Source organism: Mycobacterium shunyiense (genome assembly GCF_058270035.1).
The window spans coordinates 1,025-115,683 of sequence record NZ_JBZDPT010000044.1 but is presented as its reverse complement, the minus strand read 5'-3'; the positions used below and the strand labels follow the sequence as shown (position 1 = coordinate 115,683).

General features: G+C 67.1%; 104 protein-coding genes and 1 pseudogene (1 of these 105 cut by a window edge). 49 read left to right on the top strand and 56 right to left on the bottom strand.

The genetic code is table 11. From position 1 onward, the window contains the following. Positions 1-1,237: the 3' portion of a translational GTPase TypA gene (gene typA / locus AC4ELS_RS25390; protein ID WP_499049756.1), read on the top strand. 665 nt of this gene lie to the left of the window's left edge; the window shows 1,237 of its 1,902 coding nt (coding positions 666-1,902); its start codon lies beyond the left edge, outside the window; its stop codon occupies positions 1,235-1,237. A 161-nt stretch (positions 1,238-1,398) separates the two neighbouring features. Here the strand turns inward: typA and AC4ELS_RS25385 are convergent, their stop codons facing one another. Further along, positions 1,399-2,679 (bottom strand): hypothetical protein, encoded by a 1,281-nt coding sequence (locus tag AC4ELS_RS25385; protein WP_499049754.1) that lies wholly within the window; start codon positions 2,677-2,679, stop codon positions 1,399-1,401. A gap of 622 nt (positions 2,680-3,301) precedes the next feature. On the opposite strand from AC4ELS_RS25385, the gene AC4ELS_RS25380 reads away from it, so the two are divergent. Beyond that, positions 3,302-5,182: an ABC transporter family substrate-binding protein gene (locus AC4ELS_RS25380; RefSeq protein ID WP_448449011.1), complete on the top strand. Its 1,881-nt coding sequence runs from the start codon at positions 3,302-3,304 to the stop codon at positions 5,180-5,182. A 51-nt stretch (positions 5,183-5,233) separates the two neighbouring features. On the opposite strand, the gene AC4ELS_RS25375 is transcribed toward AC4ELS_RS25380, so the two are convergent. The 3 genes from AC4ELS_RS25375 to AC4ELS_RS25365 all read right to left on the bottom strand — a co-directional run bounded on the left by AC4ELS_RS25375 (position 5,234) and on the right by AC4ELS_RS25365 (position 10,173). After that, positions 5,234-6,478 (bottom strand): hypothetical protein, encoded by a 1,245-nt coding sequence (locus tag AC4ELS_RS25375; protein ID WP_448448989.1) that lies wholly within the window; start codon positions 6,476-6,478, stop codon positions 5,234-5,236. Positions 6,479-7,052: 574 nt separating this feature from the next. Beyond that, entirely contained in the window at positions 7,053-8,420 is a 1,368-nt protein-coding gene (locus tag AC4ELS_RS25370) for a hypothetical protein (protein ID WP_064960439.1), read from the bottom strand. Between the two features lie 517 nt (positions 8,421-8,937). Beyond that, positions 8,938-10,173 carry a chloride channel protein gene (locus AC4ELS_RS25365; protein WP_499049938.1) on the bottom strand — a complete coding sequence of 412 codons (1,236 nt, stop codon included), beginning with the start codon at positions 10,171-10,173 and terminating at the stop codon, positions 8,938-8,940. Between the two features lie 79 nt (positions 10,174-10,252). On the opposite strand from AC4ELS_RS25365, the gene mshB reads away from it, so the two are divergent. Together mshB and AC4ELS_RS25355 are read left to right on the top strand one after the other, a co-directional pair. Next, positions 10,253-11,119 carry an N-acetyl-1-D-myo-inositol-2-amino-2-deoxy-alpha-D-glucopyranoside deacetylase gene (mshB, locus tag AC4ELS_RS25360; RefSeq protein ID WP_499049751.1) on the top strand — a complete coding sequence of 289 codons (867 nt, stop codon included), beginning with the start codon at positions 10,253-10,255 and terminating at the stop codon, positions 11,117-11,119. 110 nt (positions 11,120-11,229) lie between these two features. After that, positions 11,230-11,652 (top strand): hypothetical protein, encoded by a 423-nt coding sequence (locus AC4ELS_RS25355; protein WP_064960436.1) that lies wholly within the window; start codon positions 11,230-11,232, stop codon positions 11,650-11,652. Position 11,653: 1 nt separating this feature from the next. On the opposite strand, the gene AC4ELS_RS25350 is transcribed toward AC4ELS_RS25355, so the two are convergent. Beyond that, complete coding sequence (locus AC4ELS_RS25350; protein WP_499049748.1) at positions 11,654-13,021, bottom strand: hypothetical protein; 1,368 nt, start codon at positions 13,019-13,021, stop codon at positions 11,654-11,656. Positions 13,022-13,223: 202 nt separating this feature from the next. Here AC4ELS_RS25350 and AC4ELS_RS25345 point away from each other — a divergent pair, with 202 nt between their 5' ends. Continuing rightward, the gene (locus tag AC4ELS_RS25345; RefSeq protein ID WP_499049745.1) at positions 13,224-15,815 is read left to right on the top strand and encodes a bifunctional FO biosynthesis protein CofGH; all 2,592 of its coding nucleotides are present in this window, start codon (positions 13,224-13,226) and stop codon (positions 15,813-15,815) included. A gap of 15 nt (positions 15,816-15,830) precedes the next feature. On the opposite strand, the gene AC4ELS_RS25340 is transcribed toward AC4ELS_RS25345, so the two are convergent. Further along, complete coding sequence (locus AC4ELS_RS25340) at positions 15,831-16,409, bottom strand: excalibur calcium-binding domain-containing protein (protein WP_418010101.1); 579 nt, start codon at positions 16,407-16,409, stop codon at positions 15,831-15,833. 178 nt (positions 16,410-16,587) lie between these two features. On the opposite strand from AC4ELS_RS25340, the gene AC4ELS_RS25335 reads away from it, so the two are divergent. Then, complete coding sequence (locus AC4ELS_RS25335; protein WP_055120547.1) at positions 16,588-17,136, top strand: YceI family protein; 549 nt, start codon at positions 16,588-16,590, stop codon at positions 17,134-17,136. 114 nt (positions 17,137-17,250) lie between these two features. Here AC4ELS_RS25335 and ctaD read toward each other — a convergent pair whose 3' ends face one another. After that, positions 17,251-18,948, bottom strand: a complete 1,698-nt coding sequence (gene ctaD / locus AC4ELS_RS25330; RefSeq protein WP_054603022.1) for an aa3-type cytochrome oxidase subunit I — start codon at positions 18,946-18,948, stop codon at positions 17,251-17,253. 47 nt (positions 18,949-18,995) lie between these two features. Between ctaD and fdxA (AC4ELS_RS25325) the strand changes: the two genes are divergently transcribed. Together fdxA (AC4ELS_RS25325) and AC4ELS_RS25320 are read left to right on the top strand one after the other, a co-directional pair. Then, entirely contained in the window at positions 18,996-19,340 is a 345-nt protein-coding gene (gene fdxA, locus AC4ELS_RS25325) for a ferredoxin (protein WP_499049742.1), read from the top strand. Further along, a complete protein-coding gene (locus tag AC4ELS_RS25320; RefSeq protein ID WP_499049740.1) occupies positions 19,337-19,957 on the top strand; it encodes a helix-turn-helix transcriptional regulator in 621 nt (206 codons plus the stop codon). The genes fdxA (AC4ELS_RS25325) and AC4ELS_RS25320 overlap by 4 nt, the downstream gene beginning before the upstream one ends. A gap of 15 nt (positions 19,958-19,972) precedes the next feature. Here AC4ELS_RS25320 and AC4ELS_RS25315 read toward each other — a convergent pair whose 3' ends face one another. Then, on the bottom strand, positions 19,973-21,988 hold the full coding sequence (locus tag AC4ELS_RS25315; protein WP_499049736.1) for an FAD-dependent oxidoreductase: 2,016 nt from the start codon (positions 21,986-21,988) through the stop codon (positions 19,973-19,975). Between the two features lie 262 nt (positions 21,989-22,250). Here AC4ELS_RS25315 and fdxA (AC4ELS_RS25310) point away from each other — a divergent pair, with 262 nt between their 5' ends. Together fdxA (AC4ELS_RS25310) and dapC are read left to right on the top strand one after the other, a co-directional pair. Next, on the top strand, positions 22,251-22,574 hold the full coding sequence (fdxA, locus tag AC4ELS_RS25310) for a ferredoxin (protein WP_003882174.1): 324 nt from the start codon (positions 22,251-22,253) through the stop codon (positions 22,572-22,574). A 29-nt stretch (positions 22,575-22,603) separates the two neighbouring features. After that, positions 22,604-23,704 (top strand): succinyldiaminopimelate transaminase, encoded by a 1,101-nt coding sequence (gene dapC / locus AC4ELS_RS25305; protein WP_463793952.1) that lies wholly within the window; start codon positions 22,604-22,606, stop codon positions 23,702-23,704. Between the two features lie 72 nt (positions 23,705-23,776). Here the strand turns inward: dapC and AC4ELS_RS25300 are convergent, their stop codons facing one another. The 4 genes from AC4ELS_RS25300 to AC4ELS_RS25285 form a co-directional block, all read right to left on the bottom strand. Next, positions 23,777-24,406 carry a response regulator gene (locus tag AC4ELS_RS25300; RefSeq protein WP_498887703.1) on the bottom strand — a complete coding sequence of 210 codons (630 nt, stop codon included), beginning with the start codon at positions 24,404-24,406 and terminating at the stop codon, positions 23,777-23,779. After that, positions 24,403-25,611: a sensor histidine kinase gene (locus AC4ELS_RS25295; RefSeq protein WP_498887701.1), complete on the bottom strand. Its 1,209-nt coding sequence runs from the start codon at positions 25,609-25,611 to the stop codon at positions 24,403-24,405. The genes AC4ELS_RS25300 and AC4ELS_RS25295 overlap by 4 nt, the downstream gene beginning before the upstream one ends. Positions 25,612-25,620: 9 nt before the next feature. Continuing rightward, the gene (locus tag AC4ELS_RS25290; protein ID WP_499049733.1) at positions 25,621-27,117 is read right to left on the bottom strand and encodes a carotenoid oxygenase family protein; all 1,497 of its coding nucleotides are present in this window, start codon (positions 27,115-27,117) and stop codon (positions 25,621-25,623) included. A 165-nt stretch (positions 27,118-27,282) separates the two neighbouring features. Further along, complete coding sequence (locus tag AC4ELS_RS25285) at positions 27,283-28,863, bottom strand: PucR family transcriptional regulator (RefSeq protein WP_499049731.1); 1,581 nt, start codon at positions 28,861-28,863, stop codon at positions 27,283-27,285. 83 nt (positions 28,864-28,946) lie between these two features. Here AC4ELS_RS25285 and pruA point away from each other — a divergent pair, with 83 nt between their 5' ends. After that, positions 28,947-30,575, top strand: coding sequence for an L-glutamate gamma-semialdehyde dehydrogenase (pruA, locus tag AC4ELS_RS25280; RefSeq protein ID WP_499049728.1), 1,629 nt, complete (start codon positions 28,947-28,949; stop codon positions 30,573-30,575). Between the two features lies 1 nt (position 30,576). Beyond that, positions 30,577-31,536, top strand: a complete 960-nt coding sequence (locus tag AC4ELS_RS25275) for a proline dehydrogenase family protein (protein ID WP_499049726.1) — start codon at positions 30,577-30,579, stop codon at positions 31,534-31,536. A 9-nt stretch (positions 31,537-31,545) separates the two neighbouring features. Here AC4ELS_RS25275 and AC4ELS_RS25270 read toward each other — a convergent pair whose 3' ends face one another. From AC4ELS_RS25270 to AC4ELS_RS25260, 3 genes and pseudogenes are all read right to left on the bottom strand, one after another. Beyond that, positions 31,546-32,577: an isopenicillin N synthase family dioxygenase gene (locus AC4ELS_RS25270; RefSeq protein WP_499049724.1), complete on the bottom strand. Its 1,032-nt coding sequence runs from the start codon at positions 32,575-32,577 to the stop codon at positions 31,546-31,548. A 34-nt stretch (positions 32,578-32,611) separates the two neighbouring features. After that, positions 32,612-33,157, bottom strand: a complete 546-nt coding sequence (locus AC4ELS_RS25265; protein ID WP_499049935.1) for an NUDIX domain-containing protein — start codon at positions 33,155-33,157, stop codon at positions 32,612-32,614. A gap of 3 nt (positions 33,158-33,160) precedes the next feature. Further along, positions 33,161-33,640: pseudogene (locus AC4ELS_RS25260) on the bottom strand (DUF309 domain-containing protein); the annotation flags it as partial. 25 nt (positions 33,641-33,665) lie between these two features. Between AC4ELS_RS25260 and AC4ELS_RS25255 the strand changes: the two are divergent. Both AC4ELS_RS25255 and AC4ELS_RS25250 read left to right on the top strand, forming a co-directional pair. After that, positions 33,666-35,081: an acyl-CoA synthetase gene (locus AC4ELS_RS25255; RefSeq protein ID WP_448448504.1), complete on the top strand. Its 1,416-nt coding sequence runs from the start codon at positions 33,666-33,668 to the stop codon at positions 35,079-35,081. Next, complete coding sequence (locus tag AC4ELS_RS25250) at positions 35,072-35,419, top strand: VOC family protein (RefSeq protein ID WP_499049722.1); 348 nt, start codon at positions 35,072-35,074, stop codon at positions 35,417-35,419. The genes AC4ELS_RS25255 and AC4ELS_RS25250 overlap by 10 nt, the downstream gene beginning before the upstream one ends. Positions 35,420-35,837: 418 nt before the next feature. Here AC4ELS_RS25250 and dapD read toward each other — a convergent pair whose 3' ends face one another. Continuing rightward, a complete protein-coding gene (gene dapD / locus AC4ELS_RS25245) occupies positions 35,838-36,791 on the bottom strand; it encodes a 2,3,4,5-tetrahydropyridine-2,6-dicarboxylate N-succinyltransferase (RefSeq protein ID WP_498887686.1) in 954 nt (317 codons plus the stop codon). A 25-nt stretch (positions 36,792-36,816) separates the two neighbouring features. On the opposite strand from dapD, the gene dapE reads away from it, so the two are divergent. From dapE to AC4ELS_RS25230, 3 genes are all read left to right on the top strand, one after another. Next, positions 36,817-37,881, top strand: coding sequence for a succinyl-diaminopimelate desuccinylase (gene dapE, locus AC4ELS_RS25240; RefSeq protein WP_448448501.1), 1,065 nt, complete (start codon positions 36,817-36,819; stop codon positions 37,879-37,881). Continuing rightward, the gene (gene hslR / locus AC4ELS_RS25235; protein WP_064886281.1) at positions 37,878-38,243 is read left to right on the top strand and encodes an Hsp15 family ribosome-associated heat shock protein; all 366 of its coding nucleotides are present in this window, start codon (positions 37,878-37,880) and stop codon (positions 38,241-38,243) included. Before dapE ends, hslR begins: the two co-directional genes overlap by 4 nt. Before the next feature lie 171 nt (positions 38,244-38,414). Continuing rightward, on the top strand, positions 38,415-40,037 hold the full coding sequence (locus tag AC4ELS_RS25230) for an ABC-F family ATP-binding cassette domain-containing protein (RefSeq protein ID WP_448448500.1): 1,623 nt from the start codon (positions 38,415-38,417) through the stop codon (positions 40,035-40,037). Here the strand turns inward: AC4ELS_RS25230 and AC4ELS_RS25225 are convergent. From AC4ELS_RS25225 to AC4ELS_RS25200, 6 genes are all read right to left on the bottom strand, one after another. After that, a complete protein-coding gene (locus tag AC4ELS_RS25225) occupies positions 40,018-40,905 on the bottom strand; it encodes a type VII secretion target (protein ID WP_448448499.1) in 888 nt (295 codons plus the stop codon). The two genes, AC4ELS_RS25230 and AC4ELS_RS25225, sit on opposite strands and share 20 nt — an antisense overlap. A 119-nt stretch (positions 40,906-41,024) precedes the next feature. Continuing rightward, complete coding sequence (locus AC4ELS_RS25220) at positions 41,025-41,642, bottom strand: LppA family lipoprotein (RefSeq protein WP_448448498.1); 618 nt, start codon at positions 41,640-41,642, stop codon at positions 41,025-41,027. Next, complete coding sequence (locus tag AC4ELS_RS25215) at positions 41,624-43,222, bottom strand: alpha/beta hydrolase (RefSeq protein ID WP_448448497.1); 1,599 nt, start codon at positions 43,220-43,222, stop codon at positions 41,624-41,626. The genes AC4ELS_RS25220 and AC4ELS_RS25215 overlap by 19 nt, the downstream gene beginning before the upstream one ends. Positions 43,223-43,293: 71 nt before the next feature. Beyond that, positions 43,294-45,366 carry an AAA family ATPase gene (locus AC4ELS_RS25210; protein WP_499049719.1) on the bottom strand — a complete coding sequence of 691 codons (2,073 nt, stop codon included), beginning with the start codon at positions 45,364-45,366 and terminating at the stop codon, positions 43,294-43,296. A gap of 10 nt (positions 45,367-45,376) precedes the next feature. Beyond that, the gene (locus tag AC4ELS_RS25205) at positions 45,377-45,766 is read right to left on the bottom strand and encodes an anti-sigma factor antagonist (protein WP_448448495.1); all 390 of its coding nucleotides are present in this window, start codon (positions 45,764-45,766) and stop codon (positions 45,377-45,379) included. Between the two features lie 33 nt (positions 45,767-45,799). Then, on the bottom strand, positions 45,800-46,489 hold the full coding sequence (locus AC4ELS_RS25200; protein ID WP_448448494.1) for a TetR/AcrR family transcriptional regulator: 690 nt from the start codon (positions 46,487-46,489) through the stop codon (positions 45,800-45,802). Positions 46,490-46,636: 147 nt separating this feature from the next. On the opposite strand from AC4ELS_RS25200, the gene log reads away from it, so the two are divergent. The 4 genes from log (at position 46,637) to AC4ELS_RS25180 (ending at position 51,025) form a co-directional block, all read left to right on the top strand. Continuing rightward, a complete protein-coding gene (gene log / locus AC4ELS_RS25195) occupies positions 46,637-47,197 on the top strand; it encodes a cytokinin riboside 5'-monophosphate phosphoribohydrolase (RefSeq protein WP_055116475.1) in 561 nt (186 codons plus the stop codon). A gap of 92 nt (positions 47,198-47,289) precedes the next feature. Then, positions 47,290-49,068 carry a long-chain-acyl-CoA synthetase FadD6 gene (gene fadD6 / locus AC4ELS_RS25190; RefSeq protein ID WP_064886275.1) on the top strand — a complete coding sequence of 593 codons (1,779 nt, stop codon included), beginning with the start codon at positions 47,290-47,292 and terminating at the stop codon, positions 49,066-49,068. Positions 49,069-49,253: 185 nt separating this feature from the next. Continuing rightward, positions 49,254-50,078 carry a dihydropteroate synthase gene (folP, locus tag AC4ELS_RS25185; RefSeq protein WP_082941828.1) on the top strand — a complete coding sequence of 275 codons (825 nt, stop codon included), beginning with the start codon at positions 49,254-49,256 and terminating at the stop codon, positions 50,076-50,078. Further along, positions 50,075-51,025 carry a glucosyl-3-phosphoglycerate synthase gene (locus tag AC4ELS_RS25180; protein WP_064886273.1) on the top strand — a complete coding sequence of 317 codons (951 nt, stop codon included), beginning with the start codon at positions 50,075-50,077 and terminating at the stop codon, positions 51,023-51,025. The genes folP and AC4ELS_RS25180 overlap by 4 nt, the downstream gene beginning before the upstream one ends. 10 nt (positions 51,026-51,035) lie before the next feature. Here the strand turns inward: AC4ELS_RS25180 and AC4ELS_RS25175 are convergent, their stop codons facing one another. Next, complete coding sequence (locus AC4ELS_RS25175) at positions 51,036-51,635, bottom strand: PepSY domain-containing protein (protein WP_499049715.1); 600 nt, start codon at positions 51,633-51,635, stop codon at positions 51,036-51,038. A gap of 143 nt (positions 51,636-51,778) precedes the next feature. On the opposite strand from AC4ELS_RS25175, the gene AC4ELS_RS25170 reads away from it, so the two are divergent. The 3 genes from AC4ELS_RS25170 (at position 51,779) to AC4ELS_RS25160 (ending at position 53,079) form a co-directional block, all read left to right on the top strand. Then, entirely contained in the window at positions 51,779-52,156 is a 378-nt protein-coding gene (locus AC4ELS_RS25170) for a DivIVA domain-containing protein (RefSeq protein WP_064886293.1), read from the top strand. Next, complete coding sequence (locus AC4ELS_RS25165; RefSeq protein WP_064960413.1) at positions 52,153-52,728, top strand: DNA-3-methyladenine glycosylase I; 576 nt, start codon at positions 52,153-52,155, stop codon at positions 52,726-52,728. The genes AC4ELS_RS25170 and AC4ELS_RS25165 overlap by 4 nt, the downstream gene beginning before the upstream one ends. A gap of 183 nt (positions 52,729-52,911) precedes the next feature. Further along, entirely contained in the window at positions 52,912-53,079 is a 168-nt protein-coding gene (locus AC4ELS_RS25160) for a DUF3117 domain-containing protein (protein WP_003885506.1), read from the top strand. Positions 53,080-53,099: 20 nt separating this feature from the next. Here AC4ELS_RS25160 and glgA read toward each other — a convergent pair whose 3' ends face one another. After that, positions 53,100-54,263 (bottom strand): glycogen synthase, encoded by a 1,164-nt coding sequence (gene glgA / locus AC4ELS_RS25155; RefSeq protein WP_064886270.1) that lies wholly within the window; start codon positions 54,261-54,263, stop codon positions 53,100-53,102. A gap of 100 nt (positions 54,264-54,363) precedes the next feature. On the opposite strand from glgA, the gene glgC reads away from it, so the two are divergent. Continuing rightward, positions 54,364-55,578: a glucose-1-phosphate adenylyltransferase gene (glgC, locus tag AC4ELS_RS25150; protein WP_064960412.1), complete on the top strand. Its 1,215-nt coding sequence runs from the start codon at positions 54,364-54,366 to the stop codon at positions 55,576-55,578. Between the two features lie 27 nt (positions 55,579-55,605). Here the strand turns inward: glgC and AC4ELS_RS25145 are convergent, their stop codons facing one another. The 7 genes from AC4ELS_RS25145 to AC4ELS_RS25115 all read right to left on the bottom strand — a co-directional run bounded on the left by AC4ELS_RS25145 (position 55,606) and on the right by AC4ELS_RS25115 (position 61,765). Beyond that, a complete protein-coding gene (locus AC4ELS_RS25145) occupies positions 55,606-56,250 on the bottom strand; it encodes a DUF4126 domain-containing protein (RefSeq protein ID WP_448448491.1) in 645 nt (214 codons plus the stop codon). A gap of 90 nt (positions 56,251-56,340) precedes the next feature. After that, positions 56,341-57,015, bottom strand: a complete 675-nt coding sequence (locus AC4ELS_RS25140; protein ID WP_448448490.1) for a methyltransferase family protein — start codon at positions 57,013-57,015, stop codon at positions 56,341-56,343. A 10-nt stretch (positions 57,016-57,025) separates the two neighbouring features. After that, the gene (locus AC4ELS_RS25135) at positions 57,026-57,700 is read right to left on the bottom strand and encodes a methyltransferase family protein (RefSeq protein ID WP_499049713.1); all 675 of its coding nucleotides are present in this window, start codon (positions 57,698-57,700) and stop codon (positions 57,026-57,028) included. 20 nt (positions 57,701-57,720) lie between these two features. After that, positions 57,721-59,340, bottom strand: coding sequence for an ABC transporter permease (locus AC4ELS_RS25130; RefSeq protein WP_448448489.1), 1,620 nt, complete (start codon positions 59,338-59,340; stop codon positions 57,721-57,723). Next, complete coding sequence (locus AC4ELS_RS25125; protein ID WP_064960409.1) at positions 59,337-60,230, bottom strand: ABC transporter ATP-binding protein; 894 nt, start codon at positions 60,228-60,230, stop codon at positions 59,337-59,339. Before AC4ELS_RS25125 ends, AC4ELS_RS25130 begins: the two co-directional genes overlap by 4 nt. Then, positions 60,227-60,922 (bottom strand): TetR/AcrR family transcriptional regulator, encoded by a 696-nt coding sequence (locus AC4ELS_RS25120; RefSeq protein WP_064886264.1) that lies wholly within the window; start codon positions 60,920-60,922, stop codon positions 60,227-60,229. Before AC4ELS_RS25120 ends, AC4ELS_RS25125 begins: the two co-directional genes overlap by 4 nt. 198 nt (positions 60,923-61,120) lie before the next feature. Beyond that, the gene (locus AC4ELS_RS25115; RefSeq protein ID WP_064960407.1) at positions 61,121-61,765 is read right to left on the bottom strand and encodes an O-methyltransferase; all 645 of its coding nucleotides are present in this window, start codon (positions 61,763-61,765) and stop codon (positions 61,121-61,123) included. Positions 61,766-61,939: 174 nt separating this feature from the next. Between AC4ELS_RS25115 and sigE the strand changes: the two genes are divergently transcribed. From sigE to tatB, 4 genes are all read left to right on the top strand, one after another. Continuing rightward, on the top strand, positions 61,940-62,719 hold the full coding sequence (gene sigE / locus AC4ELS_RS25110) for an RNA polymerase sigma factor SigE (protein WP_055116450.1): 780 nt from the start codon (positions 61,940-61,942) through the stop codon (positions 62,717-62,719). 77 nt (positions 62,720-62,796) lie between these two features. Further along, positions 62,797-63,195, top strand: coding sequence for an anti-sigma E factor RseA (gene rseA / locus AC4ELS_RS25105; RefSeq protein ID WP_054602999.1), 399 nt, complete (start codon positions 62,797-62,799; stop codon positions 63,193-63,195). Between the two features lie 78 nt (positions 63,196-63,273). Then, positions 63,274-64,770, top strand: a complete 1,497-nt coding sequence (gene htrA, locus AC4ELS_RS25100; RefSeq protein WP_499049711.1) for a serine protease HtrA — start codon at positions 63,274-63,276, stop codon at positions 64,768-64,770. Positions 64,771-64,772: 2 nt separating this feature from the next. Beyond that, on the top strand, positions 64,773-65,177 hold the full coding sequence (gene tatB / locus AC4ELS_RS25095) for a Sec-independent protein translocase protein TatB (protein ID WP_064886708.1): 405 nt from the start codon (positions 64,773-64,775) through the stop codon (positions 65,175-65,177). Here tatB and AC4ELS_RS25090 read toward each other — a convergent pair. From AC4ELS_RS25090 to AC4ELS_RS25075, 4 genes are all read right to left on the bottom strand, one after another. Beyond that, the gene (locus AC4ELS_RS25090) at positions 65,174-66,316 is read right to left on the bottom strand and encodes an Mrp/NBP35 family ATP-binding protein (RefSeq protein ID WP_064886715.1); all 1,143 of its coding nucleotides are present in this window, start codon (positions 66,314-66,316) and stop codon (positions 65,174-65,176) included. The two genes, tatB and AC4ELS_RS25090, sit on opposite strands and share 4 nt — an antisense overlap. A 49-nt stretch (positions 66,317-66,365) precedes the next feature. Further along, complete coding sequence (locus tag AC4ELS_RS25085) at positions 66,366-67,649, bottom strand: lytic transglycosylase domain-containing protein (protein ID WP_064886714.1); 1,284 nt, start codon at positions 67,647-67,649, stop codon at positions 66,366-66,368. Between the two features lie 158 nt (positions 67,650-67,807). Continuing rightward, positions 67,808-68,353, bottom strand: coding sequence for a DUF1003 domain-containing protein (locus AC4ELS_RS25080; RefSeq protein WP_064886707.1), 546 nt, complete (start codon positions 68,351-68,353; stop codon positions 67,808-67,810). Beyond that, a complete protein-coding gene (locus AC4ELS_RS25075) occupies positions 68,350-69,636 on the bottom strand; it encodes a magnesium transporter MgtE N-terminal domain-containing protein (RefSeq protein WP_055116441.1) in 1,287 nt (428 codons plus the stop codon). Before AC4ELS_RS25075 ends, AC4ELS_RS25080 begins: the two co-directional genes overlap by 4 nt. Before the next feature lie 25 nt (positions 69,637-69,661). Here AC4ELS_RS25075 and AC4ELS_RS25070 point away from each other — a divergent pair, with 25 nt between their 5' ends. Next, positions 69,662-70,627: an HpcH/HpaI aldolase/citrate lyase family protein gene (locus AC4ELS_RS25070; protein WP_499049708.1), complete on the top strand. Its 966-nt coding sequence runs from the start codon at positions 69,662-69,664 to the stop codon at positions 70,625-70,627. A 46-nt stretch (positions 70,628-70,673) separates the two neighbouring features. Here AC4ELS_RS25070 and AC4ELS_RS25065 read toward each other — a convergent pair whose 3' ends face one another. After that, positions 70,674-71,429, bottom strand: coding sequence for a DUF4190 domain-containing protein (locus AC4ELS_RS25065; RefSeq protein ID WP_499049706.1), 756 nt, complete (start codon positions 71,427-71,429; stop codon positions 70,674-70,676). Positions 71,430-71,556: 127 nt separating this feature from the next. Between AC4ELS_RS25065 and AC4ELS_RS25060 the strand changes: the two genes are divergently transcribed. From AC4ELS_RS25060 to AC4ELS_RS25035, 6 genes are all read left to right on the top strand, one after another. Then, complete coding sequence (locus tag AC4ELS_RS25060; protein ID WP_064886704.1) at positions 71,557-72,063, top strand: YflT domain-containing protein; 507 nt, start codon at positions 71,557-71,559, stop codon at positions 72,061-72,063. 181 nt (positions 72,064-72,244) lie between these two features. Further along, positions 72,245-73,642 (top strand): ABC transporter substrate-binding protein, encoded by a 1,398-nt coding sequence (locus AC4ELS_RS25055; RefSeq protein WP_448448484.1) that lies wholly within the window; start codon positions 72,245-72,247, stop codon positions 73,640-73,642. Beyond that, the gene (locus tag AC4ELS_RS25050; protein WP_064960404.1) at positions 73,639-74,541 is read left to right on the top strand and encodes a carbohydrate ABC transporter permease; all 903 of its coding nucleotides are present in this window, start codon (positions 73,639-73,641) and stop codon (positions 74,539-74,541) included. The genes AC4ELS_RS25055 and AC4ELS_RS25050 overlap by 4 nt, the downstream gene beginning before the upstream one ends. 11 nt (positions 74,542-74,552) lie before the next feature. After that, complete coding sequence (locus tag AC4ELS_RS25045) at positions 74,553-75,377, top strand: ABC transporter permease subunit (RefSeq protein ID WP_448448516.1); 825 nt, start codon at positions 74,553-74,555, stop codon at positions 75,375-75,377. A 4-nt stretch (positions 75,378-75,381) separates the two neighbouring features. Continuing rightward, complete coding sequence (locus tag AC4ELS_RS25040; RefSeq protein WP_499049704.1) at positions 75,382-76,686, top strand: ABC transporter ATP-binding protein; 1,305 nt, start codon at positions 75,382-75,384, stop codon at positions 76,684-76,686. Beyond that, entirely contained in the window at positions 76,683-77,294 is a 612-nt protein-coding gene (locus tag AC4ELS_RS25035; RefSeq protein ID WP_064886699.1) for a suppressor of fused domain protein, read from the top strand. Before AC4ELS_RS25040 ends, AC4ELS_RS25035 begins: the two co-directional genes overlap by 4 nt. On the opposite strand, the gene corA is transcribed toward AC4ELS_RS25035, so the two are convergent. Further along, on the bottom strand, positions 77,291-78,394 hold the full coding sequence (gene corA / locus AC4ELS_RS25030) for a magnesium/cobalt transporter CorA (protein WP_064886698.1): 1,104 nt from the start codon (positions 78,392-78,394) through the stop codon (positions 77,291-77,293). The two genes, AC4ELS_RS25035 and corA, sit on opposite strands and share 4 nt — an antisense overlap. Before the next feature lie 133 nt (positions 78,395-78,527). Between corA and AC4ELS_RS25025 the strand changes: the two genes are divergently transcribed. Together AC4ELS_RS25025 and AC4ELS_RS25020 are read left to right on the top strand one after the other, a co-directional pair. Then, positions 78,528-79,739 (top strand): NAD(P)-dependent malic enzyme, encoded by a 1,212-nt coding sequence (locus AC4ELS_RS25025; RefSeq protein WP_491842289.1) that lies wholly within the window; start codon positions 78,528-78,530, stop codon positions 79,737-79,739. Positions 79,740-79,747: 8 nt separating this feature from the next. Next, complete coding sequence (locus AC4ELS_RS25020) at positions 79,748-80,599, top strand: glycine betaine ABC transporter substrate-binding protein (RefSeq protein ID WP_463805364.1); 852 nt, start codon at positions 79,748-79,750, stop codon at positions 80,597-80,599. Between the two features lie 19 nt (positions 80,600-80,618). On the opposite strand, the gene AC4ELS_RS25015 is transcribed toward AC4ELS_RS25020, so the two are convergent. Genes AC4ELS_RS25015 through AC4ELS_RS25005 form a run of 3 tightly spaced genes read right to left on the bottom strand, consistent with a single transcriptional unit; the run spans position 80,619 to position 82,549 of the window. Beyond that, positions 80,619-81,443, bottom strand: coding sequence for an SDR family NAD(P)-dependent oxidoreductase (locus AC4ELS_RS25015; RefSeq protein WP_064960400.1), 825 nt, complete (start codon positions 81,441-81,443; stop codon positions 80,619-80,621). 36 nt (positions 81,444-81,479) lie between these two features. Further along, complete coding sequence (locus tag AC4ELS_RS25010; protein ID WP_499049701.1) at positions 81,480-82,250, bottom strand: class I SAM-dependent methyltransferase; 771 nt, start codon at positions 82,248-82,250, stop codon at positions 81,480-81,482. Positions 82,251-82,288: 38 nt separating this feature from the next. Continuing rightward, entirely contained in the window at positions 82,289-82,549 is a 261-nt protein-coding gene (locus tag AC4ELS_RS25005) for a helix-turn-helix domain-containing protein (protein WP_499049699.1), read from the bottom strand. Between the two features lie 69 nt (positions 82,550-82,618). Here AC4ELS_RS25005 and map point away from each other — a divergent pair, with 69 nt between their 5' ends. Then, a complete protein-coding gene (gene map / locus AC4ELS_RS25000) occupies positions 82,619-83,380 on the top strand; it encodes a type I methionyl aminopeptidase (protein WP_064960453.1) in 762 nt (253 codons plus the stop codon). Positions 83,381-83,398: 18 nt separating this feature from the next. On the opposite strand, the gene AC4ELS_RS24995 is transcribed toward map, so the two are convergent. The 3 genes from AC4ELS_RS24995 to AC4ELS_RS24985 all read right to left on the bottom strand — a co-directional run bounded on the left by AC4ELS_RS24995 (position 83,399) and on the right by AC4ELS_RS24985 (position 89,462). Next, a complete protein-coding gene (locus AC4ELS_RS24995; RefSeq protein WP_499049697.1) occupies positions 83,399-84,709 on the bottom strand; it encodes an MFS transporter in 1,311 nt (436 codons plus the stop codon). Between the two features lie 137 nt (positions 84,710-84,846). Next, on the bottom strand, positions 84,847-88,551 hold the full coding sequence (locus AC4ELS_RS24990; RefSeq protein ID WP_448448477.1) for a multifunctional oxoglutarate decarboxylase/oxoglutarate dehydrogenase thiamine pyrophosphate-binding subunit/dihydrolipoyllysine-residue succinyltransferase subunit: 3,705 nt from the start codon (positions 88,549-88,551) through the stop codon (positions 84,847-84,849). A gap of 143 nt (positions 88,552-88,694) precedes the next feature. Next, positions 88,695-89,462: a hypothetical protein gene (locus AC4ELS_RS24985; RefSeq protein WP_064886690.1), complete on the bottom strand. Its 768-nt coding sequence runs from the start codon at positions 89,460-89,462 to the stop codon at positions 88,695-88,697. Between the two features lie 122 nt (positions 89,463-89,584). On the opposite strand from AC4ELS_RS24985, the gene AC4ELS_RS24980 reads away from it, so the two are divergent. Both AC4ELS_RS24980 and AC4ELS_RS24975 read left to right on the top strand, forming a co-directional pair. Beyond that, positions 89,585-90,880 (top strand): multidrug effflux MFS transporter, encoded by a 1,296-nt coding sequence (locus AC4ELS_RS24980; protein ID WP_064960396.1) that lies wholly within the window; start codon positions 89,585-89,587, stop codon positions 90,878-90,880. Positions 90,881-90,958: 78 nt separating this feature from the next. Continuing rightward, the gene (locus AC4ELS_RS24975) at positions 90,959-92,647 is read left to right on the top strand and encodes a DHA2 family efflux MFS transporter permease subunit (protein WP_463793895.1); all 1,689 of its coding nucleotides are present in this window, start codon (positions 90,959-90,961) and stop codon (positions 92,645-92,647) included. On the opposite strand, the gene AC4ELS_RS24970 is transcribed toward AC4ELS_RS24975, so the two are convergent. Genes AC4ELS_RS24970 through AC4ELS_RS24960 form a run of 3 tightly spaced genes read right to left on the bottom strand, consistent with a single transcriptional unit; the run spans position 92,625 to position 98,358 of the window. Then, complete coding sequence (locus AC4ELS_RS24970) at positions 92,625-93,992, bottom strand: FAD-binding oxidoreductase (protein WP_448448474.1); 1,368 nt, start codon at positions 93,990-93,992, stop codon at positions 92,625-92,627. The genes AC4ELS_RS24975 and AC4ELS_RS24970 overlap by 23 nt on opposite strands. A gap of 28 nt (positions 93,993-94,020) precedes the next feature. Further along, positions 94,021-97,431 carry a TM0106 family RecB-like putative nuclease gene (locus AC4ELS_RS24965; protein ID WP_448448473.1) on the bottom strand — a complete coding sequence of 1,137 codons (3,411 nt, stop codon included), beginning with the start codon at positions 97,429-97,431 and terminating at the stop codon, positions 94,021-94,023. A 30-nt stretch (positions 97,432-97,461) separates the two neighbouring features. Beyond that, positions 97,462-98,358 (bottom strand): LysR family transcriptional regulator, encoded by an 897-nt coding sequence (locus AC4ELS_RS24960; protein WP_448448472.1) that lies wholly within the window; start codon positions 98,356-98,358, stop codon positions 97,462-97,464. A 118-nt stretch (positions 98,359-98,476) separates the two neighbouring features. On the opposite strand from AC4ELS_RS24960, the gene AC4ELS_RS24955 reads away from it, so the two are divergent. Beyond that, positions 98,477-99,217 carry an SDR family oxidoreductase gene (locus AC4ELS_RS24955; protein ID WP_448448471.1) on the top strand — a complete coding sequence of 247 codons (741 nt, stop codon included), beginning with the start codon at positions 98,477-98,479 and terminating at the stop codon, positions 99,215-99,217. A gap of 13 nt (positions 99,218-99,230) precedes the next feature. Here AC4ELS_RS24955 and AC4ELS_RS24950 read toward each other — a convergent pair whose 3' ends face one another. Then, positions 99,231-99,770, bottom strand: coding sequence for an LppP/LprE family lipoprotein (locus tag AC4ELS_RS24950; RefSeq protein ID WP_448448515.1), 540 nt, complete (start codon positions 99,768-99,770; stop codon positions 99,231-99,233). Between the two features lie 111 nt (positions 99,771-99,881). Here AC4ELS_RS24950 and AC4ELS_RS24945 point away from each other — a divergent pair, with 111 nt between their 5' ends. From AC4ELS_RS24945 to AC4ELS_RS24935, 3 genes are read left to right on the top strand one after another with little or no spacing between them, the layout of a single operon-like run. Then, entirely contained in the window at positions 99,882-101,633 is a 1,752-nt protein-coding gene (locus tag AC4ELS_RS24945; protein WP_064886683.1) for a DEAD/DEAH box helicase, read from the top strand. Then, complete coding sequence (locus AC4ELS_RS24940; protein ID WP_448448470.1) at positions 101,630-102,811, top strand: acyltransferase family protein; 1,182 nt, start codon at positions 101,630-101,632, stop codon at positions 102,809-102,811. The genes AC4ELS_RS24945 and AC4ELS_RS24940 overlap by 4 nt, the downstream gene beginning before the upstream one ends. A 51-nt stretch (positions 102,812-102,862) precedes the next feature. After that, a complete protein-coding gene (locus AC4ELS_RS24935) occupies positions 102,863-103,573 on the top strand; it encodes a siderophore-interacting protein (protein ID WP_064886681.1) in 711 nt (236 codons plus the stop codon). 20 nt (positions 103,574-103,593) lie between these two features. Here AC4ELS_RS24935 and AC4ELS_RS24930 read toward each other — a convergent pair whose 3' ends face one another. Genes AC4ELS_RS24930 through AC4ELS_RS24920 form a run of 3 tightly spaced genes read right to left on the bottom strand, consistent with a single transcriptional unit; the run spans position 103,594 to position 106,304 of the window. Then, entirely contained in the window at positions 103,594-104,430 is an 837-nt protein-coding gene (locus AC4ELS_RS24930) for a DUF5995 family protein (protein WP_064886680.1), read from the bottom strand. Between the two features lie 45 nt (positions 104,431-104,475). Continuing rightward, positions 104,476-105,066, bottom strand: a complete 591-nt coding sequence (locus AC4ELS_RS24925; protein ID WP_448448468.1) for a TetR/AcrR family transcriptional regulator — start codon at positions 105,064-105,066, stop codon at positions 104,476-104,478. After that, positions 105,066-106,304, bottom strand: a complete 1,239-nt coding sequence (locus tag AC4ELS_RS24920) for a cytochrome P450 (RefSeq protein ID WP_055116338.1) — start codon at positions 106,302-106,304, stop codon at positions 105,066-105,068. The genes AC4ELS_RS24925 and AC4ELS_RS24920 overlap by 1 nt, the downstream gene beginning before the upstream one ends. 65 nt (positions 106,305-106,369) lie before the next feature. On the opposite strand from AC4ELS_RS24920, the gene AC4ELS_RS24915 reads away from it, so the two are divergent. Then, positions 106,370-107,245, top strand: coding sequence for a rhomboid family intramembrane serine protease (locus tag AC4ELS_RS24915; RefSeq protein ID WP_082963593.1), 876 nt, complete (start codon positions 106,370-106,372; stop codon positions 107,243-107,245). A 7-nt stretch (positions 107,246-107,252) separates the two neighbouring features. Here AC4ELS_RS24915 and AC4ELS_RS24910 read toward each other — a convergent pair whose 3' ends face one another. Both AC4ELS_RS24910 and tap read right to left on the bottom strand, forming a co-directional pair. Further along, positions 107,253-108,617: an FAD-binding oxidoreductase gene (locus AC4ELS_RS24910; protein ID WP_499049692.1), complete on the bottom strand. Its 1,365-nt coding sequence runs from the start codon at positions 108,615-108,617 to the stop codon at positions 107,253-107,255. A gap of 77 nt (positions 108,618-108,694) precedes the next feature. Further along, positions 108,695-109,948 carry a multidrug efflux MFS transporter Tap gene (gene tap, locus AC4ELS_RS24905; RefSeq protein ID WP_499049690.1) on the bottom strand — a complete coding sequence of 418 codons (1,254 nt, stop codon included), beginning with the start codon at positions 109,946-109,948 and terminating at the stop codon, positions 108,695-108,697. 68 nt (positions 109,949-110,016) lie between these two features. Here tap and AC4ELS_RS24900 point away from each other — a divergent pair, with 68 nt between their 5' ends. Both AC4ELS_RS24900 and AC4ELS_RS24895 read left to right on the top strand, forming a co-directional pair. Next, the gene (locus AC4ELS_RS24900) at positions 110,017-110,865 is read left to right on the top strand and encodes a uracil-DNA glycosylase (protein WP_499049688.1); all 849 of its coding nucleotides are present in this window, start codon (positions 110,017-110,019) and stop codon (positions 110,863-110,865) included. A 13-nt stretch (positions 110,866-110,878) separates the two neighbouring features. Continuing rightward, positions 110,879-111,928 carry an LLM class flavin-dependent oxidoreductase gene (locus AC4ELS_RS24895; protein ID WP_064960380.1) on the top strand — a complete coding sequence of 350 codons (1,050 nt, stop codon included), beginning with the start codon at positions 110,879-110,881 and terminating at the stop codon, positions 111,926-111,928. Here AC4ELS_RS24895 and AC4ELS_RS24890 read toward each other — a convergent pair. Genes AC4ELS_RS24890 through AC4ELS_RS24880 form a run of 3 tightly spaced genes read right to left on the bottom strand, consistent with a single transcriptional unit; the run spans position 111,925 to position 113,296 of the window. Further along, entirely contained in the window at positions 111,925-112,368 is a 444-nt protein-coding gene (locus tag AC4ELS_RS24890; RefSeq protein ID WP_064886710.1) for a nitroreductase family deazaflavin-dependent oxidoreductase, read from the bottom strand. The genes AC4ELS_RS24895 and AC4ELS_RS24890 overlap by 4 nt on opposite strands. A gap of 10 nt (positions 112,369-112,378) precedes the next feature. Further along, positions 112,379-112,816 carry an HIT family protein gene (locus AC4ELS_RS24885; protein ID WP_064960379.1) on the bottom strand — a complete coding sequence of 146 codons (438 nt, stop codon included), beginning with the start codon at positions 112,814-112,816 and terminating at the stop codon, positions 112,379-112,381. 9 nt (positions 112,817-112,825) lie between these two features. Continuing rightward, positions 112,826-113,296, bottom strand: coding sequence for a VOC family protein (locus AC4ELS_RS24880; protein WP_064886672.1), 471 nt, complete (start codon positions 113,294-113,296; stop codon positions 112,826-112,828). Positions 113,297-113,323: 27 nt separating this feature from the next. Between AC4ELS_RS24880 and AC4ELS_RS24875 the strand changes: the two genes are divergently transcribed. Continuing rightward, positions 113,324-114,139, top strand: coding sequence for an AraC family transcriptional regulator (locus AC4ELS_RS24875; protein WP_499049686.1), 816 nt, complete (start codon positions 113,324-113,326; stop codon positions 114,137-114,139). Between the two features lie 9 nt (positions 114,140-114,148). Here the strand turns inward: AC4ELS_RS24875 and AC4ELS_RS24870 are convergent. After that, a partial coding sequence (locus tag AC4ELS_RS24870) for an HNH endonuclease signature motif containing protein (RefSeq protein WP_499049684.1) occupies positions 114,149-114,659 on the bottom strand: 511 nt, incomplete at its 5' end.

The following is a 114,659-nucleotide window of genomic DNA, read 5'->3' as shown; positions in this document are numbered from 1 at the left end:
CCCGGAGGCGCCGCTGCAGGCTCTGGTCACCAACCTCGACGCCTCGGCCTTCCTCGGCCGCCTCGCCCTCATCCGCATCTACAACGGCCGGCTCAAGAAGGGCCAGCAGGTCGCGTGGATGCGCGAGGTCGACGGCTCGCCGGTGATCACCAACGCCAAGATCACCGAGTTGCTGGCCACTGAGGGCGTCGATCGCAATCCGACGGAGGAAGCGGCGGCTGGGGATATCGTGGCGGTCGCCGGGATTCCCGAGATCATGATCGGCGACACCCTCGCCGATCCCGACAACTCGCACGCGCTGCCGCGCATCACCGTCGACGAGCCCGCCATCTCGGTCACCATCGGCACCAACACCTCGCCGCTCGCCGGCCGGGTGTCGGGTCACAAGCTGACCGCCCGCATGGTGAAGAACCGTCTCGACGCCGAACTCGTCGGCAACGTGTCGATCCGCATCGTCGACATCGGCCGCCCTGACGCCTGGGAGGTGCAGGGCCGTGGTGAGCTGGCGCTGGCCATCCTCGTCGAGCAGATGCGCCGCGAGGGCTTCGAGCTGACCGTCGGCAAGCCTCAGGTGGTCACCAAGAACATCGACGGCAAGCTGCACGAGCCGTTCGAAGAGCTGACCATCGACTGTCCCGAGGAGTTTGTCGGCTCCATCACCCAGCTGATGGCCAACCGCAAGGGGCGGATGGAACAGATGACCAACCATGCCGCCGGCTGGGTGCGCATGGACTTCGTGGTGCCCAGCCGGGGACTGATCGGCTTCCGCACCGACTTCCTGACCGAGACGCGTGGCACCGGCATCGCCAACGCGGTGTTCGAGGGCTACCGGCCGTGGGCCGGGGAGATCCGGGCCCGCCACACCGGCTCGCTGGTGAGCGACCGGTCCGGGTCGATCACCCCGTTCGCGATGATCCAGCTGGCCGACCGCGGACAGTTCTTCGTCGAGCCGGGCGAGGACACCTACGAAGGCCAGGTCGTCGGGATCAACCCGCGCGCCGAGGATCTCGACATCAACATCACCCGCGAGAAGAAGCTGACGAACATGCGGTCCTCGACCGCCGACGTCATGGAAACCCTGGCCCGGCCCCTGGACCTCGGACTCGAGCAGGCCATGGAGTTCTGCGCCGAGGACGAGTGTGTCGAGGTGACCCCCGAGGTCGTCCGGGTCCGCAAGGTCGAGTTGACCGCCTCGCTGCGGGCGCGGGCCAAGGCACGAGCCAAGGCGCGCGGCTAGCTATCGCTTTCGGTCGTCGAACGGCCAGTTATTGCACCGCTTTTCGGGCATAACGTGCGATAACTGGCCACTCGTGGGTGGGGGGCTGCGGCGGTGCGCCTCAGAGCTGAGATGCGCCGGTAGCGATATCCCCCGCGATATCGCCACCGGCGCACCAGTTCTCAGGCCGCGTCGCTCTTGGAAGCGGACTTCTTGCCGGCGCCGTCATCAGTGGTGGTGTTGCCGGTGGTGGTTTTGGTGGTGGCTTTGCCCGGGGTCGGGCTGTCGCCGCCACCCTTGAAGCCGAACTTCTCCTTGAGCTGATTGACGCTGGTTCGGAGATCGGTGGTGTCGGGCTTGGTCGGTGCCGACGGGGCCGAGCCCTCGGACACCTTGGTTCCGGTCTGGCGCGTGCTGAAGTTGAGGCTCTCGCGAAGCTGGCTCCGTGCCTTCACGAGGGGCGTCGTCTTCTCGACCGCGGGCTTCTTGACCTCCACCGTCTCCGCCGGGACCTTCTCCGGCGCCGGCGGTGCCGGTTCGACGTCCAGGCTGACCAACGTCTTCGGAGCGGGAAGCTTGCTCACATTGCTGGTGACCAACGTGTTCTGCGGGTTGTTCGGATTCTCACTCGGATCCACGCCGAGCGCCTCGCGGACGACTTCACGGACGGAGTTCGTCGCCTTCCACAACACGTCGTTGCGGAAGTCCTGAATACCGTCGGCCCGGTTGGGCAACAGCGCCTTCAGTCCGATGGGGATTGCCTGCTGGGTCGGACCGGTGCCCATGAAGGAGTCGGCCACCCAAAGTGGTGCGCTGATGTAACTGTCGAGCATGTGGTAGACGGCGACGTTGGGTTCCATGCCGCCGGCGATGTCGATGATCGCCTTGAGCGGTCCGAACGGGGCCAGAGCGAGGCCCTCCACCAGTCGATATCCGGAGTCGAGGGCGCCCGCAGCGAAACCGGCGAGCGGGGTGAGCACGTCGAGGGGAGTGCTGGTGTCCTCGACCCCGAGGAGGTCGGCGATCGATGATCGGAAGCTATCGGTCGCTGCCCACAGCACGTTGTTGCGGAAGGCCTGGATATCGTCGGCGTGGTCGGGGAACAGCGCCGCCAGGCCCTTGCCGGTGAGCGATGTCTGGTTGATTCCGAGGGCGGGGTCGATGACCCACAGCGGGGCATCGATGACCTGGCGGATCGAGTTGTAGAACGCCTGGGGGTCGCCGTCGGCGATGGCGAGGGCAGCGGCGATGGCGGCCACCGGCAGTTCAGCGATGCCTTGGACGAGACGCAACCCGGATTCGGTGAAACCCTCGAGTGCCGCAATCGGATCCGGTGTCGCCATGAGGTTGATATCCGCGACATGTGCGGCTCGGAGAGCCTCCGGCGCCTGTGCGCCGACCGGTCCGATGGCCGGGCCGATGGCAATCGCGCCTGCCGCGAGTAGCGCTGTGGCTCCTGTCATCGATTGCTTCACACCGACGTGCATGGGTGCCTCCCCCTGATTTTGGTTGCTCTGGTCGAAACTGACGTCATCGACGATATCGTCAACCTGAGAATTTCTCAGGTGAATTTCAAATCTTGCACACACAAATACGGTCCGAGCGTCGGAGTTTTCTGGCAAGTTGTGTCATGCAAGCGAATGTCGCGGGCCAATCTGTGAATGGTTTAGCTGAAGAGGGGGAGTAGGCCGGAACCATCTTTCAGGGGTGGCGGGCCGATCATTGTGACGTCCGCGGTGCCCCGCCAAATAAGCTGGAAGATCTGCATTTCGACGACGCCGAGCGGGTTGCGACGGTAACGTCGACGCGGAGAGCGGCGCGCTCGTCCTTCGCGCCCTGTTTGCAGCGTCGCGTCAAATGCCGGCTCGTGCCGGCCTGCAATGTGCGGCAGCAATCAGATTTGATCTTGTTTCACGTGTCCCGATCGGCCGGGTTTTAGCGCCAAATTTGAATCCATTGCGCTTTTTCGCGCATATTTTCGCCGCGGGTTCACCCTCGCGATGCATGCCCGTCACCATTTGCGGGCCGAGGGGGTGCGTCGCGCGGTCGGTGTGGGGCCAAGTGAGCTTCCGGACGGTCGATACGCTGAGTGGCGTGCCGACACCCCTCCGCCGCGCCCAGTTGACGATCGGGGCGCTCATATCGGTGCCGGCGCTCCTGTTCAGCGGTTGCACTGTGAGCCCGCCGCCGGCTCCGCAGAGCACCGAGACGACCGAGACGACTCCGCCGCCCCCGATGAAGGCGACGCAGATCATCATGGCCATCGATTCGATAGGCCCGGGGTTCAACCCGCACCTGTTGTCGGACCAGTCTCCGGTGAACGCCGCGGTCGCCTCGATGGTGCTGCCGAGTTCCTTCCGGCCGGTACCCGACCCGAAGTCTCCGACGGGCTCGCACTGGGAGCTCGATCCGACTCTGCTCGAATCGGCCGAGGTGACCAACCAGAACCCGTTCACGGTCACCTACAAGATCCGTCCGGAAGCGCAATGGACCGACAACGCGCCCATCGCCGCCGACGACTACTGGTACCTCTGGCGCCAGATGGTCAGCCAACCGGGAGTCGTCGACCCGGCCGGCTATGACCTGATCACCGGTGTGCAGTCGGTGGAGGGCGGCAAGCAGGCGGTGGTCACCTTCTCCCAGCCCTATCCCGCGTGGCGGGAGCTGTTCAACGACATCCTTCCGGCCCACATCGTCAAGGACATTCCCGGTGGCTTCGGCGCCGGTCTGGCCCGTGCGATGCCGGTCACCGGCGGGCAGTTCCGGGTGGAAAGCATCGACCCGCAACGCGATGAGATCCTGCTCGCCCGCAACGACAGATATTGGAGCGCGCCGGCCAAGCCTGACCTGGTGTTGTTCCGGCGTGGTGGAGCACCGGCTGCCCTCGCCGACTCCATCCGCAACGGCGACACCCAGGTGGCCCAGGTTCACGGTGGCGCAGCCACTTTCGCGCAGCTGAGCGCGATCCCCGATGTTCGCACCGCCAGGATCGTGACACCGCGGGTGATGCAGTTGACGCTTCGCGGAGGGCAGCCCACCCTGGCCGAAGCCCAGGTGCGCAAGGCGATCCTGGGTCTGATCGATGTCGACCTGTTGGCCTCGGTTGGCGCGGGCGACGACAACACGGTGACGTTGGCGCAGGCGCAGGTACGCTCACCATCGGATCCCGGCTACGTACCGACAGCTCCTCCGGCGATGTCGCGGGAGGCTGCGCTTGATCTGTTGCGCGGCGCGGGTTACCAGATCGAGCCCGCGGCTGAGCCGCCCGCTCCGGGCGCGCCGCCGGCGCCGGACAACGGCAGGCAGCGCATCACCAAGGACGGCGCCGCGCTGACGCTGGTGCTCGGTGTGGCGTCCAACGATCCGACGTCGGTCGCCGTCGCCAACACCGCGGCCGATCAGCTGCGCAACGTCGGAATCGACGCCTCGGTGCTGGCCCTGGACCCGGTTGCACTCTATGGAGATGCGCTGACCAACAACCGGATCGACGCCGTAGTCGGCTGGCATCAGGCCGGAGGGGACCTGGCCACCAGCCTCGCATCGCGCTACGGCTGCCGGGCGTTGGAGGCGACCGCCGTCTCGACCGCGGTCCCCGGGGTCACTCCCTCGCCGTCACCGAAGCCCACCACCACGGTCGCACCCCCGGCGCCGAGCACCACACCGACACCCGCTCAGCCCATTCCGGCTCCGGAGTCAGGTGATCTGGTGCAGGCGCCCAGCAACATCACCGGGATCTGCGATCACAGCATTCAGCCGAAAATTGATGCGGCACTGGATGGTTCGCAGAATATCGCCGAGGTGATCCAGGCTGTCGAGCCGCGCCTGTGGAACATGTCGACAGTTCTTCCGATCCTGCAGGACACGACGATCGTTGCCGCAGGACCGAGTGTGCAGAACGTCAGTCTGACGGGTGCCGTGCCCGTCGGCATCGTCGGCGACGCGGGCAGCTGGACCAAGGGGCGATAGCAGGCATGCAGTGGGCCCCCTCATGCGAGGAGGCCCACTGACCGGTGTGAATCAGGATGCGTCGCCCGATCCTGACGATGACGAGCCAGCGCCGGAGTTCGCCGCGCGGTGCTTGCCGGCCTTGGCGCTCTTGCCGCTCAGCCCCTCGGTGGCCTTCTTCAGCCCGTCCGTCACGCTCTTGACGGACCCCTGAAGGCCCTCACGGACCTGTTTGGCCGAGCCGGACCGGTTGGTCGACAGCGCCTTGCCGGGTTCGGCCTTGAGACTGTCCTTCACCACCGGAGTGGAGACGCTGGACGGTGATTTCGTCGCAGCGGAATCACCTGCAGCAGTTTCGGTTTCAGCAGGTGCGGCCACAACCGGAGCCGCCTCGACCGGCGCGGCGGCAGGTGCCGGTGACACAACGGCGGCCTTCGGGCTGACATCCAGTGTCACGACCTTCGCCGCGGACGTCAGGGTTGCGTCCGCTGCCGTGCGCGCGGCGTCAGCGGCTGGTGGTGTGATCGCGGCAGCGATGAGCTCGCGGGCCTGTCGCAGGGTGCTCAGCAGGCCGAGGCTGGGACCGAACACGCCGCCGCCGAGCGCGTCGCCGTTGAGGAACGCATCCGCGACGACGGCAGGACCGCCGAGCATCGCGTTGACGACACCCAGCGCATCGCCCGCCGTGGCAGAGTCAACGATGTCCTGGCCGACGTTTCCCGCCACCGTGACTGTCCGGTAGGCGACGTTGAGCAGGCCGAGGGCGGGCAGTGCCACAATCGCCGGGTTGCTCAGCACGTTGGCCAGGTTCTGCACCGGCTGCCTGATGGCATTGATGGCAGGTTCGAGCAACGGAAGCACCGCCCCGGCCACCGGGGTGAGGAATGCGCTCCAGAGGTTGGACACCGCGCCGTTGATGTTGCCCGCGAGAAGATCGGTGAGAGAAGCCTGCAGCAGCGACGGGATGCTCCACGGGTTCGACGGGTCCAGCGCATTGCCCAGTGCGGTGGCAGAGCCCTGCAAGGCTGTGAAGAGCGAACCCGCGGTGGTGAGCTGATTCGTGATCACCTGCAGCAGGACAGGCGCGGGATCGGTCACCTCCGTGCCGATCAGGGCCGACACATTGGCGATCGTGTTCGCGAACAGGTCCGCATAGGCCTGGATTGGATCGGTTGCTGCGGACAGGCTCACCGCGGCCGACGAAACTGCCGGAACCGCGATGTCGGGCATCGGCGGAGCGACCGGACTCATCGCGATGGCACTGGCTCCGAACAACGCGACGCCAGCGGCGAGATAGGGACGAGCTGCGACTTGCATTGCTTCTCCTCTAGATGGATCCAATCCCCGACGAGGCTGAAGCTACCTGAGAGTAACTTTACAAATTTGCAGTTTTGAAAAGTTGCCGCCGTCGAGCCCGGGGCGGCTAATGGAGTCGTGAGCAAGGTGAACTAGCTGCTAGATGGCGTTGGTTAGGTGTTCTTAAAATGCCGCGAGGCCTGGCATGCCGAGGGTGCCGGTAGCTGTCGCCAATAGCCGTTGAATATAACGAGTTCGCTGGTTCCGTCGTTCACTGGAGAAAGTCATGTGAAACACCGCGCGAGCGGGGCGATCTTGATGTTTGCGAAATCAACGGTTCCAGGCGCCGCGCGGCGGCCGTCTCCCGGGCTCTCGAGCGGGATTGGGGGCGGGTTGCCCGCTGAGCTGCAGACCGCACCGGCGAGTTCGCCATGCCGTTGCTGGGGCAATGAAAAGTCGGAGGCGCACATTTTGCGTCGAGCGGGTCCGCAGCGCCCCGGCGGGGCGCACAGCTGAGTGGAGGCTGAGAACTTCCGAAGAAGCGAAAGGCCCTCTCCATCGGGTCGATGGAGAGGGCCTGGCGCTGGTGCTGGGGTTACTTGTCGGAGCCCTTGTCAGAGCCGCTGGACGACTCGGACTTCTTCTGAGCGCCCTTCTGGGCGCCGGCCTTGTCCTTCTTCAGCCCGTCGGTCAGCTTCTTGACGGCGGACTTTACCTGGGTGCGGACGGCCTTGGCGGAGTTCGCCTTTTCCTGTCCCTTGGCGGCCTTCGGCGATGCCTTCGTCGACAGCTTGGTGACGGCCTTGGTGGTGTCGTCACTGTCGCTCGCGTCCGTACCGGTGCCGGCGGAGTCTGCGGCGTCGGCGTTCGGCGCAGCCGCACCATCGGCGGCGTCCGAGACGGTGTCAGGGGCGGCACCATCGACAGCGTCAGAGGCATTGCCCGCGTTGGTAACTGGGGCCGATGCGGGCGTCTCTTCCTTCAGGGTCGAGACCTCGATCGTCACGGGTGCCTGGGCAGTCAGGGCCTTGGCGGTCGGGAGCTCGATCGGTGGGTCGAACGGCTTGGGCTTGAGCTGCTTGAAGGCGTTGGCGAAGGTGTCCTCGATGTAGTTGCCCATGGAGATCGTCGCATCGGTCTGGAAGACCACACTCTCGGCGAAATCGGCGATGCCGTGTTGGAGCGCGTTGATCACCTTGACCGGATCGCCGGTGGTGACGGCGTTCACCACGTCCTGAGCTCCGACGAGAGCCTGCTTCAGAATGGCGCGCGGCTGACCGTCCAGGTCGTACCCGACACCGACGGTGGCGGCGGCCAGTCCGATCACGACACCGAGTGCGGCCTCCGATGCAGCGTCGATGAGCGGTTGCGGAATGTTGAGTACATGCCCGACCGCGTTGATCTCGGGGGACACCGCGAAGATCAAGATGTTGATGATGGGCTGCATCCCGTCCAACACCAAGCCGTCGAGCGCACCGCCGGGGTCACCGGCGGCGATCTTCGCCATCGCGGCCTCGAGTCCGGCGGGCAGGCCGGCGCCCAAGTCGCTCAAGGCTTCACTGAGAGCGGTCCCGGCCGCAGACGTGGTTTCGCCGAGTGCTGCGAGGTTGGGGCCGAAATTCTGGGCCGCGATGACAGCGTCGGCCAGTACCTTCGCGATCTGCCACGCCGGCGGAGTGGACAGCGCCACCTGGTAACCGGCGACCGCGTTCTCGACGAGCTGCTTTGCGATCGGTGCCGGGTTGGTGGTCTGGCGCTCGATGATGTTGCTGATCATCGTCTGCGTGGCGGCGAACGCGGGCTCGAAAACCGTCAGCGGGTTGTCCACGCCGGCGGTCAGGGCGACCGGCATGTGTACCGGTGAGAGGGTCGGCACGGACGGGGCCATCGGGCTGACTGCGATTGCGCTGGCACCCACGAGTGCCACGCCGGCGGCCAGGTATGACCGGGAAGCGAGCTGCATTGAATCTCCTTACGGGAGCGTAACTAACGTCGGCGCAGAAGTTACCCCAAAGTAAGTTGGGTTGTCTGCAAATTTTCTTAACTAATTTTCAGCTCGCAAGAACCCTCGTGGGGCTCCGCAAATGAACCTCGGGTATCTGAGATATTGCTGGTAGTCGGGATTTCCCGTGGTCGCACCAGTCCATTGCGAAACTGGTCGTAGCGTTATGGGGCATGACATCGGCCTGTTGTAGCAAACAGTTGGCTGGTCATGTCACTAGGTTGCCAGCGAAGGTGTGATCGACGAGTCCGGCCAGGTTACCCAGCGGTAATGTCGCCGGGGTGGCGGCTGGAAAGTTAGCGCGCACACAGTGGACATTGCGGTGTGATCTGTAAAACACGGCCACCATCGATGCGGCGCCGCCCACTAATGGGACCAGCGGTCTCGGTATTCGCACCGTGCTTGCGTCGGCAACTATGTGGCAGGCTCGGTCAGTTTCAAAATCTACGGATTTCGTTGCCGAGTTTGCCTGGTCTAATCAGTTGACCATTACCTCGTGGTGCTTCTCGGCAAGCGATTGCAGCCCGTGGGCCGCGAGCGCGGCGGCGAGGAACGGCAGCAGTACCCAGTACGGCGGACGGGCCAACTCCCAGACAAAAAGTGCCGCCCAGATGGGAGCCCGCTGCGTCACCGCAAGCACGCCGGCGGCACAAGTCAGCGAGACCGCGGCGATGCTCACGGTGTGTTCGGTCCAGGTGTTGATCGACAGAGCGATCACGGACCCGAGGGCCGCACCGGTCGCGAGCGACGGCGTCAGCATGCCGCCCACCGCGCCCGCACGTAGAAAGATCGCCGTCAGGAGCGGCTTCAGCAGCAGGATCGCCGCGGCCGAGCCCACCGTCAGGGCGCTGTTCAGGCTGACCGTGAGAATGCTCTTGCCGTTGCCCGGCAGCTCCGGCAACCACACCGAACCCAGGCCCACCAACAGCCCGGCGAGGGCAATGCCGGGGATTATCAGCCACGACGTGACCGGCGCGGCGGGTCGCGCGATCGCCATGATCCGGTTGAAGGCGGCCCCCACCGCGAATGCCAGCGGCGCCATCACCAAGGCGAAAGCGGTGAGTAGATAAGACAATTCAGGCTTCGGCCAATCGAGCGGAGCCCGCACATGGGTCACCGGCGATGCAACTGCCACAGCGAGCGCCGAGGTGATCAACGCGGCGCCGACGGCTCGCGGGTGCCACGTGTGCATCATGATCCGGATCGCGAACAGGGCGCCACCGACCGGGACGCTGTACACCGCGCCGAGTCCGGCCCCTGCGGCGCAGGCGAGCAGAATCTCGCGGTCGTGGGGCGTCAGTGCCCACCGGGACGTTCCGACGTCACCGAGCACCGCAGCCATCTGACGCGGCGCGCCCTCACGGCCCAGGGACGCGCCCGCGCCGACGACCAGAACCTGCAGCCCGGCATCGACCGTCATCGCTACCCGGGGGATGGGTCGGTGATCGGCGATGGTCGAGGCGAGTCCGGGTACCACGTAGTGCCGGCGCAGAATCCACCAGCCGAAACCGGCCAGTGCGCCACCGATCATCGGTCCGACCGTGCGTCGCACCGGGCTGCTGCCGGTGACACCGTCGAGCAGCGAGCCGAACGTGAAGTCATAGGTGAGGTGTTCGACGAAGTGCAGAAGGACCGTCGTCGCCATCCCCGCGAAGCCCGCCAACAGCCCGATCACGACGATGCTGCAGCCGAACTCAAGCTCGCGCCGGGTCACTCGAGTGAATGTAGGCGCGGAGGTGGGGCAGCGCTCGACTTTCTGCGCCGCCCACAGCCCGTCGCTATCGTCAGTCACGATGCCCAGCGAAACGCCCCGACTGTTGTTCGTTCACGCCCACCCGGACGACGAGACCCTCACGACCGGCGCCACGATCGCGCACTACGCAGCGCGCGGTGCCGACGTCCGGGTGGTCACGTGCACCCTCGGAGAGGAGGGGGAGGTCATCGGCGACCGCTACGCCCGGTTGGCCGTCGACCAAGCCGATCAACTCGGCGGATACCGGATCAGCGAGCTGACCAAGGCCCTGAGCGCACTCGGCATCGGGGCACCGCACTTCCTGGGCGGCCCCGGCCGATGGCGGGACTCGGGCATGGAGGGCTCACCGGCGCGCAAGCAGCAGCGCTTCATCGACGCCGATTTCGACGAAGCCGTGAGCGAACTCGTGCGCATCATCGAGGAGATGCGACCGCACGTCGTCGTCACCTACGACCCGGACGGCGGGTATGGGCACCCCGACCACAAGCAAGCCCACCGCGTCACCACCGCGGCCGTCGGGGCCGTCGCGGCCGCCGGATGGGCCGTGCCCAAGTTCTATTGGACGGTCATGGCCAGCTCCGCGATGCGGGCCGGCCTCCAGAGCCTGCGGGACGTGCCGACCGACTGGATCCGGATCGATGTCGGAGATGTTCCCTTCGGATACGCCGACGACCGGATCGACGCCGTCGTCGACGCCGCCGCCCAGTTGCCCGCCAAGATCGCCGCGATGCGCGCGCACGCCACCCAGGTCACCGTCGCCGCCGACGGCAGCGCCTTCGCCCTGTCCAACAACCTCGCCCTGCCACTGCTCGGTGAGGAGCACTATGTGCTGGTTTCGGGCGAGGCGGGCGAGCGCGACGCACGCGGGTGGGAAACCGACCTGCTGACCGGACTGAATGTGCAATAGCCAAAACCGGACGAGGTAAGCTCGCCACTCAGAAGCGTCGAAGGGACATTCATGGACCCCGATCTGGATCCGAATCTGCAGCACTGGCAGGACCGTTTTGACAACTACCAGTGGGTGGTGGGTTCGATGGTCGGACTGCTCGACAGCATTCCCACCTGACCCCGCCCTCGGACCTTGTGCTGGGTCGTATCGTCCTGGCACTGCTCGCGGTTGACGGCATCATCTCTGCCGTCGTAGGCGCACTTCTGCTGCCTACGTTTCTTGGACCGATCCCGTTCCCGGTGAGCGCGCTGGCGGCCGGAGCGGTCAACACCGCGCTCGTATGGGCAGCCATGTACTGGACCGACTCCATGCGGATGGCGGCGCTGCCACTGTGGACCTGGCTGGCCGCCGTCGTCGCGATGACCTTCGGTGGGCCCGGCGGCGACATCATCTTCGCCGGCCCAGGACTGATGGCCTACAGCTCGCTGATATTCATCGCCGCCGGTGCGCTACCACCGGTGGCGATGCTGCGACGGCGTCTCCGCCCCTGACCTACTTGTTGCGGTCCTTCTTCGCCTTGCCGGTGTCGCCGGAGTTCTTGGACTGCTTGGCATCCTTGGGCTTTGCGTCCTTGGGTGAAGCCGTCTTATCCGTCTTGTCCACCTTGGTCTTCGGCTTCGGCGCCAGGTTCTTCACGGCCGTCTTCACCGCGTCACGTGCGTCGTCGCCGGCCTTCTTCGCGTCCGTTGTGGCCTTGTCGACCGCTGCGGTGACGCCTTGTCGCACCGAACGGGCCGTCGGCTTGCCGGCCGAGACCTGGTCGGTGTCGGTCTTGACGGCTTCTTCTGTGTCAGCGTCGGTGACAGCCGTGTCGGCAACGGTGTTCCGCAGCGACTGACGGACCGAGCGCGGGACCACGCCGATCTCGTCGGTGACCTGCTTGAACTGCTGACCGACGTTGCCCGCAACATCCTTGACGGTCTCGTTCAGGCCGGTCGCGAGGTTCTCTGAAGCGTTCTCGATGTTATCGATGGTGCCTTCGACGGCCTTCTCGACCGAGCTTCCGGCAACTTCTGTGACCGGCGTCTTTTCGGTCGCCGCCGCTTGCTCTTTGAGCCGGTCGGCGAGCGTCGCGAGACCGGTCCCCTCGGTCAGTGACTTGACTGCCGTGGCGAAGTCGTCGCGGGCCTTGGTGATCGCATCGGTGAGGTGGGTGAGCGGGTTCTGGACGGCGCCTTCGAGGGCTGCTGTCGGTGCGGCGAGCGTGCTGGCCAGGAACGGTCCCTGCAGCGGCGGACGCGGCGGCAGGGGGATTGGCGGCAGCGGGATGAATGTGCCGACGACGTCGATGCCCAACCATGCGACAGCCAAGACTGCGTCTGCGCCGAAGTCGGCGAGGTTCTGGATGATGCCGCCGTCACCGCGCAACCAGTCGGTGAAGTTGAAGACCCCGCTGGCGACGAGGGACTCGCCGAATGTGTAGGCGTCCATGAGCAGCCCGCCGGCCCATCCGCCGACCCAGGGGATCCATCCGAGTGCGTATGCTCCGACTTCGAATCCCCACTGCACCCAGGGCTCGACCGTCACATAGGCCTGGTCGATCGTGTTGGCCAAGTTGGGGGCGATCGCGATCGCGGTCGGTGCCGCGGTGACATTGCCGGTCGCTGCGGCGGCTGGCGCCGCTCCGAAAGCCGGAGCCGAGCCTGTCTGACCCGAGAGATTCGGCGCCACCGCGGCGGTCATCCGGCTCGCCGCGGCCAGCAGATCGACCATCGCCTGCGTCAGCTGCGGCTGAGTCGATGTCGGGTGTGCAGGGACTGCAATGTCGGCCGGGGCGGCCTGTACCGGGGTGAGCGCGATGGCGGTGGCGGTGGCTGCGGCGGCTCCCGCTACGAGATACGTACGAACACTTGTGGACATCACGACTCCCTCGGTATCCCCTTCCCGACGGAAACAACTTACGCGGTCGGCAACCCATTCGTCGCACCTTTAAGTTGTGTGTCCAGTAAGGGCCCCGCATTGCAGTGACTTGCACGGTCTACTGTGGCCGGTATGCCGGGCGCATTGGTTTCAGAATGTGAGACGCGTGGATGATCGTGCACAACGACGGGGTTACACGGAAGTGGCTCTGAACCCCCAGCACGGCGCCGATCTGCCCACCCCGGCCGTCCCACCGAAGCCTGCTGCGCCCAGCGCGCCGCCCACTTCGGCAGCCCTGCGCCGGGTGTTGCGCCGGGCCCGTGACGGCGTGACCCTCAATGTGGACGAGGCTGCGATCGCCATGACCGCCCGTGGCGAGGATCTGGCCGATCTGTGTGCCAGTGCCGCCCGGGTGCGCGATGCGGGCCTGGGATCGGCGGGCCGGCGTGGAGCCAGCGGTCGGCTTCCGGTCAGTTATTCGCGCAAGGTCTTCATCCCCGTCACGCATCTGTGCCGCGACACCTGCCACTACTGCACCTTCGTGACCGTTCCCGGCAAGCTGCGCGCCCAGGGCATGGGCATGTACATGGAGCCCGACGAGATTCTCGATGTCGCCCGCCGGGGCGCCGAGCTGGGCTGCAAGGAGGCGTTGTTCACCTTGGGCGACCGTCCCGAGGAACGCTGGGACGAGGCCCGGCAGTGGCTCGACGAGCGCGGCTACGACTCCACGCTGGACTACGTGCGGGCCATGGCCATCCGCGTGCTCGAGGAGACCGGCCTGCTGCCGCATCTCAACCCGGGCGTGATGAGCTGGTCCGAGCTGTCTCGGCTCAAGCCCGTCGCACCGTCGATGGGCATGATGCTGGAGACCACCTCCCGGCGCCTGTTCGAGGTCAAGGGCGAGGCGCATTACGGCAGTCCCGACAAGGACCCAGCGGTGCGGCTGCGCACCCTGGACGACGCCGGCCGGTTGTCCATCCCGTTCACCACCGGCCTGCTGGTCGGAATCGGCGAGACCCTGACCGAACGTGCCGAGACGATGCACGCAATCCGCAAGTCCCACAAGGAGTTCGGGCACGTTCAGGAAGTGATCGTGCAGAACTTCCGGGCCAAGGACCACACCGCCATGGCGTCGACGCCCGATGCCGGGATCGACGACTTCATCGCGACGATCGCAGTGACCCGCCTGGTGCTGGGGCCGAAGATGCGTATCCAGGCGCCGCCGAATCTGGTGTCGCGCGACGAATGCCTGGCGCTCATCGGCGCAGGCGTCGACGACTGGGGCGGTGTGTCACCGCTGACCCCCGATCACGTCAACCCCGAACGGCCCTGGCCGGCACTGGACGATCTCGCCGACGTCACCGGCGAGGCCGGCTACGACCTGGTGCAGCGACTCACCGCCCAACCGCAGTACGTGCAGGCCGGTGCGGCCTGGATCGATCCGCGGGTGCGCGGGCACGTCGACGCGCTCGCCGACCCCGACACCGGGTTCGCCCTCGACGTCAACCCGGTCGGGCGGCCGTGGCAGGAACCCGACGAAGCATCAGAATCGTTGGGCCGCACCGATCTGCACTCCGCGATCGACTCCGAAGGCAGGCTCACCGAGACCCGGAGCGACCTCGACAGCGCGTTCGGCGACTGGGAGTCGATCCGCGCCAAGGTGCACGAACTGGCCGCCCGCGCGCCCGAACGCGTCGACACCGACGTACTGGCCGCATTGCGTTCCGCCGAACGTGATCCGGGCGGCTGCAGCGACGACGAGTACCTCGCGTTGGCCACCGCGGATGGTCCGGCGCTGGACGCGGTTGCCGCCCTGGCGGATTCGCTGCGCCGCGATGTCGTCGGCGACGACGTCACCTACGTCGTCAACCGCAACATCAACTTCACCAACATCTGCTACACCGGCTGCCGGTTCTGCGCCTTCGCGCAACGCAAGGGCGACGCCGACGCCTACTCCCTGTCCACCGCCGAGGTGGCCGACCGGGCCTGGGAAGCGCACGTCGCCGGTGCCACCGAAGTCTGCATGCAGGGCGGCATCGACCCCGAGCTTCCCGTCACCGGTTACGCCGACCTGGTGCGGGCCGTCAAGGCCCGCGTGCCCTCGATGCACGTGCACGCGTTCTCGCCCATGGAGATCGCCAACGGCGTCACTCGCAGCGGGTTGTCCGTACGCGAATGGCTGACGTCGCTGCGCGAGGCCGGGCTGGGATCGATCCCCGGCACGGCCGCCGAGATCCTCGACGACGAGGTGCGTTGGGTGCTCACCAAGGGCAAGCTGCCGGCCTCGGAGTGGATCAACGTGGTGACGACCGCGCACGAGGTTGGGCTGCGCTCGTCGTCGACGATGATGTACGGCCACGTCGATACGCCCAAGCACTGGGTGGGCCACCTCAACGTGCTCCGCGGCATCCAGGACCAGACCGGCGGCTTCACCGAGTTCGTGCCGCTGCCGTTCGTGCATCAGTCTTCGCCGCTGTACCTGGCCGGCGGCTCCCGCCCCGGGCCGACACACCGCGACAACCGCGCGGTCCACGCACTGGCCCGGATCATGTTGCACGGCCGGATCCCGTCGATTCAGACGAGTTGGGTCAAGCTCGGTGTCGAACGCACCCAGGTGATGCTGCGCGGCGGTGCCAACGATCTCGGCGGCACGTTGATGGAGGAGACCATCTCCCGGATGGCCGGTTCCGAGAACGGCTCGGCCAAAACTGTGGCCGAGCTCGTCGCGATCGCCGAGGGCATCGGCCGCCCTGCCCGTCAACGCACCACGGATTACTCGCCGCTGGCGGCCTGACGCTCGCCACCGAAACTACGAAAGCGCGCTTGCCCGCGTCAGGCAGTTGACATCGTGCCCGTCGCCCGAGGTTCCGGAGTCCATCAGCCGCCCATCGAGGATCTCGCAGGTGAGGCTGGATGCGTCGCCGATTACCGGATCGGCACCGACCATCTGGTCACCGACGCCACTGCTGACCAACTGGGCTCGGCCGCCACAATGGGAGGCGGTCTGTAGGGTGCCCGCCGCACCGGATGGCGCCGTGATGTCGATGCAATTCGCGCCCGTCCAGGTGACGACGGTGGTGTAGCCGGAGCCCGTAATAACCGGAGCCATCGGGGCTTGGTTGGCCGGGCCCGTCGTGACCGGCGCGCCGCCGTAGAGCGGGAGTCCGCCGCCGCCAGATACTGATGCGCCGCCACCTCCACCGGTCTCGCAGGCCACACCATCGCCATCGCGGTCCAGCTTCGAGCTGTAACCGGGCTGCCCCGCGTAGAGGGGTGCGGCACCGGCGGCGCGAGCCGCAGCGCAGTTTGGATAGGCGCCGGCGACTGGCGCTGTGACGAGGCCGGTCGTTGCTGCGGCACATGCCGTGGCGGCGATAAGAATGCGCATACCTGGGGATCCGATCTTGAAATTGACTCTGACGCAAATTGCGGATCAGAGCATGATGCGCCCTGCGTCCGAGGATCGGCAGAAGAATCCCGAAAATCGGGAATGGAATCGGACCACGGTCCGGTTATGTCTCGTGAAGGTGCCGGAACGACCGGGCCGCACAACCCAAGGAGACACCATGACCGTCGCAGTAGCCACCGACCTGACCGCAGGCACCTGGGCCATCGACCCCGTGCACTCGTCGATCAACTTTTCCGTCCGCCACCTCATGGTGAGCAAGGTCCGCGGCAGCTTTGAGACGTTCAGTGGTGCGATCACCGTCGCCGAGGACGGCACGCCGTCGGTAAGCGCCACCATCGACGTAAACTCCATCGACACCCGCAACGAGCAGCGCGACGCACACGTGCGGTCCGCAGACTTCTTCGACGCCGACAATCACCCGACTGCCACCTTCGTCTCCACCGGCGTGCGCCCCGACGGTGACGACTACATCGTCGACGGCGACTTCACCCTCAAGGGAGTGACCAAGCCGGTTTCCCTCAAGCTCGAGTACAACGGTGTCAACCCCGGCATGGGCCAGGGTCCGGTCGCCGGTTTCGAGGCTTCGGTCGTGTTGAACCGCAAGGACTTCGGCATCGACATCGACATGCCGCTGGAGACCGGCGGCACCGTCGTCGGCGACAAGGTCACCATCACCCTCGAAATCGAGGCTCTCAAGCAGGCGTGATTCGCCGCTCGACCGACCGTTTTGTCACGCTGGAGTGGCTCTCGGAAACGAGGGCCACTCCAGCGTGACATTGGTGCGTCGGGAGTGGCGCGCCGGGGAGTGGGCGCCGTCGTTTCAGTGCCGGCCGACGTGGGACTCGGCCCTCATCCGTTCGACCATATGCGGGTAGTGCAGTTCGAAAGCCGGCCGCTCGGAACGGATCCGGGGCAACTCGGTGAAGTTGTGCCGCGGGGGCGGGCAACTGGTGGCCCACTCCAGTGAGTTGCCGTAGCCCCACGGGTCGTCGACGACGACAGGTTCGCCGTAGCGCCAGCTCTTGAAGACGTTCCATACGAACGGCAACATCGACACGCCCAAAGTGAAGGCGCCGATGCTCGAAACCACATTGAGCGTGGTGAAACCGTCTGACGGCAGGTAGTCGGCATAGCGGCGGGGCATGCCCTCGTTGCCCAGCCAGTGCTGCACCAGGAATGTGGTGTGAAAACCGATGAACGTCAACCAGAAATGGATCTTGCCCAGGCGCTCGTCGAGCAACCGGCCGGTCATCTTCGGGAACCAGAAGTACACCCCTCCGAACGAGGCGAACACGATGGTGCCGAACAGCACGTAGTGGAAGTGTGCGATCAGGAAGTAGGTGTCGGTGACGTGGAAGTCGATCGGCGGGCTGGCCAGCATGACTCCGGACAGTCCACCGAGCAGGAAGGTGACCATGAAGCCCACGGAGAACAGCATGGGTGTTTCAAAGGTCAACTGTCCCTTCCACATTGTGCCGATCCAGTTGAAGAACTTGATACCTGTCGGCACGGCGATGAAGTACGACATCAGCGAAAAGAACGGCAGTAGAACGGCTCCCGTTGCGAACATGTGGTGAGCCCAGACCGCCATCGACAAGGCGCCGATGCTGATCGTCGCATAGACCAGCGTGGTGTAGCCGAACAGCGGCTTGCGGGAGAACACCGGGATGATCTCGGTGACGATGCCGAAGAACGGCAACGCCACCACGTAGACCTCGGGATGGCCGAAGAACCAGAACAGGTGCTGCCACAGGATGGCTCCGCCGTTGGCGGGGTCGTAGATGTGGGCACCGAGGTGCCGGTCAGCGGCCAGGCCGAACAATGCCGCGGTCAGCAGCGGGAACACCATCAGCACCAGAATGCTGGTGACGAGGATGTTCCAGGTGAAGATCGGCATCCGGAACATCACCATGCCGGGCGCGCGCATACACACCACGGTGGTGATCATGTTGACCGCACCGAGGATGGTGCCGAGCCCGGCCACGGCCAGGCCCAGGATCCACAGGTCGCCGCCGGCGCCGGGGGAGTGGATGGCGTTACTGAGTGGTGCGTAGCCGGTCCAGCCGAAGTCTGCGGCGCCTCCAGGGGTGATGAATCCCGCGAGCGCAATGAGTGCGCCGAACACGAACAGCCAGAACGAAAGCGCGTTGAGCCGCGGGAACGCGACGTCGGGCGCACCGATCTGTAGAGGCAGCACGAGGTTGGCGAACCCGAACACGATCGGGGTGGCGTAGAACAGCAGCATCACGGTGCCGTGCATGGTGAACAACTGGTTGTACTGCTCGGTGGACAGGAACTGCAGCCCAGGTTCGGCGAGTTCGGTGCGGATGAACAACGCCATCAAGCCACCGGTGAAGAAGAAGACGTAGCAGGCGACCATGTACATGATTCCGATCAGCTTGTGATCGGTGGTCGTGATGAGCTTGTAGACCAGGTTTCCGCGAGGCCCCAGGCGCGGCGGGAAAGGCCGCGTACTGACGAGGTCGGTGCCGATGGATGAGGTTGTGTGTGCCGTCATCGCGTTGCTCCAGTTTTTACAAACAAACCTTGTATAAACTATGGGCCATGACATACGTGATCGGCAAGCCATGTGTCGATGTGATGGACCGCGCGTGCGTCGAGGAATGCCCGGTCGACTGCATCTACGAGGGCGCCCGTGCGCTCTACATCCATCCCGACGAGTGTGTGGACTGCGGCGCCTGCGAACCCGTCTGCCCGGTCGAGGCCATCTATTACGAGGACGACCTGCCCGACGAGTTCGAGGCCTACAAGGAGGACAACGACGCGTTCTTCTCCGAGACGCTGCCGGGACGGGACGAGCCGTTGGGTTCGCCCGGCGGGGCGGCCAAACTGGGGTCGGTGGCCGCCGACGCGCCGCTGGTGGCGAGCCTGCCGCCGCAACAGCCATGAACGCGCCGCGGGGAAGACGCCGCGACGTCCTGACGCTGCTGCGCGCCACCGATGCGCCGATGAGCATCGCGGCCATCGCGGAAAAACTCGATGTGCATGTCAACACCGTGCGATTCCACCTCGATGCGCTGCTCGAGCAGGAACAGATCCGCCGGGTCACCGGGACACGCGACAAGCCTGGGCGACCGCCACAGCTGTTCGCCGCGGTCCGCGGCATGGACCCTGGCGGTCCGCGCCACTACCGGTTGCTCGCCGAGGCATTGGCCGAGTCGGCGGCGTCACAAGCACCGGGCGCGGGCACCGGTGAGGCCGGGCGCAAGATGGGTGCCCAGTTGGCGGCCTCCCGTTCCGATGCGGCCGATGGAACAGCCGTCGAGAAGTTGGTCGACCTGCTCGACGACCTCGGCTTCGCCCCCGAGGCCGACGCCGCAGGCTCCGAAATCTCCTTGCGGCACTGCCCATTTCTGGAAATCGCACGGGAACGCCCCGAGGTGATCTGCCCGATTCACCTGGGCCTGATGCAGGGGGCGATGAAGGCCTGGGACGCGCCGGTCACGGTCGACGGCCTGCTCCCGTTCGTGGAGTCCGACCGGTGCGTTGCACAACTGAGCGGCTGATTCGCGCAGCGCAGCCTAGAGTGCCGCGGCCAGTTCGGTGCCCTGTTTGATTGCTCGTTTCGCATCGAGTTCGGCTGCCACAGCAGCGCCTCCGATGATGTGGGGTTCGATGCCGTTGCGCCGAAGGTCCGCTTCGAGATCACGTACCGATTCCTGTCCGGCGCAGATCACCACGTTGTCGACCGGGAGCACGCGTCGGTCCCGGTGTTCGGAACCGAAGCTGATGTGCAGACCCTCATCGTCGATGAGTTCGTAGTTCACTCCGGAAAGCTGATGCACCCCTTTGGCTTTCAGCGACGCTCGGTGCACCCAGCCGCTGGTCTTGCCGAGGTTGCGGCCCTGTGGTCCCTTGGTGCGCTGCAGCAGATACACCTCGCGCACGGCGGGCGCGGGCAGGGGAGTGGTGAGCGCGCCGCGGGCTTCCTGAGGATCGGCCACACCCCACTCGGCCTTCCACTCCTTGAGGTTCAGGGTGGGAGAAGCATCGGTGGTCAGGAATTCGCTCACGTCAAAGCCGATTCCGCCGGCGCCGATCACCGCTACCGACTTGCCCACGGGCGCACCGGTGATGGCCTGGGCGTAGGTGAGCACCTTCGGATGGTCGATCCCTGGAATGGCGGGAAGGCGCGGTGTGACCCCGCTCGCGAGCACCACATCGTCGAAGCCGGCCAGGTCGTCGGCTCCGGCGCGAACCCCCAATCGCACGTCGACTTCGAGCTTGTCGAGCATCGTCGTGTAGTACCGGATGGTCTCGTTGAACTCTTCCTTGCCGGGAATCCTTCTGGCCAGGTCGAATTGGCCGCCGATGGCCGACCCCGCCTCGAACAGCGTGACCCGGTGACCGCGCTCGGCGGCGTTGACCGCGGCCGACAACCCGGCCGGGCCGGCGCCCACGACGGCCACCGAACGGGCCCGACGCGTCGGGCTGAGCACCAGTGTCGTCTCCCGCCCGGCCCTCGGGTTGAGCAGGCACGAAACCTTCTTGTGCACAAAGGCATGGTCGAGGCAGGCCTGATTGCACGCGATGCAGGTGTTGATCTCGTCGGCCCGCTCCTCGGCGGCCTTGAGCACCCAGTCCGGATCGCTGAGCAGAGGACGCGCCATCGAGATCAACTGGACGTGCGTGTCGGCCAGGATCTGCTCGGCGCTCTGCGGCATGTTGATCCGGTTGGACGCCACCACCGGGATGGAGACGTGCTCGGCCACCGCACTGCTGATGTCGGCGAAGGCGCTGTTGGGCACCGAGGTGACGATCGTGGGTACCCGCGCCTCGTGCCAGCCGAAGCCCGAGTTCAGGATCGTCGCGCCGGCCGCCTCGACTTCGGTTGCCAGCGCGACGATTTCCTCCCAGGTCTGACCGTCCTCGACATAGTCGGCCATCGAGAGGCGGTAGCAGGTGATGAAGTCGGAGCCGACCGCCTCGCGCACCCGTCGCACGATCTCGACCGGGAAGCGACGGCGCTTCTCCGGGGTGCCGCCCCACGCGTCGGTGCGCTTGTTGGTGCGCGGTGCCAGGAACTGGTTGAGCAGATAGCCCTCGCTGCCCATGATCTCGACGCCGTCATAACCCGCTTCGCGGGCGAGCAGCGCGCAGCGGACGAAATCGTCGATGGTGCCCTTGACGTCCCGCAAAGCGCGCGGCCGGAACGGGTTGATGGGGGCCTTGATCGACGATGCGCTCACCGAAAGTGGGTGATACGCATAGCGTCCGGCGTGCAGGATCTGCAGCAGGATCTTGCCGTCGGCATCGTGGACGGCACCGGTGATCCGGCGGTGGCGTCGCGCTTCGGCGGAGGACACCAGTTGTGAGGCGAACGGCAGCAGCCAGCCGGTCTTGTTGGGGGCGTAGCCGCCGGTGATGATCAGCCCGACGCCACCGCGGGCCCGCTCGGCGAAGTATTCGGCGAGCTTCGCGGTGTCGCCGGCGCGGTCCTCGAGGCCGGTGTGCATCGAGCCCATCACGACCCGGTTGCGCAGCGTGGTGAAGCCGAGGTCCAACGGCGACAAGAGATGCGGATAGGTCAACCCCATGTCCGCAGGGTAGGTGGGACCGACGGTCCTATGCAACTAATTGACTGATCTGGGTTGGGCAAAAGGAATCGGTCGGGCGGCTAGGCGAGCTGTATCTGCGACGGCTAGTATCAGTTACCACGCGCCACCCATAACTGGGTGACGCGTGAAGTTAGGACACACTGAGACGCGCGTCCAAGTATCGGCAACGCATACTGTGACGTCGAACTCAACAGAGTCCCGACCACCGAGCCCAGCAGCCCACTGGACAGGAGAGACATCAGTGACGTACGTCATTGCCGAACCCTGCGTCGACGTCAAAGACAAGGCATGTATCGAAGAGTGCCCGGTCGATTGCATCTACGAGGGTGCCCGCATGCTGTACATCCACCCCGACGAGTGTGTGGATTGCGGCGCGTGCGAACCGGTCTGCCCGGTCGAGGCCATCTACTACGAAGACGATGTGCCGGACCAGTGGAGCAGCTACGCGCAGGCCAACGCTGACTTCTTCTCCGAGCTGGGTTCGCCCGGCGGCGCGTCCAAGGTCGGCCAGACCGACAACGATCCGCAGGTGATCAAGGACCTGCCGGCCAAGGCCGAGGACTGAGCACGGTCGAATCCGGCTTCGAGACTGACGTGGTGCGACAGCGTCGTTCGGCGGCATTGCCAGAGTTTCCGTGGGACACCCTGGCGGACGTCACTGCTCTGGCCCGCTCGCACCCCGACGGAATCGTCGACCTTTCGGTAGGCACTCCGGTAGATCCGGTGGCACCGGTCATCCGGGAGGCGCTGGCCGCCGCCAGTTCGGCTCCCGGCTATCCGACGACGGCCGGGACACCGGCGCTGCGAGCCTCGGCCGCGGCGGCACTGCGACGCCGGTACGGCATCACCGACCTGGCGCCGGATGCGGTGCTGCCGGTGATCGGCACCAAGGAGCTGATCGCCTGGCTGCCGACGCTGCTGGCGATCGGCCCCGGCGATGCCGTCGTCGTCCCGGAGCTGGCCTACCCGACTTACGAGGTCGGTGCCCTGCTGGCCGGGGCGCAGGTGCTGCGTGCCGATTCGCTCACCCAGCTGGGTCCGCAACGTCCCGCGCTGATCTACCTGAACTCGCCGAGCAACCCCACCGGGAAGGTGCTCCCGGCCGACCACCTCCGCAAGGTGGTGACCTGGGCCCGCGACCGTGGGGTGCTCATCGCTTCCGACGAGTGCTACCTGGGCCTGAGCTGGGAAGCCGAGCCGCTCAGTGTCCTGCATCCATCGGTCTGCGACGGTGACCACACCGGGCTGCTCGCGGTGCACTCGCTGTCCAAGACCTCCTCGCTCGCCGGCTACCGTGCCGGGTTCGTCGCCGGTGACCCGGCTGTCGTCGCCGAACTGCTCGCGGTCCGCAAGCACGCCGGGATGATGGTGCCGACGGCGGTGCAGGCCGCGATGGTCGCCGCCCTCGACGACGACGAGCACGAAGCCGTGCAACGCGAGCGATACGCGCAACGCCGGGCGCTGCTGCTACCCGCACTGCAGGCGGCCGGATTCACCATCGAGCATTCCGAGGCGGGCCTGTACCTGTGGGCCACTCGCGGCGAGCCCTGCCGCGACACCGTCAAGTGGCTGGCCGAGCGCGGCATCCTCGTGGCGCCGGGCGAGTTCTACGGTCCGGCCGGAGCTCAGTACGTGCGGGTCGCACTGACCGCGACCGACGAGCGCATCGCCGCTGCGGTCGCACGCCTCTCCTAACCGCCGAGCAGACGCAAACTCATCAGTTTTCCGCTGAAAATGTGCGAGTTTGCGTCTGCTCGCGGGAGAAAGTCAGCCCAGCAGGCCCAGCGACATCGCTTTGGTGACGGCCGCCGTGCGGTCGGACACCCCGAGTTTGTGGAACGCCCGTAGCAGATGCGTCTTCACGGTGGCCTCGCTGATGTGTAATGCGCGGCCGATATCGGCGTTGGTGGCACCTGTGGCCACCAAGGCCAGCGCCTCGGCCTCCCGCACCGACAGTGTCACCGCGGGCGTCCGGACCGCGTTCACCAATCGGTCTGCGACGCCGGGGGCCAGCACCGTCTTGCCGCGCGCGGCGTCGCGCACCGCACGGGCCAACTCGGCGCGGGACGCATCCTTGAGCAGATAGCCCGTCGCGCCGGCCTCGACAGCGCGAAGGATGTCGGTGTCACTTTCGTAGGTGGTGACCACGACGATGTGGATCGAAGGATCGGCAGCCAGAATCTGGGCAGTGGCGGTGACGCCGTCGATTCCGGGCATCCGCAGATCCATCAAGATGACATCGGGGCGCAGCGCACCGGCCAACCCGATCGCCTCGGCGCCGGAACCGGCCTCACCGATCACCGTCAGGTCGTCCTCGGCGTCGATCATGCCGCGCAGCCCCTCGCGGACCACCGGGTGATCGTCGACCAGCAGGACCTTGGTCGCAGTCCCGGTCATGCCGGCACCGCCACGATCACCCGCACGCCGCCACCGTCGGGGACCGACAGCGTCAGGGTGCCGCCGACCTGATCCAGCCGGGCCTGCATACCGCGCAGTCCGAAACCGTCGACGTGGTCGGGCTGCAGGCCGATACCGTTGTCGGACAGGGAAAGTCGTACCCCGTGCGGTACGGGCTCAAGGTGGACCCGGAGTTCACTGGCCTGCGAATGCCGGCGCACGTTCGTCATCGCCTCCTGCGCGCTGCGCAACAACACCACATCGGCGGCCATGCCAAGCGAGGGTAGGTCGTCGTCGATGTGTATGTCGACGGCGATGCCGGTCTCGGCGGCCAATCGCTCGCACTGGCGGCGCAGGGCAGCAGGCAGGGAGCCCTCCTCCAACGCGGCCGGGGTCAGTCTGGTGACCATCGTGCGGGCCTCGGCCAAGTTGTCGCGCGCGGTGTTGCGGATCAACTCCACATGCCGGGCGGCGGCGGCCGGGTCTGCGTCGCTCTCCGCCTGCACCGCCTGGGCGAGCGCCACGATGCTGGTGAATCCCTGGGCCAGGGTGTCGTGGATCTCCCGGGCCAGCCGCTCCCGTTCGGCGGCCACGCCGGCCTCCCGTGACAGGCGGGCGGCTTCGGCCCGGCTGGCCGCCAACTCGGCGACCGTCTCCGCCAACTTCTGTCGCTGGCGCATGGTGGTCATGATGGTGGTACCGATGATCGGGGCGGCAACCGCACCGACGAGGGTCACCGCGGCCACCGGCGGCAGGCTCGGCCACCCCAGCCCGTGGATGGCCACGGCGAGGCCCAACGGTGCCAGGGTGACCAGGAAAGTCAGCGTCAACGCCGCCGTCAGCGGCAACGTGGCGAAGATCAGCGGGAAGAGCGCCGGAATTGCCGCGACGGCCGGCGCCGCGGCCAGCAGCGCGAGCAGCCAGAGGCCGATCATCACTGCCAGGAACGCCGCCGTCCGTGCGCTCACCGGGCCGGTGATCGGATCCGCATCGTGAATCACGCTGCGTCCGAACACCAGAACGACGACGACCATCGCGGCGAGTGCGCCGCACGCCACTCCTACGTTGCCGCCGAGGGTGTGTCGCAGCAGCACCACCGCGACGACCGCCGCGACGCACAACCCGCAGACGTAGGTCTCCCACATCCAATGCCAGTCCGACGGTTCCCGCAGGACTGCTGTAGTGGACGGACCGGTTTCGGTCATCTGCCGATGTTAACGGCCGCCGCCGCCTTCGGTGGCCACCCAGTTTCCGTGGAATCCGTGTGGGACCCTGACCGGAATGTGCACGGTGGCAACGGGTGCCAGACTCTGCCCGTCGAGCAACACCAGATCGCTACGGTTCTCGGCTCGGTCGTAGACGAATCCCATCACCACGCCGTCGTTCTCGTCGGCATCCGGTCCGGACGGGACGAAGACGAATTCGCCGGGTTCGCGCCCGGGCCCGAAGTCGACCCGGTCGGTGGTTCCCTCACGCAGGTCGTGGCGCAGGATGGCGCCGGCCGGCGCGTCCGGTTCCGGGGACAGGCTGACGGTGTAGCCGTACCGGTGCTGCCGCCCGACTGTGCGGTCGTCGATGCGGGGGAATTCCTGGGTCTCGTCGTGGAGTCGCTGCTCGCGCACCTTGCCGGTGCGAAGGTCAACGGTCCAGCGGTCCAATGTGATCGAGTCGGTGAACAGCCGGTCGCCGGTTGTGAACACCGCAGGATGTCGGACGACGTCGAGCACGATCTGTTCGCCGTCGGGTCCGGTCTGGTCGTACCCGTTGAGGGTGTGGAACACATAGCACGGCGGTATGTCGAACCACCGGATGTCGGCGGCTGATCCCTCGCGGGGCATCACCCCGATACGAGCACCGTGCTCCGGTGCCCACCGGTACGGCATTGCCGTCGTCGGCAGCGCGGCGCGTTCGGATCCGCGCATGGCGGCGCGCAGGACGAAGTCCGGTGCCGCGTGCCGGGCAGCGAATCCGGTCAGCAACCGTGCGGCGGCACGCGCCGGGGCACTCTTGACCATCGTCGTCAGATCGAGCAGCACCGGCAGGTCGTAGAGCACCACATACTTCTCGGTCAGGGTGAAGTCGTGCATCATCGTCTGTGCGCGTAAGGCGATGTCGACGGTGCGCCGGACCCTTCCGTCCACCCCGGTGACGGTGTAGCTCACCACGTTGCCGCGCAACGGGTTGTACGACACGGCATGCAGTTCACCGGTTTTCGGATCATGCTTCGGGTGTGCGGTGAATCCGCCGAACAATGTGCCGCAGAAGTCGGACGGACCTACCGTGTCGAGCTCGTCGGTGAGTTCGTAGGGTCGCACGCCGGCCTCGGTGACCACCAACGTCCGGCCGGCATGGCCGATGATGTTGGTGTTCGAGGGGAAGTCGAACCCACCGGCGTGCGCGCCGCCGGCCCATTTTTCGCCGAGCTGGCGCGCGACCGAACTCGACCTGATCCAGCGATTCCGGTACCAGGTCGCGCTGCCGTCGCGCAGCCGGATCCCGTGCGCCATGCCGTCGCCCAGAAACCAGTGGTGGCGTTCCGGATCGGGAGCGCGCAGCGGGTTGGGCCCGGTGCGCAGGTAGCGTCCGTCGAGGTAGTCCGGAATGTTCCCCGTGACCGTCAGGTCGGTGACCGTGACCTCGTCATGTACCGGGGCGTAGTTCCCGCTCAGATACGGATGTTCGTATGTGTGCTGAACCGTTTCGGTCGTCATACCCCTACGGTGCCGCTTCGCCCGTGTCCGCGCGACGCCTTCGCGGCTGATTCGTATGTCAACCGAACGATGGACAGGGGCCCACATTTCTGGCGAGCAGACGCGGCGGTACCCGACACGCCGAGCATCTGGGTACCTGAGCGTCTGCTCGGCGGGGGAGGCGACTCACGCTGTGGCACGCAGACTCAACGCGAGCAGCAGCCGGACATCGGCATCGTTGAGGGAGGTCGCCAACAGCTCTTCCACGCGGCGGATCCGGTAACGGACAGTGTTGGGGTGTACGTGCAGATGCTGCGCGGCCGCGGCCACGTCGCCGAAGCAGTCCAGGTACATGCCCAGGGTTTCCGCGAGCACCGGTTCGTCGGCCCGCAACATCCGCACCCGCGGATCGATCAGCCGCTCGTCGGCGGCGATGGCGGTGACGATCTCGTCGAGCAACACCGTCGTGCGCGCCTCGGCCAGCGAGGTGACGGCGGCCAGCGTTCCGGGATGGCGTCCGGCGGTGTCGAGCACCCGGTCGACATCGGTGCGGGCCGCCGCCGCGCCGGCCAACCCGGCCACCGGGCTGGCAATCACCGCGTGCAGCTCCAGTCCCAACTCGGTGCGCAACGACGCCACGGTGCCCCGCACCCACGACGTCACCGCCTTACCAGTGGTGGGGAACAGCACATAGACCCGCGATCCCACCGAGGCCATCTGTGCGTCATGGCGAAAGGCGCTGGCGCTCAAAGCCAGAACATCAGCCAGTCGGCTCGCCTGATTGGCTCCGGCGCGGCTGTCGAAGCCGATCACCGCGGCCCGGCCGTCAACGGCCACACCTAGTTCCCGGGCGATCAACTCCACTTCGACGGGGGCCTCCGCCTCACCCAACCCCAGCAGTTCCTGTACCCGCACGGCATGGGTGGACGGCGCGGCGGTCAGGCGCGCCATGATCCGCGCGGCCAGAACAGCGGCGCCGCGCATCACCTCCTCGGCGTCCTCGGCCAGCGGGCGACTGCCCTGCTGCACCCAGATGGTGCCGACGAACGCGGCGGCCCGGCGCTCGTCGACGGCGGGCGCGAAGATGCCGATCGCCAGCCTGGGCCGCAGCCCGAGTTCGGGGCGCTCGGCCACCCGCACCGCCTCCGGTCGGGAACGCAACGCATCGAAGATGCCCCACTGGGCGATCCACGCCAGATGCTCCGGTGGACCCGCTCGGCCGAGAATCGACAGGCGACGCAACTCATCGGCTTCGTCGCTGGACGCGGAATAGGCCAACACGTGTGACTGGGCGTCCTCGATGCTGACCATGCCGTGCGTGCGTTCGGCCACTGACTGGGCCAGGCCGAACAGGTCGGTACCCGAATCGTGCAACGCGCCGTCACCATGGTGTTCGAAGACATGGTTGACCAATCGGTACAGCCGCTCCCAGCGGGCCCGCGGATCGACGGCAACCACCGCGGTGCCCGCCGCCACTGCTCGTTCGATGACCGCATCGGATGGCTTCTTGATGAAGATCGCCGCAGGCGCCCGGCGTGCGGTCTGCTGCTCGACCCAGCTCAGCGCGTCTTCTTCGGACAATCCGAGCAGGAAGAACACGTCCGCGGCGCCTGCGGACGGGGCCAGGCCCAGGCGCACGTCGTCGGAATCGATGAGTGCGGCCGAGGCCACCGCCAGATCTAGGCCGCGGGGTGCCTCAACCAGCCTGACCAGGGTGGCATCCAGCGCCAACAACAGTTGGCCCAGGCTGACACCAGTGGTCCGCATATTGTCCGATTCTACTGATCAGACGAGCAAGGCTTGGCGGAACAGACAAGTGTTGCGTGGGTCACGTCGGGGATTCTTGACTCATGGATGCCATCACCGCCGTGCCCGCGCCGGCCAACGAGCCGGTTCACGACTACGCACCGGGCTCGGGCGAACGCGCCCGGCTCGCCACTGCGCTCGGCGAACTCACCGGCGCCCCGATCGACCTGCCGCACGTCATCGGCGGCAAACACACCATGGGCGGCGGTGCACGCATCGATGTCGTGCAACCGCATCGCCACAGCGCGACGCTCGGCACCCTGACCAACGCCGAACACGCCGACGCCAGTGCCGCCATCGAGGCCGCGCTGGCCGCCAAGGCCGGGTGGGCCCGGATGCCGTTCGACGAGCGCGCCGCGGTGTTCCTGCGCGCGGCCGATCTGCTGTCCGGACCTTGGCGCGAGAAGGTCGCCGCCGCCACCATGCTCGGCCAGTCCAAGACGGCCTACCAGGCCGAGATCGACGCCCCCTGCGAGCTGATCGACTTCTGGCGGTTCAACGTCGAGTTCGCCCGTGAGATCCTGGCGCAACAGCCCGTCAGCAGCCCCGGCGTCTGGAACCGCACCGATCACCGGCCACTCGAGGGCTTCGTCTACGCCATCACCCCCTTCAACTTCACCGCGATCGCCGGCAACCTGCCCACCGCACCCGCCCTGATGGGCAACACGGTGGTGTGGAAACCCTCGCCCACCCAGACCTTCGCGGCCTACCTGACGATGCAACTGCTCGAGGCCGCCGGACTGCCGCCCGGGGTGATCAATCTGGTGACCGGCGACGGGATCGCGGTTTCCGATGTGGCCCTGGCGGATCCGCGACTGGCCGGCATCCACTTCACCGGATCGACCGCCACGTTCCAGCACCTGTGGCGCGAGGTCGGCGCGAACATCGGCAGCTACCACACCTATCCACGACTGGTCGGCGAGACCGGCGGCAAGGACTTCGTCGTCGCGCATTCCTCGGCCCGCCCGGATGTCCTGCGCACTGCCCTGATCCGCGGTGCCTTCGACTACCAGGGACAGAAGTGCTCGGCAGCCTCCCGGGCCTTCATCCCGCGCTCGGTGTGGCACCGGATGGGCGACGACTTCCTGTCGGCCACATCGGACCTCAAGTACGGCGACGTCACCGACCTGACCAACTACGGCGGTGCCGTGATCGACGAACGCGCCTACGCCAAGAACGTCGCGGCGATCGAGCGGGCCAAGGGCGCGGCGGGCGTCACCATCGCCGCCGGCGGTGAATACGACGACAGTGAAGGCTATTTCGTCAGGCCCACCGTTCTGCTGTCCGACGATCCGACCGACGAGGCCTTCTCCACCGAGTACTTCGGCCCCATCCTCGCGGTCCACGTCTATCCCGACGCGGAGTACGAGCGCATCCTCGACGTCGTCGACACCGGTGCCCGCTACGCGCTGACCGGTGCGGTGATCGCCGACGACCGCGCCGCGGTGTTGACCGCCGCCGACCGGCTGCGGAACGCCGCGGGCAACTTCTACGTCAACGACAAGCCGACCGGCGCGGTCGTCGGCCAGCAGCCCTTCGGCGGATCGCGCGCCTCGGGCACCAACGACAAGGCCGGCTCCGCGCTGAACCTGTTGCGCTGGACCTCGGCCCGCTCCATCAAAGAGACGTTCGTGCCGCCCACCCACCACACCTACCCCCACATGGAGGTCTGACATGGGCGTCTTCCAGCGCGTCGCCCGCCCGGCGATCCTGGCCGCGTCGCACTCGCCGCGACTGCGCCACACAGCCGAACGCCTCCCGATCACCCGCAAGGTGGTGGACCGCTTTGTGGCAGGGGAGACGGTACCCGAGGCGCTCGCCACCGTTGGTGCACTGCGAGATTCGGGCCGATTCGTCACCGTCGACTACCTCGGCGAGGACACGACGAGCAACGACGACGCCGAACGTACTGTGCAGGCCTACCTGACCCTGCTCGACGGGCTGGCGCGACGCGGCGACATCGACGCCGCCGTGCGACCGCTCGAGGTGTCACTCAAACTCTCGGCGCTCGGTCAGGCACTGCCGCGCGACGGTGAGAAGATCGCCTACGAGAACGCGCACACCGTCTGTACCAAGGCCCGCGAGGTGGGAGCCTGGGTCACCGTGGATGCCGAGGACCACACCACGACCGACTCGACCCTGTCCATCGTGCGTGATCTGCGCACCGAATTCGACTGGCTGGGAACCGTTCTGCAGGCCTATCTGCACCGGACCGAGGCGGACTGCCGTGAGTTCGCCGCATCCGGAGCCCGGATCAGGCTGTGCAAGGGCGCCTACGACGAGCCCGCCACGGTTGCCTACCGCGATGCAGACGAGGTCACCGACTCCTACCTGCGCTGCCTGCGGGTGCTGATGGCCGGATCGGGCTACCCGATGGTGGCCTCACACGACCCGCAGATCATCGACGCGGTACCCGGCCTTGTCGACGAATTCAGCCGGGGCGTGGACGGTTTCGAGTACCAGATGCTCTACAACATCCGTGACGCCGAACAACGCCGGCTTGCCGACGCGGGCAACCACGTCCGGGTGTACGTGCCGTTCGGCAACGAGTGGTACGGCTACTTCGTACGGCGACTGGCGGAGCGCCCGGCCAACCTGACGTTCTTCCTGCGGGCCCTGGCCGAGCGCCACTGACCCAGGGCCTCAGCTGGGACTCAGGTCGTAGGCGACCTTGAACTTGTCGAGCAGATACGGTCCCGACACCACCGGTTCATACCGCGCCGGGTTGTCCACGGTCGCACACGTGGGGATGCACTCGATCACGGCGTCGAAGTTGGGCTGGTGGAAGAACGGAAGGCTGAACCGCTCTGCGGTGGGTGCTCCGGTGCCCACTACCCGGTGCACCGTGCTGACCCACCGGTCGTTGGTCCACCGGGCCAACAGGTCGCCGATGTTGATGACGAACGAGCCGGGTACCACCGGCACGTCGAGCCACTCACCGCGATCGTCCCGAACCTGTAGCCCGTTCTGGGTTTCGTCCTGCAGCAGGATCGTGAGGTTGCCCCAGTCGCTGTGCTGACTGAGCCGGATGTGGCCGGCCGGCTGATCATCGGCCGGGTAGTGGTTGGCCATCAGGTTGGAGTTGTGCCGGTCGATCAGCGTGTCGAACCAGTCTTCGCGCAGGCCCAGCGCCAAGGCGAACAGCCGGGACAACTCGGTCGCAAGCGAAGCCATCTCGTCGTAATAGCGTGCGTAGGCCGCGCGGAATCCCGGTACCTCTGGCCATCGTTCGGCGACCGAGACCCGTCCATCGGCCCATCCGGGCCCGTCGAACCCCTCCGGATTTCCCTGCGGGAAGTACACGAATTTCTCGACCTGGTCCGGTGATTCGTGTTCGGCCACCGGGTCGGCCCCGTCGTTGGTGGCCGCGAGGTTGCCCGCACTGCTGAAACCAAGGGCCAGCGGATCGGCAGGATCGGCCCCGACCTGTTCCTTGAGGGCCCGTGGCAGCGAGAAGAATTCGCGCAGCGCGCGGTTGACATCCTCGATCACGCCATCGGGTACCCCATGGCCGACGAGCAGCAGAAAACCGCTGCTTTCGCAGCATCGCCCGATAGCGTCGGCGACTGCTTGGCGTTGACGTGGGTCGCCGTTTCGGGCGCTGCTGATGTCGATCAACGGGACGAAGCCGTCGCGCAGGACAACTTGGTCGACTATCACCTCTGGTTCGCTCACGCGCTCGACGGTAGAACCTCAACCTAAGTTGATGTCAACGCTGAATTTCCCTCTCGCGCAACAGCAGAAAAGTCAAGGCCGCCAAGCTCTGGGCATCGGTGATCGCGCCGTCCCGGATCATGCCGTTCAGCTCTGCTCGGCAGAACCACGCGCTGTGCATGTCCTGCTCCTCATGCTCGCGTTCGTGTTCGCCCTCGGTCAGGCCGGTCGCCAGAAACACCCAGCCGCGCTGACTGCTCATCCCCGCCGCCACATCGAGTTGGCCGAGTCTTTCCATGGTCTCGGCGCGCAGACCGGTCTCTTCACGAAGCTCGCGGTGGGCGAGGGCGGTGGCCTCCAGATGTTGATTCTCTGGCGCTGTGCCCTGAGGGAACTCCCAGCGCCGCAACCCCAACGGATAGCGGAACTGCTCGACGAGGTGAAACCGATCGCCATCGGGGTCGTACGGAATCACCAGGGCGTAGGTCTGCTTGTCCACGACGGCGTAGACGCCGGTGCTGCCGTCAGACCGGACGATGTGGTCTTCGCGCAGCGTCAGCCAGTTGTTCCGGTACACCTCGCGCGTCGCAGTCCGGCGGATGGCGGCCGTGAGGCCGGTGCGCAGCCGCTCCGGCGCGATGTCGTCGGTGCTCTCGATGTCGTCGGCGAGAGTGGCGGCGACATCGACGAGGCGGGTCACATCGATGTCGTAGGGCGCAGGTGTTTCGACGAGTGCCAACCGCGCTGCGGCGCGTCGCAACAGGGCGGCAGCGCCGGTCCGGTTGCCGCGCTGCACATGCGTGATGCCCACAGCCAGCTGCGCCAGACCCTGCCAGAGCGCACGTTCGTGGCCCGGCCCGTTCTTCCACGCCGCTTCGAGTACTTCGTGAGCGCTGAACGCCTGACCACGGTCGAGCAGATCCTGGGCGTAGGCGAGAGTTTCGGCCGGCGTGAGCTCCAGCTCATCGGGAATGCGTGCGACGCCTTCACTGCCGTACGGCAACGGCCGGCCGAGTGCGTCACGCGGGCGGGTGTTGCGTGGCCGGCCGGAGTCGTCGCGGTCGCGTCCAGATGCTGTGCCCATACCACCCGACGGTAGCCTCACAAGGGTGTTGCTGGCCTCCTTGAACCCCGCAGCTGTCGCCGCGGGGGCCGAACTTGACGATGCCGTTTCGATCGACGGGACCGTGCTGAGCCGCAGCGACCTCGTCGGCGCCGCCACTTCGGTGGCCGAGCGCGTCGCTGTCGCCGGCCGCGTCGCGGTCTTGGCGACGCCGACCCCGACGACGGTCCTCGCCATCATCGGATGCTTGATCGCCGGCGTGCCGGTGGTGCCGGTCCCGGCCGACGTCGGCGTGGCAGAGCGCAGGCACATCCTCGCGGACTCGGGCGCCCAGGCCTGGCTGGGGGAGATGCCTGAGGACGGCGATGATCCTGCGGGGCTTCCATTGATCCCGGTCCGGCTGCACGCGCGGTCCTGGCACCGCTACCAAGAACCGCCAGCTGATTCGACCGCGATCATCATGTACACCTCCGGCACCACCGGAGCGCCCAAGGGGGTGCCGATCAGTCGTCAGGCCATCGCCGACGACATCGACGCGCTGGCCGAGGCGTGGCAGTGGACGTCCGCCGACACCCTGGTGCACGGGCTGCCGTTGTTCCACGTACACGGCCTGGTGCTTGGCCTGCTCGGCTCGCTTCGGATCGGGAACCGCTTCGTACACACCGGGAAACCGACACCGGCCGCGTACGCGCAGGCCCAGGGCACGCTGTATTTCGGAGTGCCGACGGTGTGGTCACGGGTGGTCAAGGACCTCGACTCGGCGCTGGCCCTGTCCACGGCGCGGCTGCTGGTCTCCGGTAGTGCGCCGCTGCCGGTACCGGTGTTCGACGAGTTGGTCCGGCTGACCGGGCACGCTCCGGTGGAGCGCTACGGCAGCACCGAATCTCTGATCACGCTGAGCACCCGGGTGGACGGTGAGCGTAGGCCCGGCTGGGTCGGGCTGCCGCTGGCCGGGGTGCAGACCAGGTTGGTCGACGACGAGGGTGCCGAGGTGCCGCACGACGGTGAGACCATCGGGCGGCTGCAGATCAAGGGCCCCATGGTGTTTGGTGGCTATCTCAACCGGCCCGAGGCCACCGCCGAGGCCTTCGATTCAGACGGTTGGTACCGCACCGGCGACGTTGCCGTCATCGATGCCGACGGCATGCACCGCATCGTCGGGCGTGAATCGGTGGATCTGATCAAGTCCGGCGGCTACCGCATCGGCGCGGGTGAGATCGAAACCGTGCTGCTGGGCCATGACGGCGTCGACGAGGTGGCCGTGGTCGGCATGCCCGACGAGGATCTCGGGCAGCGCATCGTCGCGTTCGTCGTCGGCACTGCCGCACCGGAAGTATTGATCGAGTTTGTCGCCCAACAACTTTCAGCACACAAGCGACCCCGCGAAGTGCGGCTGGTGGACAGCCTGCCCCGCAACGCCATGGGCAAGGTGATGAAAAAGGAACTGGCGCAATGGGACTGAGGTTCTCCGAGATCTGCATCGACGCACATGACCCCGAAGCATTGGGGACCTGGTGGTCGAAAGTGCTCGGCTGGCCCCATCACACCGATGCCGACGGCGACGTGATCCTCACCCCGCCGCCCGGTGCCGGCCCCGTCTGGTTGTTCACCGCCGTGCCGGAGGGCAAGCTGGTCAAGAACCGAGTGCATCCAGACTTCACCCCCGACGATCAGCAGGCCGAGGTGGACCGGTTGGTCGGTCTGGGTGCGCGACACGTCGACGTCGGCCAGGGCGACGAGACCTGGGTGGTGCTGGCCGACCCTGAAGGCAACGAGTTCTGCATACTCGCTGCCGAGTAGGTCCGGCTCCGCCGACGTGTTAACAAAAGGCGTAGCTTGGTCGATAGAGAAGTTAGAAAGCGCACGTCAACCTGCAGATGTTTGGAGGCCACACGTGAATCTCAAGAAGATCGTGGGAACAGCAATGATCGCCGGTGCACTGGGCACCGGATCCCTCGGGTTGGGCGCGGCTTCAGCGCAGGCTGACCCCGGCCCCCGTATTCCGTGGGTTCCCGGTCCGGGCTGGGTTGACTGGAATCCAGGCCCGAACCTACCGCCAGGGCAGATCAAGAAGTGGTGCCCTTGGCAATCCCCGCCAGGTCACTGGATCGGCGGCCCGCACGGGATCCCCTGCACATAGCCTGAGTCCCCGGACGCCGGCTTGTGTGTCTCCTATCCGCGATTTGTGACACACAAGCCGACGTTCGGCGGAAGAAAGCTAGTTGGCGTGCAGCGCCTCGTTGAGCGTGATGCCGGTGCCGTCACGCTTGACGACCTCGACGGCGCCCGAGAGTGAGTTGCGGCGGAACAGTAGGTTGTTCGCGCCCGAGAGCTCGACGGCTTTGGTGGTCTGCCCGTCGGCGGTGGTCACCTTGGTGCCGCCGGTGACATAGAGCCCGGCCTCGACCACGCAGTCATCGCCCAGCGAGATGCCCAGGCCGGCGTTGGCGCCCAGCAGGCAGCGCTTGCCCACCTTGATGACCTCTTTGCCACCACCGGACAGCGTGCCCATGATCGAGGCGCCGCCACCGATGTCGGAGCCGTCGTCCACCACGACTCCGGCCGAGATCCGGCCCTCCACCATCGAGTTGCCCAGCGTGCCCGCGTTGAAGTTCACGAAGCCCTCGTGCATGACGGTCGTCCCGGCGGCCAGGTGCGCACCCAGGCGGACGCGGTCCGCGTCGGCGATCCGCACGCCCGCCGGCAACACGTAGTCGACCATGCGGGGGAACTTGTCTACGCCGTAGACCGCGACGGCACCGCGGCGGCGCAGCTTGGCCCGCACGGTTTCGAAGCCCTCGACCGCGCACGGACCGAAGTTCGTCCACACCACATTGGCCAGCGCACCGAAGATGCCGTCCATGTTGGCGCCGTGTGGGGCCACGAGCCGGTGTGAAAGCAGGTGCAGCCGCAGGTAGGCGTCATGCGCGTCGGCCGGCTTGTCCGCGAGGTCGGTGATTGTGGTGCGCACCGCCACCACCTCGACACCGCGGTCGGCATCGGGGCCGGTCAGGCCGGCGAACTCGGCGGGGACATCGTCACCCGTGAGCTTCACCGTGCCGGCGTCGCCGGAGGCGCTCAGCTCAGGGGCGGGAAACCAGGTGTCCAGGACGGTCCCGTCGGCGGTGATGGTGGCCAGGCCGACGCCAGATGCTGCAGTCACGTTGGCCAAGGTTACTGGACTAGCCTCGGACACCATGGGGCTAGACCTGCGTGCTGATCCGATCGCGCTGACCGCTGCACTTGTGGACATCCCCAGCGAATCGCGCCATGAACGACTCATCGCCGACGAGATCGAGGCCGCGCTGCGTACGCAGGCACCGTGGTTCGAGGTGATCCGCAACGGTGACGCGGTGCTGGCCCGCACCAACCTGGGCCGATCGTCACGGGTGATGCTGGCCGGCCACATCGACACCGTGCCCGCCGCCGACAACCTGCCAAGCCACATCAAGAACGGGGAGATGTGGGGCTGCGGCACCTCGGACATGAAATCCGGTGACGCGGTGTTCCTGCACCTGGCCGCCACCATCGCCGAGCCGAGCCACGACATCACCCTGGTGATGTACGACTGCGAGGAGATCGAGTCCAGCGCCAACGGGCTGGGTCGCATCGAACGCGAGCTGCCGGAGTGGTTGCAGGCCGACGTCGCGATCCTCGGCGAACCGTCTGGCGGTTACATCGAGGCTGGTTGTCAGGGCACGATCCGCGTCGTCGTCGGTGCGACCGGCACCCGAGCGCATTCCGCACGTTCGTGGCTGGGCGACAACGCGATCCACAAACTCGGTGCGGTGCTCGACCGGCTCACCGCCTATCAGCCCCGCAGTGTCGACATCGACGGCTGCGTGTATCGGGAAGGGCTGTCGGCGGTCCGGATCGACGGCGGCATCGCCGGCAACGTCATCCCCGACGCCGCCTCGGTGACCGTCAACTTCCGGTTTGCTCCCGACCGAAGTGTCGATCAGGCCGTCGCCCATGTGCACGAGGTGTTCGACGGCCTCGACGTCGACATGGAATTGACCGACGCCGCCGCGGGCGCCCTGCCGGGCCTGGCCAAACCCGCTGCCGCCGCGCTGGTGGCCGCTGCCGGGGGAGCCGTCCGCGCCAAGTACGGCTGGACCGACGTGTCGCGGTTCGCCGCGCTGGGGATTCCTGCCGTGAACTACGGACCGGGCGATCCCAACCTGGCCCACAAGGTCGACGAACGCGTCGAGGTCGCCCAGATCAGCGCGGTCACCGACATGCTGAGGCGCTATCTGTCGTGAGCACCGTCCGTGTCGACAGCTGGATCTGGGCGGTGCGCATCACCAAGACCCGGTCCGCGGCGGCGGCCGCCTGTCGCGGCGGTCATGTGCGGGTCAACAACGTGCCGGCCAAACCGGCGCAGCACGTCAGTCCGGGCGACGAGGTGCGGGTCCGGCTTGACGGGCGGGAGCGGATCGTGGAGGTCATCCGCCCGATCGCCAAGCGGGTCGGTCCCGCCATCGCAGCGGAGTGCCTGATCGACCGCAGTCCGCCACCGCCGCCCAAGGAGATCCTGGCGGCCGCGCCCGTCCGCGATCGGGGTGCCGGTCGCCCGACGAAACGTGAACGGCGCCAACTGGATCGGCTGCGCGGAACCTTCTGAACCTAAATCGGTTGCACGCGTGCGTACTATGGGTAACGCATCTGCTGTCGACCGAGGTGGGCCGAAAACATGCTGGGAACTGACGATATCTCCGGGTGATCCCGAGAGTCGATTCGTCTTCCTGTCCCTCTGTGCGGTGCCTTTATGCCCGCATCACCTTGGAGTACCAGCATGTCTATTGTCTGTTCCCATTTGTCGTTCTCCTGGCCCGATGACGTCGAGCTGTTCTCGGATCTGTCGTTTTCGGTCGGCCCCGGCCGCACCGGACTGGTCGCACCCAACGGTGCCGGAAAGAGCACGCTGCTCAAGCTGATCGCCGGTGAGTACCTGCCGTCGGCGGGTTCGGTGACGGCTGACGGCGCCGTCGGCTACCTGCCCCAAAGCTTGCCGTTCACTTCTGATCTCACCGTGGCTGCGGTGCTGGGGATCGCCCCGGTGCTCGACGCGCTGGCCGCCTTGGCCGCCGGTGACGCCAGTGACGAGGTGTTCACCACCATCGGCGACGACTGGGACATCGAGGAACGCTCGCGTGCCCAGTTGGACCGGCTCGGTCTCGACGACCTGGCGCTGGACCGCCAGTTGGGGACGTTGTCCGGCGGAGAAGTGGTGTCCCTGGGGCTGGCGGCTCAACTGCTGAAGCGGCCGGGTGTTCTGCTCCTCGACGAGCCCACGAACAATCTGGACAGTGCGGCCCGGCGCCGCCTGTACGACGCGCTCGACAGCTACAGCGGCTGCCTGTTGGTGGTCAGTCATGACCGGGTGTTGCTGGACCGGATGGATCAGATTGCCGAGCTGTACCGCGGTGAAATCATCTTCTACGGAGGCAATTTCACCGCCTACCAGGAAACGGTAGAGGCGGCGCAGTCCGTGGCCGAGGGCAACATCCGAAACGCCGAACAACAGCTCAAGCGTGAGAAGCGACAGATGCAGGAGGCGCGCGAGCGCGCTGCCCGACGCTCGTCGAACGCGGCACGCAACGTCAAGGACGCCGGGTTGCCGAAGATCGTCGCCGGCAAGCTCAAACGCGATGCGCAGGAATCGGCGGCCCGCGCCGATGACGTGCACGCGAAGCGGGTCGATGATGCGCGAACCCGACTCGACGAAGCTGAACGAATGCTGCGCGAAGACAAGGTGATCGCGCTGGACCTGCCCGACACTGTGGTGCCTGCCGGACGTACGGTCTTCGCCGGAGAGGAGCTGCAGATCAGCCGTGGCGGCCAGAAACTGTTCGCCGGCAACGGTATTGGCTTGTCCATTCGCGGTCCGGAGCGCATCGCCCTGACCGGCCCCAACGGGGCGGGCAAGTCGACCCTGCTCCGGATCATCGACGGCGCGCTGGAGCCCGACTCAGGGATGGTGCAACGGGCCGACGGGCGTATCGCCTCACTGTCGCAACGCCTGGATCTGCTGCCCGAGGACCGCACAGTGGCCGAGAGTCTGGCGGCTGCTGCCCCGAGTCTCGCGCACACTCGGCGGATGCATCTGCTGGCGCAGTTCCTGTTTCGCGGTGACCGCATCCACCTGCCGGTGGCGGCATTGTCGGGCGGGGAGCGGCTACGGGCGACACTGGCCTGCGTGCTCTACGCTGAGCCTGCACCCCAACTACTGCTGCTGGATGAGCCGACCAACAATCTGGACCTGGTCAGCGTCGGTCAGCTGGAATCGGCGCTGAACGCCTATCAGGGGGCTTTCGTGGTGGTCAGCCACGACGAACGGTTTCTCGAGGCCATCGGCATCGACCGCTGGCTGCGGCTGGATGGCGGCGAGCTGGCCGCTACTGCCGGCGCTGGTTGATGTTGTGGGCCTGGGCCGGCAACGTGCTGACGCCATAGCCGTCCTCCGGCCGTACACCGGCCGAGGCTCGGTCGCCCAGCTGCTCGTTGTACCCGAGGGCGCTGGCGCCGGCCTCGGCCCGATGGCCGGGTTCACCGTCGTGTTTGCGGTGCTCGGCGTCGTTCTTGTCGTCTTTTCCGTCGTGCTTGCCGTCATGCGGATCCGCGGGGCCGCCGTCAGTGCTGTCGCCCTGGCCGTCCCCGGGGCCCTGATGGCCGGCGGCGTTGGCCTTGATGGCGTCCTCGGCTCCCGTGCCCCCGACATCGGCAGCCGTTGCCGCAGCATCGCCGCCGCCTCCGGCTGCCTGCGTGGCGGCCTCGACGATGCTTTGCACTCCCTGCATGACCTGCTGCGGTACCTGCGTCGCGGCCTGGGTCAGGCCCTGCAGTGGCTGAGTGACCGACTGCATCATCTGCCCGGCCATCTGGCTGAATTGGCCCATCATCTGGCCTGCGCCGTCGGCGCTGCCACCGGCCGAGCTTGCACCGCCACCGGCGGATGCGGAGGAGCCGCTGCCCTCGATCTGGTCGGCCTGGGCCTTGAGTCGTTCGGCGGCCGCCAGGTCACCACGCGCATATGCCTGCGACGCCTGGCCGAGTAGTTCCGACATTCTGCCGGCGGCGAACTGGGTGGCGCCCAGCGCGCTCTCCCTCGACGACTGTGCGCCATTCGTCGCATTCAGTGCCGGGTGTGCGATGGTGCCGAGGCTGCTGGCCAGACTGGAGGCACCAGGGGCGCTACCGAGAAGATTGCTGACATCCGAGCTCACATCACCCATTTGCTGCTGCCAGTTGCCCATGGCGCTGATGTCGGCGATGAACTGATTCATCGAGCCCCCTCAAAATCGCTGAGTCTAACTGCGCATTCTACGGTCGGTGCGGGCGGATGCTGTGCGGCAGTTCGTCGATCGGGTCCGGCCGTCCGGGCACAGGGGGCCTGGCACGTGGGTTATTTGGGTGGCAGCTGCCCGGGCGGCAAGTCAACCACGGATTGCATCAGGAAGCAGTCTCCAGTAGCGGTGAGCATGGCGGTGCCACCTTGTCGGAGGTTGAACTCGTAGCCATTGCCTTGTACGTCGTAGTCGCGTTTGGCGTCGTCGTTGAACAATGAGGATTCTCCGGCCGCTCCGACGCGGGCGGCTTCTTGGCGCACGATGTCGTTGGCCATTTCGAATTCTTCGGAGGTGAACGTCCGGCCGAATATGACCATGTCGGACAAGGGGCGCCGCGCGACGTCCATGGTGAGTTTTGTGCATGGCAGTCCGCTGGCCTTGACCTCCATGGCGTCGGGGTCGTCACTGAATTTCCAGGTCTGGCCGGGAATGGCGGCGGCGACGCGTTCGGCGATGGTCTGGGCGGTGGTGTTGAGGCGCGCTCTGGCGTCTTCGTAGGAGCCCTTGGCGCGCATGGTGTCGATTAGTTTGATCGCTTCTTCACCTTCGACCGTCTTGGACTCGTAGGGATTCTCAGTCAAGGAACAGCCACCTATCACCATCGAGGTACACACCAGGAATGTCAGTGCCGTCACGCGGCGCCGTGCTTGTTTGATCAGCCTTCGGTCGACCATGACAACGGGGTCTCCTTTACCGTGAGGTCAGGGCGGTCCAGCAGGATAGCTGCAAGGTTGTATCCGGTCATTCGTTCCCCCGCGTCGCGGCCGTACTCGGAGTGGCCGGAGGCGCCGATCTTGGACTCATAGGCAGGAATCGGTGTATTGCCGGCCGAGGTGTCCAGGTGTTCGAAACGGAACCGCAGGCTGCCATCGTCATTGGTGATGATGTCATTGGGGTCTGATCCCCATCCGTGCAGCGGCGCGGCAGACCCGATCGCGTTGATCAGATAGTCGTCGCCTGCGGCCATCACAAAGAAGTTGCCGTCATTCATGCCGAGCTCCGCCGGGGTGTCAGCCTGAAATCCCGGCGAACCATAGAGCACCGCGTTGTCCAGGTACTGGCTGGCGCCGTCCTGCATGGCGATGCCTGACGTCAACGAACCGTAGGAATGGCCGAACAATGCGGTGGATTGGCCCGGATTCTTCGACGCTGCATCCAATTCGCCCAGGAACGAGGTGAGTTTCGGTGCCCCCGCTTGGGCGAGATCGTCGGAGAGCACCGAGGTGTCGCCGACATTGGGCGGGGGCTGGTAGCCGACCCACGCTACTGTCGCAATACTGTCGCTGATCGGCCGGTCCGGCGTGCCGGCAGCATGGGCGACATCCGTCGCTTCGTTGCGCAATACGGCGGCCTCGCCTGTCATTCCTTCAATGGTCCCGCGGGTGGTGCCCCCTACCCCCGGCACTGTCACCGACACATGGTCGGCCGTGAACGGATCCCCGACCGAGGTGGCCGCGGGTACCATCTGCGACGGGTCGGATGGTTTTTCGAGATAGATCAGGTGCGACCCTCCCACCTTGAGCGCCGCCTCGATAGCGGAGATGTCGGCGAGCCGATCGGTCTTCACCTGCCCGTCGGGGAGTTGTTCGTATTCTGCGCGCATCTCGGCCAGAAGTTTCCGGTTGGCGTCGTCGATATCCGCGATCTTGCCGGACGACATATCTGTCTTGGTCTCGCCGTCCCCGTCCTCTTTGTTTTCTTGGTCGCCGAGCATCTGGGTGTCTTCTTTGCCGTTTTCGTCGCCGCCTGCGGGTGCGAACTGTTGGGTCTTCAGCTCGTCGTATCCGGCCTTGAGCGCTTCGATCCGGCCCTTGCTCTCAGTCATGCCAACTGTGGAACTTTGGATGACCTCGCTGATGTCTCCCATGCCTTTGCTGATGATGCCGAGCAGCATCTTCTTGCCGGCTTCGCTGTTCGGGACCGATGCTGCCAAGCTGGAGACCCAGTCGCGAGTTCGATCGAGGCTCTCGCGGCCGGCGGTGACGATGTTGGCGGCGTTCTTGATTTCGGCGGCCATCTTCTGGTCCAGATCTGCGAGTTTCTCGTAGATGTCGGCGTGCTTCTTGTTGGCCGCCGCGTAAGCCTCCGACGCGGTGCCTTGCCAACGGGCATCGGGTGCGGCCGCCTCGACCCCGGCCTTCATCTGCCGTAGGCGAGCGCTGCCGTCGAACTGCGAGCCGTCGTCCGGGGTGCCCGCCCCGAAGGTCTCCCGCGCTTTGTTCCACGTCGAATAGAACCCGTCAAGCGCACTCACCCCGATGTCTCCCCGGTCGGCATGATCGAAGTTTACGGTCCGGTCACAGACATCCGATCCGTGAACTCACCTCAACGCGACGCTTGGCGTAAGGCATCCTCAGCCGCGGCAACCATCCCGACGTCGCGATACCGCTCGGCGACGTCGGCCAATGCCGCACCGTCCCCAGCGGCCAGCGCACGCGCGTGGTCCAGCGTCAGCTGCCCGAACAGGCAATCCAGCTCGACGCGAGCGAGCGCGTCGACCGCGCGCGTATCGCCGAGTCGCACGCCGTCGTGCAACGCCCGCAGCATCACCGCGGATTGCTCGCCGCGCTCGGCGGCCTTGGCAGCCTCGCGCGCCGCGGTCACCGCACCCACCGAATCCTTGCGGGCAAAGCACGTCCAGGCGCGGGCCAGGGACAATTCCGGCGCGAACAACATCGACTTGAGTCCGTGTCGGGATTCCGCACGCGACAATGCTTTTCCCGCCTCGACCGGCATGCCCCGTTGCCCGAGGGCCTGAGCCGACAGCATCCACGCCAGCGGGCCCCAGGAGTACCCGGTCGGCGCCAACGCAGCAGTTGCCTTGCGTAACAGGGCAATCGCCTCATCGAGCTGACCGCGCACCAGCAACACGTCGGCCATCAGCACCTCGCCCACCGCGCGACCGGGCTGCAGCAGCTGGGTGAAATCGGTGATCCTCTGAGCCAGCTCCTCGGCGCGGTCCAGCCGGCCGGTCATCAGTAGCGCCGTGGTTTGACCGAACCCGCTGGTGAACCGCAACAGGCCCGGATGCCCTGCCGTCAACGCGCGCTCGGCCATCGCGTCCACCCGGTCGAAGGCGCCCAGGCGCGCGCAACTGAGCGCCGCCGTCGACCCCGCCCAGCCGATCGCGGTGTCATCAGCGGCGGGGGAGGCCAGCACCTCCAGTGCCAGGCCCAAAGCCCGTTGGGGCGCACCGGCATTCATCGCAAAGGTAGCTGCGAGTGCGTCGAGCGTGGTCTGTGCCCTCGGCGTCGACACCCGTCGGCGGGTGGCCTTCAGGAACGCGGTGGCGCGTTCGGGTTCTGACAACATCCAGAACTGATTGGCCGCCTGCGGCAACGCCCACGCCATCAGTTGATCCTCTGACAGGTCGGCCGGGTCGATCTGTCCCAACACGGCATCGGCCTCACGGCCGCGCCCCTGCCAGGCCAACGCATACGCCAGGGTCAGCAGACCCGTGAATTCGCCACCGGACGCGGTCGCGGCCCGTGCCAGCCGTTCGCTCAGCTCCAGGTCGCCCAATCGCAGCGCCTCGCCTGCCGCGCCGACGAGTTCCCCGGCGGGAAGGGGCACGTCGCTGTCGAGGGCCAGTACCGCCACACGCAGCCGGTCGACCACCCCGGGCCGCGGCGCCGCGGACAATCTCTCGACCACCGCGTTGCGCAACCGCCGCAGGTCGGGTCCGCCGACGGTGGCACGCATGGCGCTCAGAAACAGCGGATGCACACAGTGCACCATCCCGTCGTCGACGCGAACCACGCCGCTGTCCTGTGCAGCTTGCACGGCACCGGTGCTGGTCAGCGCCGCCAGATCGGCAAGTGGCAGCGGATCGTGCACCGCCAGTTGTCGCAATACCCCGGCCACGTCGTCGGGCAGATCGGCGAGAAACGTGTCCACCTGGTCGGCCAGTCGGGCGTCGTCGTGGCCCGGCGGCGACATCTCGACGCGGTTCACCAGCCGGTCACCCCACAATGCCGCGACGTCGTCGGGCGCCCCCGCAGATGCGGTCACGATGAGTTTGGCCGCACCGGTCACGGCGAGTTGGTAGACGAGCGCCGCCGACAACCGATCCAGCAGATGTGCGTCGTCCACGACAACCAACAGTCCGGATCCGAGCGCCTCACGCGCCGCGCGCATCACCTCGGCGGTCTTGCCTGTCGAGGGGATGTCGATCAGGTGCGCGACCGCTGCAAAGGGAACTGTCGCAGCCGATTCCGTGCCGGTGATCCACAGGACGCGACGGAAATCCGGGGTGAGATGTTCAGCAGCGGTGCGGGCCACCGACGACTTGCCCACTCCGGCGGGACCGAGTAGCGCCGCGCCGCAGCGTTCGTGCAGGCCGGCTTCCAGGCCGTCGAGCACACGGTCACGTGGTGCGATCACCCAGTCGACAGCCATCCACCGAATCCTATGGTGGGCTGCCGCCGTTCAACGCTGATTCGACATCCGGGTGCGCCGAGATCGCGTCGTCCATACCGCAGCCGGCGATGACTCGTCGGATGCTCGGCAGCGTGGTGACGAGTCGCACCGTGACTCCCTGCTGACGGCTGTCGACGGCCTGTTTGGCCAGGGCGACCAGTGCTCCGCAGCTCATGAAATCCAGGGACCCGCCGTCGACGACGAGTATCGAACCATCGGGAGCGGCGGCTGCCGACTCACCGAGCATGCGTTCCCACGTGGGCTCGTTGTGGGCATCGACCTGTCCGAAGACCTGAACGATGAGGCCTTCGGGTATGGGGTGAGCCATCCAGTGCAGCTCGTGATCCTGCCGGTTCGATTCCACGATGAAACCGAGCATACCGATCTTGGTTTACGTTGTAAACGAGGCTGCTCAGTGCCCGTCGAGCCAGGTTTCGATGCGATCGAGGAGGGCTTCCAACGCTTCCTCGAACTCGTCGGAGCTGTGATCCTCCGCCAGCATCGGCTGCAACCGTCGCAAGTTCGGGTAGTCGGCCAGCGAGGTATCGGGCCGCGGCTCGGCGTCGAGAGTCGGTTCCTCCGGGCTGAGGGCGACACCGCGTGCAGACACCTCCAGCAGCAACTGGCCCACCAGGAACGTGGTGTATGTCCGGTAGGCGGCGACGGCTGCGCTGTCGCTGAACCCATAGGAGATCAGCGTCTCCAGAAAGGTCTCCATCCAGCGCAGGCTGCGCAGTGGCGGCCGCACCCACGGGGCCTCCGGCGCCTCGGTCGCCACCAGAGGGAACACGTCGGGATGGTCAAGGGCGATCTGGCGCACTCCGTGACCCAGCCGCAGCAGGAAGTCCTGCCAGCCGTCCTCCTGTCGGCGCGCGGCGAGCTGATCTGCGTACAGGCGGTCCACGATGTGGTCGACCACGCCGGTCAGCAGGTCGCCACGGCTGTGCACATAGCGGTACAACGCCATGGCTTCGACACCGCACGCCGTGCCCAGTCGCCGCATGGTCAATTTCGTCAGACCGTCGCGGTCGATCAGCTCGATTGCGGTGTCCAAGATGAACTCGCGATTCAACCTTGTCGGTTGATCGACATCGTCAGTCACCAGGATCGTCCCTCCGCGTTCAGCTCAGTGTCCCTGCGAGCCGGGGCTTAGTCCATCAGCAACGGACATCAGCAACAGGCATCAGTAACGGACCTGTCATCAGCCACCCGACATCGACGGTTCACCACCACCCTCTAGGTTGTGTGCGTGTCCGGTGAAACTGACCGCGAGTTTGCGGTGTGTGTCTATTGCGCCTCGGGTCCCACCCATCCCGAGCTGCTGGCCCTGGCCAGTGAGGTAGGGGTGGCGATCGCCAAGCGCGGATGGACGCTGGTCTCCGGTGGCGGCAACGTGTCGGCGATGGGTGCGGTCGCCCGGGCGGCGCGATCGAGCAACGGTCGCACGGTCGGCGTGATCCCCAAGGCGCTCGTTCACCGCGAGCTCGCCGACGTGGACGCCGCTGAGCTGGTGGTCACCGACACGATGCGGGAACGCAAGAAGGAGATGGAGGACCGCTCCGACGCGTTCATCGCGCTGCCCGGCGGCATCGGCACGCTGGAGGAGTTCTTCGAGGCCTGGACAGCGGGCTATCTCGGGATGCACGAGAAGCCGGTGGTGCTGCTCGACCCGTTCGGTCACTACGACGGCTTGTTGAAATGGCTGCGCGGACTCGTCGCCTCGGGTTACGTGAGTGATGCAGCCCTGGATCGGTTGATTGTCGTCGACGAGGTGTCCGCCGCGCTCGAGGCGTGCGAGTCGGTTACCTAGAACCGGCGGTAACGGCGGTTACCAGCGCGGCTATGGTGTTGCCCACACGACAGCCACTTCGAGACCCATAACAACGCGCAGGGGGAGACCGCATGACCGACCAGAAATCGGGCACCAGGAGCAGCGTCGGCCTACTCGACCTCGCCAGCCAGGTACCCGGTCTGCTGATGGATGCGCCGGTCATCGTGCGAGGTGTAGTCACCGGAATGATGGCCCGGCCGACCGCCAAGACCTCGATCGGCAAGGTGTTCCAGGAGCGTGCCGCCCAGTACGCCGACCGGGTTTTCCTCAAGTTCGGCGACGAGCGCATCACGTATCGCGAAGCCAACGAGACCGTCAACCGGTATGCGGCAGTCCTCGCCGCCAAGGGTGTCGGCCACGGCGACGTCGTCGGGGTGATGCTGCGCAACTCGCCCGATGCGGTCCTGCTGATGCTGGCGATCGTCAAGTGCGGCGCTGTCGCAGGCATGCTCAACTACCACCAGCGCGGCAAGGTGCTGGCCCACAGCTTCGGACTGCTCGACGCCACCGCCGTGGTGGCCGAGTCCGATCTGATCGAGCACGTCACCGACTGCGGGGCCGAGGTCAACGGCCTGATCACGGTCGAGGAGCTGCGCCGGCTGGCGGCCACCGCGCCGACCACCAACCCGGCCAGCGCGTCCGCCGTCCTGGCCAAGGACAAGGCGTTCTACATCTTCACCTCGGGCACCACCGGCATGCCCAAGGCCAGCGTCATGACGCACTACCGCTGGCTGCGTGCCCTGGCCGGATTCGGTGGCCTCGGGCTTCGGCTGCACAGCAACGACACCCTGTACTGCTGCCTGCCGCTCTATCACAACAACGCCCTGACGGTCTCGGTCGGTTCGGCACTGAACTCGGGTGCCGCCCTGGCCCTGGGCAAGTCGTTCTCGGCATCCCGGTTCTGGGACGAGGTCATCGCCTACGACGCGACCGCCTTCGTCTACATCGGTGAGATCTGCGGCTATCTGCTCAACCAGCCGCCCAAACCGACCGACCGGGCACACAAGGTCCGCGTGATCGTCGGCAACGGGCTGCGCCCGGCCATCTGGGACGAGTTCACCCAGCGCTTCGGCATCCCGCGCGTCTGCGAGTTCTACGCCGCCAGCGAGGGCAACACCGCCTTCGTCAACGTCTTCAACGTGTCGAAGTCCACCGGCATCTGCCCGAGTCCCGTCGCCTTCGTCGAATACGACGCCGACAGTGGCGAACCGGCCCGTGGCGCCGACGGCCGGCTGCGCAAGGTCAAGCGCGGCGAGCCCGGCCTGATGCTCTCCAAGATCAACGCGCTGCAGCCGTTCGACGGTTACACCGACAAGGCCGCCAGCGAGAAGAAGCTGGTGCGCAACGCCTTCAAGGAAGGCGACGTCTGGTTCAACACCGGCGACCTGATGCGTTCCCAGGGGCTGGGCCACGCCGCGTTCGCCGACCGGCTCGGCGACACGTTCCGGTGGAAGGGCGAGAACGTGGCCACCACCGAGGTGGAGGCGGCTGTTGCGAGCCATCCGCTGATCGAGGAGTGCACCGTGTTCGGCGTCGAGGTGCCCGGCGCCGGTGGTCGCGCCGGGATGGCCGCTGTGCAGCTCAAGGGCGGCAAGGAATTCGCAGGCAAGGAGCTGGCCGACGCGTTCTACGCGCACCTGCCGGCCTACGCCGTGCCGCTGTTCGTCCGCGTCGTCACCGAACTGGCGCACACCTCGACCTTCAAGAGCCAGAAGGTCGACCTGCGCAAGCAGGGGTATGGATCCGACATCGAGGATCCGCTGTACGTGCTGGCCGGCCGCGAGGAGGGCTACGTGCCCTTCTACCCGGAATACCCCGACGAAGTGACGGCCGGTAAGCGGCCGAAGTAGGCGGGCGCCTGCAGCTCCGCGCGGATTTCCACGCCTGGGTCGTCGATCGCGTCCGGCGACGACCGACAGGTAGAAAACGACGCGGAAGCTGGCGCGAATACTGCTGCGGTTGAGCCACCGGGCACTATGGAGGCGTGTTGACGACGTTCTGCGGGCGCCCGGTCGCGGCTGACCGTGCCCTGATCATGGCGATCGTCAACCGGACCCCGGACTCCTTCTACGACCGCGGCGCCACCTTCACCGACGACGCGGCCAAGGCCGCTGCCCAGCGCGCGATCGACGACGGTGCCGACGTGATCGACGTGGGCGGCGTCAAAGCAGGCCCCGGCAGCATGGTCGACGCCGAAGAGGAGATCGCCCGCGTCGTGCCGTTCATCGAATGGCTGCGCACCACCTACCCCGACCAGTTGATCAGCGTCGACACCTGGCGCGCCGCCGTGGCCAAGCAGGCCTGCGCGGCTGGGGCCGATCTGATCAACGACACCTGGGCAGGTGCGGATCCAGGGCTGCCCGAGGTGGCCGCCGAGTTCGGCGCCGGCCTGGTCTGCTCACACACCGGCGGCGCGGTGCCGCGCACCCGGCCGTTCCGGGTGAACTACGGGATCACCGAACGCGGCGTCGTCGACGACGTCATCGCCGAGGTGACCGCGGCGGCCGAGCGGGCGGTAGCAACGGGTGTGCCACGCGACCGGATACTGATCGACCCCACCCATGATTTCGGTAAAAACACTCATCACGGTCTTAGTTTGTTGCGTCACGTAAAAGATCTTGTTAAGACCGGATGGCCAGTCCTGATGGCGCTGAGCAACAAGGATTTTGTCGGGGAGACTCTGGGTGTGGATCTGACCGAACGCCTGGAGGGCACCCTGGCCGCGACGGCACTCGCCGCCGCGGATGGAGCCGCGATGTTCCGGGTACACGAGGTCGGACCCACACGGCGCGTGCTGGAGATGGTCGCGTCGATCCAGGGAGTGCGGGCACCCGCACGAACAGTGAGGGGGTTGGCATGACCGCTCTGCCTGATCTGTCCGTCGCCGACGGAGTCGTCGGCCACCGCTGGCTGACCGACCACAGCTGGAACCGGCCGAGCTGGACCATCGAAGAGCTGGAGGCCGCCAAGGCGGGCCGCACGGTCTCGGTGGTTCTGCCTGCCCTCAATGAGGAAGAAACCGTCGCGTCCGTCGTCGAGACCATCACCCCGTTGCTCGGCGGGCTGGTCGACGAGCTGATCGTGCTCGATTCGGGGTCCACCGACGACACCGAGATCCGCGCCGTCGCCGCCGGGGCCCGGGTGGTCAGCCGCGAGGTGGCGCTGCCCGAGATCGCGCCGCAACCGGGCAAGGGCGAAGTGCTGTGGCGGTCGCTGGCCGCCACGACGGGCGACATCATCGCCTTCGTCGACTCCGACCTGATCGATCCCGACCCGATGTTCGTGCCCAAGCTGCTGGGCCCGCTGCTCACCGCCGACGGGGTGCACCTCGTCAAGGGGTTCTACCGGCGGCCGCTCAAGGTGAGCGGCGCCGAGGACGCGAACGGTGGCGGCCGGGTCACCGAGTTGGTGGCCCGCCCGCTGCTGGCCTCGTTGCGTCCCGAGTTGAACTGCGTGTTGCAGCCGCTGGGCGGCGAATACGCGGGCACCCGCGAACTGCTGACCTCGGTGCCGTTCGCGCCCGGCTACGGCGTGGAGATCGGCCTGCTGGTCGACACCTACGACCGACTCGGCCTCGATGCCATTGCCCAGGTGAACCTCGGCGTCCGGGCGCATCGGAACCGGCCGCTGACCGAGCTCGCCTCGATGAGCCGACAGGTCATCGCGACCTTGCTGTCGCGGTGCGGGATCGCCGATTCGGGGGTGGGGCTGACGCAGTTCTACGCCGACGGCGACGACTTCACCCCGCGGGTGTCTTCGGTGTCCCTGGCCGACCGCCCGCCCATGGTCACCCTGCGCCCGCGCTGACGGTCGGCCTTCAGTTCCGGGCCACGACGGAACCGGTACCGGCGTCGACGCTGACTTCGTGAAGGGTGTTCGCGGGATCGACGACGTCCGCCTCCCACACCGTGGTGCCGTCGCGGTCGTCCAGGTTCAATTCGGTGATCCGGCCGTCGACGGCCTTGGCGACAGCGTCGACAGCTGCGCGGAAGTCGAGCTTGGCGGCCTGGATGCGGCTGCGGTGTTTGGCTGTGTCCTTGGCGTCCTCCGGCTTGGCGAGCGGGCCGCTCAGAACTTGGGTGCCATCGGCGGAGACCTCGACCTCGTGCTCGACGCCATCGGTCGTGATGACCTGAACCTCCCATTGCGTGTCGTCGCGCTCGGTCTCGATGGAGGACACGGTGCTGCCGGGAACAGTGCCTCGCGCCGTCTCCGCTGCCGCCAGCAGAGCGGTGTTGCCCTTCGCGGTCGCCTGCGGCGGGGACTGGGTGGGGGCCGGCGCCGCGCTGGTCCCGTCCTGCTTGTCCGGATTGGCTGTCGTCGGCGCTTGGCCTCCGCCACAAGCGACCACCGCGGCCATCGCAGTCGCGGCTCCAGCCATGAGCAGGGCAGTTGCAGGCGTTGGGTTGCCAGGCATTCTGATCCACCTTCCTGGGACGATTCGGCATCTTCTGCCCACGTAACCACCGGCCGGTGGTGTGGCGCCAGGTCTCGTCGGTGCTGTCGTGGATAGTGGACCCTGATGGACTCGAATTCCTACGTGATTGCGTGGTGTTTGCAGTGACACTGATACTGCTGTACCTCGTGGTGCTGGTTCTGGTGGCCACGGTGCTGTTCGGGCTGGGCAGCGTCATCTTCGGCCGCGGTGAGACGCTGCCGCCGCTGCCACGGGGCACCACCGCCACGGTCCTGCCGGCCTCGGGCGTCACGGGTGCCGATGTGGATGCGCTCAAGTTCGCCCAGGCCGTCCGTGGATACAAGACCAGCGAAGTGGACTGGGTGCTCGATCGGCTGGGCCGCGAACTCGACGCGGTGCGCGGGGAGCTGGCAGCGGTGCGCGCTGCGTACGGTGTGCCCGACGACTTCGACGAGGTTGCCGACGACGAGGAAGAAGTGTCGGCCACCGCAGGCGAGGTCCGCACCTCGGACGAGTCATGACCGACGACGGCAAGACCCGCTGCGGCTGGGCAGTCTCAGCCAGCAGCTCAGCTGCGGGAGACACCCTCTACCGCGACTATCACGACACCGAGTGGGGTCGCCCGCTGCGGGATTCTGGTGCGCTGTTCGAGCGGATCAGCCTGGAGGCATTCCAGAGCGGGTTGAGCTGGCTGACGATCCTGCGCAAGCGGGAGAATTTCCGGGCCGCGTTCGACGGGTTCGATGCGGACGCCGTCGCGAGGTACACCGACGACGACGTCGAGCGGTTGATGGCCGACGCGGGGATCGTGCGCAACCGGGCCAAGATCGTCGCGACCATCGCCAATGCAAAGGCTGTCACCGAGCTCGACGTAGACCTCGGCGAGCTGTTGTGGTCGTTCGCGCCCCCGGCCCGGCCGCGGCCCGCTGACCTGGCCCAAGTGCCTGCCGTGACCCCGGAATCGACCGCGATGGCCAAGGAACTCAAGCGGCGGGGCTTCAAATTCGTCGGCCCGACCACGGCATATGCGTTGATGCAGGCCACCGGGATGGTCGACGACCATGTCGCGACCTGCTGGGTCCCGGCGCAGTAATTGTGACCGGTAAAACATGCCTTCGGTCGGTATCCGACGGGTCTTTGCACAAGCACAGCCGCGGATAAGGAACAATAGGGCTAGTTCAGTAGCAGTTCAACGCCGGGTGCCGCCAACGAGTGGGCGGCTTCGGCCCCAACCTGGCCCGCTGACACGGGTCGGCACTGTTGGAGGGAGCACTCGATGGCGGCGATGAAGCCCCGGACCGGTGACGGTCCACTGGAAGCAACCAAAGAGGGGCGAGGAATCGTTATGCGAGTACCGCTGGAAGGCGGTGGGCGCCTCGTTGTCGAACTGACTCCCGACGAGGCCGCTGCGCTGGGCGACGAACTCAAGGCCGTCACCAGCTGATCGGCTCGCAAGGTGTCCGCTCAGGCGGACACCTTGCGGTATATCTCCAGGGTCTGTTCAGCGATGTGCGCCCAGGAGAACTCGGCGATGCAGCGCTGGCGCCCGGCCTCGCCGTACTTTCGGGCGGTTTCCGGCTCCGCCACGAGTGAGTTGACCGCATCGGCCAGACGCATCTCGAAGAAGCGTGGATCGCTGGCGTCGTAGTGCACGAGCAGCCCGGTCTGCCGGTCGGCGACCACCTCGGGGATGCCTCCGACGTCGGACGCGACGACCGGCGTCGAACACGCCATCGCTTCCAGGTTCACGATACCCAACGGCTCATACACCGAAGGGCATACGAAAACTGTTGCAGCGGAAAGTATTTCGCGAATCTTGTTGATCGGCAGCATCTCGCGCACCCAGAACACGCCGGTGCGGGCACGGGCCAGCTCGGCCACCGCTGAGGACACCTCGGCGGCGATCTCGGGGGTGTCGGGGGCGCCGGCACACAACACCAGCTGCACCTCGGGGCTGAACCGATGGGCCGCGGCCACCAGGTGGGCCACACCCTTCTGACGGGTGATGCGCCCGACGAACGCCACGATCGGTCGGCCCAGGTCGACCCCGAGCTCGGCGAGCACCGAGTCGGTGTCGGCAGGCGGAGTCGGGTACCAGACGTCGGTGTCGATCCCGTTGCGCACCACGTGGACCCGGCCGGGGTCGAGTGCCGGATAGGTGCGCAGCACGTCGTGGCGCATGCCGGAACTCACCGCGATGACCGCGTCGGCGGCCTCGATCGCGGTCCGCTCCACCCAGGACGACACCCGGTAGCCCCCGCCGAGTTGCTCGGCCTTCCACGGACGCAGCGGCTCGAGGGAATGCGCGGTCAGCACGTGCGGGATGCCGTAGAGCAGCCCGGTCAGGTGCCCGGCCATTCCGGCGTACCAGGTGTGCGAGTGCACCACTGTCGCGGCGGCGGCCGAGTTGACCATGTTGAGATCCGCGGACAGCGTCGACAGAGCCGGGTTGGCACCACGCAGCGCGGGATCGGGCTGCGCCACGAAGGCGCCGTCACGCGGGGCGCCCATGCAGTGCACGTCGACGTCGCAAAGCTGACGCAACTGGGCGACGAGTTCGGTCACATGCACACCGGCACCGCCGTACACCTCGGGTGGATATTCCCGAGTCATCATGGCCACCCGCATATCCGAGACGGTAGTAGGTCTTGGCGGGTCTAGCTACGCGCCGCAGACTTCTGTTGCCATTGGCTGGCCGCGTTGCTGGTTGGCGGATAGGTTTGGACCCATGAGGGAGTTGCCACATGTGCTGGGCATCGTTCTGGCCGGGGGAGAGGGCAAACGGCTGTACCCGTTGACCGCCGATCGAGCCAAGCCGGCAGTTCCCTTCGGCGGTGCTTACCGGCTGATCGACTTCGTGCTGTCCAATCTCGTCAACGCCCGTTACCTACGGATCTGTGTTCTGACGCAATACAAGTCGCATTCACTGGACCGTCACATCAGCCAGAACTGGCGTCTGTCGGGTCTGGCCGGTGAGTACATCACCCCGGTGCCGGCCCAACAGCGGCTCGGTCCGCGTTGGTACACCGGCTCGGCGGATGCGATCTACCAGTCGCTCAACCTGATCTACGACGAAGATCCCGACTACATCATCATCTTCGGCGCCGACCACGTGTACCGCATGGATCCCGAGCAGATGCTGCGGTTCCACATCGACAGCGGGGCCGGGGCGACTGTGGCCGGCATCCGGGTACCCCGCGCGGAGGCCAGTGCGTTCGGCTGCATCGACGCCGACGACTCTGGGCGCATCAAGGATTTCGTCGAGAAGCCCGCGAACCCGCCGGGCACGCCCGACGATCCCGAGCAGACCTTCGTGTCGATGGGCAACTACATCTTCACCACCAAGGTGCTCATCGACGCGATCCGCGCCGATGCCGACGACGACCACTCCGACCACGACATGGGCGGCGACATCATTCCCCGGCTGGTGTCCGACGGGATGGCGGCGGTCTACGACTTCAACAACAACGAGGTGCCCGGCGCCACCGAACGTGACCACGGCTATTGGCGCGACGTCGGAACCCTGGACGCGTTCTACGACGCGCACATGGACCTGGTGTCGGTGCACCCGGTGTTCAACCTGTACAACAAGCGCTGGCCGATCCGCGGCGAGTCGGAGAATCTGGCCCCGGCCAAGTTCGTCAACGGCGGCTCGGCACAGGAGTCGGTCGTCGGCGCCGGGAGCATCATTTCCGCGGCGTCCGTACGCAATTCGGTGCTGTCCTCCAATGTGGTGATCGACGACGGCGCGATCGTGGAGGGCAGCGTGCTGATGCCGGGCGTGCGGATCGGCCGCGGCGCGGTGGTGCGCCACGCGATCCTGGACAAGAACGTGGTGGTGGGCCCGGGCGAGATGGTGGGCGTGGACCTCGACAAGGACCGGGAACGGTTTGCGATCAGCGCGGGCGGCGTGGTCGCCGTCGGCAAGGGTGTGTGGATCTGACGCGTCCGACGCATCGCCGAACCGGATTCACTCCCAGGGGTCTACCGCGGCAGGGCGGGGAGCTGCATTGCTGCGTGCGTTGACGCCGACCTTGGCTTCACTGCGTCGTCGGCGCCACCGCCACAACCGGAAAGCACCCCAGATCAGCGCCAACAGCGCGACGAGCACCAGGATCGGCAGCAGGATCGCCACGAAGACCAGTCCGACACTCGTGACGTCCTCGACAGTGGACAGCACCGGGGCGGCTACGCCGGCGGTGGCGACGTTGGCGGCCGGCCGCACCGTCGATTTGGTCAGCGACACCACGAGTGCGGTCACCGCGCCGATCGCCACCGGAATCCATTGGCCGGACTGGGCGAACGCGCCGGGATCGGCGACCGCGGCGGTCTGGGACGCGGTGCCCGAGCCGAACACGATGCCGCCCGCGGTCGGGCGCACGAAGGTCTGGATGGTGTCGTTGATGGAATCGAGCGCGGGGATCTTGTCGGCGACCACTTCGACGATCAGCAAGACCGCGACGATCGCCATCACCCAGCCGTTCTCCAGCCACGACCACCCCGCCGGCAATGACACCAGATGGGTGAAGCGTGACAGCAGGCCGAGGGCCAGCAACGGGATGTAGGCATTGAGCCCCGCCGCAGTGGCCAGGCCGAAGCCGGTCAACAGTTCCATTACTGCAGTATGCGGCGAACTCCGCTCCAGACCCGGCGGTTCGTCGTTATCGGCTCTGAGTCCGCGTCGTGGCCTCTCACATCGCAGTCCTCACCAGACGTAGGGCAGCAGCCGGTAACGGACCTTCCCGGCATACGCGTCGTAGCCGTCGAGTTCGGCGCGCAGGAGCTTCTCCTCGTCGACTATGCGCATGGCGAGTATCGCTATACCCGGGATCATGAGCAGCAATCCCCAGTACGAGCCGAGAGCCGGCGGGATGCCGATCATCATGATCACGTTCCCGGCGTACATCGGATGGCGCACCAGCCGATACAGGCCGGTGGACACGACGGTCTGGCCCGCCTCCACGATCACGTTGGCCGCGGCGTAACTGTTCTGGCTCACCACGAGCATCGCGGCGCCGAGTCCCACGGCCACCAACGCGTTGCCGACGACCGACACCCAGGCGGGGACGGCCGACCAGCCGAACCGGTGGTCCAGGACGCTCACGATGACCATCGCAGCCAGGAAAGTGAACGCCAACGTGCTGGCGACCTTCTGCAGTGGTCTGGTCTCGGCGACCGGTCCGGCGCGCATCCGGCGTCGCAGCGCTTCCGGATCATGCACCGCCAGGTATCTGCTCGGAAGGAGAGTGGTCAGGGCGAACACCGCGAGGAATGCCCACCCCTGCCAGTAGTCGAACGTCCCGGCCGGACCGAACACCAGTGCACCGAATACGACCAGTCCGATGACGGCCGACACGGCGGTGAGTAGACCTGTCTTCACGTCGCAGTCCTCACCAGACGTAGGGCAGCAGCCGGTAGGGCACCTTCTGCGTGTACTCGTCGTAGCCGTCGAGTTCGGCTCGCAGCATCTTCTCCTCGTCGGCGATCCGCACGTCGAAGATCGGTATCGAGGCGATCGAAACGAGTAGGGCCCAGTAAGAACCCAGCGCCAGTGGGGTGCCGAACATCATCAACACCGCGCCGAAATACATCGGGTGTCGGACCAGACCGTAAAGCCCCGTCGAGACGAGCGGCTGGTCGTCCTCCACCTGGATACTGGCGCCGGCGAAGCTGTTCTGGAAGACCACCGTCTGCGCGAGGATGAGCCCGACCGCCACCAGGACGTTGCCGAGGATTACGACGGCGACCGGCACGCTGGACCAGCCGAACCGGTGGTCGAGCGCACTGAGGGCAAACGCCGCGAAGGCCGAGCCCGTGACCGCCCAGATGACGATCTTCTGCACGATCCGCGTTTCCGCGGTGGGCCCACCGTGGAGGCGTCGTTGCAGGGCAGCCGGGTCTCTGACCGCGAGATAAATGCTCGGGACCATGGTGGTCGCCATGAACACGGCAATGAAAACCCAGGCCTGCCAATAGTGGAACGTGCCGGCCGGCCAGAACAGCGTCACGGCGAACAATGCCAGGCCGAACACGCCCGAAGCGATCGTCTGAAGTGCGAGTTTCATCAACTGTCTCCTGTTCGGGTTCACACCGCGTCGCGGTTGCGATAGATCAAGCCCGCGATGGCCGCCAGAACCGTTGCGGTGACGAGCATTACCACCAGGGCCATGGCCGGGAACTGGCTCGGCACGGTGGTCTGGCCGACCGGGGACAGCTCGATCAGCCAGCGCGGGAGCCGTAGCAGCGCCCCGAGGTACAACGCGGTGATCACGAAGGTGACTGCCAGCCAGGCGATCCAGGGCGAACGCAGAGCCACGGCCAGGGCCGCGACCGAGGCGAGCACCGCCAGCGCGGGGAGATAGGCCAGCGCGGCCAAGGTGAGGCGGATGATGGTGCCCGGCTCACCAAGAGTCAGCCCGGCACCGAGGCCGTTGCCCAGGCCGGCGCAGAACATCAGGATCCCCGACCCGGCCAGCGCGCAGCCGACCGCGCCCAACAGCCAGCGCCACCGTGACACCGCCCCGGCCAGAACCGGCTCGCCCAGTCCGTTCTGCTCGTCGGTGTACACCCGCAGCACCACTGATGAGACATACGCCGTGGCCGCCGCGGCCAGGAACTGAGTCATGGTGGTGTAGATGCCGTCGTTGCCCGTCGCGGACAGCAATCGGGCGATCAGCTCGTTGGTCTTGGCCGCGTCCATCAGAGCTTTCGTCATCGAGCCGAATACCAGCCCGGCCACGAACAGTCCCACTGCCCAGCCGATTGTCTGGCCGCGTTGCAGCGTCAGGTGCAGCCGCAGCGGGCCGGTGATGGCAGGGGCGTCGGGACGCTCACCCGTCGACGCGATAGTCCCCGCATCGTATTGACGACGGCTCTCCAGCACCGCGGCCACGGTCATCAATCCGACCGCCAGAATGACCAACAACCCGAACGGCCACCAGCGCAGATCGACGAACGGGCGCATCTGCTGCGCCCAGGCGATGGGGGAGAACCAGCTCAGGGTGCTGCCGGAGTTGTCGATGACGTCACCGGCCCCGCGCACCAGCGCGGCCACCGCCAGGGTCGCCATCGCTGCGCCCGACGCGGTGCGGGACTGGCGCCAGAGTTGGGCGGTCACGGCGGAGACCGCGCCGAACACCATCGCCACCCCCGTGATGCCCAGGCTCATGGCGGCGGTGTCGACGACGGCGAAACCGGTGGAGGCCATCGCCAGCGTCATCGTGAGTGCCAGCACCGCGTTGACTCCGCCGACCAGCGTCAGAGCCGCAGCCGTTCGGGCGTAGCGGCCCACCACGGAGGACAGCACCAGCTCTGCGCTGCCGTTCTCCTCCTCGGCGCGGGTATGACGAATCACGGTGAGAATGGCCAGGATCGAGGTGGCGATGGTCAGGGTGAGAGTCAGCTCGTTGGCCATCATCACGCCGAGGTCGGTTTCGTTCACGCCGAACATCGGGCCGCCCAGCATCATCCCGGCAGGTGTCTTCAGCAGGTTGACCCGGGCCAGGCGTTGTTCCTCTCCGGGGTAGGCCAGGCGAATTGCGTTGGGGGCGTACACCATCATCAAGCTGAGGGTGGCGACCCACACGCTCAGCCGGACCCGGTCCCGGCGTAGTGCCAACTTCAGCAGCGTGCCGATACCGGTGAACGGCGATGTGCCCGTGCTCGGCCGTCGGGCGGGCCGGGCCGGGCCGGTTGCGGTGGTCACCGGGTCGCCCCCTGGTACTCGCGCAGGAACATGTCCTCCAGCGACGCTGGTGTGACCGTCAGATCCTCGATGCCGAGGTCGGTCAGGTGCTCGAGGGTGAACTCAAGGTCGGCCCGGTCCACCGAGAAGGACACGGTGCCATCGTTACTCGCGAAGTCGTGCACATACGGGGTGTTCTGCAGTGCCCGGCCGTCGGAGCGGGTGCGGGCGCTGACCTTGGTGCGCATCAGGTGCCGTAGTTCGGCGAGGGTGCCGGAACGTACCGTGCGTCCGGACCGGATGATCGTCACGTTGTCGCAGAGCTTTTCGACCTCGGCCAGGATATGGCTCGACAGCAGGACCGCGGCACCCTGCCCGGCCACCTCGGCTACACACTGCTGAAATGCCCGTTCCATCAACGGGTCCAGCCCGGACGTCGGCTCGTCGAGAATGTAGAGGTCGGAGTGGCAGCTGAACGCCGCCACGATGGCGACCTTCTGCCGGTTGCCCTTGGAGTAGGTGCGGGCCTTCTTGTGCGGGTCCAGTTCGAACCGTTCGATCAGTTCGTCGCGTCTGCGGGTGTCGCTGCCGTTCCCGCGCAGCCGGCACAGGAAATCGATGGCCTGCATGCCGGTCAGGTTGGGCCACAGGGTGACATCGCCGGGGACGTAGGCGATGCGGCGGTGCAGTGCGACCGCGTCGCGCCACGGGTCGCCGCCCAGGAGTCGCACGGTGCCCCCGTCGGCGCGGAGCAGGCCCAGCAACACCCGGATCGTGGTGGACTTACCGGCTCCGTTGGGCCCGAGGAATCCGGTGACGTCGCCAGGAGACACGCTCAGATTCAGCCCATCGAGTGCCTTGGTGTGTCCGAAAGACTTTGACAGTCCGCGGATTTCGACGGAGTGGTTCACGCTGGCTCCTTCTTGTCGGTGGTCGTGGCGGTGTCGTCGGTGCCGGAACTGAACGGGATGCCTTGTTCGCGCTGGTGCAGGAATGCGTCGTACATCGTCGAGTCGGTCATCAGACCGTCGGTGTAGAGCTCGAGGGCCGGCAGCATCATGTCCTCGCCGTAATCCCGCAGCACCCGGCGCAGATCCGTTGGGTCGTCGTGCATCTGCAGGTACAGCAGAAATCCGCCGCCGCTGCAGATCGCCATGAAGCGGGCGCGCGCTTTCGGGTCGCGGCTGGGTTTGAGCACTCCGGTCCGCACGCCTTCTTCGAGGTACTGCTCGGCGTTGTCGACCATGGTGCGCCAGAACGTCTTCGCCAAGTCACTCCCGGACTGCATGCTGCGGACGAGGTAGGCCATCAGCGGCGCGTAGGACTCGATCTCCGACATCTGGGCCATCCAGGTGGCGGGGTCGCCGTTCTGCAGTGACTCGGTCTTGGCCTCGCGCACCACCTCGGCGACATAGGCGTCGCACGCCTTGCGTAGCCCTTCCTTCGAACCGAAGTGGTGGATCACCAGGGCGGCGCTGACGCCCGCGGCCTCGGCGATGGTGCGCAGTCCCACGCTGAATCCGTGTTGCCCGTACTGCTCGATCGCGGCGTCGCGGATCCGGGCCACTGCTGTTCGATCATCTCGATCGTCGACTGAACGCATGTTCAATACGCTAAACGCGCGTTCAGCGCTCGGTCAAGGGGGTGGCCCGTCAGGAATCCGTAAAGAAAGAGTTCGGCGCGGGACAGCGCTCCGTGCCGAGCAGACGCGCAGGTACCCGAAAAACCCGGGCAGCGGGTACTTGCGCGTCTGCTCAGCCGGAAGCGACCGGGGTGAGGTCAGGAAGAGGCGGGGAGAGAGTCAGTCGCGGGCGGCGGCGAGCAGACCGTCGCCCAACGGGATCAGCACCGGGGTGAGCCGTTCGTCCTCGGCGATCAGCCGGGCTGCTTCACGCACGGCAGCGACCTCGGCGTCGTTCGCCGAGGCATCGCCGGCCCGGCCGCCCAGCGCGGCCCGGTGCAGCACGATCGCGCCGCCGGAACGCAAAAGGCGCACACCTTCGGCCACGAACTGCGGCTGATCGATCGGCTCGGCGTCGATGAACACCAGGTCATAGGACTCGTCGGCCAAGCGGGTCAGCACCTCCTGGGCGCGACCGCTGATCAGACGGGTACGTCCCGGGCCGACTCCGGCCTCGTTGAACCCCTGCTTGGCGATTCGTTGGTGCTCGGGCTCGACGTCGATGGTGGTCAGCACGCCGTCGTCGCTCATGCCGGACAACAGCCACAACCCGCTCACGCCGGCACCGGTGCCGACCTCGACGACCGCCCGGCCTCCGGTGAGCCGCGCGAGCACGCTCAGCAACGCTCCGACGGCCGGGGTCACCGCACCCGCGCCGAGTTCTTCGGCCCGCTCACGCGCGGCCGCGACGATCTCGTCTTCGGAGATCGACCGTTCGGCATGCGTGACGATCGCTTCGGCGCGACCGGGGTTGGAGCTGACCATGCCCGCAGCGTAGGCCAGAGGCCGGGGGCACCGTCGCGACACGCCCGTGGGTGGTAGGTATCACCACTGAAAATTCGCTGGTCTGCGCAGGTAACCGGACGTATCGTCGGCTTTCTCAGGGAAAGTTCAGATTGCTCATATGCCCGCCACACCGGGATCAGGAACGGTATCCGCATGGAACACGGCGCCCGCTGGCGCACTGCCCAGCACAACCAGGACAGCAATCGGAATAGCGAAGTCATCAGTCGTGTTGAGCTGAGTGAAAACTGTGATCAGGAGGATCCGACGAGCGCGAACGCTGTTACCTCGAACCCCGCCACCCAGGCCGCCCCGGTGACCATGGCCCACCTGGAGCAATTCACCGCAGGCGAATGGGTGGAGCCGTCTGATGAGTTGACCGGCACCGCCGTGTTCGACGCCACCGGCGATCAGGCTGCCATGCCGTCATGGGACGAGCTGGTGCGTCAACACGCGGACCGGGTATACCGGCTGGCCTATCGCCTCTCGGGTAACCAGCACGATGCCGAGGACCTGACCCAGGAGACGTTCATCCGGGTGTTCCGCTCCGTGCAGAACTACCAGCCGGGAACGTTCGAGGGGTGGTTGCACCGCATCACCACCAACCTGTTCCTGGACATGGTCCGCCGGCGCGGCCGCATCCGCATGGAAGCGCTGCCCGAGGACTACGACCGAGTCCCCGCAGACGACCCGAACCCTGAGCAGATCTACCACGACTCGCGGTTGGGAGCCGATCTTCAGGCCGCTCTGGACTCGCTGGCCCCGGAGTTCCGCGCCGCCGTGGTGCTGTGCGACATCGAGGGTCTGTCCTACGAAGAAATCGGCGCCACGCTGGGCGTGAAGCTCGGTACCGTCCGCAGCCGCATTCACCGCGGTCGGCAGGCCTTGCGCGAGTACCTGGCGAAGCACTCGCCGGAAACCGCCAAATCCGCCTAGTGGTGGTTGGTGTTCGGCGCGCCCGGTCGCGCTACATTCGGGTCAGGACATTTGGTCATGGCGGGAGGAGCTGGGCGATGGTCGACCCGGGACACGTGTTCCGTCGCGCATTCTCCTGGTTGCCTGCGCAGTTCGCCTCCCAGAGCGATGCACCGGTAGGTGCACCTCGACAGTTCGGTTCCACCGAACACCTGTCGACCGAGGCCATCGCGGCCTTCGTCGACGGTGAGCTGAGGATGAGTGCGCATCTGCGGGCCGCGCACCACCTGTCCCTGTGCCCGGACTGCGCGGCCGAGGTCGATGCCCAGGGTCAGGCCCGGGCCGCATTGCGAGATTCCTGTCCGATAGCCATTCCGAATTCCCTGTTGGGACTGTTGTCGCAGATTCCGCACCACAGTCCGCAGCCCCCGGCTGACGTCGACGAACAGCCTCAGTTTGCTGATGACCCGACGCGGAGTCGGCGTAAGCGCCGGTAGGCTGGACCACAAGGCGATCAGTGACCGGCGTCGGCCTATCTGGCTGGGGCGGGCGCTCCGATAGAGAGTGATACACCGGTGACCAATCAGGACCAGTCCGACGAGAGCGGCCGTCTGGAACCGCGCCCTGTCGAGCGGCCACCCGTCGACCAGTTGTCGCAGCGCACGTTCGGCCGTCCCGCCGGTGTGGACGGCTCGTTCCTCGGTGCAGAGAAGTACCAGGACCAGGGCGAGTACGCTCCCAAGGACCTCCCGCCGGATCCCGTGCTGGCCGAGGCCTTCAGTCGACCCTCCGCCGGCGGTGACTCGCTGCAGCGGCACCCCACCGACGCCGGGGCACTCGAGGCCGAGCGGACCGCAGGTGAAGACGACTTCGACGACCCATGGCGCAACCCGAGCGCCGTCCCGGCGCTGGGCACGCCCGCGCAGGCACCGGCCGCTCCGGTGATCGTGCCTGCGCCGATCGGCAAGCTGGGTGCCCGCGAAGTGCTGTTCGGCGGCCGCGTGTCGTGGCTCGCGCTGGTCGTGTTGCTCCTGATCACGCTCATGGTCGGCGCGATCGGTGGCTGGGTCGGGCAGAAGACCGCAGGTACCGTGCAGGCCTTCACCACCTCGAAGGTGACGCTGGAGACCGGTGACCTGCCGTCCCCGGACGCCGGCCGGTTCGCCACGGTGGCCGCAGCGGTCGAGGACTCGGTGGTGACCATCGAGGCCAAGAGCAAGACCGAGGGCTCGCAGGGTTCCGGCGTCGTGGTCGACGGCAAGGGCTACATCGTCACCAACAACCACGTGATCTCCGATGCGGCGAGCAAGCCCGCCGACTACCAGATCACCGTGGTCTTCAACGACGGCAAGGAAGTGCCGGCCAACCTGGTCGGTCGCGACCCCAAGACCGACCTGGCGGTACTCAAGGTCGACAACGTCGACAATCTCGTCGTGGCGCGGATGGGCGATTCCGAGAAGGTGCGCGTCGGTGAGGAAGTCATCGCGGCGGGCGCCCCGCTGGGTCTGCGCAGCACGGTCACCCACGGCATCATCAGCGCGCTGCACCGGCCGGTGCCCCTGTCGGGCGAAGGTTCGGACACCGACACGGTGATCGACGGCCTTCAGACCGATGCCTCCATCAACCACGGCAACTCCGGTGGCCCGCTGATCAACATGTCCTCCGAGGTGATCGGCATCAACACGGCCGGAAAGTCCTTGTCGGACAGCGCCAGTGGCCTCGGTTTCGCCATCCCGGTCAACGAGGTCAAGCAGGTCGTCGAGAACCTGATCAAGGACGGCAAGGTCGCGCATCCGACGCTGCTGCTCAGCGCCGTCACGGTGAGCAACAGCGTGGCCTCCGGTGCGCAGGTCCGCAACGTCAACGCCGGTGGCCCGGCCGACAAGGCCGGCATTCTGGAGAACGACGTGGTGGTGAAGGTCGGGGACCGCAAGGTTGCCGACGCCGACGAGATGGTGGTCGCGGTGCGTCAGCTCCACATCGGGCAGGAGGCCCCGATCGAGGTGCTCCGCGACGGTCGGCCCATGACCTTCATGGTCACGCCGATCGGCGACGATCAAAAAGCGCAGTAGCGATGTTCGCGAACATCGGATGGGGGGAGATGCTGGTCCTGGTGATCGCCGGTCTGGTGATCCTGGGGCCTGAGCGCCTGCCCGGTGCCATCCGGTGGACCTCCGGCGCTCTGCGTCAGGCACGCGACTATGTCAGCGGTGCCACCAGCCAGCTGCGCGAAGACCTGGGCCCGGAGTTCGACGATCTGCGGCAGCCCCTGGCCGAGTTGCAGAAGCTGCGCGGCATGACGCCGCGGGCCGCGCTCACCAAGCATCTGCTCGACGGCGACGACTCGTTCCTCACCGGGGCGTTCGACGACAGTAAGAATCAGCAGCCGTCGGTCCCGGGCGACAAGCCGGCCGGTGAGATCGACAGCAAGCCGGTAGACAAGGCGGCCGGCACGACGTTCGACCCCGACGCCACCTAGCGGCGCGCGGTATCCAGACCCAGCGACATCCCGGCCAGGCCCCGCTTGCGGGCCGACAGTCCGTCGGCGATCTTGCGCAGCTCGGCACCGGCCGCTGATTCGGGCGCCGACAGGACGAGCGGAACTCCGGAGTCCCCGGCTGCCACGAGCGCCGGGTCCAGCGGGACCTGGCCCAGCAGCGGGACCTCGGCGCCGACCGAGCGGGTGAGCGACTCCGCGACCTGACGGCCGCCGCCCTCACCGAACAGCTGCATGACGGTGCCGTCGGGCATCTGCAGACCGGACATGTTCTCGACCACGCCGGCGATGCGCTGACGGGTCTGCAGGGCGATCGCGCCGGCGCGCTCGGCCACCTCGGCGGCAGCCATCTGCGGAGTGGTCACCACCAGGATCTCCGCGCCGGGGATCAACTGGGCCACCGAGATGGCGATATCGCCGGTGCCGGGCGGCAGATCGAGCAGCAGCACGTCCAGATCGCCCCAGTAGACGTCGGCCAGGAACTGTTGCAGGGCCCGGTGCAGCATCGGCCCGCGCCACACCACGGGCGTGTTGCCCTGTGTGAACATGGCGATCGAGATGACCTTCACGTCGTGGGCGATCGGCGGCAGGATCATCGAGTCGACCTGGGTGGGCCGGTCGTTGGTGCCCATCATGCGCGGTACCGAATGGCCGTAGATGTCGGCATCCAGCAGACCGACGGACAGACCGCGGGCGGCCATCGCCGCGGCCAGGTTGACCGTCACGCTGGACTTGCCCACGCCGCCCTTCCCGGAGGCGACCGCGTAGACCCGGGTCAGGGAGTTGGGCTGGGCGAAGGGGATCACCGGTTCGCGGGAATCGCCACGCAGCAGCGTGCGCAGTTCGGCGCGCTGCTCGTCGTTCATCACGTCCAGGCTCACCTTGACCGCGCCGGTGCCCGGCACATCGGTGGCAGCGGCCGTCACGAGGTCGGCGATCTCGGTCTTCTTCGGGCAGGCCGCGGTGGTCAGGTAGATCTCGACGTGGACGCCGTGGTCGGCATCGATCGAGATGTTCTTGACCATGCCGAGTTCGGTGATCGGCTTCCGCAATTCGGGGTCGATCACCTTGGCCAGCGCAGCGCGAACTGCGGATTGCAGCTCAGTGGCAGATTCGGACATCACCGCTGAGTCTACGGCGGCGGCACCGCGACCTGGATTCAGGCCAGCATCAGGCCGGACCCGGTGCCGGTCCCGGCGCGGGTCCGGGTGCCGGCCCGACAAGTGCCGGTGCGGCAGGCGCGGCCTCGATCGGTGGGCCGACCGGCGCGCCAGGCAACGGTCCCGGCGGGGGCGCCAGCTGTGGAGCGGGGACCGGCCCCGGTCCTGGAGCGGGGGGCGGCCCCAGCGGCGGCGCCGGAGCCGGCGGGGGAGCCTGCTCGCCCAGGCAGAACACCACGCATGCGGGCTGGCGCGGCTGCTCCCAGGGCGGGACCCACGGCGGCGGAGCGGCGGGCGTCTCGGACGGGATGGCCTGGGCCGGGCCGGGCAGCGGGCCGAGCACCTGCCCGGGCGCGAATCCCGGGACGTTCTGTGTGCCGGTCTCATTGCGGTTGAGCAGCGGGATCAGAGCCAGCGGATCGCCAGCGGGCAGCCCGGTGGCATCGGCCGGCAGGCCCGGTCCGAGGCCCTCGGGATTGTCCAGATGCGAATCACCGATCGGCGGAATGGACCCGGTGATCTCCGGCAGGTCGACCGGCACCACGCCCGTGGCATACGCGGCGGCCCAGCCCAACACGTTGCGGGCGTAGGCCACCGAGTTGTTGTACCGGAGGATGGCGGTCATGACCTGGGACTGTTCCCGCAGGTTGAGCCCGCCGCTGCACAGGTAGCGGGCGGCGGCCAGCGCCGAATCGAACACGTTCTGCACGTCGGCCTTGCCGTCACCGTCCCCGTCGGAGGCATAGCGGGCCCAGGTTCCGGGCAGGAACTGCATCGGCCCCATCGCCCGGACATAGGAGATCCGCCCGGCCTGAGCGCTCTGGACGATGATCTCGTTGCCCGGCAGGGTGCCGTCGAGGGCGGGACCGTAGATCGGCCGCACCGCGGTGCCGCGGGCATCGGTGGCGCCGCCGTTGGCGTGCCCCGACTCGATCCGGCCGATGCCGGCCAGCAGGTTCCAGCTGATCCCGCAACCGGGGTAGGCCGCGGCCATCATCCGTTCGGCATTGCGGTACGCCTTCAGTGACGTGCCCGGAATGCCAAGGGCGCCAGGGGTATTGACGACGAAAGCGGGCGGGGGAGCCGAGATCGTGGTCATCGCCTTGATGCGGAAGTTCGTGGGGGGCCTGGCCGCGGCGACCACCGCGGGGCCCGAGCGGTCGATCTGCGGCTGCACCGCGGCCAGCGGCGTGACCGCGGTATCGGACATGTCGACGTCAGATGCGGAAGACCCGGCACCGGCGACCAGAACGATGGGAGCCAGGACGGCGACGCCGAGCACAGGTGAGCGCATGAGCTGGCTCATACGGCGCCGAGCGGTCTCGAACACCGCTCCTCCCCCTACGCGCAATTGCCTGTCCTTAGGTCAGCTTTGGCCAAATACCATGTTGTGAACCAAGTCACCATACATAGTCCCGGTTTCCGTTGTTACGACAATGGTCGACAGCGAGATCAACCACCGCGTTTGGACCGGCGTTCACCCCCGTCGGATTTGCTCGGGTTCGCCCGGTCGCCGTCGGCGGGCAAGGTGATCTCGGTGATCAGGTCACGCAGTTCTTCCAACTCGCGGCGCAGGTAGTCGCGGGTGGCAACCTCGCCGACCGCCAACCGCAGCGACGCCAGTTCCCTGGCCAGGTACTCGGTGTCGGCCTTGGTCTGTTCGGCCCGGCGCCGGTCTTCCTCGAGGGAGACCCGGTCCCGGTTCTCCTGCCGGTTCTGGGCCAGCAGGATGAGCGGGGCGGCATACGCGGCCTGAGTCGAGAACGCCAGGTTGAGCAGGATGAACGGGTACGGGTCCCATTGGAAGGTGAAGACGCCGATGTTGAGGGCGATCCAGACCAGCACCACGATGGTCTGAATGGCCAGGTAGCGCCCGGTGCCGAGGAAACGCGCGATCGACTCGCTGAACGCGCCCACCGCCTCGATGTCGACGTGCAGCCCGAAGCCGCGGGTCGCGCGCGGGGTGTCCAGCCGCTGACGCGCCGAGGTTTCGCTCATGAGCCCGCCACCGGGAGCTCAGGCTCGTCACGTTCACGCCAGTCGTCGGGCAGCATGTGGTCGAGCACGTCGTCGACCGACACCGCCCCCAAGAGGTGGTTCTCCTCATCGACGACGGGGCCGCACACCAGGTTGTACGCGGCGAAGTAGCGGGTCACCGCGGCCAGTGAATCGGCCGGGCTCAGGCTGGGCAAATCCGTATCGGCGATACCGCTGACCAGGGCCGCCGGCGGTTCTCGTAGCAACCGTTGCAGGTGGACGCAGCCCAGGTACTGCCCGGTTGGGGTGGCGCTGGGTGGCCGCGTGACGAAGACCATCGAGGCCAGGGCCGGCGTGAGATCGGGGTCGCGGATTCGCGCCAACGCCTCGGCGACGGTGGTGTCGGGCGCCAGGACCACTGGTTCGCTGGTCATCAGACCACCTGCGGTGTCGGGTGAGTGGGCCAGCAGCCGTCGCACATCCTCGGAATCCTCGGGGTCCATCTTGCGCAGCAGGGTCTCGGCATCGGCCGGGGTCATCGAACCCAGCACGTCGGCGGCGTCGTCGGGGTCCATCGCCTCCAGGACGTCGGCGGCGCGTTCGGTGTTCAGCTGGCGCAGCACCGCGGCCTGCTCATCTTCGGGGAGCTCCTGCAACACGTCGGCCAGCCGCTCGTCGTCGAACGCCCGGTACAGCTCGTAGCGCCGCTTGGTCGGCAGTTCGCGGAGGGCCTCGGCCACCTCGATGGGTCGTTGTCCCTCGAACTGCTCGAGCAGCGAGGCCACCCCCTGGTCCGGCATCGCCAGGCCGGACGGCGTCAGGCCGTGCACGTTCTGCCACTCGACGACGTGGATGTTGGTGCGCCGGCCGAGGCGTCGTTGCGGACGCACCGCCACCCGGGTCACCACCCAGTCGCGGGTCCGGGTCTGCTCGATGCCCAGATCGACTACCACGACGTCGATTCCGGCCAGTTGCTCCAGATCGGGATCGTCGACCCGCACCCGGGTTTCGAGTACCTGGCCCAGAACCAGCACCTCGCCGGGGCGCTGCGCGAACCGGCGCAGCGACACGCTACCGGTGGCCAGCGTCACCGAACCGGGTTCGATCGCGGTGACCCGCAGAATCGGAACGAAAATCCTTCGTCGGGTGAGCAATTCGACCACCAGGCCGAGAACACGCGGCTGCTGCCGGACGATGCTGATGCTGATCACCACATCGCGGACACGGCCGATGGACTCCCCGTCGGGGCCCAGCACGACCATCCCCGCCAGCCGGGCCGCGTAGACCCTGTTCACCGCCGCCATGAGTCAAAGGGTAGAGACTGTGGTCGTGGAGAACACGTATCGACCCCGCAGAACCTGCCTCTCGGTTCCGGGCAGCAGCCTGAAGATGATCGAGAAGGCCAAAGCTCTGCCTGCTGACGAGGTGTTCCTCGATCTCGAGGACGCGGTCGCCCCCGAGGCCAAGGCGTCGGCCCGCGCACAGGTGGCGGCCGCACTGGCCGGTGACGGCTGGGCAGGCCAGCTGCGTGGGATACGGGTCAACGACTGGACCACCCCATGGACCTACGCCGACGTGATCGAGGTGGTGTCCACTGTGGCTTCAGCGGGGGCGTCCATCGATCTCATCGTGTTGCCCAAGGTGACCGAGGTGGCCCACGTGCAGGCGCTGGATCTGCTGCTCACTCAGCTGGAGGTCACCCATGGACTGGAACCCGGCCGGATCGGGATCGAGGCGCAGATCGAGAACGCACAGGGACTGACCAACGTCGACGCGATCGCAGCCGGCCCGCGGGTGTGCGCGCTGGTGCTGGGGCCTGGGGACATGGCCGCCAGCCTCAACATGCGCACTCTGGAGGTCGGCGGGCAGCCCGACGGGTACGACATCGGCGACGCCCATCACCACGTGCTGATGCGCATCCTGATCGCCGCGCGCAGCCGCGGGATCAACGCGATCGACGGGCCGTTTGTGAAGGTGCGCGACGTGGACGGGTTCCGCCGGGTGGCCGGCCGCTCAGCGGCACTGGGTTACGACGGCAAGTGGGTGCTGCACCCGGACCAGATCGAGGCGGGCAACGAGATCTTCAGTCCTCGCCAGGCCGATTACGATCACGCCGAGCTGATCCTGGACGCCTACGAGTGGCACACCTCGCAGGCCGGCGGGGCCAGGGGAGCGGTGATGCTCGGCGACGAGATGATCGACGAGGCCAGCCGCAAGATGGCTCTGGTGATCGCGGGCAAGGGGCGGGCAGCGGGGATGAACCGGCTGGCCGACCCCTTCCGGCCGCCGACTTAGGCCGGACCCTCCTGTGCTGCACCAGATTTGGTGCAGTGGGACGGGGCTATGAGCCGAGGGCGCTGCCGATGAAGAACAGCAGCCAGACGCCGTTGATCAGGGTGCCGAAGGCGCCGACAGCGATACCGGCGATCGCAAGGCCGCGGCCCGGTTGCTCGGCGTACGGGCCGTAACCGAATTGTCCGCTCTGCGGACCGTAGCCCAATTGTCCGTTCTGCGGACCGAAGCCCGGTGCACTCTGCTTGATCTGATTGAGCGCGACGATCCCGAGACCGATACCGACCAGGGCGGCGAGCAGTCCGACCCCGCAGGCGAAGAACATGATGAGCGACAGGACCGAGGCGACCAGCGATCCGATCGCCATGCTGTTGGTGGGGTTGGCCGGTGGCATCCCGTAACCACCTGGGTATCCCGGGTAGCCGGACACGCCGGCGGGGTAACCGCCGGGCGGTGCGAAATCCGGCGGTGCGTAACCCGGCGGTGCGTAACCCGGCGGTGGCGGTGGATATCCGGGCAGCGGCGGGGGATAGCCGGCACCACCCGGCATTGACGGCGGCAGCCCCGGCGGTGGCGGGTAGTCGTACGGAATGTCGGCGGGGTAGTCGATCGCAGGCGGATAAGGCGTGCCGGGATCGGGGGTCGGCGGCGCGAACTCGTACGACGGTTGCGCCGCGCCGGTATCCGGCCGATCCTGAGAGTGCTCGATCGAAGGTGCTTCGTAGCCGCTGGACGACAGTTCAGACGGTTGGGAACCGGGGTCGGATGGCGGCGTTTCGCCCGCGTTGCCGTCCGCGTTTGTCATGCTGATCAACCTAGCGCACGGACAATGGCGCCAAGGGGGGCGTGACTCCGGCACCAATTCCGGTGTGAGGGCGTTGCTGTAACGAGAGCAGCCGCCGAGCAGGCGGTGCGGAGGAGAGTGAAGTTCGATGACGAGCCCATTTCAGTCCGGTCAGACACCGGGTGCCGCGCCCACGGCGCGCGGTGCGCTGCCGACGCCGCCCAAAGGCTGGCCGATCGGCTCCTACCCGACGTACGCGGAGGCCCAGCGTGCCGTCGACTACCTGTCCGACCAAGAGTTCCCCGTGCAGCAGGTGACGATCGTCGGGGTGGATCTCATGCAGGTCGAGCGGGTCACGGGCCGGCTGAGCTGGCCCAAGGTGCTCGGCGGCGGTGTGTTGTCCGGCGCCTGGCTCGGCCTGTTCATCGGCCTGATCCTGGGCTTCTTCAGCCCCAACCCGTGGAGCGCACTGCTCACCGGTCTGGTCGCCGGCGTCTTCTTCGGCTTGATCACCTCGGCGATCCCGTACGCGATGGCTCGCGGCACAAGAGATTTCAGTTCGACGATGCAGCTGGTCGCGGGCCGCTATGACGTGCTGTGCGACCCGCAGGGTGCCGAGCAGGGCCGAGATCTGCTGGCCCGCTTGACGATCTGACCCGTCTCGCCACCAGTGCCGGGCCGCGGTGGCAAAGTTCCGCAGGTCACGATTGTGACGCGGCACGCCCGGCACTGTTGCACATAGCTCCGCATGGCTCTACGGTTTGCGCGCGGGAGCCGCTCCGGCGTCGTGGGGGCCGCTCCGGCGGCGAGAGATGACTCGGACGGGAGGCAGAGCGGTGCGCGCTCGGCGGCTATGTGCTGCGGCAGTGGCCGCGTTGACGACGGCCTCGGTGGTGTCGGCTTGTGGCAAAGGCGACGACGGGATCGTCATCAACTACTACACCCCGGCCAACGAGATGGCGACTTTCACCGCCGTGGCCAAACGCTGCAATGACGAACTCGGCGGCCGTTTCACCATCAAGCAGGTGAGTTTGCCGAAAGGTGCTGACGACCAACGGTTGCAGCTCGCCCGGCGGCTGACCGGCAACGACAAGACGCTCGACATCATGGCGCTCGACGTGGTCTGGACCGCCGAGTTCGCCGAGGCCGGCTGGGCCGTCCCATTGTCCGAGGATCCGGCAGGCGAAGCCGAGTCCGACGCGGAATCCAACACCCTGCCCGGACCGTTGGAGACGGCCCGCTGGCAAGGCAGGTTGTACGCCTCACCGATCACCACCAATACCCAATTGCTGTGGTACCGAGCCGATTTGATGGACGGACCGCCGTCCACCTGGGACGGCATGGTTTCGGAGGCGTCGCGACTGCACGCGGCGGGCAAGCCCAGTTGGATTGCGGTGCAGGCCAAGCAGTACGAGGGCCTGGTGGTGTGGTTCAACACCCTGCTGGCCAGTGCCGGCGGCCAGGTGCTCTCCGAGGACGGCAAGACCGTCACGCTGACCGACACCCCGGAACATCGCGCGGCGACGGTCAAGGCACTGCAGATCATCAAATCGGTTGCCACCGCGCCCGGCGCCGACCCGTCGGTCACCCAGACCGATGAGGGAACGGCCCGACTGGCTCTCGAACAGGGCAAGGCCGCGCTCGAGGTCAACTGGCCGTTCGTGCTGCCCTCACTGCTGGAGAACGCCGTCAAGGGTGGGGTGAACTTCCTTCCCCTCGACAAGCGTGCCGACCTGACCGGCGCCATCAACGATCTCGGCACCTTCGCGCCCACCGACGAACAGTTCGAGTCGGCCTACGAGGCGAGCAAAGACGTGTTCGGCTTCGCCAACTACCCGGGGGTGTCCGAGGGTGAGCCGGCAAAGGTGACCATCGGCGGGCTGAACCTCGCGGTGGCCAAGACCAGCCGGCACAAGGCCGAGGCCTTCGAAGCCATCCGCTGCCTGCGCAATGTCGAGAACCAGCGGTACACCTCGGTCGAAGGCGGTCTGCCCGCGGTGCGGGAGTCGCTGTACGACGATCCGGCGTTCCAGGCCAAGTACCCGCAGTACGCGATCATCCGCGAGCAGCTGACCAACGCCGCGGTGCGGCCCGCGACGCCGGTCTATCAGGCTGTGTCCACCCGCATTTCGGCCACCCTGGCCCCGATCACCGACATCGATCCGGAGCACACCGCCGATGAGCTGACCGAACAGGTGCAGAAGGCCATCGACGGCAAGGGGCTGATCCCGTGACTTCGGCGACGACCTCCACGACGGCCAACCGCGCCTCCGAACGCAAGCTGGCGTTTGCGCTGATCGCGCCCGCGGTGATCCTGATGATCGCGGTCACCGCGTATCCGATCGGTTACGCGGTGTGGCTGAGCCTGCAGCGCTACAACCTGGCCGCCCCCGACGACACCGCATTTGTCGGGTTCGCCAACTATCAGACCATCCTGACCGACCGGTACTGGTGGACCGCGTTCGTGGTGACCCTGGCGATCACTGTCGTCTCGGTGACGATCGAGTTCGTCCTCGGCATGGCACTGGCGCTGGTCATGCACCGCACCATCTTCGGCAAGGGCGTGGTGCGCACCGCGGTGTTGATCCCCTACGGGATCGTGACGGTGGCAGCCTCCTACAGCTGGTACTACGCCTGGACGCCGGGCACCGGCTATCTGGCCAACCTGCTGCCCGACGGCAGCGCTCCGTTGACCGAACAGTTGCCCTCGCTGGCGATCATCGTGCTGGCCGAAGTGTGGAAGACCACGCCGTTCATGGCGCTGCTGCTGCTGGCCGGGCTGGCGCTGGTGCCGCAGGATCTGCTCAACGCCGCCGAGGTCGACGGGGCCGGAGCGTGGACGCGGTTGGTGAGAATTATTCTGCCGCTGATCAAACCGGCCATCCTGGTCGCCCTGTTGTTCCGCACCCTGGACGCCTTCCGGATCTTCGACAACATCTATGTGTTGACCGGGGGAGCGAACAGCACCGGGTCGGTGTCGATCCTGGGGTATGACAACCTGTTCAAGGCGTTCAACCTCGGATTGGGTTCGGCCATCAGCGTATTGATCTTCCTGTCGGTGGCGGTCATCGCGTTCATCTTCATCAAGCTGTTCGGTGCGTCGGCGCCCGGTTCAGAGGCGGAAGGTCGCTAATGTCTGAGCGAGTGGGTGCGCGGCGCGCGACCGGGTGGACGGTCGTGAACATCCTGGTGGTGCTCTACGCGTTGATACCGGTCTTGTGGATTCTGTCGCTGTCGTTGAAGCCGACGTCGAGTGTCAAGGACGGCAAGCTGATTCCGTCGCAGATCACGTTCGACAACTACAAGGGCATCTTCACCGGGAACATCTTCACCTCGGCGTTGATCAACTCGATCGGCATCGGCTTGATCACCACGGTGATCGCGGTGACCATCGGCGGCATGGCGGCCTACGCGGTGGCCCGCCTGGACTTCCCCGGCAAGAAGCTGTTGGTGGGGGTCGCCCTGCTGATCGCGATGTTCCCGCAGATCTCGCTGGTGACCCCGATCTTCAACCTGTGGCGCAGTATCGGTCTGTTCGACACGTGGCCCGGGCTGATCATCCCCTACATCACCTTTGCGCTGCCGCTGGCGATCTACACGCTCTCGGCGTTCTTCCGGGAGATCCCTTGGGATCTGGAGAAGGCCGCGAAGATGGATGGGGCCACCCCGGCGCAGGCCTTCCGCAAGGTGATCGCTCCGTTGGCGGCTCCTGGCATCGTCACCGCGGCCATCCTGGTGTTCATCTTCGCGTGGAACGACCTGCTCTTGGCGCTGTCGTTGACCGCGACCGAGCGGGCGATCACCGCGCCGGTGGCGATCGCGAACTTCACCGGCAGTTCCCAGTTCGAGGAACCGACCGGGTCGATCGCGGCCGGTGCGATGGTCATCACGATCCCGATCATTATCTTTGTTCTCATCTTCCAGCGGCGGATCGTCGCTGGCCTGACATCCGGTGCGGTAAAGGGGTAATTGGATGGCCGAAATTGTGTTGGACCGGGTCACCAAGAGTTACCCCGACGGTGCGGGCGGCACGAGAGATGCCGTCAAAGAGTTCTCGATGACGATCGCCGACGGCGAGTTCATCATCCTGGTGGGACCGTCCGGGTGCGGTAAGTCCACCACGCTGAACATGATCGCAGGGCTTGAGGACATCTCGTCGGGCGAACTCCGGATCGGTGGCGAGCGGGTCAACGAGAAGGCGCCCAAGGACCGCGATATCGCGATGGTCTTCCAGTCCTATGCGCTCTACCCGCACATGACGGTGCGGCAGAACATCGCCTTCCCGCTGACCCTGGCCAAGCTCAAGAAGGACGAGATCGAGGCCAAGGTCGCCGAGACCGCCAAGATCCTGGACCTGACCGAGCTGCTCGACCGCAAGCCCGCACAGTTGTCGGGCGGGCAGCGTCAGCGGGTGGCGATGGGCCGGGCAATCGTGCGTCGTCCCAAGGCATTCCTGATGGATGAGCCGCTGAGCAACCTGGACGCCAAGCTGCGCGTGCAGATGCGCGCCGAGATCTCGCGACTGCAGAGCCGGCTGGGCACCACGACGGTCTACGTCACGCATGACCAGACCGAGGCGATGACCCTGGGCGATCGGGTTGTGGTGTTGCTGGCAGGCGAGATTCAGCAGATCGGCACGCCCGACGAGTTGTACAACAACCCGGCGAACCTGTTCGTGGCCGGCTTCATCGGATCACCGGCGATGAATTTCTTCCCGGCCACGTTCACCGACGTCGGGGTGCGGCTGCCGTTCGGCGACGTCACCCTGACCCAGCAGGTGCATGATCAGCTGGCGCGGCATCCCAAGCCCGACAACATCATCGTCGGGATCCGGCCCGAGCATCTGGAGGACGCTTCGTTGCTCGACGGGTACGCGCGGATCCGGGCCCTGAGCTTCCCGGTGCGCGCCGACATCGTCGAGTCGCTCGGTGCCGACAAGTACGTGCACTTCACGATCGAGGGTGCGGGCGCCGAGGCGGCACAGCTTGCCGAGTTGGCGGCGGATTCCGGCGCGGGTGCCAACGAGTTCGTCGCCCGGGTGTCTGCCGAGTCCACGGCCGCCGGTGGCCAGCAGATCCAATTGGCCTTCGACACATCGAAGTTGGCGATCTTCGACGCCGCGACCGGGGTGAACCTGACCCGTACCGAGCCCGCCGAGGAACCCGAGCCGGCCGAGGACACCGCGGAGACCGAGACCGGGCCCGACGAGACCGAGGAATCCGGGGCAGCCGCACCCGCCGAGTCGGCCGAGCCGGCCGGAGAACCGACAGCAGAGTGATCGACGTCCTGGCTGCCGTCCGCGCCCACGTGGGCGAATACTTCGGTGCGGCAGGCATTTCCGCGGAACCCGTCAGTGCCAGCGTGACGTTCCTGGGTACCGAGCGCATCGACGTCCTGCGGTTCGGCCCGGATCTGCGCTCTGGTGGAAGCGGACAGGATCTGTATCACTATGTGACGGTGGGCTGTTCGCGTCACCCGATGTTCGATCCGACCGAACTGGTCTCCGATCCGATCCACGGTCCCCGGGCCGAGGTGGTGCTCTCGCTCCGGGGTCCGACCCCGGGCGGGCTGGCCCGGTCACTGGCCGTCCTGGCTGCCGCACCCGCGGTGGAAGGCCTGGTGCTGGAGGCCGACGCGCTCATCGACCTGGAGACCCAGTTGTTCGACTCCGCACCGTTCAGCGCATTCCTGCTGGGCCCCAGCGATATCGGCGAGGTTCCTCTGGCCGAGCCGCTCTCGCCGGTGACCGTGCTCTCGGCCACGCCCATCACCGCCACCGAGGCAGCCTGGGTGCGCCTGAAGGGTGCGGACGCCATGCGGGAGGCGTGGCAGACCGATGGGGTGGACGTGCTGGATCCGACCAGACGGGCAGCGAGCCCCAGCTAGAGCCAGTCGTTGTGGCGGAACGTGCGATACAGCGCGAAGCAGATGAGGGCCATGGACAGGAGTACGGCGGGATAGCCCCAGGTCCACTGCAATTCGGGCATGTGCTCGAAGTTCATCCCGTAGATCCCGGCCATCGCGGTCGGCACCGCGGCGATCGCCACCCACGCGGAGATCTTGCGCATGTCCACGTTCTGCTGCATGGCGACCTTGCCGAGTGCGGCCTGCACCAGCGAGCTGAGCATCTCGTCGTAGCTCGTGACGCGATCGGAGGCCTGCACGTTGTGGTCGTGCACGTCGCGCATGTACCTGCGTACCTCGACCGAGATCAGGTCGTTGTGGTCGGTGAGAAGGCGGGCCAGGGCCAGGGTCAACGGGGCCACCGCACGGCGCATTTCGACGACTTCCCGCTTGAGCAGGTAGATGCTCTCGATGTTGGTGTGCGTGCCGGGGGAGAAGATGTCCTCCTCCATCGCGTCGATGTCGGTTTCCATCAGATCGGTCACGTCGAGGTAGCTGTCCACCACATGGTCGGCGATCGCGTGCATGACCGCGAATGGCCCGAGTTTCAGGGTGGCAGGCGAGGATTCGAGCCTCTTCCGCACGCCGGCCAGCCCGCCGTGCTCGCCGTGACGAACGGTGACGACGAAGTCCGGCCCGACGAAGATCATGATCTCGCCGGTCTCGACGATCTCGCGGGCCAGTGCCACGGATTCGTGCTCGACGTAGTTGATGGTCTTGAGTACCAGGAACAGGGTCTTGTCGTACCGCTCGAGCTTGGGGCGCTGGTGGGCGTGCACCGCGTCCTCGACGGCCAGCTCGTGCAGGCCGAAAACGTCTGCCACCGACTGCATCTGGAATTCGTCGGGTTCGTGCAGACCGATCCAGACGAATGCCTTCTGACCGGCGTTCTGCAACTCACGGACCTTGTTCAGAGCCGCGGCGTGGGTGTACTTGCCGGGTAACCGGTCACCGCCGCAGTAGACACCGCAATCGACCATCGCGCGGGCGACCGGAACGTGGATCGTCTTGGCGTCGGGGTCGGTGGGGCGGGTCCTTGCCGTCGAACGCAGGGCCGGTGGCAAGGCGCGGAATGAGGGCATGATCTGCGACCTTCCTGCGCGGTGTGCAGCTACCTGATCAGCACAGAGAATGCTACGCGTAGTTACTGTTAAGTAACGCTCACCAGCGGGGAACCGGGCCCTGTGAGAATTGGCATTGAAGTACCCTTGCGCCGTGTCGGAAAGTACAGTCGCCTCCTCGTCCGAGCGCTCGTCAGCGGAGCGCACCCCGCAAGTTGTCATCGAAGACGCCGAGATCTTCGATGCTCATGAAGGCGGAAAGCTCTCGGTCGAGTTGAAGGAGCCGCTGGACACCCAGCGTGCGCTGTCGATCGCCTATACCCCTGGTGTCGCCCAGGTGAGCCGGGCGATCGCCACGGATCACACGCTCGCTGCCAAGTACACCTGGGCCAACCGCCTGGTCGCGGTGGTCAGCGACGGCACCGCGGTGCTGGGCCTCGGCGACATCGGCCCCGCGGCGTCGCTGCCGGTCATGGAGGGCAAGAGCGCGCTGTTCAAGTCCTTCGGCGGGCTGAACTCGATCCCGATCGTGCTGGACACCAAGGATCCCGACGAGATCGTCGAGACCCTGATCCGGCTGCGTCCGACCTTCGGCGCGGTGAACCTGGAGGACATCTCGGCGCCGCGGTGCTTCGAGATCGAGCGCCGGGTCATCGAGGCGCTGGACTGCCCGGTCATGCACGACGACCAGCACGGCACGGCGATCGTGGTGCTGGCCGCGCTGCTGGGCGCCACGAAGGTCCTCGAGCGTGACATCCATGCACTCCGCGTCGTCATCTCGGGCGCCGGTGCAGCGGGTGTGGCGTGTGCCAACATCCTGCTGAACAAGGGCATCACCGACGTCGTCGTGCTCGACTCGCAGGGCATCGTGCACTCGGGTCGTGACAACCTCAATTCCTTCAAGGCCGAGCTGGCCGGGCGCACCAACCCGCGCAAGCTCACCGGTGGGGTGGCCGAGGCGCTCGAGGGCGCCGACGTGTTCCTCGGGGTGTCGGCCGGCGTCGTGCCCGAGGAGCTCATCGCGACGATGGCTCCCAACTCCATCGTCTTCGCGCTGTCCAACCCGGACCCGGAGATCCACCCGGACGCGGCCCGCAAGTACGCCGCGGTGGTGGCAACCGGACGCAGCGACTTCCCCAACCAGATCAACAACGTGTTGGCCTTCCCGGGCGTGTTCCGCGGGGCGCTCGACGCCGGTGCCCGTCGTATCACCGAGAAGATGAAGGTGGCGGCTGCCGAGGCGATCTTCTCGGTCGTGGGTGACGATCTGGCGGTCGACCACATCGTGCCCAGTGCGCTCGATCCGCGGGTCGGTCCCGCGGTTGCGGCCGCGGTCGCAGCGGCGGCTGATACCGCAGAATCCTGAGTTCGCGAATGCGCCGAACTCTGGCGTTGGCGCTGTTGACCATGTCGACGCTGCTCGTGGCAGTGTTGGGGGGTTGCGCGTCCAACTCGGCCCCGGCTGCTCTCGCGGTCGGGGCGGGGCCGGCGCCGGAGTCGGCACTGCTCGGTCATCTGTATGCCGCGGCACTGCGCTATTACGGCACGCCGGCCGTGGTCACCGAGACCGACGGCAGCCTCGGGGTGCTGGATTCGGGATCGGTGACCGTGCAGCCGGGGTTCACCGGCCGGTTCCTGACGCGGCTGGATCCGGCCGCCACGGCCCGCGCGGATGAGCAGGTCTACCGGGACCTGGTCTCGGCGCTGCCCGAAGGCGTCGCGGCCGGCGACTACACCATGTCGGCACAGGACAAGCCCGCGCTGGTGGTCGCCGAGGCCACCGCCACGGCGTGGGGCGGGACCGATCTGAGCGCACTGCGCCGCAACTGTGCCCAGGCACGGCCGGGTGCCGTGGTCGGTTCCTCGGTGCCCGAGGCGGTGGGGTCCTGCACTCTGCCCAAGGCCGTCACATTCCCCGACGACAAGAGCCTGTTCGCCGCATTACGTGCGGGGAAGATCAACGCAGCCTGGTCCACGACAGCCGATCCGGCGATCCCGTCGGACCTGACCGTGCTGGCCGACAAGACGGCGCTGATCCGCGGTGAGAACGTGGTGCCGCTGTATCGCCGCAACACACTGAACGAACGCCAGGTTCTGGCGCTCAACGAGATCGCCGGCGTCCTGGACACCGGATCGCTGGCCGACATGCGCAGACAGGTCGCCGAGGGCAAGGATCCCGGTGCGGTGGCAGACGAATTTCTCCAGTCCAACCCGCTGGGCCACTAGCCCTCGGCAACCCTCGGCGTCAGCGGGGGAGCATCCGCCCCATCGCGCCCGCGAACAGCTTCTGGTACGCCGAGCCGGTGATCCGCACGATGACATCGAGGACCTTGGCGTCGGCGCCGACGAGTACCCGTGCCCGGTCCTTGCGCACCGCTTCGAGGATGATCGTGGCCGCGCGCTGCGGGGTGGTGTTGGCCAGTTTCCGGTCGAAGGTCTCGGCGAGGGCCTTCTGATCCAGTCCCTCGGCGGCGGTGGCGTTGCGGGCGATGGCGGTCTTGATCCCGCCGGGGTGCACACAGGTCACCTTGACCGGATGCTTGGCCAGAGCCATCTCCTGACGCAGGGCCTCGGTGAAGCCGCGCACCGCGAACTTGGCCGAGTTGTAGGCGGCCTGGCCCGGAACCGAGAAGATGCCGAACAGGCTGGAGACGTTGATGACGTGTCCGTCGCCGGATTCGATCAGGTGCGGCAGGAAGGCCTTGGTGCCGTTGACGACGCCCCAGAAGTCCACGTCCATCACCCGCTCGATGTCCTTGAACTGACTGATCTCGACGTCACCGGTGAACGCGATGCCTGCGTTGTTGTAGATCTGGTTGACCTTGCCGAAATGCTCCTTGACCGCGTCTGCGTAGAGCAGGAAGGCCTCGCGCTCGGTGACATCGATCCGGTCGGTCTTGACCTCGGCGCCGATCGCCTTGAGGCGTTCCTCCGTGACCGCGAGTCCCTCGGTATCGACGTCGCAGATCGCCACCTTGGCCCCGGAACGTCCGAGCTCGATGGCCAGCGCCTGTCCGATGCCTGATCCGGCGCCGGTCACGACGGCGACCTTTCCGGCGAAGCCCTCCATAGAACACTCCCTTGTGTCGTTCGACTTGCGTCGAGATTACCCGGTACCCGCGGTCCCGGTTGTGCTGGCCGGCTTGGTCGCTGTCACCAGGTGGGTTCCGACGTAGGGGCCGCCCCACCACATCCGCCAGCCGAGATTCTGTCGCTGCACATGCTGCCAGCCGTTGGCGCACAGACGCTCGGAATGGCGCCGTGTTTCCCAGATGTCGGCGATGGCCAGCCGGCCGCCCGGGCGCAGCACTCTGGCGGCTTCGTCGAGAGCACGGGACCGCCCGGCCCGATCGGGGATGTTGTGGATGGCCAGGCTGCTGACGATGACGTCGACGCTGGCATCGTCGAAGGGCAGGGCGGTCATGTCGCCGGTGTGGACCTCGACCCGGCCGGCGACGCCCTCGGCTGCGGCGTTGGCCAGAGTCTGTTCCGGCGAGTTGCCGGTCTGATCGGCGCGCCACAGATCGACGCCGAGTGCGCGTCCGCGTGGAAGTCGTTTTGCCGCGGCATGAAGCACCGCGCCCCGGCCGCAGCCGAGATCGAGCAGCGTCTCATCGCCGCGCAGGGCCAGGCCATCGAGGATGTCGCTCCACACTGCGAACTTGCCGCGGCGGGTGGTGTGCACGAACGACGAAACGGTGCTCGCCAGAAGAGCGGCGGAAGCACCTGCGAGACAGGCGGTTCGGCGTCGACTGCGGGCGATGTTGACGATCGTCGCGACCAGCAGGGCGGTAAACGCACCGCCGGCGATCGCGGCCTGGGCGGGCGCGGACACCGTGTTGTAATCGCCGTCGAATCCGTAATCGGGGGAGTCCATTTCACCCACCGTAGCCAGGTCGGCCGGTAGCCGGTGGGCTACGACGCGGCCGCGCGCACCGGTCGCCAGACTTCGGCCAGCGTCTCCAGCGGAATTCCCAGGGCGTCGCTCAGTCCGACGACCGTGCCGAACGCCGGGGAGGGCAGCCGTCCGGTCTCGATCTTGCGCAACGTCTCCGGGGAGATGCCGGCGCGCGCGGCGACCTCGTCGAGCGGGCGGGCGCCCCGGGCGGCACGCAGGGTCTCGCCGAGTCGGCGGCCGGCAGCGATCTGTGCGGGGGTGAGTGGGGTGCGGACCACGTCACCACGGTAGCGCCGGTATTTATATACCGCTAGTGTTGGTATTTAAATACCGAGAAGGGTGTGGACATGATCGAGCTGAAGACCGCCGCCGAGATCGAGAAGATGCGGGTCACCGGACGGTTCGTGGCCGAGGTGCTCGCCGAGTTGAGCGGGCTCGCGGATATCGGGGTCAACCTGCTCGACCTCGAACTGCACGCCCGCGACATGGTCAAGCGTCGCGGTGCCGAATCGTGCTACTGGGATTACGACCCGTCATTCGGCCGCGGCCCGTTTCGCAATGTCATCTGCCTGTCGGTCAACGATGCTGTGCTGCACGGCCTTCCGCACGACTACCGGCTGGCCGACGGCGACGTGCTCACCATGGACTTCGCGGTGTCCATCGACGGGTGGGTCGCCGACGCGGCCCGCACCGTGATCGTCGGGACACCGTCGGCCGCCGATGCACGGTTGGTTCGGGCCACCGAGGAGGCGTTGGAGGCCGGCACCGCCGCCGCGCGTCCGGGGAACCGGCTCGGTGACATCTCGGCCGCCATCGGCGCCGTCGCCGCCGACTACGGCTACCCGGTCAACCTCGAGTTCGGCGGGCACGGCCTGGGCCGGACGATGCACGAGGACCCGCATGTACCGAACCGCGGCAAGCCCGGTCGCGGCATGAAGCTGCGAGCCGGGATGACACTGGCGCTGGAACCGTGGTTGGCCGCCGGTACCGACCGCATCGTCTTCGACCGCGACGGCTGGACCATCCGATCCGCCGACGGTTCCCGCACCGCGCATACCGAGAACACCGTGGCGATCACCGAATCGGGCCCGGTGGTACTCACGTGTTGAGTCGTGCTGGCCTTCTGCTCAATGCTGTGGGCGCAACAGCAGCGTAGCGATCACGCTGATCACCGCGGTGGCCACCAGATATCCGCACGCCAGCCAGGGCGTGCCGCCGCCGGCGGCGATCAGTGCGGTGAGGATCAGTGGGGTCAGACCCGAGGCGTAGACGCCCGAGAGCTGATACACCGTCGACAGTCCGGTGTAGCGAGTGCGCGTCGGGAACAACGACGCGTACAGCGTGCCCTGCGCGCCGTAGAACCAGGCGTGAATGACGCCGAACGCCAACAACATTCCCACCGCATAGGCCGTGATGCTGCCGGTGTTGAACAATGCGAAGGCAGGAAACACCACCACGGCGTAAGCGGCGATGCCCGACGCGTAGACGGCCTTCGGGCTGAACTTGTCGGCGAGTAGACCCGACACCGGCAGTAGCACCGCCATCAGCAGTGCCGCCGCGGTCACCACGATCAGGACCGGCACCTTGCCCAGATGCAGCGTCGTCGTGGCATACGCGATGGTGAACACGCCCCAGGTGTTGAACGCGGCGCCCTCACCCCAGCGCGACAGCAGGCCGAGCACGGTCGAACGCAACGCCGGGGGCCGGAAGATCTCCTTGACGGGGACCACCGAGCGTTCGTCGTCGTCGCGCAACTTCTCGAATGCCGGCGTCTCGGCCACCCGGAACCGCACCACGACGCCGAAGACCACCAGCACGACGCTGAACAGGAACGCGATCCGCCAGCCGTAGGTCTGGAACGCCTCTGCGGACAGCCACAGCTGCAGGAGCACGAACACCCCGGTGCCCAGTGCCAGACCCAGGGCGAGCCCGACCTGCGGGATACTGCCGAACAGTCCGCGGCGATGCCGGGGACTGTGCTCGACGGCCAACAGCACGGCGCCGGCCCACTCGCCGCCGAGGGCGAATCCCTGGACCACGCGCAGCACCAGCAGCAGGATCGGGGCCAGGACGCCGATCTGCGCCGCGGTGGGCAGCACTCCCATCAGTGCGGTGGCCGCGCCCATCAACAGCATGGTCAGGGCAAGCGTGCGTTTGCGGCCGATCCGGTCGCCGATGTGGCCGAACACGAATCCGCCGATGGGCCGCACGACGAACCCGACCGCGAATGTGGCGAATGCCAGCATGGTGCCGACGAACGAGCTCTGGTCCGGGAAGAAGGTGTGGTTGAACACCAAGCTGGCGGCGGTGGCGTAGAGGAAGAAGTCGTACCACTCGATCGTCGTCCCGAGCACGCTGGCCAGCACCGCCGTGCGCACCGTGTTTCCCGAGGCGGGCGTCGCCGTGGAGGCGGTGGGCGGGGCGGCTGCGATAGTCACCCTAGTTGTCTAGTGACCGCCCGACGCTGCGCACACCGTTGCGCGCGAGGTGATTCAAACCCGGCCGCGAGCGTGCGCAGAATGCTGGCCTATACCGGCGTGTAGGCCTGCAGACACGCACGCTCGCGCAGCTGGGGTTACCCGAAGGCCAGGTCGATGATCTCCTGCTGTTCGACGGCATGCACCTTCGACGACCCCGATGACGGAGCCGACATCGCGCGCCGCGAGATCCGGGTGATCGGGTTGAAGTAGTCCGGCAGCACCTCGGGCAGGGTCAGGCCGAGTGACGGCCAGGCGCCCTGGTTGGCCGGCTCCTCCTGCACCCAGAACTTCTGGGTGACATTCGGGTAGCGGTCCAGGGTCTCGGCCAACCGGCGCCGCGGGAGCGGGGCGAGCTGTTCCAGGCGCACGATCGCCACGTCTTCGCGGTTGTCCTTGGCCTTGCGGGCCGCCAGGTCGTAGTAGATCTTGCCGCTGCACAGCAGGACGCGGGTGACCTTGCTGCGGTCACCCTCGCCGTCGGTGTAGACCGGCTCCTCCAGCACCGAACGGAACTTGTTCTCGGTGAAGTCGCGGATGTCGCTGACCGCGGCCTTGTTACGCAGCATCGACTTCGGGGTGAAGACGATCAGCGGACGCTGGATGCCGTCCATGCCGTGCCGGCGTAACAGGTGGAAGTAGTTCGCCGGAGTGGACGGCACCGCGATGGTCATCGAGCCCTCGGCCCACAGCTGCAGGAAGCGCTCGATGCGGCCCGAGGTGTGGTCGGGGCCCTGACCCTCATGGCCGTGCGGCAGCAGCAGCACGACGTCGGAGAGCTGGCCCCACTTGGCCTCACCGGAGCTGATGAACTCGTCGATGATCGACTGGGCGCCGTTGACGAAGTCGCCGAACTGCGCCTCCCACAACACCATTGCGTCGGGATTGCCCACCGAGTAGCCGTACTCGAAGCCCACCGCGGCGTATTCCGACAGCGCAGAGTTGTAGACCAGGAACTTACCGCCGGTGGGGGTGCCGTCGGTGCTGGTGGCCAGCAGCTGCAGCGGGGTGAACTCCTCGCCGGTCTTGCGGTCGACGATCACCGAGTGGCGCTGGGTGAAGGTGCCGCGCTGGGTGTCCTGGCCGGAGATCCGGACCAGCTTGCCCTCCGAGACCAGCGACCCGAGCGCGAGCAACTCGGCGAACGCCCAGTCGACCTTGCCCTCGTAGGCCATCTCACGGCGCCGCTCCAGCACCGGCTTGACGCGCGGGTGCACGGTGAACCCGTCCGGCAGGGCCAGATGGGCGTCGCCGATCCGGGCGAGCAGGGACTTGTCCACCGCAGTGGCGAGCCGCTGCGGGATCTGCTGGTCGGCCTCGACCGATTCGCTGGGCTCGGCAGCGTGCTTCTCCAGCTCGCGGACCTCGTTGAACACCCGCTCCAGCTGACCCTGGTAGTCACGCAGGGCGTCCTCGGCCTCTTTCATCGAGATGTCGCCACGGCCGATCAGTGATTCGGTGTAGGCCTTGCGGGAGCCGCGCTTCGTGTCGATGAGGTCGTACATGTACGGCTGGGTCATCGACGGATCGTCGCCCTCGTTGTGTCCGCGGCGGCGGTAGCACAGCATGTCGATGACGACGTCCTTCTTGAACGCCTGGCGGAAGTCCACTGCCAGCCGCGCCACCCAGGCACACGCCTCGGGGTCGTCGCCGTTGACGTGGAAGATCGGTGCGCCGATCATCTTGGCGACGTCGGTGCAGTACTCGCTGGAGCGCGAATCCGTTGGCGCCGTGGTGAACCCGATCTGGTTGTTGACCACGATGTGGATGGTGCCGCCGGTGCGGTAACCGTCCAGCAGGGCCAGGTTCAGCGTCTCGGCGACCACGCCCTGGCCGGCGAACGCCGCGTCGCCGTGCAGCATCAGCGGGACGACCGGGTACTCGCCGGAGACGTCGGCGTCCTTGCTGCCGTCCAGCAGATCCTGCTTGGCCCGTACCAGACCCTCGAGCACCGGGTCGACGGCTTCCAGATGCGAGGGGTTGGCGGTCAGCGACACCTCGATGTCGTTCTCGCCGAACATCTGGATATAGGTGCCGGTGGCGCCGAGGTGGTACTTGACGTCGCCGGAGCCGTGGGCCTGGCTCGGGTTGAGGTTGCCCTCGAACTCGGTGAAGATCTGGCTGTAGGGCTTGCCGACGATGTTGGCCAGCACGTTGAGGCGGCCGCGGTGCGGCATGCCGATGACCACCTCGGCGAGCGCGTGCTCGGCGCACTGGTCGATCACGGCGTCCATCATCGGGATGACGGTCTCCGCGCCTTCCAGCGAGAAGCGCTTCTGCCCAACGTATTTGGTCTGCAGGAAGGTCTCGAATGCCTCGGCCGCGTTGAGCTTGCTCAGGATGTACTTCTGCTCGGCGACGGTGGGCTTGTCGTGCTTGACCTCGACGCGTTCCTGGATCCAGCGCTGCTGCTCGGGTTCGAGGATGTGCGTGTACTCCACACCGATGTGGCGGCAGTAGGCGTCACGCAGCACCGAGAGCACGTCGCGCAGTTTCATGTACTGCTTGCCGGCGAACCCGTCGACCTTGAACTCGCGGTCCAGGTCCCACAGCGTCAAGCCATGGGTGTTGACGTCGAGATCGGGGTGACTGCGGAAGCGGGTGTTGTCCAGCCGCAGCGGGTCGATGTCGGCCATCAGGTGGCCGCGATTGCGGTAGGCCGCGATCAGCTCGATGACACGGGCGTTCTTGTCGGCGATCGAGTCCGGGTTGTCGGTGCGCCAGCGCACCGGCTCATACGGGATGCCGAGTTCGCGGAAGATCTCGTCGTAGAACTCGTCGTCGAGCAGCAGGGTGTGGATGGTGCGCAGGAAGTCGCCCGACTCGGCACCCTGGATGATGCGGTGGTCATAGGTCGATGTCAGGGTGATCAGCTTGCCGATGCCCAGGTCGGCGATGCGTTCCTCGCTGGCGCCCTGGAACTCGGCCGGGTACTCCATGGCGCCCGCGCCGATGATGGCGCCCTGGCCCTGCATGAGCCGCGGCACCGAGTGCACGGTGCCGATCGTGCCCGGGTTGGTCAGCGAGATGGTCACGCCGGAGAAGTCCTCGGCGGTCAGCTTGCCGTCACGGGCCCGGCGCACGATGTCCTCGTAGGCTGCGATGAACTGGCCGAAATGCATTGTTTCGCAACGCTTGATCGCTGCAACGACCAGTGACCGGTTGCCATCCTTGCCGGGCAGGTCGATGGCCAGGCCCAGGTTGGTGTGGGCCGGGGTGACCGCAGCCGGCTTGTCGTTGGCCTCGGCGAAGTACCGGTTCATGTTCGGGAACTTCTTGACCGCCTGCACGATCGCGTAGCCGAGCAGATGGGTGAAGCTGACCTTGCCGCCACGGGTGCGCTTGAGGTGGTTGTTGATGACGATGCGGTTGTCGATCATCGCCTTGGCCGGGATGGCCCGCACGCTGGTCGCGGTGGGCACCTCCAGCGACGCGTTCATGTTCTTGACCACGGCCGCCGCCGCGCCACGCAGCACCTGGGACTCGTCGCCCTCGGCGGGGGTGGGGCCCGGCTTCGCCGGCTTGGCCGGTGCAGCAGCCTTGGCCGGTGCGGCCTTGGCGGGCGCCGCTGCCGGAGCGGGTGCCGCAGGCGCGGCGGGAGTTGCTGGCGGTGCGGCGGCAGGCGCTGTCTGCGCCGCCGGCTGACCGTTGGCGACGGTGTTGTCGGTGGTGGGTTCAGGGGAGTAGTCGACCAGAAATTCGTGCCAACTCGGATCCACCGAAGAGGGATCCTCGCGGAACTTGCGATACATCTCCTCGACCAACCACTCGTTCTGCCCGAATGGTGAAGGTGAACTGCTCACGGCAGACACTCGCCTCGATTCTTGTGTCCGGCCAGCCGTCACATGCAGGCTTGCCGCTTGTGTTCTTCTGTGGGCGGCCGACCCCTCTGGACCGCCGCATAAAGGCTATCGCCTTTCAGCGCCACCTGAGGTCAGCATGGTCCTCAGGGGTTGGCGGACGGCAGCACATGCAACGTTGCGGGCCACCGCGGCGGGGGTGCGCCGAACGCCTGGCGGGCGTTGGCGACGATCTTCTTACCCATCAGCCGGTTGCCGACGCCGCCGATGACAGCGCCGATGCCCACCGGCAGCATCTTGCCGAAAGCCATCGCGCCGCGCTTGAGCGTATACCGCTTGACGAAGTACTTGACCAGCCGGGAGTTGAGCTGGGAGACCGCGGGCAACGGCAGCGTCGCCGCACCGTCGGACAGCCACGCACCGCTGGTCCGCCCGGTGCCGAGCAGGTCGGCGATGGCACGCTTGCTGTCTTCGCCGACGAGGACCGAAAGCACCAGCGCACGGCGCCGTTCGCGATGGTCGGCCGGGATGCCGTGCACCTCGGCGACGGCGAGCACGAACACCGACGTGGCTTCGAGGAACACCACCGTCTCGCCGGCGACGGCCGACAGCGCCGCCAGGGTTCCGATGCCGGGGAAGGCGGCGGCCGAGCCGACTGCGGCGCCGCTGGCCATCACCGCGGCCAGGTAGTGCTTCTCCAGCCGGGTCACGATCTCGGCCGGGGTGGCATCGGGCTGGTGGCTGCGCAACCGGTCCACGTAGGCCTTGACGGCCGGAGCCTGGACGCGCGAACTGCGCTCGATGATGGCCGAGAGCACCTTGGCCGCCGTGCTGGGATCTTCGGTCTCTTCGACCTTCGCAGGCAGGGCTTTGGACCGCGCACGCACTTCGGGGCCTCCCAGGTGTGAACCCATCGTTGACTGCCAGGCTAACGCTTGACCTGACGTCGGGAGAACGAACGGTCACCCGTTGCCGGTGCCCGAGGGTGACAGCCGTCACGGGAACAAAAAACTGAAATGCGGGGCTGTTCACCTTCATGGCATCATCGCCCGACGTGGACCAGACGACATCGGTAGCTGAGCACAGTCGGATGCCGGGTCGGATCCGGATGATTCTCATCCTGGGTGCGCTGGTGGCGCTGGGTCCACTGACCATCGACATGTATCTGCCGGCCCTGCCCCGGATCGCCGAGGAGCTCTCGGTCTCCTCCTCGGTGTCGCAGTTGACGCTCACCGGAACCCTGGCCGGTCTGGCCCTCGGCCAGCTGATCGTCGGCCCACTGTCGGATTCGCTGGGACGCAGGCGCCCGTTGATGGCGGGCATCGTGCTGCACATGGTGGCTTCGGTGCTGTGCGTGCTGGCACCCAACATCACCGTTCTCGGGTTGGCGCGCGGCCTACAGGGCATGGGTGCGGCGGCGGCCTCGGTCGTGGCGATCGCCGTGGTCGGCGACCTGTTCAGCGGCACGGTGGCGGCGACGGTGATGTCGCGGTTGATGCTGGTGCTGGGGGTGGCCCCGGTGCTGGCCCCGTCCTTGGGGGCGGCTGTGCTGTTGCACGGGTCCTGGCACTGGGTCTTCGTCGCGCTGGTGGTGGTGGCCGGCGGCCTGCTGGCGATGGCTGCGCTCGCCCTGCCGGAAACCCTGCCGGTCGCCCATCGGCGCCCACTCGCGGTGAGCGGCATCGTCGGCACGTACATCGAGCTGCTGCGTGATTCGCGGTTCGTGATCCTGGTGCTGGTCGCCGCACTGGGCATGTCCGGGTTGTTCGCCTATATCTCGGCGGCGCCGTTCGTCCTGCAGGGCCACTACGGTCTCGACCAGCAGGCCTTCGCGCTGGTGTTCGCCGCGGGGGCGATCGCGCTGATCGGCTCCACCCAGTTCAACGTCGTGCTGCTGCGCCGGTTCTCGCCGCAGGCCATCACGGTGGCGGCGCTGAGCTGGTCGACCCTTGCCGGGGTGGTGTTCGTGGTGCTGACCGTGGCGCACGTCGGTGGGCTGTCCGCCTTCGTGGTGCCGGTGCTGGCGATCCTGGCGGGAATGGGCCTGGTGCTTCCCAACGCCCCGGCCGTCGCACTGTCGCGGCATCCCGACGCTGCCGGAACGGCGGCCGCGTTGTTGGGCGCGGCGCAGTTCGGCCTCGGCGCGGCGGTGGCACCGGCGATCGGGGCCCTGGGCAACGGTGCGCTGGCGTTGTCGTGGGTGATGACGGCCGGCATGGCGATCGCCCTGACGGCCCTGCTGCTGGTCGGTCGGCGTAACGACGATGACGAGCCGAGCGAATACCCGGGCGACACGCTCGTCGTTTCCGAGGCGGTTGTCGAGCCCGCCTGACGCGCTCCCGGGTAGCGTCGGCTGGGCCCGCCAACCACCCAACTGAGCCGGACCCGAGGCCCAACACACCGCATCGCCATGTCTCCAGCGCTGAACGCCCGCACCCCGAGCCCGCAGGGCAGGGTGCCCGCGCGTGCGGACAACCCGTGGAACGCCCTGTGGGCCATGATGGTCGGCTTCTTCATGATCCTGGTCGACGCGACGATCGTCGCCGTCGCCAATCCGACCATCATGGAAGAGCTCGGCGCCGATTACGACGGCGTGATCTGGGTGACCAGCGCTTACCTGCTGGCGTACGCCGTGCCGCTGCTCGTCGCGGGCCGGTTGGGCGATGTCTACGGGCCCAAGAACCTCTACCTCGCCGGCCTGGCCGTGTTCACCGCGGCCTCGCTGTGGTGCGGTCTCGCCGGCAGTATCGGGATGCTGATCGCGGCACGTGTGGTGCAGGGCATCGGCGCGGCCCTGCTGACGCCGCAGACGTTGTCCACGATCACCCGCATCTTCCCGCCCGAGCGGCGCGGGGTGGCGATGAGTGTGTGGGGCGCGACGGCCGGGGTGGCCACGTTGGTCGGTCCGCTGGCCGGTGGCGTGCTGGTCGGGGGACTGGGCTGGCAGTGGATCTTCTTCGTCAACGTGCCGATCGGGGTTGTCGGCTTCGCCCTGGCGGTCTGGCTGGTGCCGGTGCTGCCCACCCAGGACCATCGGTTCGACGTGCTGGGCGTCGTGCTGTCCGGGGTGGGCATGTTCCTGATCGTGTTCGCGCTGCAGGAGGGGCAGTCGCGCGATTGGGCGCCGTGGGTGTGGGCGACCGGCGCGGTCGGCATTGCGGTGATGGTGGCGTTCGTGTGCTGGCAGGCGGTCAACACCGCCGAGCCGCTGATCCCGTTGCGGATCTTCAAAGATCGCGACTTCAGCCTGGCCAACGTGGGCGTCGCCACGATCGGGTTCGCGGTGACCGCGATGATCCTGCCGTTGATGTTCTACGCCCAGACGGTGTGCGGACTGTCGCCGATCCGGTCGGCACTCTTGACCGCTCCGACGGCGATCGCCAGCGGTGTGCTGGCGCCGGTCGTGGGTCGCATCGTCGACCGGGCGCATCCGACGCCGGTGATCGGTTTCGGTTTCTCGGCGATGGCGATCGGGCTGACCTGGCTGGCGATGGAGATGACCCCGACGACGCCGATCTGGCGCCTCTTGCTGCCGCAATTGGTGATGGGCGTCGGCATGGCGTTCATCTGGTCGCCGTTGGCAGCGACCGCGACGCGCAACCTGCCGCCGGATCTGGCCGGGGCCGGATCCGGCGTGTACAACGCCACCCGCCAGGTCGGGTCGGTGCTCGGCAGCGCGGGGATCGCGGCGTACATGACGTCGCGTATCGGCGCAGAGATGCCGGGGGCGGCCGGCGCGGCGCCCCGCGGTGAGGGTGCGGTCGCCGAGTTGCCGGAGTTCCTGCGCGCGCCGTTCGCGGCGGCGATGTCGCAGTCCATGCTCCTGCCGGCGTTCATCGCGCTGTTCGGGGTGGTGGCCGCGCTGTTCCTGCTCGGTTTCGATGCCGAGCCCGTCTTCGCTTCCGAGCCGGATCCCTACCTGGACCCCCGCGACGACGATGACGACGACTACGTGGAGTTCACGGTGAGCCATCACCACATCGATGGCGATGGTGTGGCCGACGCGGTGACCGATTCGTTCCGGGTGCTGCCGCTGACCGAGGATCCCGAGAAATGGGAGAACATCTACGCCGAGTTCATGGCAAAGCGCGAGGATTGAACAGCACGGCGCGATTGAGGTATCCGTCCGGATCGAAGGCGGCCTTGATCGTGCGCATGGCCGCGATGTCGGCCTCGGTGCGTGACATCGCCACATAGTCGCGCTTGCGCGACCCGACGCCGTGTTCGGAGCTGACGTTGCCGCCGCAGTCGGCGATCAACGTCATCATCGCGGCATACAACCCCGCCTCGGCGTCGGTGGAGCACCGCAGCACGTTCAGGTGCAGGTTGCCCTCCCCGATGTGGCCGAACAGCACCGGAATGGCGTCGGCCGTATGGGTGGCGATCAGTTCGGTGGCTTCGGTGGCGAAGTTCTTGATTGCCGAAAGTGGCAGCGAGACATCGAATTTCAATGGCGGACCGAACAATCCGAGCACCTCGGCCACCGACTCCCGTACCTGCCACAGCCGCTGCTGGGCGGTTGTGTCGATGCCGACGGCCGGCTCACCACAGAGGTCGGCCCCGTCCAGCGCGTCGGCCAGGCGTTCGGTCTGGTCGCTGTCGCCGGCCAGTTCGATCAGCAACTGCCAGGCACCGTCGACCGGGGCGGGGACCCCGAGATGCTCGGCGGTCAGCGCACTGGCCCTGGCGTCGATCAGCTCCAGGGCCGCGATGCCGTCGAGGTCGCGGAAGACGCGGCCGGCCCCGGTCAGCGCCTCCAGGTCGGTGAACCCGCAGATCGCGGTGACCCGGTGGGTGGGGGTGGGGTGCAGGCGCAGATCGAGTGCGGTGATCACACCGAGCGTCCCCTCGGCGCCGACGAACAGCGAGGCCAGGTCGTAGCCGGTGTTGTCGCGGCGTACCTGACTGTGCCGGTGGACCACCGATCCGTCGGGCAGTGCGATGTCCAGGCCCAGCACCTGCTCGCCCATGTTGCCGTAACGAACGGTGCGCAGACCGCCGGCATTGGTGGAGGCCATCCCGCCGACGGTGGCCGATTCGCGCGCGGCCAGGTCCACCCCGAACACCAATCCGGCTGCGGTGGCGGCGCGTTGCACCGCGGCCAGGGGAGTCCCGGCGCCGGCTCGGATGCGGCGCTCGACGGTGTCGACGACACCGATCTCGGTGAGGCGCTCGGTCGACAGCAGGATGTCGTCGTTCTCCGGCACCGTCCCGGCCACCAGAGAGGTCCGGCCGCCCTGCACCGTGACACACGCCCCCGCATCGCGGCAGGCGCGCAGTACCGCGGCGACTTCGTCGGCGGTGCCGGGCCGGACCAGAGCTGCTGCCTGTCCGCGATACCGCCCGGTGTGGTCGACGCACCGGCCGTCCAGCACGTCGGGATCGGTGGTGACGTAGCCGGCACCGACGATTCCGGCAAGGGTTCCGGTAAGCGTTTCAGTCACCGGTTGGGTGTATCACAGGCCGGGTCCGTCATTCGGTCAGGGCCAGAAATGCGCCCAGCGCGATCAGGCTGTCCGGTTGGCCGGGCAGATAGTCGGTGAGCTGTGGTGAACGCACGATGAAGGCGACGTACTTGGCCCGGCTGATCGCCACGTTGAGCCGGTTGCGGTTCAACAGGAACCCGATGCCGCGGGGGACATCGGCGGCCGAGGACGCCGTCATCGACACGAACACCACGGGCGCCTGTCTGCCCTGGAACTTGTCCACGGTGCCGGCCTGCACCTCGGTGAGACCCGCTGCGTCCAGTGCGCGACGAACCGTGGTCACCTGAGCGTTGTAGGGCGTGACGACCAGGAAGTGGTCCTGCTCAAGCGGGGTGCTGCCGTGTTCGTCGGTCCAGGTGGTGCCCAGCAGGCCGGTGATGGTGGTGACGATCGCGGCGGCCTCTTCCGGACTGTCGGTCGAATTGCCGAGGTGCTCGACCGCGAGCACCCGGACTCCCGGTTCGATGCCGTCGAGTTTGCGTGCCGCACTGACCTTTTCATGCGACTGCAGCCGGCCGTCATAGGACAGTCGGGAGACCGGGCCGCACACCGCCGGATGCATCCGGAAGGAGTGGTCCAGGAAGTAGCCGCGCTCGGCCGGCAGCGTGTGCGCCCCGTCGACGAGCCAGCCGAGCGCGGAGTCGTCCACCGGTGCCGGGTGGGTGCCCTGGCAGACCTGCGGGAGTTGTTGCGGGTCGCCCAGCAGCAGCAGATTCCGCGCGGCGGGGGCCACCGCGATGGTGTTGGCCAGGTTGAACTGTCCGGCCTCCTCGATCACGAGCAGATCGAGGCATTGCCGCGGTACCCGCGTCTCGTTCGCGAAATCCCATGCGGTGCCGCCGATCACGCAGCCGGGGTGGTCGGCGATGAACGACGCGTAGTGGCTCTCGCCGATCTCGGTCCACCGCGGGTCGGCGCCTTTGCGCTTCTTGGCCACCTGCGCCGCGTCCACCCCGGCATCGAGTACCTGCTCGAGCAGATGCTCGATCACCGCATGCGACTGCGCGACGATCCCGATGCGCCAACCGTGTTGGTTGACCAGTCCGGCGATGATCCGCGCCGAGGTGTGGGTTTTCCCGGTGCCGGGCGGCCCGTGCACCGCGATGTACGAGCAGTCCAGATCCAGCAGAGCCGCGCTGACGTCGGCGGCGGTGTCACCGTTGCGGGGTAGCGGGCCGCCGCTGACGGTGCGGGGCGGACGACGTAACAGGACATCGGTCATCGCATCGGCGGGCAGGTTCGGCAGACCGGCGGCGACGGTGGTGGCGGTGCTGTCGATGGATGCCTGCAAGGGCTTGGTGTTGATCGGCGGGCCAGGGGTGAGCGCGAACGGCACCTGGGTGAAGGCGTCACCGTCCTTGGGTTGGCGTTCGGTGATCAGCACTTCGGTGGGTGCCTCCGGGTTGTCGCAGCCGACGACGGCCGCGCTGCCGAAGCCGCGCCGGTCCGGGTCGTCGGACAGGCCGGCCGGAGCGGGCGGGGTGTACAGCGCATATACCTCGGTGCTGAGTTCCCCGGCGTCGATGGCGCCGGTCAGCAAGACCTGGCGTTGGGGTTTGCGGGCGCGTGGCGGGGTGTGCCAGTCGGTGACCACCTGTGCCTTCTCGGCGACGAAAACACCTGTGCTGTCGGCCCATTCGTCGACCGGATTGTTGAGCCGGTCGAAATGGCCCCACCAGAACGGCTTGTCCTCACGCTTGTGGAAACCCCGGGCCGCGGCGATCATCGCGACCGCCTGCTGCTCGTCGGTGCGCGGTTCGACACCGTCGCCGGCGAACTTCAGCAGCTTGCGGTCGGTGGCGTCGGCCTTCTCGATCGGCCCTCCGTCACGCACCGGTTGCGGACCGCGCGGCGGAACCTCGGCTTCGAACGCCCGGTTGATCAACCAGTCCCGCAGCCGGTGGGTGGATCGGCAGTCGTACCGGTTGTAGTCCTCGATCTCCTTGAGCACCGTGGCAGCCTCGTCGTGCTCCCCGGCCTCCCGCAGTGCGCAGTAGCGCGCGTACTCGGTGATCGAATCGGTGGCCTTGGTGACCTCACCGTCGCGGAGCTCGTTGCCCATGTAGAGCGGTTCCAGCGACTTGATGCTGTAGTTCTCGGTGCCGACGCGAATGCTCTTGCGTACCAATGGCAGTAGGTCGACGAGAATGCCGTTGCGCAACAGATCGTCGACGTCGTTCTCGCCGACCCCGTAGCGGCCGGCCAGCCGCAGCAGGGTGCTGCGCTCGTACGGCGCGTAGTGGTAGACGTGCATCTTGGGAAAACGCTTGCGGCGCTTGCGGACCAGGTCCAGGAAATCGATGAGCACCTGACGTTCGCTGGCCCGGTCATGGGCCCAGAGCGGTTGGAAGTTGCCCTCCGCGCCGAGGACGCCCCACAGGTATTCCAGGCCCCACTCGTGACCGTTGACCGTCCACAGCGGGTCGCCCTCGTAGTCGAAGAACAGGTCACCCTTGTCCGGGTCGGGCAGCAGCATCAGCGGTTGCGGATCGACGACCTCGTACGGCGGCTTGGCGTCCACCCGCGGCGCCACCTGCAAGCGGGCCTGGCCGGTCAGCGCTGTCACCACGCGCTGGGCCAGCCCGGGTACGGCTCCGGTGTGCTCGGCCAGTTGATGCACGGTGGTGATGCCCGCGTCGATGAGCCGGGCGCGCTGGGTCGCCCGCATTCCGGCGACCAGGAAGAGATCGTCCGTGGTGCGGATCTGCTCCTGGCATTCATCGCAGCCGAAACAGGCCCGCACCGTCTCGTCGGACCAGGACACCGCGGTACCGGCGGTGAGGTGGCCGTCGAGCAGTGTCTGCAACGCGCTGCGCCGTGGCCGGTACACCGCCAGCAGTTCGTCGACGCGGTAGCTGGCTACCGCGCCGTCGCCGAGTACCAGGTCGACCTCGTCGGCCACCGGCACGCCGGCTCGGGCCAGTACGTCGGCGTAGGCGGCCAGCTGCAGTAGTGCCTCCACCTTCACCGAGCGCGACAGCTTGGTGTCCCGCAGCCGGTAGCGGTCGCCGTCCCAGATCAGAAAGTCGGCGAACCCGGCGAAGCGCCCGTCGAACATCGCGGCCTGGTAGATCACCGGGTCCCGGCGTTGTACTGCTTCGAGAGTGGCCCGGGCAGCCGTGGTCAGCCCCGGCACCGTGTAGGCGGGCCGGTCGATCACCGTCACCTCGGACGGGGATGCGTCGGCGCGCAATTCATCGAGGTGGCGCTGCTCGTGTTCCTCGCCGAGTTCTGCTGTGCGGGCCAGTAATTCGTCGTCGGAAGACACTGCCGGTCCCCGGCCCAGCCGCGCGTCGAACGAACGCAGCAAGGCGTACTCACAGCGGGCGGCCGCAGCCAGGTCCGACGCGCTGTAGATGACCGTCGGGCCCGACGCGCCTTCGTCGGTGACGAACACGGTGCCACTGTAGGGCAGCGCTCCGACAGGTCAGGCGGCTTGCGCGGTGAGGTGGGTGCGAGCGGTCCGGACAAACTCGGCAACCAGCGGGTTCGGTTCGCCGACCCGGCTGGCCACCACCACCGTGCTGGCCGGGAAGCCCACCACCGGAACGGTGACCAGATCGGCGCGCAGTGACGCACGCCGATCGCCGACGGGCAGCACCGCGATCGCCTGCCCGCCTGCGATGAGTTCGAGCCGGTCCTCGAAGCTCTCGTCGATGGGACCAGCCGACATCGGCCCGGGGTCGCTGTCCTGGAATGAACCCGTCGGATAGATCGAGCGGGCCCCGCCGTGGGGGCAGATGAAATCCTCGCCGGCGAAGTCGTCTGGCGACACCGACGTCCGGCCGGCCAGCTGATGGTCGGCAGGCACCACGAGCATCCGTGGCTCGTCGTACAGCGCGGTGACCCGGACCCCGTCGGTCGGGACGAACAGCGGGGCACGGGCCACCAGGACATCCACGTGTCCGTCTGTGAAGGCCTTCTCTTCGTGGCATTCGAGGTGGCGGGTGCCGATCTCGGTGCCGGGGTGCAGTCGGCGCAGTTCCCGCACGGCCGGGGTGATGACGAGATCCTCGACGTACCCGATCATGACCTTGCCCGCGGGCGCGTGGGCGCGCGCGGTGACCGCGGCCTGCCGGGCGGCTCGCAGGAGGGCCTGCGCCTCCGGCAGGAATGCCTTGCCGGCTTCGGTGAGCTGGGCGCCCTGCGGGATACGCTCCAGCAGACGTACGCCGAGCCGCTTTTCCAGGCGTTGAATCTGGCGACTCAGCGACGGCTGGGCCACGTGCAACTCGGCGGCCGCCCGGCTGAAGTTCAGTTGCTCGGCCACCACCGTGAAATACCGCACCAAGCGCAACTCCAGGTCGACCCCGGCGTCGTTCACCGCACTGTCTCCATGGCTGTTCTCAACCTGGCTCGGGCCCAGCGGTATTCGATTCGGCATGACGCGGTGCCGAACAGGTCTTGGACGCGGTGCGGAGGACCGTCGAAGACTCGACGGTATGAGCAGATACGACGGCAAGAACGTGGTGATCACAGGGGGAAGCAGCGGACTGGGGCTGGCGGCCGCACAGTTCCTGGTGGACAACGGCGCTCGCGTGCTGGTCACCGGCCGCAACCAGGACACGCTGGACGATGCGGGCCAGCAGCTCGGCGGCAACGGGATCACGGTCCGTAGCGACGCGAGCTCGCTACCGGATATCGACGCGCTGGCCGGCCGCGTCAAGATCGAATTCGGCACGGTCGACGCGTTGGTCGTCAACGCCGGCATCGGTAGCTTCGACCCCTTCGATGCGGTGACCGAGCAGACCTTCGATGAGGTCTTCGCGATCAACACCAAGGGGCCGTTCTTCACCGTGCAGAGACTGGCGCCGCTGCTCGCCGAGGGCAGTGGTGTGGTTCTGACGACGTCGATCGCGAACCAGACGGGGTGGGATGCGCTGAGCGTGTATTCGGCCAGCAAGGCGGCGCTGCGATCGATGGCCCGCACTCTCAGCCGGGAGTTGCTGCCCAGAGGAATTCGGGTCAACGCGATCAGCCCCGGCTCGATCGACACCGGCAAGTTGGAGAAGGAAGTGCCGGAGAAGGCCGCCCAACTCAAGGCCGAGTTCGCCGCGAGCAGTCCGATGAAGCGGTGGGGTCGGCCCAGCGAGTTTGCGCCTGCGGTGGCATTTTTGGCGCTTGACGCGACGTATGTCGCCGGCACCGAGCTGGTGGTCGACGGCGGCGAGTCACAACTGTGACGGGGCTGCGGATCTAGCCTGTGTTGCCCATCAACTCCACGCCGCCGCCGTTCCAGCGGAACTTCACCGTGCTGGCCAGTCCGTGGAATCCGCCCGAGTACTGCAGCGCCACGGTATCCCCGGTGCTGGCCGTCTTGTCGATGGCGTTGAAGCCGTAGGTGTCGGGCACACCGGTGGGGATGAACTTGCCGAGGTGGAACAGCACGGCCCGGGTGTTGGGGTGTTCGGAGTTGGTGTTGGCTTTGACGATCACCGCCGACAGCTGAGCGCACTCGTTGTAGTTGCCCGCCAGCGGTTCGGGGCTCCAGGCCTGATTGCTGCGGGGGTCGCGGGGCAACTCGGAGACGGCCTTGGCGATCTCGGGGGCGGCCAGGTTGACCGCGCACGGGTCTGCCTGCGGTGCCGCCGGTGTCGGGGCTGCGGTGGCGGCTGGTTTCGACGCCGGGGGCGGTGCCGCGTTGGCGCTGGCTTCGGGGGTTTTTGAGACCGTGGAATCTCCTGATCCGCACCCCGCGAGCGCGAGCACGGCCGCCACGACGACCCCGGGCGCCATGGCGAACACTGCGACCCGTTTCACAGTTGGGCAACCTACCGTGACCCCGCTGCGGGGTTGTGCAGGCGCGCGGCCGGGAATCCGGCCGATTGGCACTAGACTTCTGAACCGATGACCTCGCCAGACCCGGATTCGGGGGATACCGCCCCAACGTTTGCCGACCTGCAGATCGACCCTGCAGTGTTGAAGGCAGTCACTGATGTCGGATACGAGACGCCTTCGGCGATCCAGGCCGCGACCATTCCAGCCATGCTCGCGGGCTCCGACGTGGTCGGGCTGGCTCAGACCGGCACCGGCAAGACGGCCGCTTTTGCCATCCCGATCCTGTCCAAGATCGACACCTCGAGCAAGGCCACCCAGGCGCTGGTGCTGGCACCGACTCGTGAGTTGGCATTGCAGGTCGCCGAGGCATTCGGCCGGTACGGCGCGCACCTTCCTGCGGTCAACGTGCTGCCGATCTACGGCGGTGCGTCCTACACCGTGCAGCTGTCCGGGCTGCGTCGCGGCGCCCAGGTCGTGGTGGGCACTCCGGGCCGCGTGATCGACCATCTCGAGCGCGGCACGCTGGATCTGTCGAACCTGGACTACCTGGTGCTCGACGAGGCCGACGAGATGCTCACCATGGGCTTCGCCGAAGAGGTCGAGCGGATTCTCGCCGACACCCCGGAGTACAAGCAGGTGGCGCTGTTCTCGGCCACGATGCCGCCGGCCATCCGCAAGATCACCACCAAGTACCTGCACGATCCGGTCGAGGTCACGGTCAAGGCCAAGACTGCGACCGCCGAGAACATCACCCAGCGGTTCATCCAGGTGGCGGGTGCGCGCAAGTTGGACGCGCTGACGCGGGTGCTCGAGGTCGAAGAGGGCGACGCGATGATCGTGTTCGTCCGCACCAAGCAGGCCACCGAGGAGGTCGCCGAGCGGCTCAAGGCCCGCGGCTTCGCGGCGGCCGCCATCAACGGCGACATCAACCAGTCCCAACGTGAGCGCACCATCAGCGCGCTCAAGGACGGCACGATCGACATTCTGGTCGCCACCGACGTCGCCGCCCGCGGTCTGGACGTCGAGCGCATCTCCCATGTCGTCAACTACGACATCCCGCATGACACCGAGTCGTACGTGCACCGCATCGGCCGCACCGGCCGGGCCGGCCGCTCGGGGCACGCCCTGCTGTTCGTCACCCCGCGCGAACGGCACCTGCTCAAGTCGATCGAGAAGCACACCCGGTCGAAGGTCATCGAGGCCGAGCTGCCCAGCGTCGACGACGTCAACGCGCAGCGCGTGGCCAAGTTCCGTGATTCCATCACCGACTCGCTCAATGGTCCGGGCCTGGAATTGTTCCGTCGGATCATCGAGGACTTCGAGCGCGAGAACGACGTGCCGATGGTCGACATCGCCGCCGCGCTGGCGCTGCAGTCGCGTAACGGCGAAGAGTTCCTGATGACCGAGCCGCCGCCGGAGAAGCGCCGGGAGCGCGATCGCGACGATCGGGGCGAGCGGCCTGCTCGCAAGGAGCGTCCGCCGCGTGAGGGCCTGGCAACGTACCGGATCTCGGTGGGCAAGCGGCACAAGGTGGGTCCCGGCCACATCGTCGGCGCGATCGCCAACGAAGGCGGCCTGCATCGCAACGAGTTCGGCCACATCACCATCCGTGGTGATTATTCGCTCGTGGAGCTGCCGGAGAAGCTGCCGAGCAAGACGCTCAAGGCGCTGGAGAACACCCGGATTTCGGGCATGCTGATCAATCTGGAGCGGGAGCGCGGTGAGCGCGCCGACCATAGTGACCGTGGGCCGCGCCGTGAGTACAAGGGCCGTTCCGAACACCGCGACCGCTCGGGGAAGCCGCACCGGAAGACCAAGTGACGGTCTCCAGAAGCGTGAAGGGGCCGTCGGATCAAGGTGGCCTCGAGTCGGTAGACAACGTGGTCTCCGGGGCTTCTGGGTCCACGCGGGTCGCGTCGCTGACCGGGATCCGTGCGGTGGCCGCCATTCTGGTGGTGCTGACCCACGCGGCGTACACGACCGGCAAGTATGGGCAGGGCTATCTCGGGCTGGTGTATTCGCGGGCCGAGATCGGTGTGCCGATCTTCTTCGTGCTGAGCGGTTTCCTGCTGTTCCGGCCGTGGGTGCGGGCTGCCGCCTCCGGCGACATCGGGCGGGGCAAGTCCCCGTCCGTCCGCCGCTACGCCTGGCACCGGGTGCGACGGATCATGCCGGCCTATGTGGTCACGGTGCTGCTCGCCTACCTGCTCTACCACTTCCGGACGGCGGGCCCCAATCCCGGGCACACCTGGATGGGTCTGTTCCGCAATCTGACGTTGTCCCAGATCTATACGGACAACTACCTGTTCTCCTACCTGCATCAGGGGTTGACCCAGATGTGGAGCCTGGCGGTGGAAGCGGCGTTCTACGTCGCGTTGCCGTTCGTGGCCTATCTGCTGCTGGTGGTGTTGTGCCGGCGGCGTTGGCGCCCGGGCCTGTTGTTCTTCGGCCTGGCCTCGTTGGCGGCGATGTCTCCGCTGTGGCTGTGGATCGTGCACGATTCCACGGGTCTGCCCGACGGTGCCCGGTTGTGGCTGCCCACGTACATGGCCTGGTTCGTGGCGGGTATGGCACTGACCGTGCTGAGCCAGCTCAAGGTGCGTGGCTACGGAATGGTGTGCGTGCCGTTGGCGGTGGTGTGTTACTTCATCGCGTCGACGCCGCTCGCGGGGGAGCCGACCACGTCGCCGGCCAAGCTGAGCGAGGCGTTGGTCAAGACGTTCTTCTATGCGGTGATCGCGGCTCTGCTGGTGGCTCCGCCGGCTTTGGGCGACCGAGGTTGGTACAGCCGGTTCCTGGCGTCGCGCCCGATGGTCTTCCTCGGTGAGATCTCCTACGAGATCTTCCTGATCCACCTGATGATCATGGAGTTGGTGATGGTCGAGGTGATGCGCGATCCGGTCTACACGGGGTCGATGTTCAACCTGTTCGTGCTCACCATGGTGTTCACCATCCCAGCCGCCTGGTTGCTGCACCGGTTCACGCGCGTCCGCTCCTGATCTTTTAGTTAGGGTAAGCTTACCTAACAAGAAGGTTCACGGGAGGTACGCATGGCCGAGCAGAAGGCGTCGCGCGGGCTCGAGGGGGCCCTGGTCAAACTCTGGCGGGGCGGTGACTACGAGCTGACGGTCTCGGGCCGTACCGAGCTCACGCCGAACTACCTCCGACTTCACTTCAAAGCGGAAAAACTGCTCGCTGAGCATCGGGTTCATCCGACGATGTGGGTGCGGGGTTGGTTTCCCGACGACGGCAAGGCTCATCAGCGCGGCTACACCCTGGTCAACGCCGACCCGCACGCCGGCACCGTGGACATCGATTTCGCCATGCACGACGGCATCGCCACCCGCTGGGCCCGTGCGGCCCAGCCCGGCGACGTCCTGGACGTGACGGTCCTCGGCAGCAACTTCGCCCTACCCGAGCCGGCACCGGCCGGTTATGTGATCGTCGGTGACACGGCGTCGCTTCCCGCGATCAACTCACTGTTGGACGCGATCGGGGATACCCCGGCCTGGGTCTTCCTGGAGGCCGGATACGACGACGACCGCGAGCTGCCGGTCACCGGTGGCGCGGAGATCATCTGGGTGGACCGGGCGGAAGAAGATCTGCTGGCGACCGTCAGCGCGTCGGCCTTCGACGCATCGGACCATTTCGGTTGGGTCGCATGCAACAACCGCACCACCCGGGCCGTGGCACGGGTCTTCCGCGAGGAATACGGGATCCCGCGCAAGTCCATCAAGGCGCAGGCCTACTGGGTGGCCTGACGCCGCCCGGCCTCACACCGTCAAAGCACTGTCTGAATCGGGGCGGGCGTCTCGGCGATCTGGTCGAGCACCCGAACGTTGTGGGCCACATCGCGACTCTCGCGCGCGGCGATCTCCTTGATCGCCAGATCGAAGGCGCCGACCAGGCTGGGTGGGTCGAACACGGCCTGCGCCTGCCGGCTCACCTGGAGGTCTCGGGCCCAGATCGTCGGTGGCCGCGCGAATCCGGGTTCCAACGCCAGCACCGTGGCGAACCGCCATGCGCTGTCACGCAGGGAGCGGATCGCCTCGTTCAGGACGAAGATCTGATGCTGTTGGAGCACGGCATAAATGTCGGCCAGCGCCGGTGACAGCTCGTTGATGTCGTTGACCACCCCGGCGATCTGGCTCGCCAGCACGGCGTTGATGGTGTCGAAGTCCTTGTGCAGCGACGGTAGCCGGCCTGCTCCCACGAGACCCTGTACCGCGATGCCGAGGTCGAGGACGATGTGGGCGGTGACGCCGGCGAGCATGTGCTGCACCAGGATCGGTGCGGGTTTGTCGGCCCACTCGAAGGTGGCCCGCCAGGACCGGGTGGGTTTCGGGTACCGGTCCGGGTGGAAGTAACCGTTGAGCGCATCGAAGTAGCGCTGTGCGAACGCCGCGTCGAGCCGGTCCATCCGTGGACCGTCCTCGAATGTGCCGGCGTCGACCGCGGTGCCTACTGCGATGGTGATCCTTTTGTACAGGGCGGCGAAATAGCCCAGCCGACTTGACGTTTCCACAGCCCAATCGGTGACCGTGTCGATGGCCGAGACAACCTCGGCAATGCTGGTGACCGCCGGGAGCGGCGGCAGTGGCGTCGGGTGGCTGGCCATAATCGAAAGTATGGGGCAGGTTCGCCCTGCGTGCCGGGCAATCGGCTACTGTGCGCGCAGTCCTGACGGGATCACCAGCGGGGCGACGAACTCGGCCAGCATGGTCCGCTCGTCCGCCTCGTCGACGCCGGGGAAGACCAGCAGCGACACCATGACGCGCACCAGCCACCTGGCGCGGCGGCCCACGACGTCGTCACTCTGCCCCGTTTCGCCGGCGAGTGAACGCACGAAGCCTTCCACCAACGCGCGGATCACCTCGGAGTGTTCGGCCATCTCGCCGCCGATCGGCGGTTGAGCGGTGGCGAACCACGACGACAGCGCCGGGCTGACACGCACTGCCCGCAGCGCGGTGATCACGCCCTCGATCAGGCGCTGCGCCGGATCGGTGACCGTGGCCACCTGTTCGCTGACCTCTTCGTACAGCCGACGTGCCTCGCGGTGCACATAGGCGGTGTAGAGCGCCTCGCGGTTCTCGAAGTAGCGGTACAGCGTGGCGCGGGAACATCCTGCGGCGGCGGCTATCTCGTGCATGCCGACGGTCGCCGCGTTCTGCTGGGTGAACAGCGAGTCGGCGGCGTCGAGGATGTGGTCGGCGGCCACTTCGGACCGCCGGGCCGACAACCAGTCGCGGGGCATCAGGCCCCGGCTCGGAACGGCACGGAGAACGGCCGTCGCACATAGCTGCCGCCGGCCCAGACCACCGCGTCCAGGTCGACCTCGAAATCGGGGTAACGGGAGAGCAATTCGGTCAACGCCACCCGGGACTGCATGCGGGCAGCTGCTGCGCCGAGGCAGAAGTGTGCACCGTGGCTGAAGGTCAGGATGTTTCGCGGGGCGCGTCGCACGTCGAGTTCGGCTGCGTTCTCACCGAATTCACGCTCGTCGCGGTTGCCCGAGCCGTACAGCAACAGCGTCTTGCGCCCGGCCGGGATGGTGGTGTCGCCGATGGTGACATCACGGGTGGTGGTGCGGGCCAGACCCTGCACCGGGGAGGTCAGCCGCAGGAACTCGTCGACAGCTTCCGGGATCAGTTCGGGGTCGTCGATCAGAAGTTGACGCTGATCGGGCCGCTGCTGCAGGAGTTGCACGGCGCCGCCCAACATTCCGGTGGTGGTGTCGTTGCCGCCGGTGACCATGGTGAACGTGAAGGCCAGGATCGACAGCACGCCGGCGATGTCGCCGTCCGCACCGACGCCCGCGGCCACCAGGTGCGAGATGGTGTCGTCGCCGGGCTCGCGGCGGCGTCGTTCGATGAGCTCGGAGAAGTAGCCCATCATCGAGGCCACTGCAGCGCCGGCGGTGCCCATCGCCGCCGTGATACCGCCGGCCGAGCTGTTGGCCGCGACGATGGCGTCTGTCCAGCCGTCGAACTGGTCCCGGTCTGCCTCGGGCACCCCGAGGTAGTGCGCGACGACCATCGAGGGCAGCGGCTTGAACAACTCGGCGGCGATATCCCCGCCGCCATTCGAGCGCAACCCCTCGAGGCGCTCGATGACGAATTCCCGCACCTTGGGCTCCACCGCTTCCACCTGACGCGGGGTGAACCCGCGCGAGACCAGCTTGCGGAACTCGGTGTGCACCGGTGGATCCTGCATGACGAACGGCGGGTTGTCGGCGAGCCCGATCATGTCCAGCTCTCCGTAGGTGACCGTCAGGCCCTGCGCCGAGGAGAAGGTCTCGTGGTCCCGGGCGGCCGCCCAGATGTCGGCGTGCCGGGAGAGCACGTAGTAGTCGTGCTCCGGCGACTCCTCGGGCACGACGTGGTGCACGGGATCGTGGTCGCGCAGAGCGGCGTACATCGGCCACGGATTGGGCCAGGTGTCGGCGTCGGCGGGAACGAACCGGGCGGAGCTGTGAGACAAAGTCGCTGCCATGTCTTATTCGTACGACAGTCGTGGCATCTGTGTCAATAGTCGGACCCGCATTAGGCTCGGGCGTGATGAACACCCCTGGCACGCCGCAGCTACCTGCCCAGACGCCGACGTGTTACCGGCATCCGGACCGTCCCACCTATGTGAGCTGCACCCGCTGCGGGCGCCCCGTCTGCCCCGAGTGCATGCGCTCGGCGGCCGTCGGCCATCAGTGTGTGGAGTGCGTCAACGAGGGCGCCAGGTCGGTGCGGGCCGAGCGCACGCAGTTCGGCGGGGTGGCCCGTGCCGGGGCGCCGATCCTGACCTACGCGCTGATCGCGGTGAACGTCGTGATGTTCGTGCTGCAGATGGCCTCGGGGGATCGGGTCACCGAGGAGCTGACGTTGTGGGCCCCGGGGATCGCGGTCTACGACCAGTACTACCGGCTGGTGACCTCGGCTTTTCTGCACTACGGCGTGATGCACCTGTTGTTCAACATGTGGGCCCTCTACGTGGTGGGTCCGCCGCTGGAGCAGTGGCTGGGCCGGCTGCGATACGGGGCGTTGTATGCGCTCAGCGCCCTGGGCGGTTCGGTACTGGTCTACCTGCTCACGCCGGTCAACGTCCCGACCGCCGGCGCATCCGGGGCGATCTTCGGCCTGTTCGGTGCGATCTTCGTGGTTGCCCGCAAGCTCCAACTCGACGTCCGCATGATCGCTGCCGTCGTCATCATCAACTTGGTGTTCACCTTCGCCGGGCCCGCATTGGGAACCGGGGCGATCAGCTGGCAGGGCCACATCGGCGGCCTGATCACGGGCGCGGGTATCGCCGCCGCTTACGTGTACGCCCCGAGCGCGCGTCGAAATGCCATCCAGGCCGGGGTCTCGGTGGCGGTGCTACTGGTATTCCTCGCGTTGATCGCCTGGCGCACAAGCCATCTGCTGACGATGTTCGCAGCGGCCTGAGTCCGGGCTAGATCGCTGCGCCGGGGTTGAGGATGTTCTGCGGGTCCAGGGCCCGCTTGATCCGGTGATTGAGTTCCATGGCGTCCGGGCCGATCTGGCCGGCCAGCCACGGTTGCTTGAGCCGGCCCACGCCGTGCTCACCGGTGATGGTGCCACCCAGGCCGATCGCGAGGTCCATGATCTCGCCGAACGCCAGCTGAGCCCGCTGCGCCTCATCGGCGTCGGCCGGGTCGAACACGATCAGCGGGTGGGTGTTGCCGTCACCGGCATGGGCGATCACCGAGATCAGCAGTCGCCGCTGGGCCGCGATCTCGGCCACCCCGCTGACCAGGTCTGCCAGTGCGGGCAGCGGCACACCGACATCCTCCAGCAGCAGTGAGCCCTTGGCCTCGACGGCCGGGATGGCGAAACGGCGGGCGGCCACGAAGGCCTCACCCTCGTCCGGGTCTGAGGTCGAGAACACCTCGGTGGCACCGCATTCAGTGAACACCTGGGCCATGAACGCGGCGTCGTCGGCGCCCGCGGCACCGCGATCGTCGGACGCGGCCACCATCATCGCCGCGGCGTTGCGGTCGAGGCCCATCTTGAGCTTGTCCTCGACGGCGTTGATCGCCACGGAGTCCATGAACTCCAGCATGGACGGCCGGATCTTGCCGGTGATCTTCACGACCGAGTTCGACGCGGCTTCCACGGAATCGAACGTGGCCACCACGGTGCACGGGGAGTGCTGCGGGGGTAGCAGCCGCAGCGTCGCCTCGGTGACTATTCCCAGCGTCCCCTCGCTTCCGACGAACAGCTTCGTCAGGCTCAGGCCCGCAACGTCTTTCAAGCGCGGGCCGCCCAGCCGTACCGCGGTGCCGTCGGCCAGCACCACCTGCAGCCCGAGCACGTAGTCGGTGGTCACGCCGTACTTGACGCAGCACAGCCCGCCCGCATTGGTCGCGACATTGCCGCCGATGCTGCAGATCTCGAACGACGACGGGTCGGGTGGGTACCAGAGTCCGTGTGCGGCAACGGCTTTCTTCACCTCAGCGTTGAGCAGGCCGGGCTGCACGACAGCGGTGCGGGTGACCGGGTCGACGGTGATGTCACGCATCTTCTCGGTGGACAACACGATCCCGCCGTTCAGCGCGGTCGCGCCGCCCGACAACCCGGTCCCTGCGCCACGCGGGACGACCGTCACCCGGTGCTCGCCGGCCCAACGCAACACAGTTTGGACTTCCTCGGTGCGGGTCGGCCGAACCACCGCCAGCGGGGTGCCCGCCGCCGGATCGGCAGCCCGGTCCTGGCGGTAGGAGGCCAGGATGTCGGGGTCGGTGACCACGACCCCCTCGGGCAGTTCGGCGATCAACTTCGACAGCGCGGATTCCACACCGGAATCGTAGTTCGGGCCGTTGACTCTGCGGGGAGGGCGCTGATCACCCGCAGTTTCTCACCGTGGGCGCAGAGTCAATGCTGACGAGCGGAGTCCAAGGCACGCAGCGCCGGCAGGAAGACCGCGACCAGGCCAAGCAGCAGCATCGGCAGGGACAGGGCCAGGAACGTCGCGTGCAGGCCGGCGGCGTCGGCCAGCGGCCCGGCCAGGATCAACCCGAGCGGTCCGGCGGCGTAGGCCAGTGAACCCATCACGCCGACCACGCGGCCGCGCAGGTGCTGCGGGGCGGTGGTCTGCATGACGTAGTTGTAGATGGGCGCGATCGGCCCGTAGACGAACCCGACGATCGCGCACAGCACCAGGATCAGTGGAAGCGGTGGCAGGAACGCGATGATCGTCATCGCCACGCCGAGCGTGATCACCGCGGTCAGCATGGTGGCCCGTCGGCTCATGTACGGTGCCCGATTGACCGCCCGCGGTCGTGACAGCACCGCGTAGCCGAGCGCCCCCAGCAACCCGCCGACGCTCAGCGCCATCAGTACCCAGCCCAGTTCGGTGGGTTCGTTGCGGTCGGTGAAGTATTTCGGGAAAAGGACCGATTCCATGGGCATGTACAGCCCGGTGGCCACCAGGTCGACGATCGCGAGGGTGCGCAATACCGGTGTGTGCCAGACGAATCGAAGCCCTTCGACGATGCCCGCGAGGACGCCTTCGGTCAGCATGGAGCGGTCCGGCGTGCCCGCACCTTCGAGCCGCAGGATCGAGATGGCCAGGATCGAACAGCAGAACGCCCCGGCGGTCACCCACATCGTGTTGATTCCACCGATGGTGGCGATCAACAGGCCGCCGATGCCCGGGCCGACGATGTAGGCCAGGTTGAACACCGCCTCGTACACGGAGTTGGCGTGGTCCAACGTCCACCCCGCGCGGCCGGCTGCCTCGGGCAGCATGGTCTCGCGGGCCGTCATCCCGGCCGGGTCGAAGAAGGCGCCCAACGCGGCCAGGACTGCCAGCACCGCGACATTCACCGCGTCCACCCCGAAGGTCAGGGCCAGCGTCGGAACCGCCGCCACAGACAGGGCCGAAAGTAGATCGGAGATCATCGAGACGCGCCGCCGGCCCAGATAGTCCACGGCTGCCCCGGCGATCAGCGTGGCGATCAGCAGCGGCAGGGTCCCGGCCATCGCCACGATCGACGCGTCGAGCGCGGAACCGTTGCGCTGCAACACCAGCCAGGGGAACGCGACGATCGTGATGCCATTGCCCGCCCCGGCCATCAGCGCGGCGAACAGGATCAGCAGCAGTGGGCCGCGCTTGGTGTCGGTCATGGCTATCGCGGCCGAATCTAGCAGCGTGCCCGCACCCGTCGCGACGGAATTTCGGGCACAGTGAGCTGATGGAGCTCGCTCATCCAAGGACCGGAGAACTGTTCACGTCCCCGGTACCGCCAGGCTCGGGCTGGCCCGGTGATCCGGCCACCCCATCCACTCCGGTGGCGAAGACCGCCGCGCAGGTGCGGCGGCTGGCGGCCAGGGCCGGGTCGGTGGACGAGTTGGACGCGCTGATCTCGGTGTGCCGGGCCTGCCCCCGGTTGGTCACCTGGCGCGAAGAGGTCGCGATCGCCAAGCGGAAATCTTTTGCCGATCAACCATATTGGGGTCGCCCGGCGACGGGGTTCGGTTCGGAGCGGCCGCGGATCTTCATCGTCGGGCTGGCGCCGGCCGCGCAGGGTGCCAACCGCACCGGCAGGGTGTTCACCGGCGACCGCTCGGGGGATTTCCTGTTCGCCGCGCTGCACCGGACCGGTCTGGCGAACCAGGCCGAGAGCGTCGACGCCGCTGACGGTCTGCAGTTGAGCGGCACCCGGATGGCGGCCGCGGTGCGCTGCGCTCCTCCGGCGAATGCGCCCACACCGGCCGAGCGGGCCACCTGCGCGCCATGGCTGCAGGCCGAATGGCGGCTGGCCGGACCGTCGGTGCGCGTGGTCATCGCATTGGGCGGCTTTGCCTGGCGGGCGGCGCTGGAGTTGATCGGGGATCGCCCCAAACCCGCCCCAAAGTTCGGCCACGGTGCAACGGCGTCGCTGACCTCGGCGTTCGGCCCGGTCACGCTTCTCGGATGCTTCCACCCCAGCCAGCAGAACACCTTCACCGGCCGGCTCACGCCTGCCATGCTCGACGACATCTTCGTCACCGCGGAGCACCTGGTGACCGAGGCGGACGGGAACGAACCGGGCCGCTCGTGACGTTGACGCTGTCATGCGGCTTTCTGTCCTCGACCTCGTCCCGGTTCGCACCGACCAGTCCACCGCCGATGCCCTGACGGCCACTACACACCTGGCGCAGACCGCTGACCGGCTCGGATACACCCGCTACTGGCTCGCAGAGCACCACAACATGCCCGCGGTGGCCGCCACCAGCCCGCCGGTGCTGATCGCGCATCTCGCCGCGCACACCACGCAACTGCGGCTGGGGTCGGGCGGGGTGATGCTGCCCAACCACGCACCGCTGGCGGTGGCCGAACAGTTCGCGCTGCTGGAGGCCGCCCATCCCGGTCGAATCGATCTAGGCATCGGTCGGGCCCCAGGATCAGACCCGGTCACCTCGCTGGCCCTGCGTGGCGCCGCCGGGCGCGACGATCGCGACATCGAAGCGTTCCCGCAATACCTCGACGACGTGGTGGCCTTGATGAGTGCGCGCGGTGTCCGGGTGCCGTTGCCGCGCGACCTGATGCGGGAGAACTACGTGCTCAAGGCGACGCCCGTCGCGGTCACCGAACCCCGGATGTGGCTGCTCGGCTCGTCGATGTACTCAGCGCACCTGGCCGCGGCCAAGGGGCTGCCGTACGTCTTCGCCCACCATTTCTCCGGGCACGGCACCGCCGAGGCGCTGGCCGTCTACCGCGACGAGTTCCAGCCCAGCGATCTGGCGTCCGAGCCGGTGACCTTCCTGACTGTCAACGCCTCGGTGGCAGAGACGAGCGAAGAGGCCAGGGCCCTGCTCCTGCCGCAATTGCAGATGATGGGCCGGCTGCGCACCGGCCAGCCGCTCGGCGCCCTCGATCTCGTCGAGGACGCCGAGGCGACGACCATGACCCCGCAGGCGCAGGCCGTTGTGGCCTCCGGGCTCGCGCGCGCCGTGGTCGGTTCACCTACCGAGGCGGCAGAGCAGGTCCGGGCCTTGGCCGAGGAATTCGACGTCGACGAGGTGATGGTCAACCCCGTGGGCTCGGCTCGCCGCGGCGCCGATCCGACGACCGCGACGGCCCGTGACACCACCCTGGAACTGCTGGCCAAGGAGCTGTTCTAGGGGCTCAGCACGATCACCGGGATCGGACGTGACGTCCGCTTCTGGTACCCCTTGTAACGGTCCTTGTTGCCCGGCATCGCGTTGACGATCTCCCACAGCCGCGGGTAGTCGGGCTCATCGGGCATCACCGGCGTGGCCGTCACACCGAATCGCTTGGGGCCGACGTTGATCTCGACCTGCGGATTTGCCTTCAGGTTGTGGTACCAGCCGGGTGCCGTCGGTTCACCACCCTTCGACGCCACGACGAGGTAGTTATCGCCGTCTTTTGCGTAGGTCAGCGAATTCGCGCGCTGCAGACCGGTTTTGGCACCCACCGTATGCAGGATCAGGGCGGTCGGACCGCCTGGGATGTGATGGCCGATCCGGCCGTCGGTGGCCTTGTAGACCTTGTCGTGCAGCAACAGCAACGGGAGGCCGATGTACCGCTCCCACCAGGGCATGCTCATGGGCTCAATCCTGCGCGGATTCGTCGAGCTCCGCCAACGCTGCACGTAACAGGCGTCCCGATTCCTCGCGGTCCGGATCGCGGCGCACCATCATGCCCTTGACGAAGGACAGCTTGTCGCCGGTTTGGCGCGGCACGACGTGCAGATGGATGTGGAACACGCTCTGGAAGGCGGCTTTGCCGTCATTGATCACGATGTTGTTGCCGTCGGCGTGCAGCCCGGAACGGCGGGCTGCACGCGCGATGCGCTGACCGATGCGGGCCATCTCCGCCACGGTCTCGGCCGGCGTATCCGTCAGGTCGACGCTGTGCCGCTTCGGGATCACCAGGGTGTGTCCTCGGGTGAACGGCCTGATGTCGAGGATGCCCAGGTAGTTGTCGTCCTCGTAGATGCGGATGGCGGGGGCATCACCTGCGGCGATGGCGCAGAACACGCAAGACATCCCGCCACGTTAGCCGCCGGCGGTGGCCGCCCATTCGGCGACGCGTCGTTCACGTTCGGCCGGCGTGAGGTCTTCGACGCGGGTCATCACGGTCCAGCGCAGACCGAACGGGTCGAGGACGGACGCGAACCGGTCACCGGTGACGAACGTCTGCGCAGGTTCGCGGATGGTCGCCCCGGCTTTCTCCGCGCGGGTCACCACGTCATCGACGTCGGGGCAGTACAGCCCCATCGAATAGGTTGCCGGGGCGCCTGGTGCGGGAGCGGCGATCTGAAAGGCCTCCTGCGGGTCGCCGAGTTGCAGTCGACCGTTACCGAAATCCAGCTCGGCATGCGAGACCGTGCCATCAGCGCCGTCCATCCGCTCGACGACCGTGGCACCGAACACGTTCTGGTAGAAAGCGATCGCGTCGGCAGCGCCGTCGACGCAGATGAACGGGGTCAGGCTCGTGTAGCCCTCCGGAATCGGTGTGACACTCATGCCGACCAGTTTCGTAGGCTGGGGTCGATGCCGGCTTGGAAAAACGCGTCACAGCAGAACGCGCCGATGCGCGGCGTGGTCGGCCGTGCGGGCAGTGCCTCGGCATTCGACCTTCAACGGTGGGCGCCGTCGGAGGCGGCTGCGAGCTTCGTCGAGCACTTCTGGTCGGTGACCTGGGACCGGCATGAGGCAGGTCCATTCGAGAGCACGGTGATCACCTTCCCTGCGATGCATCTCACCTACGAGTGGGGCGATGATGTTGTGCGCCATGGGCATCGGCTGCCCGCCACGTTGCTGCACGGGGTGGTGCCCGAGGTTTTCCGCATCACGATCAGCGGTCGGGGTGGTGTGGTGGGGGCGCGATTTCGTCCCGGTGGTTTCGTAGGCCGTTTCGGCGGGGACGCTGCGGCGCTCACCGGCCGCGTCGTGCCGGTGGACGACGGGTTGTTGGGCGCACCGGATCTGGACGAGGCGATCGGTGCGATGGCCGGTGAGCCCGACCCGACCTACCGGGCGCTCTGCCCGTTGATCGGCCGGATGCGTGACGACGCGACATTGCAGCGGGTGGAGCAGGTCATGGAGCTCTCGCCGTGGAGTACGCGAACCACGCAGCGGGTGTTCCGGCGCTATGTCGGGGTGACGATCAAATGGGTACTGTGCCGATATCGGCTGCAGCAGGCGGCTTTGGAGATCGAGACCGTGCCCGGAGTCGACTTTGCTGATCTCGCAGTACGACTCGGCTGGTATGACCAGGCCCATTTCATCAACGACTTTCGATCCATGCTGGGCAGCACGCCGGGGGAGTACGCCGCTCAGAACGCGGCCGAGCCCACCGAAGGTTGATCGCTCTTCTCAGAAGGGTGGTGGTGGTCCGTTTTCTTCGGCGAGCCAGGCTTGGTAGTCGCGTTCGTAGGCGAGGTCGTTGTTGAGTTCGGCGCGTAGGCGGCGTTCTTCGGCGATGCGGTCACGTTGGTCTTGTTCGCGGGTGCGTGAGCGTTTGGGCATCTTGGCACCGCGATTGGGGCTGGGCGCTTCGGGTTCGGGGTCGGGGAGGTTGAGGTCCCCGGTCGGTTGAGCCAGGGTCGGGAACAGGGCGGCGCCGTGGGGTTCGGTCACATGGGTGTGTCCGGTGGGGGTGGTGAATTCGATGGTGCCGTCGGGTCGTTGGCGGTCAGTCCAGCCGGGGCAGAACGTTTTCACCAAATGGTGTGCCCGGCAAAATAGTTTGGTGTTCGACGGATGCGTCGGCCCGGCGGGCCAGGGCGCGGTGTGGTCAATGTCGCAGCGTTCGGCCGGGGCATCACAACCGGGGAACCGGCACGTCAGATCGCGCCACCGGATGAACTCCGACAACGCCACCGAG

Bases quoted from the DNA above. Each gene is read 5' to 3' on its own strand.
- AC4ELS_RS25385 (WP_499049754.1), bottom strand. From the start codon at position 2,679: ATGACAGGAGCCACAGCGCTACTCGCGGCAGGCGCGATTGCCATCGGC.
- AC4ELS_RS25375 (WP_448448989.1), bottom strand. From the start codon at position 6,478: ATGCAAGTCGCAGCTCGTCCCTATCTCGCCGCTGGCGTCGCGTTGTTC.
- AC4ELS_RS25370 (WP_064960439.1), bottom strand. From the start codon at position 8,420: ATGCAGCTCGCTTCCCGGTCATACCTGGCCGCCGGCGTGGCACTCGTG.
- mshB (WP_499049751.1), top strand. From the start codon at position 10,253: ATGCCCAGCGAAACGCCCCGACTGTTGTTCGTTCACGCCCACCCGGAC.
- AC4ELS_RS25350 (WP_499049748.1), bottom strand. From the start codon at position 13,021: ATGTCCACAAGTGTTCGTACGTATCTCGTAGCGGGAGCCGCCGCAGCC.
- AC4ELS_RS25340 (WP_418010101.1), bottom strand. From the start codon at position 16,409: ATGCGCATTCTTATCGCCGCCACGGCATGTGCCGCAGCAACGACCGGC.
- AC4ELS_RS25335 (WP_055120547.1), top strand. From the start codon at position 16,588: ATGACCGTCGCAGTAGCCACCGACCTGACCGCAGGCACCTGGGCCATC.
- ctaD (WP_054603022.1), bottom strand. From the start codon at position 18,948: ATGACGGCACACACAACCTCATCCATCGGCACCGACCTCGTCAGTACG.
- fdxA (WP_499049742.1), top strand. From the start codon at position 18,996: ATGACATACGTGATCGGCAAGCCATGTGTCGATGTGATGGACCGCGCG.
- AC4ELS_RS25320 (WP_499049740.1), top strand. From the start codon at position 19,337: ATGAACGCGCCGCGGGGAAGACGCCGCGACGTCCTGACGCTGCTGCGC.
- AC4ELS_RS25315 (WP_499049736.1), bottom strand. From the start codon at position 21,988: ATGGGGTTGACCTATCCGCATCTCTTGTCGCCGTTGGACCTCGGCTTC.
- AC4ELS_RS25300 (WP_498887703.1), bottom strand. From the start codon at position 24,406: ATGACCGGGACTGCGACCAAGGTCCTGCTGGTCGACGATCACCCGGTG.
- AC4ELS_RS25295 (WP_498887701.1), bottom strand. From the start codon at position 25,611: ATGACCGAAACCGGTCCGTCCACTACAGCAGTCCTGCGGGAACCGTCG.
- AC4ELS_RS25290 (WP_499049733.1), bottom strand. From the start codon at position 27,117: ATGACGACCGAAACGGTTCAGCACACATACGAACATCCGTATCTGAGC.
- AC4ELS_RS25285 (WP_499049731.1), bottom strand. From the start codon at position 28,863: ATGCGGACCACTGGTGTCAGCCTGGGCCAACTGTTGTTGGCGCTGGAT.
- pruA (WP_499049728.1), top strand. From the start codon at position 28,947: ATGGATGCCATCACCGCCGTGCCCGCGCCGGCCAACGAGCCGGTTCAC.
- AC4ELS_RS25275 (WP_499049726.1), top strand. From the start codon at position 30,577: ATGGGCGTCTTCCAGCGCGTCGCCCGCCCGGCGATCCTGGCCGCGTCG.
- AC4ELS_RS25250 (WP_499049722.1), top strand. From the start codon at position 35,072: ATGGGACTGAGGTTCTCCGAGATCTGCATCGACGCACATGACCCCGAA.
- dapE (WP_448448501.1), top strand. From the start codon at position 36,817: ATGGGGCTAGACCTGCGTGCTGATCCGATCGCGCTGACCGCTGCACTT.
- AC4ELS_RS25230 (WP_448448500.1), top strand. From the start codon at position 38,415: ATGTCTATTGTCTGTTCCCATTTGTCGTTCTCCTGGCCCGATGACGTC.
- AC4ELS_RS25225 (WP_448448499.1), bottom strand. From the start codon at position 40,905: ATGAATCAGTTCATCGCCGACATCAGCGCCATGGGCAACTGGCAGCAG.
- AC4ELS_RS25220 (WP_448448498.1), bottom strand. From the start codon at position 41,642: ATGGTCGACCGAAGGCTGATCAAACAAGCACGGCGCCGCGTGACGGCA.
- AC4ELS_RS25210 (WP_499049719.1), bottom strand. From the start codon at position 45,366: ATGGCTGTCGACTGGGTGATCGCACCACGTGACCGTGTGCTCGACGGC.
- AC4ELS_RS25205 (WP_448448495.1), bottom strand. From the start codon at position 45,766: ATGCTCGGTTTCATCGTGGAATCGAACCGGCAGGATCACGAGCTGCAC.
- fadD6 (WP_064886275.1), top strand. From the start codon at position 47,290: ATGACCGACCAGAAATCGGGCACCAGGAGCAGCGTCGGCCTACTCGAC.
- folP (WP_082941828.1), top strand. From the start codon at position 49,254: ATGGCGATCGTCAACCGGACCCCGGACTCCTTCTACGACCGCGGCGCC.
- AC4ELS_RS25180 (WP_064886273.1), top strand. From the start codon at position 50,075: ATGACCGCTCTGCCTGATCTGTCCGTCGCCGACGGAGTCGTCGGCCAC.
- AC4ELS_RS25175 (WP_499049715.1), bottom strand. From the start codon at position 51,635: ATGCCTGGCAACCCAACGCCTGCAACTGCCCTGCTCATGGCTGGAGCC.
- AC4ELS_RS25165 (WP_064960413.1), top strand. From the start codon at position 52,153: ATGACCGACGACGGCAAGACCCGCTGCGGCTGGGCAGTCTCAGCCAGC.
- AC4ELS_RS25160 (WP_003885506.1), top strand. From the start codon at position 52,912: ATGGCGGCGATGAAGCCCCGGACCGGTGACGGTCCACTGGAAGCAACC.
- glgA (WP_064886270.1), bottom strand. From the start codon at position 54,263: ATGCGGGTGGCCATGATGACTCGGGAATATCCACCCGAGGTGTACGGC.
- glgC (WP_064960412.1), top strand. From the start codon at position 54,364: ATGAGGGAGTTGCCACATGTGCTGGGCATCGTTCTGGCCGGGGGAGAG.
- AC4ELS_RS25145 (WP_448448491.1), bottom strand. From the start codon at position 56,250: ATGGAACTGTTGACCGGCTTCGGCCTGGCCACTGCGGCGGGGCTCAAT.
- AC4ELS_RS25135 (WP_499049713.1), bottom strand. From the start codon at position 57,700: ATGAAACTCGCACTTCAGACGATCGCTTCGGGCGTGTTCGGCCTGGCA.
- AC4ELS_RS25120 (WP_064886264.1), bottom strand. From the start codon at position 60,922: ATGCGTTCAGTCGACGATCGAGATGATCGAACAGCAGTGGCCCGGATC.
- AC4ELS_RS25115 (WP_064960407.1), bottom strand. From the start codon at position 61,765: ATGGTCAGCTCCAACCCCGGTCGCGCCGAAGCGATCGTCACGCATGCC.
- sigE (WP_055116450.1), top strand. From the start codon at position 61,940: ATGGAACACGGCGCCCGCTGGCGCACTGCCCAGCACAACCAGGACAGC.
- rseA (WP_054602999.1), top strand. From the start codon at position 62,797: ATGGTCGACCCGGGACACGTGTTCCGTCGCGCATTCTCCTGGTTGCCT.
- tatB (WP_064886708.1), top strand. From the start codon at position 64,773: ATGTTCGCGAACATCGGATGGGGGGAGATGCTGGTCCTGGTGATCGCC.
- AC4ELS_RS25090 (WP_064886715.1), bottom strand. From the start codon at position 66,316: ATGTCCGAATCTGCCACTGAGCTGCAATCCGCAGTTCGCGCTGCGCTG.
- AC4ELS_RS25085 (WP_064886714.1), bottom strand. From the start codon at position 67,649: ATGCGCTCACCTGTGCTCGGCGTCGCCGTCCTGGCTCCCATCGTTCTG.
- AC4ELS_RS25080 (WP_064886707.1), bottom strand. From the start codon at position 68,353: ATGAGCGAAACCTCGGCGCGTCAGCGGCTGGACACCCCGCGCGCGACC.
- AC4ELS_RS25075 (WP_055116441.1), bottom strand. From the start codon at position 69,636: ATGGCGGCGGTGAACAGGGTCTACGCGGCCCGGCTGGCGGGGATGGTC.
- AC4ELS_RS25065 (WP_499049706.1), bottom strand. From the start codon at position 71,429: ATGACAAACGCGGACGGCAACGCGGGCGAAACGCCGCCATCCGACCCC.
- AC4ELS_RS25060 (WP_064886704.1), top strand. From the start codon at position 71,557: ATGACGAGCCCATTTCAGTCCGGTCAGACACCGGGTGCCGCGCCCACG.
- AC4ELS_RS25040 (WP_499049704.1), top strand. From the start codon at position 75,382: ATGGCCGAAATTGTGTTGGACCGGGTCACCAAGAGTTACCCCGACGGT.
- corA (WP_064886698.1), bottom strand. From the start codon at position 78,394: ATGCCCTCATTCCGCGCCTTGCCACCGGCCCTGCGTTCGACGGCAAGG.
- AC4ELS_RS25020 (WP_463805364.1), top strand. From the start codon at position 79,748: ATGCGCCGAACTCTGGCGTTGGCGCTGTTGACCATGTCGACGCTGCTC.
- AC4ELS_RS25015 (WP_064960400.1), bottom strand. From the start codon at position 81,443: ATGGAGGGCTTCGCCGGAAAGGTCGCCGTCGTGACCGGCGCCGGATCA.
- AC4ELS_RS25010 (WP_499049701.1), bottom strand. From the start codon at position 82,250: ATGGACTCCCCCGATTACGGATTCGACGGCGATTACAACACGGTGTCC.
- map (WP_064960453.1), top strand. From the start codon at position 82,619: ATGATCGAGCTGAAGACCGCCGCCGAGATCGAGAAGATGCGGGTCACC.
- AC4ELS_RS24985 (WP_064886690.1), bottom strand. From the start codon at position 89,462: ATGGGTTCACACCTGGGAGGCCCCGAAGTGCGTGCGCGGTCCAAAGCC.
- AC4ELS_RS24980 (WP_064960396.1), top strand. From the start codon at position 89,585: ATGGCATCATCGCCCGACGTGGACCAGACGACATCGGTAGCTGAGCAC.
- AC4ELS_RS24975 (WP_463793895.1), top strand. From the start codon at position 90,959: ATGTCTCCAGCGCTGAACGCCCGCACCCCGAGCCCGCAGGGCAGGGTG.
- AC4ELS_RS24955 (WP_448448471.1), top strand. From the start codon at position 98,477: ATGAGCAGATACGACGGCAAGAACGTGGTGATCACAGGGGGAAGCAGC.
- AC4ELS_RS24950 (WP_448448515.1), bottom strand. From the start codon at position 99,770: ATGGCGCCCGGGGTCGTCGTGGCGGCCGTGCTCGCGCTCGCGGGGTGC.
- AC4ELS_RS24945 (WP_064886683.1), top strand. From the start codon at position 99,882: ATGACCTCGCCAGACCCGGATTCGGGGGATACCGCCCCAACGTTTGCC.
- AC4ELS_RS24935 (WP_064886681.1), top strand. From the start codon at position 102,863: ATGGCCGAGCAGAAGGCGTCGCGCGGGCTCGAGGGGGCCCTGGTCAAA.
- AC4ELS_RS24930 (WP_064886680.1), bottom strand. From the start codon at position 104,430: ATGGCCAGCCACCCGACGCCACTGCCGCCGCTCCCGGCGGTCACCAGC.
- AC4ELS_RS24925 (WP_448448468.1), bottom strand. From the start codon at position 105,066: ATGCCCCGCGACTGGTTGTCGGCCCGGCGGTCCGAAGTGGCCGCCGAC.
- AC4ELS_RS24920 (WP_055116338.1), bottom strand. From the start codon at position 106,304: ATGGCAGCGACTTTGTCTCACAGCTCCGCCCGGTTCGTTCCCGCCGAC.
- AC4ELS_RS24915 (WP_082963593.1), top strand. From the start codon at position 106,370: ATGAACACCCCTGGCACGCCGCAGCTACCTGCCCAGACGCCGACGTGT.
- tap (WP_499049690.1), bottom strand. From the start codon at position 109,948: ATGACCGACACCAAGCGCGGCCCACTGCTGCTGATCCTGTTCGCCGCG.
- AC4ELS_RS24900 (WP_499049688.1), top strand. From the start codon at position 110,017: ATGGAGCTCGCTCATCCAAGGACCGGAGAACTGTTCACGTCCCCGGTA.
- AC4ELS_RS24895 (WP_064960380.1), top strand. From the start codon at position 110,879: ATGCGGCTTTCTGTCCTCGACCTCGTCCCGGTTCGCACCGACCAGTCC.
- AC4ELS_RS24890 (WP_064886710.1), bottom strand. From the start codon at position 112,368: ATGCCCTGGTGGGAGCGGTACATCGGCCTCCCGTTGCTGTTGCTGCAC.
- AC4ELS_RS24885 (WP_064960379.1), bottom strand. From the start codon at position 112,816: ATGTCTTGCGTGTTCTGCGCCATCGCCGCAGGTGATGCCCCCGCCATC.
- AC4ELS_RS24880 (WP_064886672.1), bottom strand. From the start codon at position 113,296: ATGAGTGTCACACCGATTCCGGAGGGCTACACGAGCCTGACCCCGTTC.
- AC4ELS_RS24875 (WP_499049686.1), top strand. From the start codon at position 113,324: ATGCCGGCTTGGAAAAACGCGTCACAGCAGAACGCGCCGATGCGCGGC.